This window comes from Stenotrophomonas acidaminiphila (assembly GCF_014109845.1).
GTDB classification, from domain to species: Bacteria; Pseudomonadota; Gammaproteobacteria; order Xanthomonadales; family Xanthomonadaceae; genus Stenotrophomonas; species Stenotrophomonas acidaminiphila.
This window is the reverse complement of record NZ_CP043567.1, coordinates 3,614,331-3,728,087: the sequence shown is the minus strand read 5'-3', so window position 1 is coordinate 3,728,087 and position 113,757 is coordinate 3,614,331. Positions and strand designations below refer to the sequence as shown.

The window sequence follows — 113,757 nt, the reverse complement described above, 5'->3', positions numbered from 1 at the left end:
GAAGCCTCCGATCCAGTGGCCAATTGTCACAGATGTAGCGAGCTACAGCCTGCTAACGCCTGAGTCAAGCCATGCCGAGAAGTGGCATCTGCTTGAGTGAAATGTTAGGCAACACCACCGATTTGCTATTTGCCATACCGAGCGACCAAGGATGACCTGGCTGCTGCAAGCTGCGTCAGGTAGTCGGATGCAAATGGTGCGATCAGCTGCTTCTCCAAGCTGGCAAGGATTACACCTAAGGCATGCGCCTCTGCTGTGTCCACAATTGCTGTGAGCTTGCCAGAAGTCAGCAACTCGAATAACACCAGTGCCTCATCGTCAGGCAGTTGAACTTGGGTCGCCATAACTCTCCCTGCCGCCTACGCCGGAACTATGCCGCATTGCGGTAGCAGCGTCGGCTTGAGTGAATTGTCAGGCCCGTGCGCTGCCAAACGGAACGAGCCGATCTACGGGCGGCAGGGCATCTGGAGTGCTCTGGCCGTCAACTGACCACAAGTCTAGCCCAGCAAGAAGGCCATCCTGCTCAAACACAAAGGCGCCGCACAGATGGCCGTGCTCATTGAGCCATTGGTAGTCGGACAGGGTGCGCATTGCGAAGTGCTCAGGGCGTCGGCCACCGATGGAAAGGTCAATGCTGGCGCAGCCACAGCTGCAAAGGCGAGCCACCCGAGCATTCTCCAACTGCTCAATGAACTCGGTGCAATCACCCTCTCCGTGCTCCAGGAGCCAGCGAATCAGTGCACGCTCACCGGAGGTCAGTGCTCTGTCAATTTCAATGTTCGCTGCAGTGTGATTCACGGGTCTAACGCCTGAGTTAAGCCGCGCCACGAAGTGGCGTCGACTTGAATGAGTTGTTAGCCTTCATCCGGGTCTGGCTCACGAGGAAACCGCTCCCAGGGGGCGTCGACGGAATCCCGCCATGCTTGCCAGCCAATGGGGAGGTCAGCTAGCTCTGCCACGCTACTGTCCCGCTGATATGCACAGCCGAGACAAACGACGGCGCCATGAGTGCTGTCATTAGTAGTACCGCAAAGGAACTGCCAATCACCATCATGGTCGTGACTGACCAACAAGACGGGATAACCCTCGTGTAGTACGCGGGTCGTGGTGAATGCAGCCAGGTTCGTCGGCTCCGAGAACGGCCACTCGGATGCTGGGAAGGAATGCGGGTGTTCCGCAACTGTGTCCATGAGGGCTAACACCTGAGTTAAGCCGCGCCGCGAAGCGGCGTCGGCTTGAAGGACTTGTTAGGCCCCGAACCGCTGCACGACCGAGCGGCAGGCTGGAAGTGCTTGTGGCGAGGCCCACGTAATGGCCGACTCTATCTCAGGTTCCAACCTTGCTAAAGCCTCTGGAGCCCAATGTGCGCGGACGTCCCCGATGGGCAGAGCGTCGGTCTCCGATGAAATCGCTGCGAAAGTAAGAAAGTCAGGATCGCGCTCATCAACGTCAACGTCCCAACGCAGCGATGCGAGAGCATGGCAGCCCTCCAGTAGATGGATCCGCCCAGCCAAGATGCCTGAGCAGATCTCAACGGCCTTGGCTCGGGTGGCCTGGATGTGTTGCTCGCGGCTCACGTGATCCATCAGAGGGGCCTAACGCCTGAATTAAGCCGCGCCGCGAAGCGGCGTCGGCTTGAATGAGTTGTTAGACGCCAAGCTTGCGTTTTGCTTTAGATGGCAAGCTCTGTAGCAAATATGGGAATCGCCTAAGAATGTCGATCAACTTAGACGAAGCGTCATTTCTGTGCTCTAACGCAGAGCCAAAGCTCTCAGAGTGACTACTCATATGGCGGTTGAATCGCTCTTGCGCTTCTTCGCGAGTAAGCCCCATCTCTTGCAAGCTCTGCATGAACGACATGTATGACATCTGGAGGTAGCTCCAGTTTTGATGTTCGAGACCTACCCGTTCTTCGGCCTGCTCGAAATCAACCAGCGCGGCGCTGAGTTCTGCTTCTTCCGGTGTCATTAGCTTCTCCTTGGCATCTAACGCCTATTCGGCCGCCTAATCGCGGCGCTGTCCAAGTGTCCCGCTTTCTGGTGCTGATGTGAAGATGCGGTGATGCCAAGAATATCGATGACTTGGAAGGAGCGAGGGGCGGCCCCGAGGCCGACGGTAGACACCGCGCGTTTGCGGCCATATCGGTTACACCCCGAATTTTTCGGCATAACGCAAGCGCTCAGGCCCTTGAAGGGATGAGCTGCTTGAACTGGATATCGACGGTGTCCCTCCTTCCGATCAGAAGAATGGACCAGCAATCCTCAATACAACCCCTGCGCCAACACCGCATCGGCCACCTTCACGAACCCGGCGATATTCGCGCCATCGACATAGTTGACGCTGCCGTCGGCGCGTTTGCCATGCTGTACGCAGTTGGCGTGGATCTCCTTCATGATCACGTGCAGGCGTTCGTCCACGTCGGCGTGGCGCCAGGACAGGCGCAATGCGTTCTGGCTCATTTCCAGGCCGGAGGTGGCGACGCCGCCGGCGTTGCTGGCCTTGCCGGGGGCGTACAGGGTGCCGGCCTGCAGGAACACGTCCACCGCTTCCAGGGTGGAGGGCATGTTGGCGCCTTCGGCCACGCACAGGGCGCCGTTGTGCACGAGGGTGCGGGCGTCGTTCTCGTCCAGTTCGTTCTGGGTGGCGCAGGGCAGGGCGATGTCGGCCGGGATGTGCCAGGGGCGGCGGCCTTCGAGGAACTCGAAGCGCTTGTCGCCGGCCAGTTCGGCCAGGCGGCCGCGGCGTTCGTTCTTCAGCGCCATCACGTCCTGCATGGCCTGTTCGTCGAAGCCGTCGCGGGCGTAGAGGGTGCCGCCGGAGTCGGAGAAGGTGAGCACCTTGCCGCCGAGTTCGGCGGCCTTGAGCGCGGCGAACTGGGCGACGTTGCCGGAGCCGGAGATCAGCACCCTGGCGCCGTGGGTTTCGCGGCGGGCGTGGTGCAGCATCTGTTCGACGAAGTACACGGTGCCGTAGCCGGTGGCTTCCGGGCGCATCAGGCTGCCGCCGTAGGCCAGGCCCTTGCCGGTGAACACGCAGGCGGCGTCGTTGCTGAGTTTCTTCATCATGCCGGCCATGAAACCGACCTCGCGCGCGCCCACGCCGATGTCGCCGGCCGGCACGTCGGTGTCCGCGCCGAGGTGGCGGTACAGCTCCAGCATCAGCGCCTGGCAGAAGCGCATCACCTCGCCCTCGCTCTTGCCCTTGGGGTCGAAGTCCGCGCCGCCCTTGCCGCCGCCCATGGGCAGGGTGGTGAGGGCGTTCTTGAAGGTCTGCTCGAAGGCCAGGAATTTCAGGATCGACAGGTTCACCGAGGGGTGGAAGCGCATGCCGCCCTTGAACGGGCCGATGGCCGCGCTGTGCTGCACGCGGAAGGCGCGGTTGACGTGGGTGCGGCCGCTGTCGTCGGCCCAGGCCACGCGGAACTGGATGACCCGTTCCGGTTCCACCAGGCGTTCGAGCAGGCCATGCCGCGCGTACTGCGGGTGCTGCTGCAGGAACGGCCAGAGGCTTAGGGTGACTTCCTTGACCGCCTGCAGGAACTCGGGCTGGTCAGGGTCGCGGCGGGCGACGTACGCAAGGAACGCGTCGGGACTGCGGTGGTTCAAGGGCATTGCTCCTGAAGGTGGGGAAAGGACAACAACAGGACAGCCATAACGAAAAACGCGGCCCGGGGGCCGCGTCGTGGAGTCATTGCAGGCGGGCGAGCACCGCCTGCGCCGCCTGGGATGTGGAAAGCGCTCGTCCCTGCGCGGCCAGGTCGGCGGTGAACAGGCCGTCGTCCAGCGCGGCGGCCACCGCCTGCTCGATGGCGGCGGCTTCGTCCTCCAGCCCCAGCGAGTGGCGCAGCAGCATGGCCGCGCTGAGGATGGTGGCGTAGGGGTTGGCGATGCCCTTGCCGGCGATGTCCGGGGCCGAGCCGTGGATGGGTTCATAGATACCCACCTTGCCCTGTTCGCCCAGCGAGGCGGACGGCAGCAGGCCCAGCGAGCCGGCCAGCATCGAGGCCTCGTCGGTGAGGATGTCGCCGAACATGTTTTCGGTGACGATCACGTCGTAGGCGCGCGGCTTGGCGATCAGGTGCATGGCCATGGAATCGACCAGCTGGTGCTCCAGTTCCACGTCCGGGAATTCCTCGCGGCCGATGCGCGCGGCCACATCCCGCCACAGCCGTGAGGTCTCCAGCACGTTGGCCTTGTCCACCGAGGTCAGTTTGCCGCGGCGCTGCCGGGCCAGGTTGAAGGCGCTGCGCAGCACGCGCTCGATCTCGGCCACGGTGTAGCGGCACAGGTCGCTGGCGCTGTCGGCGTCGCGGGTCTTGTCGCCGAAGTAGATGCCGCCGGTCAGCTCGCGCACCACCACGAAGTCCACGTCCGCGAGCAGCTCGGGCTTGATCGGCGAGGCGTGCAGCGCGGCCGGGTGGGTGCGCACCGGGCGCAGGTTGGCGAACAGGCCCAGCGCCTTGCGGATCGCCAGCAGGCCCTGTTCCGGGCGCACCCTGGCGTTGGGGTCGGACCACTTGGGCCCGCCGACGGCGCCAAGCAGCACCGCGTCGGCCCTGCTGCACGCGTCCAGGGTGGCGGCCGGCAGCGGCTCGCCGTGGTTGTCGATGGCGATGCCGCCGATGTCGTGCTCGGCGAAGCTGAAGTCATGGCCGAAGCGCGCGGCGATGGCCTTGAGCACGTCCACCGCGGCGACGGTGATCTCGGGGCCGATGCCGTCACCCGGCAGTACGACGATGTTGGCTTGCATGGGGGTTCCGGTTGTCCTGTTGCTGTCGTTCGGTCCGGCACCCGTGGCGGCGGGTGCGGGCGGGAAGGGGCATCACGCCGCGCGCGCGGCCTCGTAGCGTTCGATCTCGTCCACGCGACCGAGCAGCCAGCCCAGCTGGTCCACGCCTTCCAGCAGGCAGGTCTGCGAGAAGCCGTCCAGCGGGAAGGCGTACACCTTGCCGGCGGGGGTGCGCAGTTCGCGCGCGGCCACGTCGATGGTCAGCTCGTCGTCCGGGCGCTGCATCAGTTCCTGCACGTCGGCTTCGTCCAGCACGATCGGCAGCAGGCCGTTCTTCAGCGCATTGCCGCGGAAGATGTCGGCGATCTCGCTGCTCACGATGGCGCGCAGGCCCAGGTCGGTCAGCGCCCACGGCGCGTGCTCGCGCGAGGAGCCGCAGCCGAAGTTGCGTCCGGCCAGCAGGATCGAGCGGCCGGCGTTCTGCGGCTGGTTGAAGGCGAATGCCGGGTTCGGCGTGCCGTCGGCCTGCCAGCGCCAGTCGTTGAACGCGTTCTTGCCCAGCCCGGCACGCTCGGTGGTGGACAGGAACCGCGCCGGGATGATCTGGTCGGTGTCGATGTTGGTCTGGCGCAGCACCACGCTGCGCGAGCTCAGGGTACGGAAACCGGCCATCACGCCACCTCCTGGTCGAACAGTTCACGCACGTCGGCGACCTTGCCGTTCACCGCCGCCCAGGCGGCGCTCATCGGCGAGGCCAGCAGGGTACGCGAGCCCGGGCCCTGGCGGCCTTCGAAATTGCGGTTGCTGGTGCTCACCGCCAGTTGCCCCGGCGCGACCAGGTCACCGTTCATGGCGATGCACATCGAGCAGCCGGGTTCGCGCCATTCGGCGCCAGCGGCGCGCACGACCTCGTGGATGCCTTCGGCCTCGGCGTCGCGCTTGACGATCTCCGAGCCCGGCACCACCAGCATGCGCACGCCGGCGGCGACGCGGCGGCCGCGCAGCACCTGCGCCACCTCGCGCATGTCGCTCAGGCGGCCGTTGGTGCAGGAGCCGACGAACACCACGTCCACCGGCGTGCCGGCCAGGGCGTGGCCGGCTTCGAACTTCATGTAGTCCAGGCCCTTCTGCGCGGCGGCGTCGTTGGCGGCCGGGATCGGCGCGTCCACCGCGATGGCGGTGCCCGGGTGCGTGCCCCAGGTCAGGGTGGGGCGGATGTCGGCAGCGTCGATGCGCACTTCCACGTCGAAGCGCGCGCCGTCGTCGCTGCGCAGCGTCTTCCAGTAGGCGACCGCCGTGTCGAAGTCGGCACCCTTCGGGCCGCGCGGGGTGCGGGCGACCCAGTCGAAGGTGGTCTGGTCCGGCGCCACCATGCCGGCACGGGCGCCGGCCTCGATGGACATGTTGCACAGGGTCATGCGCTGTTCCATGTCCATCGCGGCAATGGTGGAACCGCGGAACTCCAGCACGTGGCCGGTGCCGCCGTTGACCCCGATCACGCCGATGATGTGCAGCACCACGTCCTTGGCGCCGACGCCCGGTGCCAGTTCGCCGTCGACGGTGATCGACATGGTCCTGGCCTTGCGCTGCAGCAGGCACTGCGTGGCCAGCACGTGGCCCACTTCGCTGGTGCCGATGCCGAAGGCCAGCGCGCCGAACGCGCCGTGGGTGGAGGTGTGGCTGTCGCCACAGACAATCGTCATGCCCGGCTGGGTGAAGCCCTGCTCGGGGGCGATGACGTGGACGATGCCGCGGCTGCTGGAGGCCATGTCGAACAGCTCGATGCCGTACTCGGCGCAGTTCTTCGCGAGCATCTGCACCTGCGCCTCGGAGGCCTTGCTCGCATACGGCAGCTTGCCGTCGGCAGCGGCCGGCAGGGTCGGGGTGGAGTGGTCCATCGTCGCCTTGGTGCGGTCCGGGCGGCGCGGGCTGAGGCCGCGTTCGCGCAGTTCGGTGAACGCCTGCGGCGAGGTGACCTCGTGGATCAGGTGCAGGTCGATGTACAGCACGGCCGGGGCGCTGTCGCTTTCGGGGACGACGACGTGGGCGTCCCACAGCTTGTCGTACAGGGTCTTGGGTGCGGAGCTCATTGCGTGTTGGTTCCGTTGCCTGTGAGGGGCCGTCGCGCTCAGGCGCTGACGGCTTCCTGGGTCTTGCTGCCTTCGCGCTGGCGCAGCAGGCGGTTGGTGACGTCCAGCCAGGCCAGCGCGCTGGCCTCGATGATGTCACGGCTGGTGCCGGTGCCCTCGTAGATGTTGCCTTCGTGGCGCACGCCCAGGTTGGCCTCGCCGCGTGCGTCGGCGCCGATGCCGACGCTGTGCACGTGGTAGCTGTCCAGGGTGAGCTGTACGCCGGTGGCGGCCGACAGCGCCGAGAACAGCGCATCCACCGGGCCGTCGCCCTGCGCGGTCTCGGCCACGCGGTTGCCTTCCGGGTCGGACAGTTCGACCAGCGCGTTGGCGCGGCTGCCGACGTCGCTGATGGTCATCGACGCCAGGCGGTAGCCGTCGCCACCGGAATTGCCCTGCATCAGGGTCTGCAGGTCGGCGTCGGTAACCACGCGCTGCTGCTCGCACAGCGCCTTGAACTGGTCGAACACCAGCTTCAGCTCTTCCTCTTCCAGCCAGTAGCCCAGCGCACGCAGGCGCGCCTCGACCGCGGCGCGGCCGCTGTGGCGGCCCAGCACCATCTGCGAGGACTCCCAGCCCACGTCTTCCGGGCGCATGATTTCGTAGGTGTTGCGGTTGCGCAGCATGCCGTGCTGGTGGATGCCCGACTCGTGTGCGAACGCGTTGGCGCCGACGATGGCCTTGTTGCGCTGGACCGGCATGCCCACCAGCCGCTGCAGCAGCTGCGAGGTCGGCACGATGCGGCGGGTGTCGAAGCCGGTATCGAAGTTGTAGAACGCGTTGCGCACCTTCAGCACCATGGCGATCTCTTCCAGCGCGCAGTTGCCGGCGCGCTCGCCGATGCCGTTGACCGAGCCTTCCACTTGGCGCGCGCCGCCTTCGATGGCGGCCAGCGAGTTGGCCACGGCCAGGCCCAGGTCGTTGTGGCAGTGGGCGCTGAAAATGACCGTGTCGGCGCCGGCGGCGTTGCCGATGACGTGCTTGAACATCGCGCGGATCTCGTCCGGCGTGGTGAAGCCCACGGTGTCGGGCAGGTTGATGGTGCGCGCGCCGGCGGCGATGGCCACCTGCGCCACTTCGGTCAGGAAATCCAGCTCGGTGCGGGTGGCGTCCTCGGCCGAGAACTCGACGTCGTCGATGTAGCCGCGCGCCATGCTCACGTGCTTGTGCACCGATTCCAGCACCTGCTCCCGGCTCATGCGCAGCTTGTGCTCGCGGTGCAGCGGGCTGGTGGACAGGAACACGTGCAGGCGCGGCCGTGCCGCGGCTTCCAGTGCCTTGGCCGAGGTCTCGATGTCGCCGGGCAGGCAGCGCGACAGCACCGCCAGCACCGGGTCGCGTATCTCGCGGCCGATCAGCGCCATGGCCTCGCGGTCGGATTGGGAACTTGCCGGGAAGCCGGTTTCGATCACGTCCATGCCCAGCTCGGCCAGGGCGCGCGCCATCACCAGCTTCTGCGGTGGGGTCATGCTGCAGCCCGGTGACTGTTCGCCATCGCGCAGGGTCGTGTCGAAGATGGTAATTCGCGGGGTGTTGATGGTTGGAGTAGTCACCAGAGGGTCTCCTCGACAGCGGGTGCGATGATGTTGGGATGTTCGTTTCGGGAGGGCCGCGGCGCGTTGGGGGCGACGCGGCTTCTAAGTCGTTCGGCGTTGCGCCGCCGGGGTTTGCGCGGCGGGCTGGGGCGCACTTCGGACAGCAGCGTGGACAGCACGGTGGCGTCGATGTTGCCGCCGGACACCACCGCGCACTTGCGCTTGCCGGCGACGCGGCGGCCGGCGGCCAGCGCCAGCGCGCCGGCGCCCTCGGCGATGACGTGTTCTTCCAGCGCCAGCCGCACCAGGGTTTCGCGCAGCTCGGCTTCGCGCACGATGACCACGTCGTCCAGCAGGCTGGTGCACAGGCGGCGGGTGAGGAAACCGGGGATCTTGACCTTGACGCCGTCGGCCAGGGTGGCGACCGGGGCGATTTCGCGCACGTCGCCCTTGATCGCGCGGGCCATCGAGTCCACGCCCTCGACCTGGGCGCCGATGATGCGCACGCCCTGCGACTTCAGCGCCAGCGCCACGCCCGAGGCCAGGCCGCCGCCGCCGATGGGCACGATCACCACGTCCGGCGCGTGCGGTGCGAGTTCGATGCCCAGCGTGCCCTGGCCGGCGATCACGTCCGGATCGTCGAACGCGGACAGGAAGCGGTAGCCGTTCTGTTCGGCCAGCTCGCGGGCGAAGGCGTAGGCCTCGTCGTAGCTGTTGCCGTGCTGGCGCACGGTGGCGCCCCAGTGCTGCACGCCGGCGATCTTGGTGGCTGGTGCGCCGTGCGGCATCACCGTGATGGCCTGCACGCCCAGCCGGAACGAGGCCCAGGCCACGCCCTGGGCGTGGTTGCCGGCCGAGGCGCAGATCACCGGCCGCTCGTCGCCGCGTTCCAGTGCGGCCAGCATCGCGTTCAGCGCGCCGCGCACCTTGTAGGAGCCGGTGCGCTGCAGGTTCTCCAGCTTCAGCCAGGTGCCGAAGCGCTCGGCGTAGTGCAGCGGGGTGGGCGGCAGGAAGCGCCGCAGCCGCGCCTGCGCGGCCAGCACGTCGGCGACGCTGACGTTGATCGCGCCGGTGTCCGCGGCGGCGACGACGGGGCGGCCAAGGTCAGGCATGTACGTGGCCAAGGCCCGGGGCGTGCGGCGGGCGTCGAAGAAGACGCCTCCGCGCGCGGGCCCTGCCCCGGGCGGGACAGGGAGTGCGCCGTACGTCGCCTACGTCGGGATTCATGCCGCCACTCCGGCAGGTTCCAGCGGCACGATCCGCACCGATTCGCAGTCGTAGACCTTTTCCAGCTGCCGGCACAGGGTCTCCGGCGGGCGCTCGCCGCTGACTTCCAGCTGCACGTGCCAGCGGCCGGCGTCGGCGGGCTGGCGGCTGCCGGCGATGTTGCAGGGCGCGAAGCCCCGGCGCTCGACCATGCCCAGCACGCGCAGCAGCGCGCCTTCGGCGGGGGTCAGCACCAGGTCAAGCCGGTATTGCATTGGAACTCTCCTGCGTTGCCTTGGCATGGGCGGGGTTGCCCTCCAGCATGGTGCTGTTGGCGTTGTTGGGCGGCACCAGCGGCCACACGTTGGCGCGCGCGTCGATGGCCACGTGCAGCAGCGCCGGGCCGGGGGTGTCGAGCAGCGCGGCCAGCGCGTCCTCGACGTCGGCGCGCTGGGTGATGCGCGTGGCCGGGATGCCGAACACCTGCGCCAGCGCGGCGAAGTCCGGGTTGTCGGACAGGTCGATCTCGCTGTAGCGCTCGGCGAAGAACAGCTCCTGCCACTGCCGCACCATGCCCAGCGAGGCGTTGTCCAGCAGCACGATTTTCACCGGCAGGCGGCAGCGGGCGATGGTCGCCAGCTCCTGCACGTTCATCATGAAACTGCCGTCGCCGGAGACCAGCACCACGGTGCGGTCCGGGCAGGCGAACTGCGCGCCCATCGCCGCCGGCAGGCCGAAGCCCATGGTGCCTAGTGCGCCGGAGGTCAGGTGGTTGCGCGGGTGGTTGAAGCGGCAGTGCTGGGCCACCCACATCTGGTGCTGGCCGACGTCGCAGGCGATGACGGTGTCCGGCGGCGCGATCTCGCTCAGCCGCTTGAGCAGCGCCGGGGCGTAGATGTCCTGGCCGGGGGCGTCGTAGCGCGCGGCGAACTTCTCGCGGTTGGCGGCGCAGCGTGCGCGCCAGCCGTTGCAGTTGCCGCGGTTGCCGGACAACGCGCGCAGGCCGGCCTTGAGGTCGCCGGGCAGGGCGATGTCGGCGCCGCGCAGCTTGTCGATCTCGTAGGCGTCGGCATCCAGGTGGATGACGCGCGCGAATGGCGCGAACTCGGCCAGCTTGCCGGTGGCGCGGTCGTCGAAGCGGGCGCCGACCACGATCAGCAAGTCCGACTCCTGCACCGCCATGTTGGCGGCGCGGGTGCCGTGCATGCCCAGCATGCCCAGGTACTGCGGGTGGTTGGCCGGCAGCGCGCCCAGCCCGCGCAGGGTCAGCACGGTGGGGATGCCGGAGGCCTCGACGAACCGGCGGAAATCCTCCACCGCGCCGCCCAGGGCGATGCCGCCGCCGCCGTAGACCACCGGCTTCTCGGCGGCGGCGATCATCTCCAGCGCCGCGGCCAGGCGCTGCGCGTCCGGCGCCGGCACCGGGTCGACCGTGGCCGGCACGTGCTCGGGCAGGTGCGAGGCGTCGGCCAGCTGCACGTCCTTGGGCAGGTCGATCAGCACCGGCCCCGGGCGGCCCTCGCGGGCCACGCGGAACGCCTCGGCCACCACCTGCGGCAGGTCGTCGACGCGGCGCACCAGCCAGCTGTGCTTGACGATGGGCAGGGTCATGCCGAACACGTCCAGCTCCTGGAACGCATCGGTGCCCAGCAGCGGCGTGCCGACCTGTCCGGTCAGGCACACCATCGGTACCGAGTCGAGCATCGCGTCGGCGATGCCGGTGACCAGGTTGGACGCGCCGGGGCCGGAGGTGGCCACGCACACGCCGACCTTGCCGCTGGCGCGGGCATAACCGTTGGCGGCCAGCGCCGCGCCCTGCTCATGGCGCACCAGGATGTGCTTGAGGGTGGAATCCACCAATGCGTCGTAGAACGGCATGATGGTGCCGCCCGGGTAGCCGAACAGCGTCTGCACGCCTTCGGCCTCCAGGGCCTGCGTCAACCAGCGTGCGCCATTGCGTGGCGCGCCGTGGGCGGGAGTGTTCATGCAGCGACCTTGACCTTTGCTCTGTGCGGGTGGGGGACCGCGCGGTTACGCGTTCTGCGCCTGCAGCCAGACCATCTTGGCGCGCAGTTCCTTGCCGACCTTCTCGATCGGGTGCTCCAGGTCGGCCTGCTTGAACCGGTTGTAGTTCGGCAGCCCGGCTTCGTACTCGGCCACCCAGTTCTTGGTGAAGGTGCCGTTCTGGATGTCGGTGAGCACGTCCTTCATGCGTGCCTTGGTGCTGGCGTCGATCACCCGCGGGCCGCTGACGTAGTCGCCGTACTGCGCGGTCTCGGAGACGAATTCGAGCATCCGGGTGATGCCGCCTTCGTAGAACAGGTCGACGATCAGCTTCAGTTCGTGCAGCACTTCGTAGTAGGCGATCTCCGGCTGGTAACCGGCTTCGACCAGGGTCTCGAAGCCGGCCTGCACCAGCGCCGAGGCGCCGCCGCACAGCACCGCCTGCTCGCCGAACAGGTCGGTCTCGGTCTCTTCCTTGAAGGTGGTCTTGATGATGTTGGCGCGGGCGCCGCCCAGGCCGGCCGCATAGGCCAGCGCGAACTGCTCGGCCTTGCCGCTCCTGTCCTGGTAGACGGCGTAGATGCACGGCACGCCGCGGCCGATCTCGTACTCGCGGCGCACCAGCGCGCCCGGGCCCTTGGGGGCCACCAGCACCACGTCCAGGTCCTCGCGCGGGGCGATCATGCCGTAGTGCACGTTCAGGCCGTGGGCGAACAGCAGGCAGGCGCCCTGCTTCATGTTCGGCGCCAGCACGTCCTCGTAGAGCTTCTTCTGCACCATGTCCGGGGTCAGCACGGCGACCAGGTCGGCGTCCTTGACCGCCTCGGCCGGGGTCCTGACCGCAAAGCCGTCGGCCTGGGCCTTGGCTTCGGTCGGGCCGCCCGGGCGCAGGCCCACGGTTACGTCGAAGCCCGATTCACGCAGGTTCAGGGCATGGGCGCGGCCTTGGCTGCCGTAACCGATGACGGCGATCTTGATCTGGGGCAGTTCGTTGGAGCTCATGGGACTCGGTTCCTTGCAGTGATAGAGGGAGCGCAAAAGAAAACGGCCGTCGCGTCAGGACGCGGCGGCCGCCGGGGGAGGGATCAGGGCCATGCACGCCGCAGCGGCGCGCATGGCGTCGCGGGTGCTGTGTTTGTGCGTGGCGGTATCGGTGGTGAACATGGTTTCAGTTGAAATGGATGCTGGAAACGAAAAACCCCGCACCGGGGTCGGCGCGGGGTCTTTGATCGAATCTGGCTTTTTTCTGCTACGCGCCAGCTCGTCCCGCACCTGTGGGCTCGGTAATAAGCACGAGTACGAGCAGCGACGCCGCGGCGGTGGCCGGGGTGCGGGTCGGGTTGGCGGTGGTGTGGCGTTGCAGCATGGCTCGAGATAACCACGCCACTTTCCGTGTTGTCAAGCAGGGCGGCCGCGCTTGATCGCGTGCCCGGCCTCGATCGCCGCAAACGGTTGTCGCGGCGGCATGGTTGCCGATGAAAGTTGTTTGCCGGTGATGCGCGGCGACGCCGCCAGCGGGCTGCTTGCGCGGATCGGGCACCGCTGCGCGGGTGCGTGTCGTCGGGTCGTGCGCTCGCGTGGGGGCCGTCGCCTGTCCGGCCTGCACGGCGATGGATCCGCACGCGGGCGCCATCGCGCCCGCCCATCGGCGCCGACAGCGAGCGAAAGCGAGTGATAGGAAGTGGACGCTTTTCACGGTTTTGTTAGTGAGGCCCGGAAAAACAGCGGGTCGCCAATCCGAAAGCTGGGGAACCACATGAACCGCCTTCTCGCCTGCCGTACGGGGAGTGGAAACCTGTGTCCATCGAACCGCACCCGGGGAACACTGCCATGAGCGCATGGCCGGGTGACGCACAGCCGCTGATCCGCCTGCTCGGGCAATGCCGCATCGGCGATGCCGGGCGCCTTGCCTACCGCAAGGGTTGGGCACTGCTGGCCTATCTGGCGATCGAGCGCCCGCGCATCCATCGCCGCAGCCGGATCGCGGCGATGCTGTGGCCCGACCTGGCGCAAGGGGCGGCGCTGACCAACCTGCGCCAGGTGCTGGCCGACCTGAACCGCGCGATCGTCGCGGCCGCGGGCGAAGGCGTGCTGCTGATCGACCGCGAGAACGTGCACCTGTGCCCGGACGCGTCGCAGGGGCTGTTCGACATCGACCTGCTGGAACCGGTGCAGGGCGTCGGCAACCGCGCGCGCGAGTGGCTGGAAGATGCCGGCGAACTGCTCGAAGGCGTTGCCCTGGAGCACTGCGACGAATTCTGCGAATGGCTGCCGGGTGCCAGGGCCTGGGCGCTGCAGCGCCTGCTCAAGGCGCTGGAACGGGCACGCGAGGACGCGGCCGCCTGCCAGGACCTGGACGTGGCGGTGAACCTGTGCCGCCGCCACGTGATGCTCGATCCCTGGAACGAATCGCAGCAGCGCAGCCTGATGCGCCTGTACGCGCAGCGCGGCGAGCCGGACATGGCGCTGCACTGCTACCAGACCCTGGCCCGCGGCCTGGAACAGGAGCTGGCGGTGAAACCGCAGACGGCGACCCACACCCTGGCCCTGGAGATCGCGCAGCGGCACGCGCACGCGGCCTCCCCGCGCGGCTATGGCCGCAACCCGGCTGGCGCACGCGGCATGGCTGGACAAGGCGATGCGCGCGTGACCCAGGCGCCGGCGTACCGCTAGTCAGGACAGCGCCATTTGCCTTGCACCATGAAGCCGCCATCGCCGACCGATGGCGGCTTCTTCGTTCCGGGCCGTTGCCGCGCGCGGCGATGCGCCAGCGGCTGAGGCAGCAAGGCGGCGGGGGCTGCAGCGGGCCACTGCCAGTGTCGTCGCGGTGGCCGCCGCGCTGCGCTCAGGGGCCGGTGTACTGGAGGTTCTTCGCGGCGGTGCGCACGGTGTCGTCGGGGAATCCGCCGAGCATGTCGGCGCGCCGCGCATTGCTGACGATCTCCACTTCCAGACGCCTGGCCTCGTCGGGGAAACGGGCGGCGAACTGGTCGCGGTACTGCCGCGACGTGGCGGCGTAGGTGCCTGCCGCGGCCAGCGCCGCGCCGGCGGCGATGGTGCTGCCCACGGCGGTGCCGATGCTGCCGCCGGCGATGGCCACGCGCCAGTTCCAGCCGCCATAGGTCTCGAACATCTCGGCGATGGTGTCCAGGGTCTCGGAGGTGGTGTTGATCAGGTCGGCGGTCGCGTCGATGAGCGCCACCGAGGCGTTCATGGCTTCGGCCACGCCCAGCTCGACCATGATGTCCAGCTGGACCTCGTGGTTGACCATGGCCGGCGTGGTCAGGCGTGCGGCCATCGCCACGTTGGCGTGTGCGTACAGCGCCGGGGCGTAGTGCTCGCCGCAGCGCAGGCGACCCCACAACTGGTCGATGCCCACCGCCAGCACCTTGTCCTGGTAGTTGTCGGTGCCGCCGCCGGGGCGGCGCGGCGACTGGAACACAGGTGAGGTGGCGTCGTGCGCCGGGGCAAGCGGATTGACCACGGCCAGGGCATAGGCGACGTTGCCGGCGATCTGCGCCGGCGCCTGCTCGCGCCGGGTATGCACGTGTTCCATGCTGGCCGGCAGCATCGCCGCGTTGCGCAGGGCATCGCAGAAATCCATGCTGTTCAGGCTGTTGAGGCCGCTGTGCGGCAGGTTGGCGCAATCGACGACGCTGCAGTTGTCCCACGGCTGGATCTTGCTGAAGGGCACGAACCGCGGCGCGTTGATGGTCACCTGCAGCGGAACGGCCTGGTCCGCCACCTGGGCCAGGTCGGCGGGCAGGGCGGTATCGACGTCGGCCACGCGCTGTGCGGCAGTGCTCCAGCCGGCCAGCGACGCGCTGTCGCCGCTGCGGCGCAGTACGCCGTAGCGGATGTTGCCGGCGCGGGTGTCGGGCAGGCTCAGCGTGCGCCAGGGCAGGGTGCCGACTTCGCCCTGGGCGCAATCCTCGCGGCCGTCGCTGAGCGGGCTGGCCGGGCAGGGCAGGCGCGCGTGGATGGTGGCGTAGCCCATCACCGCGTCGTCGGCGCGCTGCAGCAGGTCGCGCTGCGCCACCTGGCTGCGCTCATGCGCGGTGTCGCTCAGCCAGCGCGTGAGCAGGATGCCGATGATGCCGAGGATCACCAGGGCCACGGTCAGTTCGATCAGCGAGAAGCCGCGCTGGCGCGCGCGGGCGAAGGGGGCGGAAGTGGGGGTCATGGGTTCAGTCCTGCGCGATCCAGGGTGAGGGCGGTGTCGCGGGCGTCCTGGTAGAGCGTGTCGACCCGGTTCATGAAGTTCCTGACCTGGTCGCGCCGGGTCCTGGCGTCTTCGACCGCGTCCTGGGCGTCCTTCAGGGCGATGGCCGCGCTGGCCAGGCTCTTGGCCGCCATGGCCATGGACACCACCGATTTGGCCAGCTGCTTGGCGCCGGCGGCGATGGTCAGGCCGTCCGGCGGCCAGCCCGAGGCCAGCAGGGTGAGGGCGATGGCCTCGTTGGTGATCGACTCGGCCATGGCATAGACCGCCAGCGCCAGGCTGACGGCGGCCTGGTCGCGGGTGGTTTCGGCGATGTGGATGTCGAACTCGCGGAACTCGAAGTTGAAGCGGGTCAGTTCCAGCGAACTCCAGGCCGATTGCGCGGCCTGCGCGCTGCCCTGGGTACGGGCCAGGCGATCGGTGCAGGACAGGCGGCTGGCCAGTTCGCCCGGGCCGGCGGCGAGCGTGGCCAGGTCGGTGTCGGTGGGGGCGCCGGGCATGGCCTGCGCCGCCGGCTTCCATTGCGCGTCGGCGTCGGCGCGCCCATGCCCGGCCATACCGGAGTGGCCCAGGTAATAGGCCACCGGCATGCCCAGCCCGGCCATCGGCGTGTTGCTGCGCTGTTCCAGCAGCAACTGCATGCACAGGTCCAGGCCATTGTTGTTGCCGGTGACCGCCAGCGGGTCGCCCGGCGGCAGCAGCGGGTCGAACGCATTGCCGGGAGGCAGCGCCAGCCGCGGCTGCACCTGGTAATGGATGCGCATGCGCGCCGGCAGCCCGAGTTCGGCCACCGGCAGCCAGCCTTCGGCGGCGCCGGTGGCGCGGCCGTTGCCGTCGCCGTCGGCCGAGGGCAGGTGGCCGGTGCTGCGCATGTAGCCCAGCAGCGCCTGTTCGGCCTGTGCCAGTTCCTGCTGCTGGCGTTCGGCATCGAGCACCTTGTTGCCGAGCGGCAACAGGGTGAACAGCAGGACGGTCAGCAGTGCGGCGATGGCCAGGGCCACGGCCAGCTCCACCAGGGTGAAGCCGGCGGCGGCCGCGCGGCGCGGAACGCGCCTCATGGCCGCACCAGCGGCTGCGGGCCGGCCGAGCCACGCGAATCGGCCCATTCCAGCGCCGGTTCGGCGCCGAACGCCATGGGGATCTCGTCGCCGCCACTGACGCTGCCGCTGCGCATGTCCTCGTACTCCTGCTTCAGCTTCTCGTACTGGGCCTTGAGGTCCTCGTAGTGCTTCTTGGCATTGCTGGCGCCGAGCTTGGCGCGCTTCCAGTCCTCGAAGGCGCGGCTGTAGGGGTAGCGCTGGCAGTACAGGCCCATCTTGTAGGTGTCGCCCCAGGCGGTACTGCCGGGCCACCACCACTGGCTGCCGTTCCACTGCCGGCTGGTGAAGTACGCGCAGGCTTTTTCCGGGAGCAGTTCGTACAGCTGCAGTGTCCCGAACAGCGGGACATTGGCCGGGCTGGTGATCAGCAGCGGCGGGCGGCTGCCGGCGTAGGGCTCGGGCGCGTAGAACGGCAGCCGGCGGTTGGCGGTGCAGGTGCTGTCCACTTCCACCCAGTTGTCCTGCCAGTAGCCGGCGGTCGGCGGAGTGGCGTTGGCGTCGCCGGGCACCCAGATCGGGTGGTTCTCGGACTTCTTGCAGGAATAGGTGTAGGTCTCGACGATCGGCGACTGCTTCCAGGCATAGCTGACCGGGTTGTCGTCCTTGTCGCGGGTGATCTCGATGGCCCACTGGAACCAGTTGTAGCTGGCGCTGGTGGGGTACGTCAGCCACGGCGCTTCCTTGCGGTTGATCCGCCCGTTGTAGGCGTCGCGCGCATTGTCCATGCCCTGCTGCAACCCGGACTGTTCGGCCTTGAGCTCGTTGATGCGGTCCTGCATGTTGGGCTTGCAGACCGCATCCGGCGTGGGGTCGCGCGGATAGGGCGGCGGCGACAGGGTTTCGACCCAGCCGTAGTTCTTTTCGGCATCGCTGCCGTTGCGGTCGGTGCACGCCGCGTCCCGGTAGCGGCCGGTGCCGGGGCTGACCGCCTTGCACTCGCGTACCGGCTCGGGCTTCTGGCAGGTCTCGATGTACAGCACCGTGAGCTGGGCGTTCTCGCACTTCTGCCGGGTCATGGCGGTCGCCGGGCTGGCGCCGCAATGCTGGCCGTCGTCACGCTGCGCCTTCATCTTCGACAGGATGGAGTTGCCGCCGTTGAACCAGCTGTTGAAGTTGTCCTCGCGCAGCTTGATCTCCTTGTCCAGCTCCTCCTTGCGCATGCGCAGGCTGGACCAGTCCTGGGCCAGGTTGCGCAGGGCGATGGCGTCGGTCACCGCCTGGTCCTGGTTGTAGACGTAGTCGGTGACTTCCACCCGGTCGCGGTCGCCCTTGGGGCGGGTGACGGTGATGGTCTTGGTGGCGTCGTTCGGGTCCGGCTCGGTGACGGTCTCGGTGCCGACATGGGTGCACGTGCCGCCATTGAGCACGTACTGGCCGGCATTGGCGCCGACGTAGCGGCACTCCACGCGGACCTGGGCCTTGCCGTAGCGGCAGTTCTTCCAGTCGCCGCCGCAGATCTGCAGGCGCGTGGCCTCCACGTCGATACGCTCGACGATGCGGCCGTTCTCGCTCAGGTCGCCATTGGTGGCCACGCCCACGCCCCACGGCGCCAGCCGCCACGCTTCCAGCGCATCCACCTGCACCTGCAGGGTTTCCCAGTTCTTCCTGGCTTCGTCGGTTTCCTGTTCCAGGCCCTTGCGCGGGGCGCCGGCTTCGTACTCGGGCTCGTAGAGCGGGTTGCCGCTGCTGTCGTGCATGGGCTTGCCATCGGCATCGAGCCTGGGGATCAGGTTGCCGTTGGCGTCGCGCCGGTAGACGATGCGGTACTTGTCCTTGGGGTCGTCGCCGTCCTTCCAGTCCGGGTTGAGCTCGGTCTTGACCACGCCCTCGTCGTCGGCGCAGTTGCGCGCCCAGAGCGTGCATTCCAGTTGCCGGCGGGCTTCCTCAGGGTTGCTGACCGGCGGGATGACCGATTTCCTGGCCAGGTCGCGCGCCTTGATCGTGGCCGCCAGTGCCGCGGTGACCAGCGGCAGCGAGGCGGCCTTGGCCGCCAGGGTCACGCCCTTGGTGCCGAGACCGACGATGGAGGTCACCACGGCGGCGGTCTTGACCGGCACTTCGGCGCAGGTGGTCCCCAGCGATGCGATGCAGGTGACGATGGAACGGACCAGCGACACCGAGGAGGTGATCAGCGTGGTGATGTTGTCGGACAGGCTGACGGCGGTGGCCACCAGCTTGAAGATCACCGAGATCTGCGCCGCGACCGCCCCCTGCACCGCCGACTCGGTGGCGTCGATGTTGCTGGCCTGCAGCTCGCCCAGCGCATCGTGCAGGGTGACCGCGGCGGCCAGCACGTCCATGCCGGCCAGCGAGACGTTGTAGGGCGTGGCGGTGGCGGCCGCCGCGCCGGGCAGGCCCAGCGGCGTGGCATAGGCGCGGGCCAGCGGTGCCGGCGCGGTGCCGCCGAGCAGCCGGCAGCCCAGCATCTGCCCGGCGCCATCGAAGGTGCGCACGCGCACACGGTCGTCGTAGCCGCCGTCCCATTCCTGCCAGGGTGCGGCCATCTGCGCGCCACCGGCCGCGTTGGCGTCATCCAGGCGCGACGCGCCCGACTGCGGGCCGGCGGCGGCGATGCCATAGGCGACGTTCCAGGGCACGCCGGTGCTGCCGGCGCGCAGCGGATCGTGCGGCTGCACCTGCGCCAGCTCCAGCGTGCGGCACAGGTCCAGCCCGTTGATGGCGACAAAGCCGCGACGGCCGGTTTCCTTGCCGTCCTCGTCGCGCGAGATGATTTCGCGGACGCTGCCATCGGTCAGGGGCGGCTGGTAGGTGTTGCCGGGCGCGGTGAGGTCCAGGTGCGCGGCGGCGTCGCCGCGATAGACCATGTAGGCCACCGGGCCGAAGCGCATGCCGTTGCCGGACGCGCCGAGCAGGGTACGCGCGGGCAGCCAGCCCTTGGCATTGCCCGAGGCGCAGTTTTCCTCGCCATCGGCGGTGTCGGCCGGGCACGGCAGGCGCGCGTTGGCCGCGGCGAAGGCGGCGATGGCCTCGTCCGCCCAGCGCAGTGCCTGCTCCTGGGCGACGGCCTGTGCCGGCGCGCGCTTGGACTGCCACAGCACCGCGCCGGCGGCCAGCGCGCTGCCTACCAGCAGCAGGATCAGCATGACCTGGAGCAGGCCGAAGCCGGATTGCGTGGCGGTCGGGGCCGCGGGCGGCAGACGCATGGGCTGGTTCATGACGGATGTCCTGAATGGCCGTGGGGAAAGAGCGGAAGCGGGACTCACTGGTTCATCCGCAGGTAGCCGGTCATCACCTTGACCAGGCCGTCCTCGCGGCCGTTGCGGGTCTGGGTGTCGTCCTCGGTCCATGGCCGCGGTTGCGATGCGGTGCTGCTGCCGACGGCGACATTGCACAGGCTGCTGCCGCCGCTGTACTTCGGGATCGGCGCCTGCTCGCGCAGGCGGCCGAAGCAGGCGTCGATGCGGCCGTCGATGCGCGCGTCGAGCTGGTTGGCCAGTTCCGGGGTCAGGCCCTTGAGCACCATGATGTTGCGCACGCGCGGCTGGTAGCCGCCGGTGGGCGTGGGCTCGGACCAGTCGACGACGGTGTCGAAGCACACCTGCAACTGCTGCGGGTTGCCCTGGCTGTCGCGATAGACGTAGAACGACTCCATGCCCTCGGCGCGCCCCTGCGGCAGCGCGACGCCGCGTTCGAGCATGGCCTTGCGCAGGGCGAAGTTGCCCGGGTCGTCGCACAGCTCGCGGCCGTTGCGGTCGAGCTGGCCGTTGATGCGCCCGCTGGGATTGGCCGGGGTGTCGCCGGGAACCACGCCGCTCTGCTGCACGTAGCGGTCGTAGGCGACGATCCAGCCCTGCACGAACTCGCTGCCGATGCGTTCGGCCTCGGCACTGCGGTAGACGTCGCGGCCGACGCTGACCGCGCCGATGATCAGCGCGATGATCACCAGCACCACCGACATCTCCATCAGGGTGAAGCCGGCTGCCGACGGAAGGGGACGGGTAGGACGGTGCATGACGGGGATCCTCAGAACTGCGGGGAAGCGATGGCCTGCTTGACCAGGTCGTAGACGGGCAGCAGCAGGGCGACGATCAGGAACACGAACATGCCGCCGGCCAGCAGCACGACCACCGGCTTGATGACTTCGGAAAGGTTGGTGATCAGGCGCTGCAGGCGCAGGCTGTACTCGGCCGACAGGCGTGCGAACTGCGAATCGAGCGTGCCGGTCTCCTCGCCGACGCCGATCATGCGCACCATCATCGAAGGGAAGCCGCCGACCTGGCGCATCGCCGCGGACACGCGGTCGCCGCGCTCGAGTACCTGGCGGATGGCGATGATGCGGTCGCGGTAGTACTCGTCGCGCATCGCCCGTTCCATCACCTGCAGGCTGCTGACCATGTCCACGCCGGCGCGGATCAGCAGCGCCATGTACTCGGTGAAGAACGCCAGCCCCGAGGAGTACATGATGGTCCTGGCGATGGGCAGCTTGTGCAGGGTGTAGTGCGCGGCGCGGCGGAAGCCGCGGCTGTAGCGCCAGGCCACCCACAGCACGAAGGCCGCCACCACCATGGCCACGGCGATGAAGCCGATATGGCCGATCAGCCATTCCGATCCCTTCATCACCGCGATGGTCAGCGGCGGCAGCTTGGCGTTCATCTGCTTGAACAGGTCGGCCAGGTTGGGGATGACGTAATAGATCCAGAAGCCGCCGGCGGCGAAGATCGCCGAGAACACGAATGCCGGGTAGATCAGCGCCTGGCGGGTGTCGGCGGTCATCTTGGAGATGCGTTCGATGTGGTCGGCCGACTCCATCAGCATCTTGTCCATGGTGCCGGTCTCGTCGCCGATCATCAGCAGGTTGCGCACGGTTTCCGGGAACGCGTCCGGGTAGCGCGACACCGCGTCGCTGAGCGAGGCGCCGGCATCGAGCTCGTCCAGCAGCCGGCGCGCCAGCCTGGCGGCGTTGGAGGTGCGGCCACCGCCGACTTCGTTGGCGACCGCGCGCAGCGATTCCATGATCGGGATGCCGCTGGAGGTCATCACCGCCAGGTCGCGCAGCATGCCGGCCAGTTCCACCGAGCGGATGCTCGGCTTGACCAGCTGGGTGACGGTGCGCTGCGCCTCGGCCAGCCAGCCGGGGAAGCGGTACAGGGTGAGCACCACCGCGTCGAAGTTCTTTTCCAGCCACATCCGCGCCGACGAATCGTGTTCGACCGACAGCTGGGTGACGCCGGCACGCACGCGGCCGCTGGAGAGCAGCAGGCGGTAGTAGTAGACGTTCATGGCGCCGGCCCCACGCCGGCCACGCGCATCACTTCCTCGCTGGTGGTCTGGCCGGCGAGGACGCGCGCCCGGGCGACGTCCTCGATGCTGCGGAAGCCGGCGTTCATGGCCAGGTTGCGCAGCGTCTCGCGGCTGACGTCGTCGGCGATGCCGTTGGCCAGCGCCTCGTCCACCACCATGATGTCGTACACCGGCAGGCGGCCATGGAAGCCGCTGCCGCGACAGCGCTCGCAACCGGCGCCGCGCTTGCCGCAGCTGCCCGGGGGCAGGTCCAGCCATTCCAGTTCGCGCTCGCTGAAGGGCACGTCGTGGGTGCAGAACGGGCAGTTCTGGCGGACCAGGCGCTGGTTGACCACGGCCAGCAGGTTGTCGGCGATGACCTGCGCCTCCAAGCCCAGCGGGCGCAGGCGCGGGACCACGCCGAACACGGTGGTCACGTGCAGGGTCGAGAGCACCAGGTGGCCGGTGGCCGCCGCTTCCAGCGCGGCCTGCGCGGTTTCGGCGTCGCGCATTTCGCCCAGCAGGATCACGTCCGGGTCGTGGCGCAGGAAATGCCGCAGCGCCGAGCTGAACTCGTAACCGGCGCGACGGTTCACCTCGGTCTGGCCGGCGCCGGGCACGCGGTACTCGATCGGGTCCTCGACGGTGAGCACGTTGCGCTCGATCAGCGACTGCATCCTGAGCGCGGCATGCAGCGAGGAGCTCTTGCCCGAGCCGGTGGGGCCGGTGATCAGCACCAGCCCGGCCGGGCGTGCGAACAGGCGCTCGAGCACCGCCACGTCCTCGGCGAAGAAGCCCAGCTCCTCCAGCCCGGCCAGGTCGCTGTGCTCGGGCAGCAGGCGCATGACGGTGCGCTCGCCGGCATCGGTGATCAGGGTGGACACGCGCACGGTCACCGCCGAATCCAGCACCGTGGCGCGGAAGCTGCCGTCCTGCGGGCGGCGCTGTTCGGAGATGTCCATTTCCGCGGTCAGCTTGATGTAGCCGAGCAGGCGGTTGAGGGTGAGCGGCATGGCGAACATCGGCCGCAGCACGCCGTCGACGCGGAACAGCACGTGCAGGCTGTCGTCGGACGGCGCCAGGTGGATGTCGGTGGTGCGCTCGCGCACCGCGTAGTGCAGCAGGTAGTCCAGCAGCTTTTCCGGGCTGTAGGCATGGTCGTTGTCGGTGGACAGCCGCTTGATCTCGCGTTCGAGCAGGCTCTCGACCGGGTTCTGCGCGAAGTAGTAGGTGTGGCGGATCAGCCGCGCGACCTTGCCGTATTCGCCCTGCAGGAAGCGGCAGCGCAGGCCGCAGCGCTGCAGTACCAGCTGCCCCACGGCCTGGGTGTCGGCGTCGCCGAGCAGCACTTCCAGCGCATCGCCGGCACGCCGCAGCGGCAGGAACTGGCGCAGCTGGCACAGCTCGCGGTTGAACATCGCCAGCACCTGCGGGTCGGCGTGCGCCAGGGTGTCCACCTGCACGTACTCGATGCCGTTCATCTCGGCCAGCACGCGCACGATGTCCGATTCGTTGGCCAGGCCGTGGCGGATCAGGATCCGCCCCAGGCGCTGCTTCTCGACCTCGTTCTTCTGCAGCGCGTACTGCAGCTGGGTGGCGTCGATCAGGCCGCGTTCGAGCAGGCGTTCGCCCAGGCGCGTGCCGTCGCGCTGCACGGCGGGCGGGGGCGCGGGGCGGGCGGGGGTGGGATCAACCGTTGCCATGGTGTTGCGTTTCCGGGGAAGTGGACGAGGCGGCGGCGGGGGCCGCCAGCAGGGTGTCGAACAGGAACAGGGTCGCCGGGTCGGGCGCGCCGCTGGGCGGCAGCCCGCTGCGTTGCTGGAAGCGCGCGATGGCCGCGCGCATCCGCGGCCCGTACAGGCCGTCGAGGGTGCCGGCGTACAGGCCTTCGGCCTGCAGCAGCGCCTGCACCGCGCGCACGCGCGCATGCTGGTCCTGCGCGGCGAGGAAATCCTCCGCGCGCAGCCGCGTGCGCCATCCCGCCTGCCAGCCCTCGGCCAGCTGGCGCAGGCACAGGCCGTCGCGCGTGGGCAGCCGCGCCAGCCAGGTAGCGGTGACCGCCTGCACCTGCACGCCGGCCTGGCCGAGGCGGCGCAGGCAGGCGTTCCAGTCGGCGTCATCGGCGCGGGTGGACGGGGCGCTGGCCTGCGCCGGCACGGGCGCGGGCACCGGCGGCGTGTCCTCGGCGCGCGAGTCGGCGCCGCGCAGGGCCAGGAAAAGCACGGTGGCGGCGAGCACCCCGGTGAGCGAGGCGGCGGTCGCAAGCGAGGGCCTTGCACGCTTCAGGCGGCGGGCCAGGGGGCGGGCGCCGGCCTCGGCGGCGGCGGTGCGCACCAGTGCCGGATCGATCACCCGCGCATGCGCCGGCAAGCCATACAGGCCGTACAGGCAGCGGTCCATGATCTGGTGGATGCGCCGCGGGTTGCCGCCGCTGGCGCGGTGCAGCGCCTGCGCGGCATCGGCGCGCAGGCGGATGCCGGGGCTGGGGTTGCCGGCCGCATCCAGGCGGTAGTGCACGTAGCGCTGCACTTCGTCGGCGGCCAGGACGTCGAGCTGCACGTGTTTGCAGATGCGGCTGGTCAGCTGGCGGATGCCGGGCTGCTCCAGGTTCGCGCGCAGTTCCGGCTGCCCGGCCAGGACGATCTGCAGCAGCTTTTCCTGGCCGGTTTCCAGGTTGGTGAGCAGGCGCAGCAGCTCCAGGCTTTCCAGGGTCAGGTTCTGCGCGTCGTCGATCATCAGCACGCAGGTGACCTGCGCGCGCCATTGCTGGACCAGGAAGCGGTTGAGGGTGTCGATGTCCGCCGCCGGCGTGCCGCGCGCCTCCAGGCCGAAATCGCGCAGCACCGCGGCCAGCAGGTCCGGGCCCTGCAGGAAGGTGTTGAACACCAGCGAGGTGACCATGCCCTCGCCGCCGAGCGCGTACAGCAGCCGGCGCAGGAAGGTGCTCTTGCCGGTGCCGATCTCGCCGGTCAGCAGCACGAATCCGGCGCGGGTGCGCAGGCAGTGCGCCGCTTCGACCCGCTCGGCCTCCAGCCGCGCGGTCTGGAACCACGCCGCCGCATCGGGCGTGGGCGGGAACGGCGCGCGTTCCAGGCCCAGCGTCTGCAGGTGGCGGGCGAGGGCCGGGTTCATGGCGCGGTGCTGCCCAGTTCGGCCAGCGCACGGGCGACCTGCGGCGAGCGCGGATGGCGCCCGGACAGCCGCACCAGCCGCGTGCGCGCGGCGTCGGCATCGCCGCGGCGGGCGTCGAGCAGGGCGATGTTGACGCCGGCATTGACGTCTTCGGGAACCCGCTCGGCGATCCTGCGGTACAGCGTTTCGGCCCGTGCGGTGTCGTTGCCGGCGTGCGCGACCCAGGCCTGCATGCGCAGCAGGGTCAGGCTCTCGGGCGCCAGCAGGCCATCCAGGCGCGCCAGCGCCTGGCGGGCGTTGGCCAGGTCGCCGCCGGTCATCGCGCGCTCGACGTCGGCCACGGCCTGCTCCACCGCGCGGCCTTCGCGGCCGGCATCGGCGGAGGCCGCGCCGCTGCGGCGTTCGACCTCGATGCGGATGGCGGGCGCGGCGCCGTCGCTGGCGGCGGCCATCGGCGGCGGCGCGGTGCGGGCGGGGGCCGGGGTGGCGGCGACCGGCGCAGCAGCAACCGCTGCGCCGGCGTGGGGGTCGGACGCCGGCGGCTCCTGCACGGCGCTGGCGGGCAGCGTGGGATCCGGCGATTGCGCCGGCAGCGGCGCAACTGCGCTCGCCATTACGGGTGGCGCGACGGGCGCGTGGACCACGTCCGGCGCGGCGGGGGGCGGCGTGGCGCTGGCGGCCGTGGGCTGCGTGACGACGGGCGCGGTGGCGGGCAGGGCCGCGGCGGTGGCCTCGGCGACGTGCGCCGGCGGCGCGCTGCTGCCGCGCCCGCCGACCCCCAGCAGCACCGCGCCGGCCAGCACGAAGCCGCCCAGGCCGGCCGCGGCGAACAGCGCGGTACCGCGCGTGCGCGGCGACTGCCGTGCCCACCAGGACGCGCGGGGCGCCGGGCGCACCGGCAGCGCCGGCCCGTCCTGTTCCCGCAGCGCGTCGTGGATCAGGCTCATATCACTTTCACCCGCAGCACCAGCACCAGTTCGCGGGTGCTCTGCTGCTTGGCGCGCGAGCCGAACAGCTTGCCGAAGGCCGGCACGTCGGACAGGCCGGGGATACCGCTGTCGTTGAGGTTGGCCTTCTGGTCGATCAGGCCGCCGAGCAGCACGGTGTCGCCATCGCGCAGGTTGAGCGTGGTGGTGATGCCCTTGACGTTGACCACCGGCAGGGTGACGGCGTTGCCGTTGGGGAACTTCTGCAGTTCCAGGCTGCCGGGCACCACTTCGGTCTGCATCGGGTGCACCAGCAGTTCGACGCCGCCGTTGTCGTGCACGACCGGGGCCACACCGATCACCACGCCGGAGAACAGCGAATCGGTCTGGATGTCGGTGGACTGGTTGTAGGCGCTGCCGCCGCCGGTGTTGGAGAAGTTGCTGGTGGACTTGGTGACGTAGCGGATGTTGGAGCCCACGCTCAGGTAGGCCGGGCTGCCGTTGCGCACGCGCACGCTGGGGTTGGACAGCACCTTGACGTTGCCGAAGGTGCGCAGCGCGTTGAGCGCGGCCGAGAAGGTGTCCGTCAGGTAGCTGATGCCCAGCCCGCGCCCGGCCACCGAGCCCAGCGTCTGGTTGGGGAAGATGATGTTGCGGGCCTGGTCGCCATAGCGGCCATAGCGCTGGTAGGGCAGCAGGTTGGGGTTTTCCGGGATGCCGAGGTCGGGATTGGCGGGCGTGCCGGGCAGCGGCGCGATGGTGGCCGGGCTGTCGCCGTAGATGCCGGCCACGCGGTTGCGCAGCAGGTTCCAGTCCACGCCGTACTGGAAGTTGTCGTTGAGCGACACGTCCAGGATCTGCGCTTCGACCAGGACCTGGCGGCGCATCTTGCTGGTGGTGTGGCCGACCAGTTCCTCCACCGCGCGGATCTGCGACGGGCGGGCGCGGACGAACAGCGTGCCGGAGCTGGGATCCAGGCTGTAGCGGCCCTTTTCCGGCGCCGGTGGCGCATCCGGGCCACGCGCGGTGGCGGCCTGTTCGTCGCCGCCCAGGATCACCTTGATCGCGGCGTCCAGCTGCTTGTAGGGGTCGTTGTCCTTGCCGACGCTGCCGCTCATGGTGAGGGTGCCGCGCAGCGACTGGCCACCGCCGCCGGCGCTCTGGATGCCGGCACCGAACACGTCGCCGCCGGTGGACAGGTCGAAGGAGGTGCTGGAGTTGAGCAGGTCGACGTTGAAGATGCGTTCGCGCATCTGCCCCACCACCAGCGCGCCGCCGCGGATCTCGCCGTGCAGGTCGAAGGCGTCGAGGATGTGGTTGTAGACCTCGCGCGCGCTGACGTTGCGCAGGTGCAGGCTGGTGCGCTGGCGCTGCTCCAGCACCTGCGGGTCGACGATCAGGTTCATCTTCAGCTCGTCGGCCAGCGCCCACAGCAGCTGGCCGACGTCGGCGTTGAACATGCTGATGCTGACCACGGTGTTCTCCAGCGGGTCGTAGGCCGGCGCCACCGGCGCGACGGCGTCGGCCTGCTGCTGCAGGCGCTGCTCGACCTGTTCGCGCATGCGGTCCTGCTGGCTGGCGAGCTTCCTGGATTCCTCGACGATGGCGTTGCCGCTGCGTTCGAGCGCCTTGTACTCGGTCGGCGGAAGTTCCTGGACGCTGCGTGGCGGCATGTTGCTGCAGGCGGTCAGCGCCAACGCGCCGATCGCGCTGACGAGCGTTCTGACCGTGGGGCGGCGTGGGACGCGGGCGGTGCGGGCGTTGGGATTCATCGGTTCTGTACCTTGGAAGGATGCGGTGGAAGGCAGAGGGAAGGGCATCGGCGGTCAGCGCGTGGTGGCCATCAGCCAGCCGAGCAGGGCGGTGGCGCTTTCGGCGACGACGAGATCGTCGTAGCGCTCATCGCCGGGGTAGTCGGGCGGGGTGACGCAGGTGCCGTTGCCCTGGGCGAAAGCGCGGTTGTTGGCGCCATCGAAAGCGGCATCGCCACTGCCGCCGTCGCGCGCGCCGACCGGGGCCACCAGCACGAAGGCGGGGTTGACCATGCGCGTGCCGGTGCCACCGCCGGCGCACTGCGTGGGCGTGCCGCCACTGATGTAGTGCGGCTGGCTGGCCAGCGGGGCGATGGTGTTGGCGGCGACGACGCGCGACAGCGCCGAGCCGAAGCCGCCGGCGTACTCCAGGTCCGGCTGGTCGGCCGATTCGCGTGCCGGTACCACCAGGTCGGTGCTGGCGGTGCCGCGATGCACGCCATAGCGCAGGCGTTCGCCGCGTACCGGCACCTCCAGCCCGAGGCTGGCGTACGGCAACCAGCCGACATTGCCGGTGGAGCTGCAGGTGCCGTTGCTGCCCTCGAAGCCGGTGTCGCCGTTGCCCGACAGGTCGGGGCAGGGCAGCCGCTTGTTGCGCAGCGCGAAGGCGTGCAGCGCCTGCCGCGCGGTCTCCGCATGGGCGCGGGCGGCATTGTGGCGGCGTGCCTGGCCGAGGTTGTCGAAGGCCGACAGTGCGGTCATGGTCAGCAGCCCGAGTACGCCGACGACCACGGCCAGCTCCACCAGCGAAAAGCCGCTTCGGGTGCCGGGGCCGAGCCGTGCGGGGCGGTGGCGTGCCCGCATGTCACTGCGCCCGGCCCGGTGCCGCGGGCAGGTTGGCAGGGGCCACGTCGTAGCGCAGCTGGCCCTGCAGCTGCTGCAGTTCGGCCAGGATGGCGGCATTGCGCTGGCGCTGCGCCGGGCCGTCCGGCTTCTGCGTGGACTCGGCCAGCTCCACGGCCAGGGCCTGCGCGCGCTTGGCGATCAGCAGGTTGTTGCGCAGTGCGTCCAGGCGCACGTCCGCGGGCGCCTTGCCGGATTTTTCCAGCTGGTCGAGCTGCGCCAGCAGGTCGTCGGCCATGCGCATGTTGTTGCCGGATTTCAGGCGGATGTCGGCCAGCGAGCGGCCGATGTCCGTGGCCGCCGCGGCAGGCGGCGCGGCGGCCGCGGCGCGCTGCATGGCGGTGCCGGCGGCCGCGGGTTCGGCCTGCATCCACGGCGGCGTGTCCGCCCCCGCCTGCGCGGCCTGCGGCTCGGCGGCGGCGGAGTCGGCCTGCACCGCGGCCGCCACCGGGGCGGCGGGCGTGGCATCGTCGCCAGAATGCAGTACCGCCAGGATCGCCAGGGCGCCGCCGGCGATCAGGCCGGCGCCCCACAGCAGTGGCTTCCTGTAGCGGGCGTTCATCGACGTTCCCCCGTGCCGTTGCCATAGGGCGAGGGCACCGGCAGCGTGGCCAGTTCGCCGGCCGCGTTGCGGATGCGCACCCAGTCCGGGCCGATGGCGTCCACGCGCGCACCGCTGGCCAGCCGCGAGCCGCGCTGTACGCGCTGGCCGTCGATGACCGCGCTGGGGCGGCCATTGGTGATCAGCACCAGCGAGACGGCGTGCGCGGCGGCCGCTTCCGCACCGCCAGCGAGGGCGGACGACGGGCCGCCTTCGCTGGCGGGCGGCGTGGCCAGCGGCAGGGCCAGCAGGGGCTGGCCGTCACCGATCGGGGCGCTGCGGCGCAGCCGTTCGACCTGCGCCTGCATCTGCTGGTTGTGGGCGATGGCGCTGCGCAGTTCCACCATGGCGGCGGTTTCGTCGGCATCGTTGCCCAGCTGCAGCACGGCAGGCTTGACCACGACCATCGTCGCCAGCCAGCCGGTGACCGCCAGCCAGACCACGAGCGCGAAGGCGGCGATGAACTTGATCTTCATGGACGGACCTCTGCCGCCGGGACCGACGGGCGCTTGAGCAGGTAGGAGAAGAAGCCGCCGGCCGAACGGGTGTTCATGCCGCCGCCCTGCGGATCGACGGGCTGCGGGTCGAACCCGGCCCGGCGCAGGCCTTCGACGAAGGCCGGGACCTGCATTCCCGGCGTGCCGCGCCAGGGATCGGCCACGCCGTCCACGCGCAGCGTGTAGTCGCCCGCTGGCGGGGCCGGGGCGGCCGGCATGCCGGGATTGCGCGGTGCCGCTGCCGGTTCTTCCAGCTTCACCCGCAGGATGCGTACCTGGCCGGCCGCGGCGTCGCGCACCTGGGCCAGGCTGGCGCTGGGATCGGCGCCCTCATGCAGGCGCGTGGCGCGTTCGATGAACGCCTGCACGCCGGCGAAGCCTTCGGGCATGGCCTGTTGCGCCTGCATCGCGGCGATGCGTTGCTCGATCGCCTCGATCTCGGTCCCCAACTGGTCGGCGCGGGCGCTGGCCTCGCTGCCGGTCAGCGCCCAGCGGGCGCCCAGCGCGGCGAGGATCAGGGTGAACACCAGCGACGCGGCGCTGGCCACGGGCAACAGCGACTCGGCGCTCCAGGCCAGGCGGCTGGCGGCGGGGTTGATGGCGATGCCGGGCCGGGCCTGGGACTGGATCCAGCCGATGCCGCTGCGATATTCGTTGCCATGCTCGTCGCGCACCACGCGCAGCGGCACGCTGTCGACCCGCAGGCCGCTGCGCACGGCAAAGACCTCGCGCAGCGCATCGTCGCTCCACGGCTGGCCCTCGTCCGGGCGCGGCACCAGCACCGGGCACCATTGCAGGGCCAGCGGCTCCAGGCTGTCCTCGCCGTTGCCCAGGTCCTCGGCGAACTGCTCGGCGAGCGCGCCGACGGTCATCGCCATGTCCGACGGGTCTTCGCTGTAGGCCAGCGCGGTGCGGTAGATCATGTCGTGCTTGAGCACGGCCAGCACGCTGACCTGGCGGCCGGACTGCAGCACCAGCCCCACGCCCGGCTTGAGCGACTTGAACAGCAGCGAGGTGAAGGGGATCAGCAGGCAATGGTCCGGCTGCGCCTCGGCCCAGGCGTAGGTCTGCTGCCACAGGTCCAGCGGGACCGCGGTGAACAGGGTCTGGTAGCCGGCGCCGATGCTGCGCGTGCGGTGGATCAGGATCTTGCTTTCGCCGTCGATCATGCCGTCCGAGCGCAGCCGTCGTTCGATCAGGGCCACCGCATGCGCGGGGCTGCCTTCGAGCGAAATGACGTTGCTGACCGCATTCTCGAAATCGCTGACCACCACCGCCGCGCCGGCCAGCCGCGGGCGGCCCTCGCTGCGGGTGACGGTGGCGCCGTCGAACAGCAGCCAGTGGCCCTGTTGCTGGATGACGTGGAGCAGGCTCATGGCAGGGGATTCCCGTGGGTGCCGGCGTCGGCGGCGGTCTGGAACAGCAGGCTGCCGCGCAGGGTCAGCGACAGCGGCGCGGGCCGGCGGTCGAGGCTGCCGGGCGGGTCGAACAGCCCCTCGTCGGGATGGGTGACGGCGATCTCGAAGGACTCGGCGCCGAACAGGTGGTCGGGCGAGCGCTGCACGGTGGCCAGCAGCGGCAGCGCTTCCTCGCGGTGCATCTGGCTCTGGCGCAGGTTGATCAGGCGCTCGCCCCAGGCGCCGGGCACCAGGCCGTTGGCCTGGGCGCTGGCCAGCAGCTGGCGCGCGGAGTTGGCGTGCTCCACGCGCAGCCGCGTCTCCTGCTCGCGCACCTTGGCCTCGGACAGCAACTGGTTGCGGTCGCCCAGGCGCTGGTAGGCGTCGGCCAGGGCCGAGCGTTCCTTGATGAACCACACCGCCGCCACCACCAGCGAAGCCAGGGTGGCGGCGAACAGCAGCAGCGAGGTGCGGCGCGAGTGGCGCAGGCGTGCGAGCAGGGAGGGCCGGCGCATCGGCTTACTGGTTCATCTTGTAGCTGGCGACGACGGTCATGACCTGGTCGTCGTCGGTGCCGGTGCCGAACGTCTTGCCGTCGGTGACGGCCGAGGACATCGAACCGGTGTTGTTGCCGCCCCATTCGGCGCCGATGGCGTTGGCCGTGGTCGCGCCGCCGGACGCGGTGGCGGTGCGCGACTGGATGCCGACCTGGCGGAAGGCGCCGTTGCTGGCGTCGGGCTTGCCGTCGATCATCTGGTCCAGTGCACGGGCCAGGTCCGGGGTCAGCCCGGTGATGATCATCGCGTTGCCCGAGCCCCACAGCGTGCCGGGCCGGTTCCAGCCGAAGCACACGCGGATTTCCTGCGGGTTGCCGTTGGTGTCCAGGTAGGCGTAGCGGTCTTCCTTGCCCTCGCCGCGGCCCGGCGGCAGGGTGATGCCGGCCTTGCGCACCAGGTCGCGCAGGTCGAAGCCGGTGTCGCCCTCGCGGGTGCGGGTCAGGCCGTTGCTGGTCGGCAGCGCGTCGGTGCCGGAGCAGATCAGCGCCGGCTCGGTCGCGTTCTGGCTCATGTCGCCGCCGGAGAAGCCGGTGAAGTGGGTGCCATTGACCATCAGCTGCGGCGCGGACTGGTTGTCACCGATCGGCGCGCCGTAGCGCTGGTGGTAGCTGTTGTAGGTGACCACCCACTGGTCGACGAACTTCTGCTTGATGCGGGTGTACTCGGCGTTGCGCTGCACGTCGCGGCCGATCATGACCGCGCCGATGATCACGCCGATGATGACCAGCACCACGGCCATCTCGACGAGGGTGAAGCCGCCCTGGCGGCGCTGGGAAGACATTTGCATTGGATTGCCCCTTTGATGGAAACCTGCGCTGCCCGCCGGTACAGCGGGCACCGGCAGGCGTGTGTTGTTTCGGGGCAACGTGATAGGGCACGGACGTAAGAGGAACGTAAGAGCGTCGCGCCGGCCGTCATGCGCGCACCGGCGGGACGCCGCGCCCGCGCCGCGCATGGCCGGATGCGGGGCGTTGGACATGGCGGCGTATGGGGCGGCACGTGCGCAGGCAGCCGCGGCCCGGTTATCGTCGGCATCCGTCCTGGTTGCCGGTTCCGCCGATGAAACGCCTGCCGCTGTTGCTGCTGTCCTGTCTTGCCATTCCCGCCCTGCATGCCGCCGACCGCATCACCGGGCCGGGCTTTGCCACCCGTTCGGAAGTGATCGCGCCGCATGCGATGGCCGCGACTTCGCAGCCGCTGGCCACGCAGATCGCGCTGGACGTGATGAAGTCAGGGGGCTCGGCGGTGGACGCGGCGATCGCCGCCAATGCCGCGCTCGGCCTGATGGAGCCGACCGGCAACGGCATCGGTGGCGACCTGTTCGCCATTGTGTGGGATCCGAAGACGCAGAAGCTGTATGGCTACAACGGCTCGGGCCGTTCGCCGAAGTCGCTCACCCTGGCCGAGTTCCAGCGCCGCGGGCTGAAGGACATTCCCGCTACCGGACCGCTGCCGGTGTCGGTGCCGGGGGCGGTCGATGGCTGGTTCGCGCTGCACGCGCGCTTCGGGCGCAAGCCGATGGCCGACAACCTGGCCCCGGCGATCCGCTATGCGCGCGACGGCCACCCGGTGGCCGAGGTGATCGCGTACTACTGGGACCGCTCGGTACCGCGCCTGTCGCCGTACCCCGGCTTCAAGGAACAGTTCACCGTCGACGGCCGCGCGCCGCGCAAGGGCGAGCTGTGGCGCAACCCGAACCTGGCCGACACCCTGCAGAAGATCGCCGACGGTGGCCGCGACGCGTTCTACAAGGGCGACATCGCGCGCACCATCGATGCCTATTTCAAGGCCAACGGCGGTTTCCTCTCCTATGAGGACATGGCCGGCCACCATGGCGAATGGGTCGAGCCGGTGAGCAGCAATTACCGCGGCTACGACGTGTGGGAACTGCCGCCCAACAGCCAGGGCATCGCCGCGCTGCAGATCCTCAACATCCTGGAAGGCTACGACTTCACGAAGATCCCGTTCGGCTCGCCCGAGCACGTGCACCTGTTCGTCGAGGCCAAGAAGCTGGCCTTCGCCGACCGTGCGCGCTTCTACGCCGACCCGGCATTCTCGCCGGCGCCGGTACAGCGGCTGGTGTCGAAGGACTATGCCGCCCGGCGGCGCGCGCTGATCTCGATGGACTCCGCGCTGAAGGAAGCGCAGCCGGGCACGCCGAAGCAGCTGGAGGAGGGCGACACCATCTACATGACCGTGGCCGATGCCGACGGCATGATGGTCTCGTTGATCCAGTCCAACTACCGCGGCATGGGCAGCGGCATGGCGCCGCCGGGGCTGGGCTTCATCCTGCAGGACCGCGGCGAGATGTTCGTGCTGCAGGACAACCATCCCAACGGCTACGCGCCGGGCAAGCGTCCGTTCCAGACCATCATCCCGGCCTTCATCACCCGCGACGGCAAGCCGTTCGCCAGCTTCGGCGTGATGGGCGGGGCGATGCAGCCGCAGGGCCATGCGCAGATCGTGATGAACCTGGTGGACTTCGGCATGAACCTGCAGGAGGCCGGCGACGCGCCGCGCATCCAGCACGACGGTTCCACCGAGCCGACCGGGCAGGGCACGGCGATGCGCGATGGCGGCGAGGTCAACCTGGAGACCGGGTTCCCCTACGAGACCATCCGCGCGCTGATGCGCAAGGGCCACCGGGTGGTGTTCGCCGACGGCCCGTACGGCGGCTACCAGGCGATCATGCGCGACCCGGCGACCGGCGTGTACTACGGTGCGTCGGAAAGCCGCAAGGACGGGCAGGCGGCCGGCTACTGAGGCGCCCGCCGCGCGCGTCGCCGGGGCAGGCCGTCAGTCGTGCCCCGGTGCCCGAGCCGCGGTGCGGGTGTCGTCCTGCGCGGCCATCTCGCGTTCGATCCAGGCCTGCACGGCATGTCGCGCGCGCTGCGCGCGACGCCGCTCGAGCTGGTACTCCAGGTCCAGCACGCGGTACAGGCTGACCATGACCAGCACCATCAGGAGCGCGAACGGCAGCGCGGCGATCGTGATCATGCCCTGCAGCGCGTCCAGCCCGCCGGCCAGCAGCAGGACAGCGGCGATCAGCGCCACGGCCACGCCCCATACCGCCTTGCGCGACGGTGGCGGGTCGCCGGCCTCGTCGGTGGACATGCTGGCCAGCACCAGCACCGCCGAATCGGCCGAAGTGACGAAGAAGATCACCAGCAGCACCAGCGCGACGCCCGCCAGCAGCAACCCGCCGGGCAGGCTGTCGAACAGCGCGAACAGCACCGTCTCGTAACCGTCGCCCAGCGCCTGCAGCAGGTCGGCATGCCCGGTGATCTGCGCCCACAGCGCGCTGCCGCCGAACACCGAGAACCACAGGAAGCCGAGCAGCGTCGGCGCCAGCACCACGCCGACCACGAACTCGCGCACGCTGCGCCCGCGCGACACGCGGGCGATGAACGCGCCCACGAACGGCGCCCAGGCGATCCACCAGGCCCAGTAGAAAATCGTCCAGTCGGCCACCCAGGTGCTGCCGGAGAACGGCGACATGCGCAGGCTCATCGTCACCAGCTGGTTGAGGTAGGCGCCGAGCGTGGTGGTGAAGGTGTCGAAGATGAAGCCGGTCGGGCCCAGCACCAGCACCGCGGCCAGCAGCAGCGCCGCCAGCAGCAGGTTGCAGTTGGACAGCCATTTGATGCCGCGGTCCACGCCGCTCAGGGTCGAGGCCATGTACAGCACGAAGGCGATGGCGATGATGACCAGTTGCACGGTAACGCTGGCGGTGATGCCGAACACGCGCTGCAGGCCGGCGGCGATCTGGATGGTGCCGAAACCCAGCGTGGTGGCCACGCCGATCGCGGTGGCCACGACCGCGGCGATGTTGACCGCGTGGCCGATGGCGCCGCGGTGATGGCGGCCGATCAGCGGCTGCAGCATGTCGCTGACCAGGCCGCGTCCGTTGCGGTTGTACTGGAACCAGGCCATCGCCAGCCCGATCAGCGCGTAGATCGCCCATGGGTGCAGGCCCCAATGGAAGAACGCGTAGCGCATCGCCGCACGCGCCGCGTCCACGCTCCGGGGCGCCAGCCCTTCGGGCGGCGTGGCGAAATGCGAGATCGGCTCGGCCGCGCCCCAGAACACCAGGCCGATGCCCATGCCGGTGGCGAACAGCATCGCCAGCCAGCTGGCGCGCGAGAAATCCGGCTCGGCGTCCTCGCCGCCGATGCGCAGGTTGCCGAAGCGGCCGAACGCCAGGTACAGCAGGAAGCTCAGCGTCAGGAACACGATCAGCAGGTACAGCCAGCCGACGCTGCGCACGACCTCGGCCAGCGCGGCCTGCACCACGTCGTTGAACGGGCCGGGGGCGAGGCCGGCCAGCAGCACCAGTGCGGCGACCAGCGCGATGGAAACACGAAACACCATGGAGGAGCTTCTCCGATCTGGGGATGGGGGAGCGAGCCAGGGCTTGCAGTGGAGCCGGCCACGAACAGGCGCGGAAGAGGCGGTGCCGGCACGGCGGCACGGGGCCGCATGAATGCGGCAGCGGCGCATCCTACTGAACGCGATGTCACGATTCCGTTAGTGGCCACCGGCCCGCCGCGCCGGAACGGGCGTGGCCACGCATCGGCCGCGTTTTCCACCCGGCTGGCCGGTTCATGCTCTAATGCCGCCCGAAGCGGGGGTACCGCGGCCATGGCGCCACGGTTGAGACAGTCCCTTGGAACCTGATCCGGTTGATACCGGCGTAGGGAAGCTTCGCAATGCCCCGTCGCGTGGACGCCCGCCCAAGGTGCGTCCATGGGCCGGCGGCAGTGCGCCTTCGCTTCGTCCGGCCCGTGCATCCGCGTGGGCCTCCAACAGGACGACGCCCGATGAATGCACCGCTTTCCGCCCTGCAGCAGCAGGCACAGCAACTGTCCGGATCGGTCACGCAGCCGATCCCCGGCTCACGCAGGATCCACGTGCCTGGCTCCCGCCCGGACCTGCGGGTACCGATGCGCGAGATCGTGCTGACCCGCACGCCCACCCTGTTCGGCGGCGAGCACAATCCGCCGGTCACCGTGTACGACACGTCCGGCCCGTACACCGATCCGGACGTGCGGATCGACCTGTGCGCCGGCCTGCCGGCGCTGCGCCGCGGATGGATCGAGGAGCGCGGCGACAGCGAATGCCTGGAGCAGCTCGGTTCGGCGTTCGGCCGTGGCCGCGAGCGCGACCCGGCGCTCGATGCGGTGCGCTTTCCCGCGCGCAGCCTGCCGCGCCGCGCGCGCGCCGGCGCCAACGTCACCCAGATGCACTACGCGCGTCGCGGCATCGTCACCCCGGAGATGGAGTTCGTCGCGATCCGCGAGAACCAGCGGCTGGAGGCGGTGCACGAGGCGCATCTGCTGAAGCAGCACCCGGGCGAGCACTTCGGCGCGGCCATCCCGCCCCGCATCACCCCCGAATTCGTGCGCGACGAAATCGCCCGCGGCCGCGCGATCCTGCCCTGCAACATCAACCACCCGGAAAGCGAGCCGATGATCATCGGCCGCAACTTCCTCACCAAGATCAACGCCAACATCGGCAACAGCGCGGTGTCCTCGGGCATCGCCGGGGAAGTCGAGAAGCTGGTGTGGGCGATCCGCTGGGGCGGCGACACGGTGATGGACCTGTCCACCGGCAGGCACATCCACGAAACCCGCGAGTGGATCATCCGCAACGCGCCGGTGCCGATCGGCACGGTGCCGATCTACCAGGCGCTGGAGAAGGTCGATGGCCGCGCCGAGGCGCTGACCTGGGAGATCTTCCGCGACACGCTGATCGAGCAGGCGGAGCAGGGCGTGGACTACTTCACGATCCACGCCGGCGTACTGCTGCGCTACGTGCCGCTGACCGCCAGGCGCACCACCGGCATCGTCTCGCGCGGTGGTTCGATCATGGCCAAGTGGTGCCTGGCGCACCACAAGGAGAACTTCCTCTACACCCACTTCGAGGACATCTGCGAGATCATGAAGGCCTATGACGTGGCCTTCTCGCTGGGCGATGGCCTGCGCCCCGGGTGCATCGCCGATGCCAACGACGCGGCGCAGTTCGGCGAACTGGAAACGCTGGGCGAACTCACCAGGATCGCCTGGAAGCACGACGTGCAGACCATGATCGAAGGCCCCGGCCACGTGCCGATGCAGTTGATCAGGGAGAACATGGACAAGCAGCTGCGCGAGTGCGGCGAGGCGCCGTTCTACACGCTCGGGCCGTTGACCACCGACATCGCCCCGGGCTACGACCACATCACCAGCGCGATCGGTGCGGCGATGATCGGCTGGTACGGCACCGCGATGCTCTGCTACGTCACGCCGAAGGAACACCTCGGGCTGCCGAACCGCCAGGACGTGCGCGACGGCATCATGGCCTACAAGATCGCCGCGCATGCCGCCGACCTGGCCAAGGGCCACCCCGGTGCCCAGGTCCGCGACAACGCGCTGTCCAAGGCGCGCTTCGAGTTCCGCTGGCAGGACCAGTTCCACCTCGGCCTGGATCCGGAAAAGGCGCAGGAGTTCCATGACGAGACCCTGCCGAAGGACGCGCACAAGCTCGCCCATTTCTGCTCGATGTGCGGCCCGCACTTCTGCTCGATGAAAATCACCCAGGACGTGCGCGACTATGCGGCCGAGCATGGGCTGGACGACACCCGGGCGATCGAGGCCGGGATGCAGGAAATGTCGAAGGCGTTCCGCGACCAGGGCGCGCAGGTGTACCGCGCCGAATGAGGGCCGGTGGGCGCGCGGCGCATGCATCGGTCCCGCGCGCTCCATCGCGTCGAACGCCGCAGGTGCAGCGCGCACGTGCGGCGTTCGACGCCGGGTACGGTGGAGTGAATCGCTTCTTTAGGTTTTCTTCAGCTTGTTGAAGCGGGGGCATCTACGTTCATGCCGATGAGTGCGCCCCGCCCCGTCCGATCCCGCGCACGCTTTATCCACCGGGCCTTGCGCCATATCCGCTGCTTTGCCTGGCATCGTGCAGGATGAACGGAAGATAAAAAAAACGCGCCCTGGGGGCGCGAATTCTGAAGCGGATTATGTGCATTGCGTCGGCGAGAGAGAGCCTGATGTCGTCCCGCGTGGGTACACGGGTAACCGCCATAGGCTAATATCCGCGCGCCTTGAAACATTTGCTCATTGCGTTGACGCCATTTGCGGAATTTGGCGGTTCACTGGCGGCAATACCACCAGGGGGCGGGCACAGGACGATGCCCTCCAGCGATTCAATCCCTGACCGGCATGGAACCCATCGACAGCGCTCTTTCCAACACTGAACGCCTGCATATCGGCGATTGCCTGATCGTCCTGCCGTCGCGCGAGGTACATGCGCCCGGTGTACGGCGCAGCGTGCGGCTCACGCCCAAGGCGATCGGTGTGCTGCTGGCGCTGGCGCGCGGCGCCGGCAATGTGGTCACCCGTGACGAACTGTTCGCGCAGGTGTGGCCCGATACCCTGCCGACCAATGACGTATTGACCCAGGCGGTCACCCAGCTGCGCAAGGCGTTGTCTGCCGGCGGCGCGTTCCCGCAGGGGCAGGAGTACATCGAGACGATCGCCAAGACCGGCTATCGCCTGCGTGCCCCGGTGGTATGGGAGCCGCGGGAGGAGCCGGCAGCACCGGCGGTCGACGCGCAGGCGCAGGAACCTGACCGAAGCGCGGCTGCCGCGGCCGGGCCGGCACCGCTTGTGGAGGGCGCCAGCGCTGCGGCACCCCCGCGCAGCGGAATCTGGCGCCGGGTGCGCCGCAGGCTGCTGCTGGCGGTGGGGCTGCTGTTGGTGTGCAGTTCGCTGACGATGGCGTGGCTGCTGTGGCAACGCCCGGCTACCGAGAGCGCGCTGGATGCGGCCACGGCCGACGGTACCGGCGTGATCGGCAGTCCGCAGCGTCCTTACCGCCTGATCACCGCCAGGCAGGGGTTCGGAACGTTTCCGGCGCTGTCGCCCGATGGCGCGCTGGTCGCATTTGCCGACGAAAGCGACGGCGGTTCGACGCTCAAGGTGCAGAGCACCGGCAGCACCACCTCGGCGACCCTGGTGAAGCTGCCCGCCGGTGCCATGGACCGGTTCCCGGCGTGGTCGCCGGACGGGCGTGAGGTCGCATTCGCACGGTTCCATGCCGACGGCAGCTGCGAGGTGCTGGTGGTTGGGGTTACCGGTGGCAGTGCACGTCGTGCCACTGCCTGCGATGGCGCCGAGATGCTGAGCTTCAGCTGGACGCCGGACGGGCGCGGGTTGGTGTTCGGCACGATGACCGGCCGCCATGGCGCGCCCGGCATCCGTACCCTGGACCTGGCAACCGGGCGCTGGACGGCGCTGGATTACGAACGCGGCGAAGGCGATTTCGATTACGCACCGCGCTACTCGCCCAGCGGCCGCCAGCTTGGATTCACCCGCAACCCGCAGGTGGGTGGGGTGTGGGTGATGGCTGCCGACGGCGGCAACGCCCGTCGCGTCACCAGCGGCAGTGCGGAAATGCGCGGCTGGGCGTGGCTCGGCGAGCACGCCATCGTGTTCGGGCGGCGGATCGACAGCGAATCCCGGCTGTACCAGGTGGATCTGCGTTCGGGCCTGTTGAAGGACCTGGGCGTGGACGATGCGCAGAGTCCGAGCGTGGCCGGCATGGGCAAGCTGCTTGCCTTCGTGCATCGCGCACCGCAGTTCGGCCTGTTCCGGGTACCGCTGGACCATCCCGAGCGCAAGGAACGGCTGTTCGCATCAATGGGGCGCGATGCGCAGCCGATGATCGCGCCCGACGGGCAGCAACTGGTGTTCACTTCCAACCGCTCCGGCGCGTTCGCGCTGTGGTGGGCGCGCCTGGGGCAGCCCGATTCGCTGCGCCTGGTGGAGGGCTTCCGCCCGGAGGCGCGGCAGTCGCCGGACTGGCTGGCCGACAGCCAGCAGGTGCTGGTCAGTGGGCGCGATGATGATGGGCGACCGGGCATTTACGAGGTGTCACCGGAGCAGGGGCAGTGGAAGCGCTTGCCGATCCCCGTGGCCGAACCGCTGCAGGCCGTCTACGGCCCCAGCTCCAACCTGGTTTTCGTGATCGGCAGCGAGGGCGATGGCCCGGTCACGCTGTCGCTGTTCGACCGCGGCGGTGGCCGCTGGCGGCGCCTTGCCCAGGTACCTGGCGCCTCGCAGGTACGCTACGACCGCAGCACGCAGCGGGTGTTGTTCACCCGGCTCGCGGAAGGCGGCCTGTGGTCGGCCGATGCCGGTCTTGCACCCGGCAGCTTCCGCGAGCTCAGCGGCGAAGTGCCGACCCGCTGGCGTTTCCGTACCTGGGCCCTCGGCGGCGATGGCGCGGTGGCCTATCTGCGCCAGGATGACGGCTGCTCGGTACAGCTGAGCCGGCTCGACCAGTCGCAGGCGCCACGCTGCCTGGAGGTGCGGGCAGCCAGCGCCACCAATGGCTTCAGCGTGGCTCCCGATGGTGATGCCGTGTACGTGGCGCTGGCGGTTTCCGATGGCACCGACATCGGCATCATGCCGGTGCCCGAAAGCGCTTCGCGGCCATCGCTCGGCGTGCTCAAGTGGTTGCCGGCATTGGGAAAACCGGATTCGTGATTTCTTCGTCCGCGGTTCCGGAAGAATTCGGAAGGTTATCGTCGTAACTTCCTGACGGTTGCCGCCAGAGTTGGCAAAACCATCGGCCATTGAAGGCAAATGATGGTGAGTCATGCGACAGGTGGCCTGGGTCGATCGCGGCCAATCGGTTTCGTTCGAGAAGCAGCCCGAGGACGGTCCGCGTCCGAACTGCGTGGGGGTCGCCCGCCTGGGCAGCCTGCAGACCTCGGGAACCGTGTTCACCGTGTGGATGCAGCTGCGCGGCAGCGCCTGGGTGGAATCCAGGGAAGGCCGCTTCCGCCTGCGCCAGCGCGAGTGGATCGCGTTCGAGAAGGACTCGCGGCCGCTGATCCAGGCCAGCCGTGACGGGCTGTGCATCGGCGTGGCGCTGGATGCCGATGCGCTGCGTACCCTGGGCGACCTAGCCGACAGCGGGCTCTACGCCGGCCATGGCCTCATGGGCCGGGCCGAGGCGCGCACGGCGCTGCACCTGTGGCGCGAGGCGCAGGCCAGGGCGTCGGGCTCGCACGTCCTGCGCCCGCTGCTGCTGCACGTGGCGTCGCTGCAGCGGGACTATTCCGAGGGCGTGCAGCGCTGCCCGGGACGCTCGCGCCTGCGCAAGCGGCAGGTGTTCGGCCGCATGCAGCGCGCACGCATGTACCTGGAGGGCAACAGCCACCGCGTGGTGCGCATCGGCGAGCTGGCCGAGCTGACCAACTTCTCCAGCTGGTACCTGTCCAAGACCTTCCAGAGCCTGTACGAGGAAAGCCCGCAGTCGCTGTCCGCGCGCCTGCGCCTGGAGCGCGCGGCCATGCTGCTGCGCGATACCGACATGATGATCAGCGAAGTCGCCGCGGCCAGTGGCTTCGACAACTGCTGCAGTTTCGCCCGCGCCTTCCGCGCGCGCTTCGGGGTCCCGGCCAGCCGCTACCGCGAAGCGGCGGCCACGCGCCTTCCGCCACATTCGGCAAAGTCTGCAACTGCTTCGTGCAAACCCATGGCTTCGGTACGAACGTAACGTTCAGGGGTGTTTTAACGCACCACTAACGTAATCGGAGAGATTGATGAATTTTCGTACTCCCGCCGTGCGGTTGGGCCTGCTCCCGGCTGGCATTGCCATTGCGCTGACGCCTGCGTTCGCCTCGGCGCAGGACGCCGCTGCCGGCGCCACCACCCTGGACCGCCTGGAAGTCACCGGCTCGCGCATCCGCGGCGCCAACATGGAGACGCAGCAGCCGATCCTGACCCTGAGCCGTGAAAACCTGGAAAAGCAGGGCTTCACCTCGGTCGCCGACGTGCTGCAGAACATGACCTCGGCGGGTTCGCCGGCCATTTCCCGTTCCGAGTCGCTGGCTTCGGGCGAGAACGTGGGCGGTTACTACATCGACATCCGCAACCTGGGCGCCACCCGTACCCTGGTGCTGATGAACGGCAAGCGCCTGGGCGCCACCTCGGGCGGCTACCAGGATCTGAGCCAGATCCCGATGTCGGCCATCGAGCGCATCGAAGTGCTGAAGGACGGCGCGTCGGCCATCTACGGTTCGGACGCCATCGCCGGCGTGGTCAACGTGATCACCCGCAAGAACTTCGACGGCGCCGAAGCCAACGTCTACGTCGGCCAGTACGGCGAAGGCGACGGTGACCTGGAGCAGTACTCCTTCACCATGGGCGCCACCGGCGAGCGCGGCAGCCTGACCCTGTCGGCCGAATACTCCAAGCAGGATCCGGTCATGGCGCGTGACCGCTGGTTCTCGCGCGGCGGCAACAAGGGCCCGAACTCGACCCCGGCCGACTGGAGCGCGCTGACCAACAAGGGCAGCTGGTTCGGTCCGTGCGGCCCGGACGGCGCCGACGCGTGGTGCACCCTGAACCAGGGCGGCAACCCGAACAACGTCGCTGACTACCACCCGATCACCCAGGGTGAGTACACCAACGCCAACTCCGAGATGAGCCTGCAGACCGGCATCGAGCGCAAGTCGGTGTACGTCAACGGCACCTATGACTTCACGGACAACGTGTCGTTCAACGCGGACGTGCTGTACAACGAGCGCAACACCAACCAGCAGATCGCCGGTTATCCGTACCAGTCGGGCTCGGCCGCCATCAACACCCCGATGTCCGCCGACTCGGCGTTCAACCCGATCGGCGAAGAGATCCAGTTCCGTCGTCGTCTTTCCGAAGTGCCGCGTACCACCGACAGCCAGCTCAAGACCCTGCGCTTCGCGCCGTCGGTCAGCGGCTTCTTCGATTTCGCCGGCAAGTCGTTCGACTGGAACGTCGGTGCGCTGTTCAACCGCAACGAGTCGGTCAAGAGCAACCACGGCGACATGAGCCTGATCGCCGCGCGCCAGGCGCTGGGCCCGTCGTTCATCGATGCCAATGGCGTTGCCCGCTGCGGCACCGTGGAAAAGCCGATCGCCGGTTGCCTGGCGTGGAACCCGCTGCTGCCGATCGGCGTGGCCGGCCCCGGCTCGCTGGACAACAAGGACCTGCAGGAATTCCTGTTCCCGACCTACACCACCACCGGTGTCTCCAAGACCACCGCGTTCACCGCTGACCTGGCCGGCTCCATCATGACCCTGCCGGCCGGCGACCTCGGCTTCGCCATCGGCGTCGAGCATCGCGAAGAGAACGCCCGCTACGTGCCGGACGCGTTCATGCAGTCCGGGCAGTACACCGGCCTGGCGCAGAGCACCACCAACGGCAAGTACGACCTGAACGAGGTCTACCTCGAGCTGAACATCCCGGTGCTGGCCGACGTGGCCTTCGCCAAGGAACTGACCGTCAACGTTGCCGGCCGTTACTCGGACTACAGCAACTTCGGCGGCACCATGAACGGCAAGTTCGGCGTGACCTGGCGCCCGATGGACGAGCTGCTGGTCCGCGGCACCTACGCCGAGGGCTTCCGCGCGCCGTCGATCGACAACATGTACGGTGGCGTCAGCGCGAGCTTCGAGAAGTACATCGACCCGTGCTCGGTCGGCGTCGCCGGCAGCGTCGCCGGCAATGCCGCCTGCACCGCCGCGGGCGTCGCCCCGGACTACGTGCAGCTGGGCCAGGGCCTGGAGCCCTGCACCACCTCGCCGTGCGCGACCCCGGACCAGTTCATCTCCGGTTCCAACCCGAACCTCAAGCCGGAAACCTCCAAGAGCAAGACCGTGGGTCTGGTGTGGAGCCCGCGCTGGGTGCAGGGCCTGGACATCTCGCTTGACTGGTACAACTACCAGATCACCGACATGATCATCTCCGACAGCGTCGACCGCATCCTGCGCGACTGCTACGTGCTGGGCAACAGCAGCCGTTGCGCCGGTATCGTGCGTGCCGCCGATGGTCACATCAGCGAGATGTTCTACGGCCTGGCCAACCTGGGCCAGATGGAAACCGAGGGCTACGACCTGGGTGTCAAGTACCGCCTGCCGGAACTGCCCATCGGTCAGATCTCGCTGGATTGGCAGACCACCTACACCGCCAAGTACGATGAAGTCGGCCAGAACAAGGCCGGCGACAAGATCATCATCGGCAACGTCGGCAGCCCGGGCATCTTCCGCGTGCGTTCGAACCTGGGCGTGAACTGGGAGTACGGCAGCTTCGGTGCCACCTACACCGCGCGTTACTACTCGGGCATGAAGGAAGGCTGCGTCAGCCTGGCCGACGGCTGGTGCGACCTGTCCGACCGTTACGCCAATGGCGAGTGGGACCCGCTGCGCAGCACCGGTTCCAACACCTTCCACGACCTGCAGGTCAACTACAAGGCACCGTGGAATGCCACCATCGCCCTCGGTGCGAACAACGTGTTCAACCACCGTGGCTCGCTGCAGTACTCGGCACCGAACAGCGATTTCGCCTACTACGGCGGCTTCGACATCGGTCGCTTCATCTACATGAAGTACACCCAGCGCTTCTGATCCATCGAAGTTCTGTGCAGCATGACGAAGGGCGGGCCGCAAGGCCCGCCCTTCTTCTTTTGCGTGGGTGTCCACCTGCGGGCGGCAGCGGCACGCGGGCAGGGCGGGTCAGCCGGCGGCGGCTGCGTGCGCGCAGCTCCTGCCGGCCGCCACGGGAGGTGTGGCCGCGCAGGTTCGATTGGTGGTTGCGGATACGCAAACGGAAACGGCCGCATCGGGTGCGGCCGTTCCGGGCAATGCGGGGGGATGCCGCCTCAGGCGATGGCGGACAGTCCGGCGAGGTCGCTGGCCATCTCGCGCCAGCCATCGAGCCGCGGCAGCACCGCGGTGCGTTCCAGATACTCTTCGTCCACCGGGTTGCCGCTGGCCAGGGACGTGGCCACGTGCACGGCGCCGGTGACCCAGAAGCTGCGCACGTTCGAGCGCTGCGGCTGCAGGTGGAACGCGACCGCTTCGATGATCGGCATCGGCAGCCCCCACAGCCCCAGCAGGTAGGCGCCGGCCTCGTCGTGGCCCGGGCGGTCGTCGCCCTCGGCCGCCGGCGCGCGCGCGTCGCGCACGCCCGGCAACAGCAGGCCGATATCGGCCAGCAGGGCGGCGGTCGATCCCAGTTCGGCACTGGAGGAGGGCAGCATCTTCGCGGCCAGGCGCGAGGCGGCCAGGGCGCGCGCCTGCAGCGCGTTGCGCTCGGCCGGGGATACCGACGGCACCGAGAACACCTCGCTGGCCAGTACCAGGTCGCGCAGCGTGGACAGGCCCAGCCGGGTCACCGCGCCGCGCAGGTCGGAAATCGCCCGGCCGCTGTTGAAGAAGGCGGAGTTGGACAGCTGCAGCACCTTGGCGGCGATGGCCGGGTCGGCCGACACCAGCTTGGCGATGTCGCTGGCGTCGCTGTTCTCGTCCTCTTCCAGCGCATGCATCAGGCTCAGGTACAGGTGCGGCGGCGACGGCAGCTTCTCGATGCGGCCGATGGCCGCGCGCAGGCGCGGGCTGTCCAGCAGGTCGCGCAGCTCTTCAAGGCTGGTCAGCGCTTCCAGCAGCACTTCCGGCGACAGCGGCAACGGCAGGAAGCGGTGCGCCACGCCGATGATGCGGGCCGACGGCGCGCGCTGGCTCTGCGCGGCCTCGATCAGCGCGATGCGGATCGTTTCCGGGCGCAGGGTGCGGATCTGGCCGAGCAGGGTGGCGGGCGTGAGGTCGGGCAGCGCCGGGGCGACGATGACGGCGTCGATGCTGCTGGAGGCCACCGTGGCGATGGCGGCATTGCCGTCCGGGGCGGTCTGGACCTGCCAGTCCTCGCCCAGGTCGGTGATGTACTCGAGGAGATCGGCCGACAGGCTGGCTTCGTCGCCGACTAGCAGGATACGCAAGACATTTCCCCCAATGGAACCGTCCGGCCGCAACTGGAACAGGCCGGAAAACCGGCCTGCCAATGTAACGGAACGCCCCGCCGAGGTCATGCACCCCGCGGATGAAACGTGATGGTCGTCGCTGGCGGCGGCGCGGCGTGGCCCCGCCGCCGGCGTGGCTCAGCCCTGCTTGGCCACGAAGGTTTCGTGCGCCTGGACCAGGATGCGCTTGGCCTCGGCGGCGTCGCCCCAGCCTTCGATCTTGACCCACTTGCCCTTTTCCAGGTCCTTGTAGTGCTCGAAGAAGTGGCCGATGCGCTCCAGCCAGTGGCTGGACACCTGGGCGATGTCTTCGACGTGGCCGTAGCCGCTGAAGATCTTCGCCACCGGCACGGCCAGGATCTTCTCGTCGCTGCCGGCCTCGTCGCTCATCTTCAGCACGCCCACCGGGCGGCAACGCACCACCGAACCGGGCACCAGCGGCAGCGGCAGCACCACCAGCACGTCGGCCGGGTCGCCATCGCCGCACAGGGTGCTGGGGACATAGCCGTAGTTGCAGGGGTAGCGCATCGGCGTGGAGAGGATGCGGTCGACGAAGATCGCGCCCGATTCCTTGTCCACTTCGTACTTCACCGGCTCCGAGTCCTTCGGGATCTCGATGATGACGTTGATTTCTTCCGGGGGGTTCTTGCCCGCGGAAACGAGTTCCAGACCCATGCGCTGCTCCGAATCGTGCGTTTGACAGAAGGGCGCCATTCTACGCCGGCCGCTGGTGCGGCGCACCAAACGGCCCTGGGTCGGGGTGCTGGAGGGCGTGGTTTCCGGCCGGGGCCGCGCACGCGGTTGCGGGCAGGGGGCGGACTGGCGGCGGGACGGCCGCCGTGCTGGCGCGCAGTTCGGGGGGAGGGGCGGCGCCGTGGCGCGGCCCCGTTCCGGCCCCTGCCCGCGCGTGCGGGAGGGGCCGGCGGCCTGCCTGGCGGGTTTACAGCAGCGGCACCAGCAGCAGCGCCACGATGTTGATGATCTTGATCAGCGGGTTGATCGCCGGGCCGGCGGTGTCCTTGTAGGGATCGCCGACGGTGTCGCCGGTCACCGCGGCCTTGTGCGCCTCGCTGCCCTTGCCGCCGAAGTGGCCGTCCTCGATGTACTTCTTGGCGTTGTCCCAGGCGCCGCCGCCGGTGGTCATCGAGATCGCCACGAAGATTCCGGTGACGATGGTGCCGATCAGCAGCCCGCCCAGCGCTTCGGGCCCGAGCAGCAGGCCGACCACGATCGGCACCGCCACCGGCAGCAGCGACGGCACGATCATTTCCCGGATCGCCGAGCGGGTCAGCATGTCCACCGCCTTGTCGTAGTGCGGCTTGCCGCTGCCGTCCATGATCCCGGCGATCTCGCGGAACTGGCGGCGCACTTCCTCCACCACCGCGCCGGCGGCGCGGCCCACCGCCTCCATCGCCATCGCACCGAACAGATAGGGGATCAGGCCGCCGACCAGCAGGCCGATGATCACCCGGTGGTCGGACAGGTCGAACACGAACGACCTGCCGGGGTGTGCCGCCTGCAGGTTGTGGGTGTAGTCGGCGAACAGCACCAGCGCGGCGAGCGCGGCCGAGCCGATCGCATAGCCCTTGGTGACCGCCTTGGTGGTGTTGCCCACGGCATCGAGCGGGTCGGTGATGTCGCGGATCTCCGGCGGCAGCTCGGCCATCTCGGCGATGCCGCCGGCGTTGTCGGTGATCGGCCCGTAGGCATCGAGCGCGACGATCATGCCGGCCATCGACAGCATCGCGGTGGCGGCGATGGCGATGCCGTACAGGCCGCCATGCAGGAACGCGAACCAGATCGCCGCGCACACCGCCACCACCGGCAGCGCGGTGGACTTCATCGACACGCCCAGCCCGGCGATGATGTTGGTGCCGTGGCCGGTGGTGGAGGCCTTGGCCACGTGCTGCACCGGCTTGTACTGGGTGCCGGTGTAGTACTCGGTGATCCACACGATCAGGCCGGTCAGCAGCAGGCCGATCAGCGCGCAGATGTACAGGTTCATCGCGCCGTGGGCGTTGTCGCCCATCAGCGCGGTGGTGATCGGGTAGAACGCGATCGCGGCCAGCACGCCGGAGACGATCACGCCCTTGTACAGCGCGCCCATGATGTTGGGCTTGCTGCCGGAGACCTTGACGAACATCGCGCCGATGATCGAGGCGAGGATCGATACGCCGCCCAGCACCAGCGGATACAGCACCGCGTTCTTGCCAGCGAAGTCGGCCGAGCCCGGCACCATCATCATGCCGCCCAGCAGCATGGTGGCGATCACCGTCACCGCGTAGGTTTCGAACAGGTCGGCGGCCATGCCGGCGCAGTCGCCGACGTTGTCGCCGACGTTGTCGGCGATCACCGCCGGGTTGCGCGGGTCGTCCTCGGGAATGCCGGCTTCGACCTTGCCCACCAGGTCGGCGCCCACGTCCGCGCCCTTGGTGAAAATGCCGCCCCCCAGGCGCGCGAAGATCGAGATCAGCGACGAGCCGAAGGCCAGGCCGACCAGCGCATGCAGGTTGTCGGCCTGCGGCAGGCCCAGCTTCTGCAGCACGAAGTAGTAACCGGCCACGCCCAGCAGGCCCAGCCCCACCACCAGCATGCCGGTGATCGCGCCGCCCTTGAAGGCCACGTCCATCGCCGCGCCCATGCCGTTGCGGGCGGCTTCGGCGGTGCGCACGTTGGCGCGCACCGAGACGTTCATGCCGATGTAGCCGGCCACGCCGGACAACACCGCGCCAACCGCGAAGCCGACCGCGGTGTACCAGCTCAGGAACACGCCCACCAGCACGAACAGCACCACGCCGGCGATGGCGATGGTCAGGTACTGGCGGTTGAGGTAGGCGCGCGCGCCCTCCTGGATCGCCGAGGCGATCTCCTGCATGCGTGCGTTGCCGGCCGGCTGGCGCAATATCCAGCGGGCGGCGAACAGACCATAGGCGATGGCGATGACCGCGCAGGCCAGCGCGAAGACGAGACCGTAGTGTTCCAGCATGAACCCCTCCAGCACAGGTGGATGTCGTCCAGCAGCGCTGAACGCGGGACACGCCGGGATGAAGCACTGGAACAGACCCGGAGCCATGCAGCGGCCGTGGTACGTGTCGCGGTGTTCAACGTTTCCTGGAGCTGCAGCGAGTATGGGTCAGCTGCCGTTCACTGTCACGGCCCGCGCGCGCTTGCCATGCCGTTCAGCGCGGCGCTGGCACCGTGCGCTCTGGACGAGAAGCGAGGCCGGACGATGAAGATGCGGAGTGGAATGCGGTCGATACCGTTGCTGGCGCTGTTGCCGCTGGCCGCAGGCGCGCAGGCGCCAGTGGCCGCGCAAGCGGAGATCCAGCGCCCGCCGGGTACGGCGCAGGCGGTGGGGGCGGTGCATACCGTGCGGCAGATTCCCGAGGCCTGCGTGCGCGTCGAAGGCCGCTTCACCGGCCAGGCCGACGCACCCTACGCGATGCAGTTCGTACGCACCGATGCGCGCTGCCAGCCGCGCGCGGCATTGCTGGACGCAGCCCGGGTCACGCCGGGCGAGGACGGGTGGCGGCTCAACGACCGCATCCGCATACCGTCCGCGGCCTGCCCGGGCCAGCAGGTGGTGGTCGAGGTCTGGCGGCGCCCGGTCGAGCAACCGCTGGCGCGCGACGGGCAGGGACAGGTGCGCGTGTACCTGGGCGAAGCGCGGCAGCAGGCCGATGCCGGCAAGCTGGCATCGCTGCCGGCGTTCGCGGTGGACATGCGGGTGCAGGGCACGCCGTGCCGCTGAGGCGGGCGGTGGCGCGCCACCGCGGCCGCCGGCGCCCGGCTCAGGCCGGCGCCGGCGCGGCGGCAGTGTGGTGCCCGGCCAGATGCTGGCCCAGGCGATAGCCCGCGCCGCCGATCAGGCAGGCGAGAAGGAAGCCGAGCATGCCGATCAATATCCTGCGGGTCATGGCGCCGTACCTGTGCGGGAAACACGGCACCACGGTGATGCCGCGTGTGCCGCCGCGCACCTGCCTGAAGTCACCGCCACGCACGGCAGGGTGGTGTCGGCTCAGCCCTCCCAGGCCGGGAGCTTCCTGGCCACCGCCACGTTCTTCAGGGTCACGTACTTCGGCAGTCCGTCGCGGCCCCACGGCAGCGGCGCTTCGCCACGGATCAACGGCTGCAGGTAGCGGCGCGCCTTGTCGGTGATGCCGAAGCCGTCGCGGCGGATGAAGCCGGCCGGCATCTTCTTCTCGTGGTTGGCCACCCTGGACAGCGGCGCGGCCTCGATCTTCCAGCGGTAGGGGGCATCGGAGGTGCGCGCGATCACCGGCATCACCGAGTTGCGCCCGGCCAGCGCGAACCGCACCGCCGCCCTGCCCACGGCCTGCGCCTGCTCCCAGTCGGTCTTCGAGGCGACGTGGCGGGCCGAGCGCTGCAGGTAGTCCGGCAGGGTCCAGTGCACCTTGTAGCCCAGCTCGGCCTTGACCCGGCCGGCGAGGTACGACGCCACGCCGCCGAGCTGGGTGTGGCCGAACGAGTCGGTGGCGCCCCCGGCGTCGGCGACGAAGCGGCCATCGGCGCTCTGGATGCCCTCGCTGGCGACCACCACGCACCAGCCCACCCTGGCCACCACCTGCTTCACCTTCGCCAGGAAGGCGGCCTCGTCGTAGGCGCGTTCGGGCAGCAGGATGATCTGCGGCGCATCGTCGGGGTTTTCCCCGGCCAGTCCGGCCGCGGCGGCCAGCCAGCCGGCGTGGCGGCCCATCGCCTCGTAGATGAACACGCGGGTGGACGTCTCGGCCATCGCCGCCACGTCCAGCGCGGCCTCGCGCACCGACACCGCGGTGTACTTGGCCGCCGAGCCGAAGCCGGGGCAGGTGTCCGTGACCGCCAGGTCGTTGTCGATGGTCTTGGGCACGCCCACGCAGGTCAGCGGGTAGTCGAACTCGCGGGCCAGCTGCGAGACCTTCAGCGCGGTGTCGGCCGAATCGTTGCCGCCGTTGTAGAGGAACCAGCGCACGTCGTGCGCCTTGAACACTTCCAGCAGGCGCGCGTAGCGGGCCCGGTCCGCCTCCAGCGACTTGAGCTTGTAACGACACGAGCCGAACGCGCCGCCCGGGGTGTGGGCCAGCGCGGCGATGCTGGCGGCCGACTCCCGGGAGGTGTCGATCAGGTCCTCGCGCAGCGCGCCCAGGATGCCGTTGCGTGCGGCCAACACCTTGATTCTGCTGGCCCTGGCCTCGGCGATGACGGCCGATGCGGTGGCATTGATGACGGCGGTCACGCCACCTGACTGGGCGTAGAGCAGGGTACCTTTTGACATGGGCGGGATTCTCCGGGCGGGGGACATTTCCGGGACATTGGCCGGATGCGGTAAGCTGCGTTATTGCGGTGCAGCGTGAATCGGCCCATGAGTCTAACGCCGCTGTCCGTCCCTGAAAGAAACGTCCTCTACATACAAGGGAGTCAGGAATGCGATTGGTTCTGTTGGGACCGCCCGGTTCGGGCAAGGGCACGCAGGCGACCCGCCTGAAGGAAGAGCTGCGGATCCCGCACATCTCCACCGGCGACCTGCTGCGCGCCGAAGTGGCTGCCGGCACCGAGCTGGGCAAGCAGGCCAAGGCGGTGATGGACGCCGGCAACCTGGTGTCCGACGACATCCTGCTGGGCATGCTCGAAGCGCGCCTGGCCCAGGCCGACGTCGCCAACGGCTTCATTCTCGACGGTTACCCGCGCAACGTGGCCCAGGCCAACGCGCTGGGCGAACTGCTGGCCCGCCTGCAGCAGCCGCTGGACGCCATCGTGCAGCTGGACGTGCCGACCGAACTGCTGGTCGAGCGCATCGCCGGCCGCGCCCAGGAGCAGGGCCGCGCCGATGACAACCCCGAATCGGTGCGCCAGCGCCTGCAGGTCTACAACGACTCCACCGCGCCGGTGATCGATTTCTACGCCGCCAAGGGCACGCTGGCGCGTGTCGACGGCGTCGGCGCGCTGGACGAAGTGCTGGCCCGCATCCTGGCGGCGATCAAGCGCTGATGCCTTGCTGCCCGCTCCGGGCCTGCGCCGGAGCGGGCGCATAAGCGAACGCCCCGGACCATCGGCTGGTCCGGGGCGTTCGTCGTAGAGGGGCCAGCAGGTGGGCGTGCTCAGAGCCCCGCAGCATGAGCTCCCTGGGGATGGCCTCTTGGGGAGTAGGACCTGAGGGATACTACGGCTGGCCCATGTATTCTCGGTATGAATGCCCCCCAGCGGTATAGGAGTTTCCCCTACAGGCCGGTAGGGGTAATGCCGGGATGGCATACCCGCACGCCGCCGCATCGGCGACAATCGGCGCATGAGCAAGCTCCATATCCTCGGCATCGCCGGTACTTTCATGGGCGGCGTGGCCGCCCTGGCCCGCGAACTCGGCCACGCGGTCGAAGGCAGCGACCAGGCGGTGTATCCGCCCATGTCCACCCAGCTGGAGATGCTGGGCATCCGCCTGGCGCAGGGCTACCTGCCCGGCAACATCGGCGCCGATTGCGACGAGATCGTGATCGGCAACGCGCTGTCGCGCGGCAACGCGGCGGTGGAGGCGGTGCTCGATGGCGGCCGCCGCTACACCAGCGGCGCGCAGTGGCTGGCCGAAAACGTGCTGCCGGGCCGCGACACGCTGGCGGTGGCCGGTACCCATGGCAAGACCACCACGACCACCATCCTGGCCTTCCTGCTGCAGGCCGCCGGCCGCGAGCCGGGTTTCCTGATCGGCGGCGTGGCCGAGGATTTCGGGGTTTCGGCACGCCTCGGCGGCGGCCGCGCGTTCGTGGTCGAGGCCGACGAGTACGACACCGCGTTCTTCGACAAGCGCAGCAAGTTCGTCCACTACCGGCCGCTGGTGGCGATCCTCAACAACCTGGAATACGACCACGCCGACATCTTCCCGGACGTGGCCGCGATCCAGCGCCAGTTCCACCACCTGGTGCGCACCGTGCCCGGGCGCGGCCGGCTGATCGTCAACGGCGAGGACGAGCGCCTGGCCGAGGTGTTGGCGATGGGCTGCTGGACGCCGGTTGATCGCTTCGGTTTCGACCCCGCGCTGGAATGGAGCGCGCGCCTGGTCGAGCAGGACGGCAGCGCGTTCGCGGTGCTGCACCGGGGCGTGGAGGTGGCGCAGGTGCGCTGGCCTCTGCTGGGCCGCCACAACGTGCTCAACGGCCTGGCGGCGCTGGCCGCCGCGCATGCGGTGGGCGTGGACGTGGCCGCGGTGGCGCCGGCGCTGGCCGGTTTCCAGAGCGTCAAGCGCCGGCTGGAAGTGATCGGCCAGGCGCGCGGCGTGACCATCTACGACGACTTCGCCCACCATCCCACCGCCATCCACACCACGCTGGAAGGCCTGCGCGCGAAGGTCGGGCCGGCACGGATCGTGGTGGCGATGGAGCCCCGCAGCAATTCGATGCGGCTGGGCGCGCATGCCGCGGCGCTGGCGCCGTCGCTGGACATCGCCGACGCGGTGGTGTTCCTTGCCCGCCCGGAGCTGCCATGGGATGCGGCCGCGGTGATCGCGGCGGTGCGCGGGCAGGCGCAGGCGGTGGCCGATACCGACGCGCTGCTGGCGCGGCTGGGCGCAGCGGTGCGTGATGGCGACCACGTGGTGTTCATGTCCAACGGCGGCTTCGACGGCGCGCCACGCCGTTTCCTGGCGCAACTGCAGGGCTGACGCCGCTGCCGGGCGCAGCGCGGGGGTGGCGCGGGCCATGCGCTACCCTCGTTGTCGATTTCCCCGCCCGTGGAGCCCGGCCCGGCCGATGACCGATACCCAGACCCTGCCCCTGTTCCCGCTGCACGGCGTGCTGTTGCCCGGCGCCGCGCTCGGCCTGCGCGTGTTCGAGCCGCGCTACCTGGACCTGGTGCGCGAATGCGGCCGCCACGGCGGCACCTTCGGCATCTGCCTGATCCTGGACGGCGAAGAAGTCGGTGCGCCGGCCACGCCCGCGGCGTGGGGCGTGGAGGCGTTGATCGAGGATTTCGATGTCGGTGCCGACGGCGTGCTGCTGCTGCGCCTGCGTGGCGGCCGCCGCTTCCACGTCGAGCGCACGCGGGTGCGCGACAACGGCCTGGTGGTGGGCGAGATCCAATGGCGCGCGCCGGACCACGACGACGAGCTGCGCCCGGAGCATGCGCTGCTGGGCCTGCTGCTGGAGCGCATCCTGGAACAGGCCGGCGGCGAGTTCGCCGGCGCCGGCCCGGCGCAGCTGGACCAGGCCGCATGGGTGGGCTGGCGGCTGGGCGAACTGCTGCCGCTGGACGAAGAGCAGCGGCTGGTGCTGCTGCAGGAAGACGATCCGCACCTGCGGCTGGAGCGGCTGATCAGCTGGATCCCCGATTTCGAACCGCCCGCCGGGGCGGAGCCGTAGCCGCGCCACGAGACGCGCCGCGGGCAGGCCCGCACCGCGCCGCCGTGGTCACGGGGCGCGGTCGCTGCGGATCATCAGCAGCTGCATTCCGTTCTCGGGCATGGGCTGGGTGCGGGTTTCCATTCCCTCCAGCGACTGCGTCACCGCCTCCAGCGCCGGGTCCACGCCGCGCAGCGGCAGCCACAGCCCGAACAGCTTGAGGTGCCGCTCGTAGCGCAGGGTCTGCGCGCTGCCCAGCCACAGTGGCGCCTGGCCCGGTTGCAGGCGCACCGGTGCCGGCCACAGGCGCAGCGCATACAGTTCGTCCGGACGCGCCCCCCGGTGCAGCATCAGCAGCGATTCGACATGGGTGTCCAGCGTCGCCGGCAACACCGGCACCTGGTCCGGCGTGGCCTTGCTGTCGAGCATGCTCAATGCCTGCTGCCAGCCGGCCTGCGGCTGCGCCGTCCAGCCATTGCGTTCCAGCTGTTGCTGCAGCGGCGCCAGCGGCCCGGCCACCTGCACGTCCAGCGGCCAGCGCTGGTCGTCGTCGAACTCGTTGCGGCGCGCCGGCAGCTCGCGCCAGCCGTCCTGCCACCACCACGCCGCATCCATCATCCGCGGCGCCTCGGCCGCCGGTTCGAACTTGGCCAGCTTGGCCGCCACGTTGCGCGGCGCATACCAGAACCCGGCCAGCAGGAAGACGCCGTAGAACAGCCAGGTCACCGGCTTGACCCAGAACGAGCGGTTGAAGCGGCGGCGGTAGGCGATGCCCAGCACCAGCAGCCAGAAGATGCCGAACAACATGCCGCCGATGACGTCGCTGAGCCAGTGCGCGCCCAGGTACAGGCGGGCGAAGCCGATGACCGTGACCACGATGCCCGATACCAGGTACGGCCACACCCGCGTGCGCCCGGGCAGCTCGCGGCTGATCAGCACGGCGAAGAAGCCGAAGGTGATGGTGGCCATGGTCACCGACACCGACGGGAAGCCGAAGCCGCTGCTGGCGGCCGGTGGCCGCACCACATCCACGGTGGCGCCCAGCAGCTTGGTCAGTGCCAGGCCGAACGCCAGTGCCGCCAGCCAGTGCGCGGCGGCCATCCAGCGCCGCCGCCAGGCCAGGTAGCCCATGCCCGCGACGATCGCCGGCAGCAGCACCTGCCAGTCGCCCAGCGAGGCCAGCGCCGCCATCGGGTAGTCCGCCAGCGGGTTGCGCAGGGCCAGCATCAGGTGGTGCACGGCCAGGTCCAGCGACAGCGGCTCGCCGTGGCCGACCACCACCATCAGCAGCACGAACCAGCCCCAGCCCAGCAGCAGCAGCATCAATGCCAGCATCGCCAGCGGCACCGATTCGCGCCGGCGCGGGTCGAACAGGTCGTTCCAGTAGCGGCCGAGCAGGTGCGGGTGGCGCTGCGACCAGCGCAGCAGGCGCGCCAGCCAGCCGTCCATGCGCGCGGCCGACCAGCGGTAGCCATACAGCACGATGGCCCATACCAGGCCCAGCATCACCCCGAGCAGCGCCACCACCACGAACAGCCGGCCGGCGACCGCGGCCACCGCGTCGTAGGCCTGTCCCAGCGCCCAGCCCGGCAGCAGGAACAGCACCGCCCACGACAGGCTGGCGACGGCGCTGGGTTGTGCGTAGCGCGCCAGCGGCATCCTGGCCATGCCGGCGATGGCCGGCACGAACGGACGGATCGCGCCGACATAGCGCGCCACCACGATGCTCTTGAAGGCGTTGCGCCTGAACAGCAGTTCGCCGCGTTCCAGCAGCTGCGGGTAGCGGCTGAACGGCCAGACCCCGCGCAGGCGGTCGCCCCAGCGCCGGCCGACCCAGTAGCTCAGGCCGTCGCCGCAGAACGCACCGAGCGCGGCGCATGCCACCGCATAGGGGCCGGAGATTTCGCCCATGCCGATCAGCACGCCGACGGCGATCATCAACGGCAATGCCGGCACGATCGCGCCGAGGATGATCACGGCGTCGCAGAAGGCGATGGCGAAGACGGCGCCGCCGGCCAGTACCGGGTGCGCGGCGATCCAGGCCAGGAGGGAGTCGATCCAGGAAGGTTGCATCGCGGGATTATAGAAGGGTGCGGGTGTCTGACCGCTGGTGTGTGCCGCGGTTCCCGACAGCGGCCATGCAGGTAGCGCGGTGCCCGCGCAGCGCTGCGGCCGGTCCGGCCGGCGAGGGCCAGCGGCTAGAATGGCGGCGATGGCCACTCCCCATGACGACGGCGTCCAGATCCTCAAGTCCGACAGCTTCGGCCGCATCCTGGTGGTGTGCGAGGGCGGACGCCGCTTCGTGCGCCGCGATCTTGGCGCCACCGCGTGGTGGCTGCGGCTGCCGGCCTGGTGGCTGGCGCGGCGCGAAGCGCGCGCGCTGGCGAAGCTGGGCGGAATGGAGGCCACCCCGCGGCTGCTGGCCTGGGACGGGCGCTGGCTGGACCGCAGCTACATGGAGGGGGCGGCCATGCACCTGCGCCCGCCGCGTGGCGACGTGGCCTGGTTCCATGCCGCGCGCCGCCTGCTGCAGCAGGTGCACCGCCAGGGCATCGCCCACAACGACCTGGCCAAGGAAGCCAACTGGCTGGTGCGCGCCGATGGCTCGCCGGCGCTGATCGACTTCCAGCTCGCGGTCTGCGGCGCCCCGCGCTCGCGCTGGATGCGCCTGCTCGCGCGCGAGGACCTGCGCCATCTGCTCAAGCACAAGCGCATGTACTGCCGGCAGGCGTTGACCCCGGTGGAGCTGCGCCTGCTCAAGCGCCATTCGTGGGTGCGCGAGCTGTGGTTCGCCACCGGCAAGCCGGTCTACCGCTTCGTGACCCGGCGCATCCTGCACTGGGAAGACAACGAGGGGCAGGGCCCGAAGATGTGATGCGGCCCGTGTCGCGGACTGCGTCCCCGGAGCCCTGCCGTGCGGAGCTTCCGGCCCCGAGGCCCTGCCTTGCCTGTCCCCCGCGGCTTTGGCGCGCCCTCTCGACAGAAAGGGGGGCGCTGCTCCATCACGTTGGCAATGCGCGTGGAGCGGCGCTTGCTCCGCTCCACGGTGGGTTCGTTGCAGCGTTGCGATCCTGCGCGGCTGCCTTGCGCCGGCCTTGCGGACAACGCGCTGGCGCGGCTCAGCGCAGCTCCACCACCTGCCGGCCGATGTAGCGGCGCTGGGCGTCGAAGTCGTAGCCCAGCGTGAGCGTGCCGTCGTCGGCGCACGCATGGCAGCCGCGCAGCGGCGTGGCGTACAGCAGGCGCACGCCACCGTCGGGCAGCGGCGCGGTGCCGGCGGGCTGCGCCGGTGCGAATGGCACGGCCTCGGGGTGCCTGTCGAAAAATGCCCTGGCCTGCGCCTGGGTGCGGGCACTGTCCGGCAGCACGTCCGCGTCCACGTCGATGGTCCGGCCGTTGGCGTCCACCAGCCAGGTGCCCTGGTTGGTGTTGGCGCGCAACGGGAACTCCAGGGTCGCCACGCCCACCCCGGACTGGTCGTCCCAGGCGCTGACATAGCCGGACTCGCCCTGTGCCGCCAGGCGCTGCGCGGCGGCGATCGCGGCCGGCGTCGCGCCGGCGCTGCGCAGCGCATCGACCACGCAGTGGCTGCCCGCCGGCGTGGCCGCCTGGCGGCAGGCGTCGGTCGAGCCGCTCCATACCGCGCTGGCGTCGATCCGCGCCGGCGTGGCATCGCCGTTGCCCAGGCCGGTGGTCTGCCCGGCGACGTCGCGCGGGTACGCCGCCTCGCCGGGCGACGCGGCGCGCTTCTGGCAGGCGGGCAGGGACAGGGCGAGCAGCAGGCAAACGGCAACAGGCAGGGATTTCATGGCAACGCACGACGGCTGTGGAAGGGCGCCAGTATCGGCATCGCGGATTAACGGCAGGTGTTCGCGCGCTGCCGGCAGGGGCGGCGGTGCGGGTGGCGCATAATGCGCTCCGCTTCCATCGGCATCGCGGAGTCGCGCATGAGCACCCTGCAAGGCAAAACCCTCTTCATCACCGGCGCCTCGCGCGGCATCGGCCTGGCGATCGCGCTGCGCGCCGCGCGCGACGGCGCCAACGTGGCCATCGCCGCCAAGTCGGCGGTGCCCAACCCCAGGTTGCCGGGCACCATCCATACCGCGGTCGACGCGGTGAACGCGGCCGGTGGCCGCGGCCTCGCGCTGAAATGCGACATCCGCGAGGAAGACCAGGTGCGCGCGGCGGTGGCGGCCACGGTCGACACCTTCGGCGGCATCGATATCCTGGTCAACAATGCCTCGGCGATCTGGCTGCGTGGCACGCTGGACACGCCGATGAAGCGCTTCGACCTGATGCAGCAGGTCAACGCGCGCGGCAGCTTCCTGTGCGCGCAGGCCTGCCTGCCGCACCTGCTGCAGGCGCCGAACCCGCACATCCTGACCCTGGCGCCGCCGCCGAGCCTGGACCCGAAATGGTGGGGGCCGCATACCGGCTACACCCTGGCCAAGATGGGCATGAGCTTCGTGACCCTGGGCCTGGCCGCCGAGTTCGGCCCGCAGGGGGTGGCGGTCAATGCGCTGTGGCCGCGCACGGTCATCGCCACCGATGCGATCAACATGATTCCCGGGGTCGATGCCGCCGGCTGCCGGCGCCCGGAGATCATGGCCGATGCCGCGCATGCGGTGCTGGTGCGCGAGGCGGCCGGTTTCAGCGGCCACTTCCTGATCGACGACGAGGTGCTGGCGCAGGCCGGGGTCGGCGACCTGTCCGGCTATGCGGTCGATCCGTCGCGGTCGCTGCTGCCCGACCTGTTCCTGGACTGAAACAGCGCCGCCGGCCGCGGCGTTGCGCCCGGCAGCGCCATCGCGCGCGTCGCTCAGGGCTCCAGCGGCTCCGGCAGTTCATGCCCGCAGTGGTTGCAGTAGCGTGCTTCCTGCTCGTGGCCCTCGTGGCCGCAGACGATGCAGCCGCGGTCGTCGCGGCGGCGGCGCCAGGCTTCGGCCTGGCGCATGCCGTTGGCCAGTTCGGCGGTGTAGATGCCGGTGGGCACGGCGATGATGCTGTAGCCGATCAGGATCAGCACCGAGGTGACGAAGCGCCCCAGCGTGGTCTGCGGCACGATGTCGCCGAAGCCGACCGTGGCCATGGTCACCACCGCCCAGTACATGCTGGCCGGGATGCTGCTGAAGCCGTGGCTCGGGCCCTCGATGACGTACATCAGCGAGCCGGCGATGATGGCGATGGTGATCACCATCGACAGGAACAGCAGGATCTTGCGGCGGCTGCGCCACAGCGCCTGCATCAGGATGCCGCTCTCCTCGATGTAACGGGTCAGCTTGAGGATGCGGAACACGCGCAGGATGCGCAGCGCGCGCACCACCAGCAGCGACTGCGCGCCCGGCAGCAGCAGCGAGATGTAGGTGGGCAGGATCGCCAGCAGGTCGATGACGCCCCAGATGCTGAGCGCATAGCGCAGCGGCCGCCGCACCACCAGCAGCCGCAGCACGTACTCGGCGGTGAACAGCAGGGTGAAGCCCCACTCGACCACGTAGAACCACGACGCCCAGGCGGCATGGATGTGCTGCACGCTGTCGAACATCACCACCAGCACGCTGGCGACGATGGCGTAGACCAGCAACAGGTCGAAATTGCGCGAGGGGCGGGTGTCGCGCCGGTGGATGATGTCGAACCAGCGGCGGCGCCAGCCGGTCTCGGAGGCGGGGTTCAGCTGCGGGGTGGAGAACAGTCGCATGGGGCTATTGTGCCGCAGCCCGGTTAATGGGGGAGAATGCGTCTTTCGCCCACCACTACCGGAACGCCATGACCGCTGTCGCCGAGCCGCTGTTGTCCCTGTCGCAGTACTACCTGCCGGTGTACCGGCCCCGCCAGCTGGTGCTCGAGCGTGGCCAGGGAGCCCGGCTCTGGGATACGCAGGGGCGCGAGTTCATCGACCTGGCGGCCGGCATCGCGGTGTGCAGCCTCGGCCACAACAACCCCGACCTGAAGGCCGCGCTGCTGGCCCAGGCCGACAAGCTCTGGCACACCAGCAACATGTTCTACAGCGAGCCGCCGCTGCACCTGGCGCAGGAGCTGGTGGAGGCCTCGCGCTTCGCCAGCCGCGTGTTCCTGTGCAACTCCGGCGCCGAGGCCAATGAAGTGGCGATCAAGCTGGTGCGCAAGTGGGCCGCGGCGCAGGGCCGGCCGCCGGAGAAGCGCGTCATCGTCACCTTCCGCGGCAGCTTCCATGGCCGCACCCTGGCCACGGTGACGGCCACCGCCCAGCCCAAGTACCAGGAGGGCTACGAGCCGCTGCCCGGCGGTTTTCGCTATGCCGATTTCAACGACGTGGCGCAGCTGGAAGCGGCCATGGCCGGCGGCGACGTGGCCGCGGTGATGTTCGAGCCGGTGCAGGGCGAGGGCGGGGTGATGCCGGCTTCGGCCGAGTTCATGCGCCGTGCCCGCGAGCTGTGCGACCAGCACGACGCGCTGCTGGTGCTGGACGAGATCCAGGTGGGCATGGGCCGTACCGGCCAGCTGTTCGCGCACTGGAACTGGGGCGTGACCCCGGACATCGTCAGCCTGGCCAAGGCGCTGGGCGGCGGCTTCCCGGTCGGCGCCATGCTGGCCGGCCCGAAGGTGGCCGAGGTCATGGGCGTCGGCGCCCACGGCACCACCTTCGGTGGCAACCCGCTGGCCGCGGCGGTGGCGCGGGTGGCGCTGCGCACGCTGGCCTCGGATGCGATCAAGGCCAACGTGGCCCGGCAGTCGGCCGCGCTCAAGGCCGGGCTGGAGGCGATCGGCGCCGAGTTCGGCGTGTTCGAGCAGGTGCGCGGCATGGGCCTGATGATCGGCGCGGTGCTCAAGCCCGAGTACGTGGCCGATATCGGCGCGCTGCTCGACCTGGCCGCCGAGAAGCAGGTGCTGATCCTGCAGGCCGGCACCAGCGTGCTGCGCTTCGTGCCGCCGCTGAACATCACCGACGAGGAGCTGGCCGAGGGCCTCAAGCGCGTGCGCGAGGCGATCGCGGCGTACGTGGCTTCGCGCTGATGCAGGGATGTGTGTTCTGCGCCATCCTGGCCGGCGAGTTGCCGGCCAGGATGGTGTGGGAAGACGCGCAGGTGGTGGCCTTCATGGACCTGCGCCAAGCCGTGCCCGGGCATGTGCTGGTGGTTCCCCGGCAGCATGCCCAAACCCTCTACGCGCTGGACGAAGCCCTTGCGGGGCAGGTGATGCGCGTGGCGCATCGGGTGGCGCGGGCGTTGCGCGACACGCTCGCACCGGACGGGCTCAACCTGTGGCAGTCCAACGGCGAAGCCGGCGGACAGGAAGTGCCGCATTTCCATCTGCATGTGCAGCCGCGCAGGCATGGAGACGGCCTGCTGGAGGTCTACCCGATGGGCGTGCCGGCCCCGTCGACGATGGCGCAACTGGAGCCGTTGGCGGCGCGGCTGCGCACTGCGCTGGGTGGCGGTTCACAGCAGGTGCCAGCGCCGCAGCACGCGGCGCAGTGATTGGGTGTGATGCGCGGTGTCGGCGTGCAGGCCGGCGCTGCGTGCGCCCTGCACGTTGCGGAACAGATGATCGATGAACAGCGTGCGCGCCGGTGCGCTGCCCAGCCTTTCGGCGGCGGCCAGGTAGATGCGCGGGTCGGGTTTGCGCACGCCCAGCGCGGCGCTGCACAGCACTTCGATGCCGGGCAGCAGCGCGGCGATGGCCGCCGCGCTCAAGGCGCCGTTGTTGGTCAGTACGGCGACCCGGACATCGGCGCGCAGCCGTTGCAGCAGGGCGAGCGTGTCGCGGCGCAGGGCGCTGGCGCCGGTGCGTGCGGTGAGCCAGTCGGTGGCGGACAACCTGCTGCCCAGCTGCGCGTTCAGGACCTGCAGCAGCGCATCGCCATCGAGCTCGCCACGCGCGTGCGCCAGCTCCAGCCCTTCGCCACGCAGCAGTTCGTCGACCTGCGCCGGCGTGCAGCCGGCTGCATCGGCCAGGTGCCGGAGATGGCGCGGATGGTCGTAGTCGGCCAGCAGGCCGTCGAAGTCGAGCAGCAGGGCGTGGATCATCGGAATCATGGATGCCGCCTCCGTGGGAGCGGCATCCGTCGCGACCGGAACATGCCTGCGAAAGCCCCGGTCGTGGCCTGCATCGCCCCCCCTGCACGGAAGCGGTGAAGGGCGATCAACCGGCCGCGACCACCTTGAACGCCTCGCGTGCGGCGGCCAGGGTGGCATCGATCACCGCATCGTCGTGCGCGCTGGACAGGAAGCCGGCCTCGTAGGCCGACGGCGCCAGGAACACGCCGCGCTCCAGCATCGCGTGGAAGAAGCGGTTGAACGCGGGGATGTCGCAGGCGGTGGCCTGCGCGTAGGTCTCCACCTTCTCATGGGTGAAGAACAGCCCGAACATCGCCCCGACGCAGGTGGTGGTGACGGCGACGCCGCCGTCGCGCGCGGCCGCTTCCAGGCCCTCGCACAGGCGTGCGGTGCGTGCGGCCAGGTCGGCGTGGAAGCCCGGCTGCTGGATCAGTTCCAGCATCGCCAGGCCCGCGGCCATCGCCACCGGATTGCCGCTGAGCGTGCCGGCCTGGTAGATCGGGCCGGCCGGGGCGATCTGCTGCATCAGCGCGCGGCGGCCGCCATAGGCACCCACCGGCATGCCGCCGCCGATGATCTTGCCGAAGGTGGTCAGGTCCGGGGTGATGCCGTAGTGCGCCTGCGCACCGCCCAGCGCCACGCGGAAGCCGGTCATCACTTCGTCGAAGATCAGCAGCGCGCCATGCCGCGTGCACAGTGCGCGCAGGTGCTGCAGGTAGCCGTCGCGCGGCGGGATGCAGTTGGCGTTGCCGACCACCGGCTCGATGATCAGGCCGGCGATCTCGCCGCCCTGCTGCTCGAACAGTGCGGTGGCCGCCTCGAAGTCGTTGTAGGGCAGGGTGAGGGTGAGTTCGCTGAGCCCGGCCGGCACGCCCGGCGAGGTCGGCACGCCCAGGGTCAGCATGCCGCTGCCGGCCTTGACCAGGAACGAATCGCCATGGCCGTGGTAGCAGCCTTCGAACTTGACGATCTTGCTGCGGCCGGTGGCGCCGCGCGCCAGGCGGATCGCCGACAGCGTCGCCTCGGTGCCGGAGTTGACCATGCGCACCATCTCGCACGACGGCACCAGCCGGGTGATGGTCTCGGCCATGGTCACCTCGGCCGGGCACGGCGCGCCGAACGACAGGCCGTTGCCGATGGCCTGCTGCACCGCCTCGCGCACCGCCGGGTGGTTGTGGCCGACGATCATCGGGCCCCACGAGCCGACGTAGTCGATGTAGCGGTTGCCATCCACGTCGTGCAGGTAGGCGCCGTCGGCGCGCTGCACGAAGAACGGTTCGCCGCCGACCGACTTGAACGCGCGCACCGGCGAGTTGACGCCGCCGGGCAGCAGTTGCTGCGCGCGGGTGAACAGGGCATGGGAGTGTTCGTGGTTCAGGGTCGGGGACATGGCATCGCTGCGTGGCAGGGGAATACGCCTATTGTCCGCTTTCGCGCCGGGCGCTGCCACGCGCCGCCGGTTCCATGACCAATGGCCTGCTGGCGCGCGCCGGGCGCATGCAAGAATGCGCCACGATCCGTCCCCAAGGGAGAGCCATGAAGTTCGACATGACGTTCAAGGCCGGTGCGCTGTCCGCCGCGCTGCTGCTGGCTGTCGCCGCCACCGCCCAGGCCGGCACCGGCCCGGCGAAGATCTCCGAGCGCGCGCGCGCCGTCCAGGCCGGGGCGATCAACCTCGACACCCATCTCGACACGCCGGCGCTGTTTTCCAGGCCGGGCTGGAAGATCACCGACCGCCATTCCTTCCAGGAAGACGGTTCGCAGGTCGATTATCCGCGCATGCTCGAAGGCGGGCTCGATGGCGGCTTCTGGGTGGTGTTCACCAGCCAGGGCGGACGCGATGCGGGCGGCAACCTGAAGGCGCGCGACGCCGGGCTCAGGCGCCTGTCCGAGATCCGCGAGATGGTGGCCGCCAACCCGGACAAGTTCGAGCTGGCCACCACCGCCGACGACGCGGCGCGGATCAAGGCCGCGGGCAGGAAGTCGGTCTACATCAGCATGGAGAACGCCTACCCGCTGGAGGCCGACCCCAGCCTGCTCAGCTTCTACTACAAGCAGGGCCTGCGGATGATCTCGCTGGCGCACATCAGCCACAACGATTTCGCCGATTCGGCCGGCATGGGCGTGGCCCCGGAAGGCGAGCACGGCGGCCTCAGCGAGAAGGGCAGGGCGTTGATCGCGCAGGCCAACCGGCTGGGCATCATCATCGACCAGTCGCATGCGTCCAACACGGTGTTCGACCAGATGCTGGCGCTGAGCAAGGCGCCGATCATCCTCTCGCACAGCGGCGCCTCCGACGTGTTCGCGCATTCGCGCAACATCGACGACGCGCGCATCCGCGCACTGGCGAAGAAGGGCGGCGTGATCCAGGTGAACTCGCTGGGCGGTTACCTGATCGACACCGGCGCCACCCCGGAGTACCGCGCCGAGCGGCGCAAGCTCTACGACGCCTTCGACGACCGCACCGCCCCGACCGATGCCGAGCGCGCGCAGCTCAAGGCGCAGCTGGCCGCGCTGGACGCGAAGTACAACATCCGCAAGGCCGATTTCGACGACTACATGCGCCACCTGCTGCACATCATCAAGGTGGCCGGCTGGGAGCACGTCGGCCTGGGCGCGGACTGGGACGGCGGCGGTGGCGTGGAGGGTTACGAGGACATCGCCGCGCTGCCCAAGGTGGTGCAGGCGCTGCTCGATGCCGGCTATGACGAACGCCAGGTCAGCGCCATCCTCGGCGGCAACACCGTGCGCCTGATCCGCCAGGTGCAGGCGCTGGCCGATCCGGCGGCAGTCAAGGCGGCGCTGGAGTAAGCGCCGTCCAGGCCCTTCTCCCGCCGGGAGAAGGGCGCCGTTGGACGACGAAGTGGAGGCTGCGCTGCGCGCGGTATGCCGCGCCTTCCCGGTTCGTGCGTGGCACCCGCCGGCGGCGCCGCCGCCGCTCAGGGCGCCGGGAAACAGGCCTGGTAGCCGCGCAGCGCGGCCACCGGGTCATCGGCGGCGAACACGCTGCTGATGACCGCCAGCAGGTCGGCGCCGGCCGCGACCAGCGGCGCCGCGTTGTCCGCGGCCAGGCCGCCGATGGCCACCCGCGGCACGCCGAGCGCCGCGGCCTCGTGCAGCAGCCGCGGATGCGCGCGCCGGGTGGTGGCCTTGCTGCGGCTGGGGAAGAACGCACCGAACGCGACGTAGCTGGCGCCGGCAGCCACCGCACGCCGCGCCAGTTCCAACTGGTCGTAGCAGGAGGCGCCGATGAGGGCGCCGGGGCCGAGCAGCGCGCGCGCGGCGGCGATGTCGCCGTCGTCCTCGCCCAGGTGCACGCCGGCCGCGCCGACGGCGGCGGCCAGGGCGGCATCATCGTTGATGATCAGCGGGACCCCGGCGGCCGCGCACAGGTCCTGCAGGGCCCGGGCCTGTACCCGCCGGGTGCCGGCATCGGCGGCCTTGTTGCGGTACTGCAGCCAGGTGGCGCCGGCGCCGAGCAGCGGCCGCACGCGTTCGAGCAGACGCGCGGTGTCGGCCTCGTCGGGGGTGATCAGATAGACGCCGCGGGCGGCGCGAGCGGGCTGGGGCATGGATGGCTACCTGTACGGCGGCGGGAATGGGACAATCTGCGACCGCCCTCGTGTTGCCGTGATTATCCGATGTCCGACGCTTCCGCCTCCACCCTGCGCACCTGGATGTGCGTCGTCTGCGGCTTCATCTACAACGAAGCCGAAGGCCTGCCCGAAGAAGGCATCGCCGCGGGCACGCGCTGGGAAGACGTGCCCGAGACCTGGACCTGCCCGGACTGCGGCACCACCAAGGACGATTTCGAAATGGTGGAGCTGGACTGAGTCCGGCCCGGTCGTGGCGGCCACGGCGCCGCCGCGGCCGCCTCAATGCAGCTGCGGCCGCCCGGCACCGGTGTCGATCAGGCGTTCGCGCACCTGCGCCGCGTCGGCGGCATCGGGTTCGCGCCGCAGGTACAGCGACAGGTCCGCGCGCGCGCCTGCCAGGTGGTCCAGGCGCAGGTAGGCCAGGCCGCGGTCGCGCAGCGCCTCGCTCTGCTCCGGGGCCAGTTTCAGGATGCGGTCGGCGCTGCGCGCGGCGCGGTCCCACTCTTCGCGTTCGGCATACACGCCATACAGGTTGCGCAGCATGCGCATCAGGATCGCGCGCGCCGGCGCCGGGTCGAGGATCTGCGCCAGCACCTGGTCGTCGGGGGTCTCGCCGCCCAGGTTGTTGCGGGCGCGCTCGCGCAGTTCGTCCACGCCCAGCGGACGGCCGCCGTTGAACGGGTCCATGACCAGCACCCCTTCCTCCACCGGCAGCCGCACCAGGAAATGGCCGGGGAAGGAGATGCCCTCCAGCGGCAGGCCGAGCCGCCGGCAGACATCCATCTGTACCAGCGCCAGCGAGATCGGGTTGCCCAGCCGGCGCGTGACCACCTCGTTGAGATAGCTGTTGCGCGGGTCGTAATAGGCGTCGTGGTTGCCGCTGTAGCCCAGCTCGTTGAACAGGTGGTGGTTGATGGCGGCGACTTTCAGCGGCCACTCGGCGATGGCCTCCACTTCCACCCGCAGGTGGTCGGCATGGGCCTGCAGCAGGCGGTCATAGCGGCCCGGGTCCAGGTGCGGGTATTCGTCGCGCGCGATCAGCAGCGCGGTCGGCAGCAACGGCAACGCGTCGTCGGCCAGCTCGGCCAGCGCGTCCCACTGCGGCAGGGTAAGGCGTGTGTCGGACATGCCCCAAGACTGGCGGCAAAGCGTGGCCGGTTCAAGGCATGCGGCGGCCCGGCGTGGGCGCGCGGTTACCTGCCCTTGGCAATGCCGGGGCCGAACACCAGCTCGGTGCCGTCCTGCAGTTTCAGCTTCGCCGCCTGGCCGGCGTTGAGTTCCAGCACGTAGCGTGCCGGCTTGAAGCTGGGGTACGGCGGGCAGGCGTCGCCGGCCGAGCAGGGCGGCACGTCGCGCTGCTGGCTGACCAGCCGGCGGGCGTCGTCGAAGTAGAGGATGTCCAGCGGGATGCGGGTGTTCTTCATCCAGTACGCCTGCGGCTCCACGCGGTCGTGGATGAACAGCATGCCGCGGTCCTGGTCCATGCGGTCGCGGAACATCAGGCCGCGGGCGCGGCTGGCGTCGTCCTGCGCCAGTTCCACGTGGTAGCGCGCGCCGCCCAGTTCCACCCAGTGTTCGCCGGCGCTGGCGCAACCGCCCAGCAGCAGCAATACGGACAGGCAGGCGGCATGGCGCGGCAGGGACATGGCGTGATCCACGAAGCGGAAGGAGGCGCTGCGCACCTTCACGGATGCGCCGCGCGGCGTCAAGCATCGCCCGCTACCGGGGCGCGCGTGCGCGGCCCAGCGGCGAATGCGGTGTGCAGCGCGCGGAACAGCGCGTGCACCTCGCCGCGCAGCCAGGTGCGGGTGGCGGCGCAGGGCTGCACGAACAGCTGGCACGACAACGCCAGCGCCACCGCGTCCAGGCCGAGCGGGTCGTCGTGGTTGCGGCCCAACTGGAAGAAGCGGTCGTACAGGTCGAAGCGGCTTCCCAGCAGGTGCCCGTACCAGGCATCCAGGGCATGGCCGATGTCCACCCCGGCGGCCTGCCGCGGTGGCGTCCAGTGCGGCGGCAGGTTCAGCGGCGGTACCGGCGCCGGCGTCGCGCCCGAATGCGCGTAGGCGCGGCAGGCCAGCCAGAAGCGGAACAGGCACAGCTCGGCGATCGCTTCGGATGGCGCCGGGTGCAGCCTGAGCACGGCGGCGTAGTGGCTGCGGTAGTCCACGTCCATGTAGCGGCGGAGGAATGGCTGCGGTGGCGCAGCGGCGGTGGAGGCGCTTTGCATGGGGCTTCTCCCGGGCTGGGGCGCGGTGCGGATGGGCGCCGCGCGTGGGTCCAGGGACAATGAAAGCAATTAGTTAATTAAAATGAAAGTAACAGGTGATCCCGTCGTGAGCGTGGTCCGTAACGTTTCCGGCCATGAGCGACGAACGCTTCGAATTTTCCCGCCGCTTGGGGCAGGCGATGAGCGCGGCCGGCTATGAGCCGCGGCCGGCGATCCTCTTCCGCCTGTTCAACGCGCGCTACACGGGGCGTTCGGTGAGCTTCCAGAGTGCGTCGCGCTGGCTGTCCGGCCGCTCCATCCCGGAGCAGGACAAGCTGCAGGTGCTGGCCGAATTGTTCGGGGTGGCGCCGCAGACCCTGCGTTTCGGCGAACCGGCGCGGGTTGCCGAGGCCCGTGGCGAATGGAATGCGGTGGGCGCGCGCGAACGCGCGGTGATCGATACCTTCCTGGCCTTGCCGCCGCGCCAGCGCGAACTGGTGGGCGAGCTGGTGAAGGCGCTGGCGCAGAACGGCAAGCGGCCCGCGCGCTGAGGCCGTCGCCGGGCCCGCGCCCGGGTGGACACATTTGCCGCGCGCATGCGTCAGGGAAGCATCCCAACCGGAGATGCGTGCATGGCTCTTTCCCGTTCCCCCGCTCCCGTCCTGTTGCCGGTGCTGCTGCTGTTGGCCGGCGCCGCACGGGCCGATACCGGCTGCCCGCCGCTGCCGGGCCTGGACCACTGCGTCGCCGGCGCGCATGGCTGGGTCTACGGCGCCGATGCCGCGCAGGTGCGCATGCTCGGCGGCGACCTGGCCGCCAGCGCCGAGGCGTTCGAACGCCATTTCGCGCGCGCGCCGCTGCGCCTGGCCGTGCTGCTGGATGCGCCGGCGGGCCGCATCGGCGCCGATGCGCGCGGGCGGCTGCTCGCCGCCGGTGCCGCGCAGGTGGTCGACTGGCCCGGCATGCAGGCCTTCCAGGCCGCCCGCGAGTCGACCCAGCCGGCCGACGATCCCGGCCGCCGCCTGCTCGCGGCCAACCCGGCCATCGGCCAGGCGATCTGGCGCAACCTGACCCGCCACGAACTGGGCCACGTGCTGTTCAACCTGGCCTACTGGCCGGACCTGGGCCGGACCTCGGGGCATGGCCATGCGCGCAGCCCGGACTGGCTCAACGAGGCGGCGGCGATGGTGCTGGAGGCCGATGAACTGGTGGCCCAGCGGCGGCGCCTGCTGCGTGGCATGGGCGCCGATCCGGCGCAGCCGCTGCCGGCGCTGGCCGAGTTCCTGGCCATGGCCAATCCGGCGCGCCCGGTGGGACAGGCCGCGCCCGCGGCCCGCGGCGTGAGCCTGGTCTATCGCAGCCCGGCCGAATCCGGCGACGCGGCGGCCGGGGCGCGCTACTACGCGCAGGTCCAGGGCTGGGCCGATTTCCTGGTGCAGGCCACCGCGGCCACCCGCGCCGGCGTACTCGGCAGCATCAGCGAGCGGATCGCCGCCGGCGGCAGTTTCGAGGACTGGCTGGGCGACACCGGCCCGGCGTTCGGGCTGCCGGGCACGCTGCCCGCGCTCGACCGCCAGTGGCAGGCCTGGCTGCAGGCCGCGGCGCGCTGACGCGCAGTCGCGGCCGTGGTCGCATGCCCGCGCTTACAGCACCTGCGGCGGCTGCCCGCCGACGATGACCACGTCGGCCGGGCGGCGCGCGAACAGGCCGACGGTGACCACGCCCGGGATCTGGTTGAGCTGCTGCTCCAGTTTCACCGGGTCGGTGATGGACAGGTTGTGCACGTCCAGGATCAGGTTGCCGTTGTCGGTGACCACGCCGTCGCGCCACACCGGCTGGCCGCCGGTCAGGGCCACGATCTCGCGCGCCACCAGGCTGCGCGCCATCGGGATCACTTCCACCGGCAGCGGGAACCTGCCCAGCACCTGGACCTGCTTGCTCGGGTCGACGATGCACACGAACTGCCTGCTGGCCTCGGCGATGATCTTCTCGCGGGTCAGCGCGGCGCCGCCGCCCTTGATCAGGTGCTTGTGCGGATCGCACTCGTCGGCGCCGTCCACGTACAGCGACAGGCCGCCGGTGTGGTTCAGGTCCAGCACCTCGATGCCGTGGCTGCGGAGCTGGGCGGTGCTCTGTTCGGAGCTGGAGACGGCGCCTTCGATCTGGTCCTTGATGCGCGCCAGCGCCTCGATGAAATAGGCGACCGTGGAACCGGTGCCGACCCCGACGATCATTCCCTTCTGGACGTACTCGATGGCTTTTTCGGCGGCCAGGCGCTTGGCTTCGGACATGGTGGACTCGATGGCGTTGGAGGAGGGGGAGCAGGCGTGGCGGCAACCGGTCCGGCGCTGCCCGGCAGCGCCCGTCGACGGCGGCAGCGGCCGCGCTGGCGGGATCAGGCCGGCAGTTTCTTTTCCAGCGACAGCAGCAGCTTCCACTGCGCGCCGGTGACCGGGAACACCGACAGGCGGTTGCCCCTGGCGGTCAGCGGGAAGCCCTCGCCCAGTGCATCGGCGTGGCGCTTGATCTCGTCCAGCGCGATCACCTGCGCCAGCCTGCGCTCGAAGGCCACGTCCACCAGGTACCAGCGCGGCTGTTCGCGGCTGGCCTTGGGGTCGTAGTAGTCGGAACCGGGATCGAACTGGGTGTCGTCCGGGTAGGCGTCGCTGGCCACCGTGGCGACGCCGACGATGCCCGGTACCTTGGTATTGGAGTGGTAGAACAGGATGCCGTCGCCGACCTTCATGCCGTCGCGCATGAAATTGCGCGCCTGGTAGTTGCGCACGCCGTTCCACGGTTCGGTACCCACCCGCTGCAGGTCGTCGATGGAAAAGGCGTCCGGTTCGGACTTCATCAGCCAGTAGCGCTTGCGGGCGGTCATGCGTGCGACGGTTCCGGGTAGAGAATGGCTTGCTCGGTGCAGATGGCATCCACCGCCACGTCCCAGTCCTCGACCGGCAGCGCCGGTACCTGCTGGGCGGCGAAGCCGGCGCCGACCAGCCAGGGCGGCGCGCTGCGCCGCTGGCGGAAAGCGAAGCTGCGATCATACCAGCCGCCTCCCATGCCCAGCCGCCGGCCAAGCGGGTCGAAGCCGACCAGCGGCACCACCACCAGCGCCATGTCCTGCGCCGGCAGCGCGTGCGCGGGGTCGATGTCCGGCTCCGGGATGCCATAGCGGTTGGCGCGCAGCGGCTGTCCCGGCCGCCATGGCGCGAAGCGCAGCAGCGTGTCGTGCAGCACCGGCAGGCAGTAGGTCTGGTGGGCGGGCAGCTGCATCTGCCAGCGGTACAGGGCGATCTCGCCATCCATCGCCCAGTAGCCGGCCACCGGGCCGTCGACATCGGCGAAGGGCAGCGCGCGCAGGTGGGCGGCCAGCGCATCGGCGGCCGCGATGTGCTCGGCGGCAGGGATGTCGCGGCGGCGCTGGCGCAGTTGTCGGCGCAGGGCCTGGCGGGCGTCGGCAGTCATCGGCGGCGTTGGTCGGGGCCTGGCGGCATTATCGGCCGATGTGCCGGCCGGTGCACGGACCTGCAAAGAAGAACGGCGCCTTGCGGCGCCGTTCCGGAATAATTGCATTCTCCGCCATGACGATGCGTGCGAAACGACCTTGAACCCGGGGTTCAAGTGGGGACGCTGGGGAACCATCGGGCTTCCCGCTGCAAGGCGGACCTGCACACCCGGTACCGTCGCGCCCCCGTGGTCGTCATTAAGGGACAAGGCGAATGTTTGCACACGCCGTCGTTCACGGCAGAGAACGCGACGCCAGTATAGCCGTGTTGCACGCATATGGCAGCGCTTGCACGCGGCAAAAAACGAACCGTCCGTCGGATGAATGCGACGGCCTCAGCGGCCTTCGTCGATCGCGCTGTCCAGGCGCCGGTTGAGGTCGTTCATCGCGCTCTGGAAACGCTGCTGCTGCTGCGCCAGTTCATCGCGCATCAGGTGCAGCTCATGGGCCAGGTTGAGCGCGGCCAGTACCGCCACCCGGTCCACCGCGGCCATGCGGTTGTTGCCGCGGATCTCGCGCATGCGCGCATCGAGCATGCGCGCGGCGGCGGTGAGGCTGTCGCGCTCGGCCGGCTCCACGCCGACGGTGTACTCGCGATCGAGGATGCGGACGCTGACCGGCTCGTTCTGGCTCACGTGTGCTGCTCCAGCGACTTGAGGCGGGTGATCATCGCTTCCACCCGCGAGCGCGCCTGCTCGTTCTTGGTCAGCAGTTGCGCGCGTTCGGCCACCAGCTGTTCCTGCTGCTGGCGCAGGCTGCGGTTCTCGTCGGCCAGGCGCTGGTTGCGTTCGAACAGCAGTTCGAGGCGGGCGGCCAGGGCCTGCAGCTGGGTGGCGGGGTCGAAGGAATCCATGCCCGGCACGATAGGCATGCGCCTCGGGGGTGGTCAAGATGGCCGACACCCTGCCGTTGCTACACTGTGCGGCCGTTGCCGCGCGGCGCGCGGCGGCCTTTCCCGCTTTTTGCAGACCCAGGTGACATGACCGATCTTCCCGCCGTCAACGACATCCTCCGGGCCAGCCAGTCGCTGGACCTCGGGGCCACCCCGGCCGAACTCCACGGTGGACTGTGCGGCTGGCTGGCCGCCGGCGGCGCCGACCTGCAGGCCTGGCCGGGCAGGGTGCTGGCCGACGACAACCTGCCCGTGCCGGAACCGGGCAGCGTGCTCGACCGCCTGCGCGAGGCGGTGGTGGCGCAGCTCGAGGACCGCGATTTCGCCTTCGAACTGGTGCTGGCCGCACCGGCGGCATCGCTGCAGGAGCGCACCGATGCGCTGTTCGACTGGTGCCGCGCGTTCCTGGGCGGTTTCGGCCTGGCCGCCGGCAAGCGCCCGGTGCTGAGCGAGGAGGGCGAGGAGGCGCTGCAGGACCTGGCGCGGCTGGCACAGGCCTCCAGCGACGAATTCGACAGCGCCGACGAGGACGAGGACGCGCTGGCCGAGATCGAAGAGTTCGTGCGCGTGGCGGTGCTGCTGCTGCACGGCGACTGCGTGATGGGCGCGCGCCACCGCCAGCGCCTGAACTGAGCCGGCCATGCACACGCTGACCGGCATTGCCGCCGCCGAATACGCCCAGCGCCGCCGCCAGCTGATGGAAGCGGCCGGGGACGACGCCATCCTGGTGCTGCCGGCCGCGCCCGAGCGCGTACGCAGCAACGACACCCATTACCCGTACCGGCAGGATTCGGACTTCTGGTACCTGTGCGGCTTCCCCGAGCCGGAAGCGGTGCTGGTGCTCATCCCCGGGCGCCGCCATGGCGAGACGATCCTGTTCTGCCGCGAGCGCGACCCCGAGCGCGAGGCCTGGGACGGCCCGCGCGAAGGCCAGGAAGGCGCGGTGGCGCGCTACGGCATGGACGACGCCTATCCGATCGAGGACCTGGACGACATCCTGCCGGGCCTGCTGGAAGGGCGTTCGCGGGTCTACTACCACTTCGGCCGCGACGCCGACTTCGACCTCAAGCTGATCGGCTGGGTCAACCGGGTGCGTTCGCAGGTGCGCCACGGCGCGCAGCCGCCGCACGAGTTCCTGGAACTGGGCCACCTGCTGCACGAGCAGCGCCTGTTCAAGTCACCGGCCGAGATCGCGCTGATGCAGCGCGCCGCCGACATCAGCGTGCAGGCGCACCGCGCGGCGATGCGGCTGGCGCGCGCCGGCATCCACGAGTACGAACTGCAGGCCGAACTGGAACGCGAGTTCCGCCGCCACGCCGCGTGCCCGGCCTACAACAGCATCATCGGTGCCGGTGCCAACGCCTGCGTGCTGCATTACCGCGCCAACAGCGGCGGCAGCGGCGATGGCGACCTGGTGCTGATCGACGCCGGTGCCGAGTACCACGGCTACGCCAGCGACATCACCCGCACCTTCCCGGTCAACGGCCGTTTCAGCGCCGAACAGCGCGCGCTGCACGACCTGGTGCTGGCGGCGCAGGTGGCGGCGCTGGAGCAGGCGCAGCCGGGCATCGCCTACGAGGAAGGCCACCTGGCCGCGGTCGAGGTGCTCACCGAAGGCCTGCTGCGGCTGGGGCTGCTCAGGGGCGACCTGGAGGAGAACCTGATCGAGGGCCATTACAAGCGCTTCTACCGGCACAAGACCGGCCACTGGCTGGGTCTGGACGTGCACGATGTGGGCGACTACAAACTCGCCGGCGAATCGCGGCTGCTCGAGGCGGGCATGGTGGTGACCATCGAGCCGGGGCTGTACGTATCGCCGGACGACCACAGCGTGGAGCCGCGCTGGCGGGGCATCGGCATCCGCATCGAGGACGATGTGCTGATCACCGCGGACGGACACCGGGTATTGACCGCTGCGCTGGAACGCAGCGCCGACGAGATCGAAGCGTTCATGGCCAGGGGCTGACCCGCCCGGCTGCGCTGCAGCACCTGCCCATGCGTGGCACGGGCAGGGCGGCGCGGCGCGGCCGCAGCGCCTGCCCTCGCGCCGGGTGTTGCCGTGGCTTTTGTTGGTGCGCGTGCTTTTGCTGCTGCGCCTGTGCGGTTGGCTTCCCCGCCGTGGAACGGGCCGGGCCGTACGGCGGCGGCGCCCAGGCGCACGTGTCCGCACGGAGCGGGGTACGCGCCGGCCCCGTGTTCCGCGAGCGCGCAGGCAATCGGCGGGCGCAGCCCGACGGATCGCGTGCGGCCATGCGTGCCGCGCCATCCGGTGGTTGGAAAAAGCGCTTCCCCGGGCTGCTTTTTGTTGCACCACCACAGATAAAGTGACGCGCGCCTGCGGAGCAGGCATGAACGCGGCTGGTTGCGTCGCTGCGGAACGGGGCCCGGCAGGCCAAAGGCCGGCGATCAGCCGCAGCTTTCAGGCGCAGTGCGGCCTGCGTGCTGGCGGGGCGCCGGCAAATGAAAAGCCCGGCCGCATGGCACGGCCGGGCCTGGATCCCGATGAGGGCTGGCGCGGACGCCGTCAGCCCTGCGCCGCGAACACCGGGCGGGTCAGGTTGTCGGCCTCGCCGTCGGTGCACAGCACCTCGTCCTCGATGCGGATGCCGCCATAGGGGCGGAAAAAGTCCACCCGCTCCCAGTTCACGCTGGCGGCGTTGCCGGCTTTCTTCACCTCGTCCAGCAGCATGTCGATGAAGTACACGCCCGGCTCGATGGTCACCACCATGCCCGGCTCCAGCACCCGGGTCATGCGCAGGTAGGGATGGCCGGCCGGGCGCTCGATGCGGCCGCCGCGGTCGCTGGCGGCGAAGCCGGCCACGTCGTGCACCTGCGCGCCGATCAGGTGGCCGATGCCGTGCGGGAAGAACGCCGCGCTGACGCCGCTGGCCAGCGCCGCTTCCGGCGACACGGTGATGACCCCGAACTCGCGCAGGATGCCCATCAGCGCCAGGTGCGCATCGACATGCAGCTGCTTGTAGTCGAAGCCGCTGCGCACCGCCGCGCACATCTGCCGCTGCGCGGCGTCCACCGCGTCGATCATGGCCTGGAACTCGTCGTGGCCGGCTGCGGCATAGGTGCGGGTGATGTCGCTGGCGTAGCCGTGCGCGGAGGCGCCGGCATCGATCAGGAAGCTGCGCGCCGGCGTCGGCGCGGTATGGCCGAGGTCGGTGTAGTGCAGCACCGCGGCGTGCTCGTTGAGGGCGATGATGTTGCCGTACGGCAGTGCGTTGCTGTCCTGGCCGGCGGCGCTGCAATAGGCCATGTGGATGGCGAATTCGCTGGCGCCGGCGCGGAACGCGGCCTCGGCGGCGCGGTGGCCGCGCGCCGCGGGCACCTGGGCCTGGCGCATCAGCGCGATCTCGTAGGGCGTCTTGAACGCGCGCCGGTAGTCCAGGTAGTCGATCACCGGCTGCGGGTTGTTGGGCACGAAGCCGCCCAGCGCGCTCTGCGGTTCGCCGAGGATCGCGCAGCGCGCCGGGTCCTTCGGCAGCAGCGCCAGGGCCTGTTCCGGGGTGCGGATGACGTGGATGTCGAAATGCTCGACCCACCAGCCGTTGGGCGCGGCCGGGACCGCGTGCCAGTAATCGTGCGGCTGGTGGTAGACCAGCTGCGGGCGGCGGCCGGGGGTATGGATCAGCCAACTGTCGGGCACGCGGGTCAGTGGCAGCCAGGCCTTGAACTGCGGGTTGACCGCGTACGGATAGTCGCGGTCGTCGAACACCTGGTAGTGCAGGCGGCCACTGGGCACGACCAGGTGGTCGAAACCGCCGCGGGCCAGCGCTTCGTCGGCGCGGCGGACGAGGGCATCCAGGTGGTCGGCGTACAGGGGGCCGGGATCGGGCAGGTTCATGGCGGGGCTCGCGGCAAGGCTGGAATCGGGCCACGATTCTGCCGCAATCGCTGCCGCGCCGCTGTGCCGTTTTCGTCGCTCAGGATGCCGGAAGGCTGGATTCGATCCACTGCCGCAGGCGTTCGCGATGGCCCTTTTCCAGGGTCAGGAAGCGGAAGCCGGCCCAGAAGTGGCCCGGCGCCTGCGCCGCCTCGCGCCACAGCAGGTGCACGCCGACATCGATCGGCACGTCGCCGCCACGGCCATCGGGGACCGGGAAGCGCAGCTGGTAGAGCGCGTCCTCGTTGAGCGGTTCGGAGGCGATCAGCAGCATGCCGGTTTCGGACACGTTGCCGAGCCGCCCGATCACGCCGGCGGTCATCGTATCGGTGACCGGCACCAGCGCGGGCACCTGCAGGCGCGGGGCGCGCCGGGTATCGGGGATCATGCGGACTCCGGAGCGGCGCTGCCGCCGGCGAGCGCGCGCAGGGCGCGCAGGGTGGCCTGCCAGGCGCGGTCGATCAGGCGGCCGCGGTCCTCGGTGACCACGCGCAGCTGGTCGCGCGCCATCAGCCGCGCCAGCGCGTCGAGCGAATGCTCGGCCATCTTCTGCCCGCGCTGGTTGACGAACAGCGCGTTGTCGGTGACCAGGCTGTACCAGGACAGGCGCAGGCGGCGGGCGTCGCCCTGCTGGTTGATGGTGAACTCGAACCAGGTGCCGAACGGCAGCGTGCGCAACTGCCGGTAAAAGCCTTCCTCGGCCGGCGTGCGCTCGGCCGCGGGCGGCGCCTGCGGATCCGCTCCGTCCCTGCTGTCGCCGCCGAGCCGGGCGCGGGCCTTGAGCCGGGCGGCCAGTTCGGTGCGCGAGGTGATCTCGTCCTCGCCGCCGGGCGTGGACAGGCGGCGGGCGATGGCCCCGGCCTCGTCCTCGTGGTAGCCGACCTGCAGCAGCGATTCCTCGATCTGGCCGCACAGCGCCGGGTCGGCGGCACCGTCGCCGCGGGCGGTGATCTCGCCGATGCGGCGGGTGGCCTCCTGGCGCTGGCGCCATTCCTCCGAGTCCTCGCCCTGGCGCAGCAGGGTCAGGGTCAGCACATCGCTCCAGGCTTCGTGCAGCAGGGTCTGCACGAACTTGGGCGGGCTGGCCGCGCGGCACAGCTGGCCGATGGTGCGCCCGGCCAGCTGCTTGGCCGCTTCCAGCCGTTCCTTGCCGCGTGCGGCTTCGATCTGCCGGCGTTCGGTGACCTCGGCCTTGCGCACCGCCGCCTGCAGGTGCGACTGCACCTGGCGGTTGGCGGCGGCGAACACCGCCTCGTCACCCTGGTACTCGGCGACGACGCGGTCCACCGCTTCGCCGAGCTTCTGCAGCAGCGCGGGGTCGCCGTCGTCGTCGCCCAGCCATACCGCGCCGGACTCGGCCACGGTGTTGAGCAGTTCGCGCGCCGGGTGCTGGTCGCGGATGAAGAACGCCTCGTCGCCGACGGCGGCGCGCGCCAGCGGCACCTGCAGGCGGTTGAGCAGGTCGCTGGCCGGGCCATTGCTGCGCACTTCGCGCTGGATCTGCCCGTAGAGCATGCCCAGCAGGTCCAGGGTGTTGCTGTCGCGGGACGAGAGCGTGGCGCTTTCGCCATGCTCGGCGCGCACCTGCGACAGCAGCGCCTTCTGGATGTCGCCGAAACTGCGGCGCGCGCCGGGTGCCGCGCCCTGCGGCTGCAGCCGTGCGAGCACGTCCATCACCGCCTCGCTGGGCACCGCGCGCGGCGCCGGCGCGGCGCTGGCCTGCGCCGCTGCGCCCGCCAGGTCCGCGGGCGCAGCGCCCGGGGGGGGGCCGGCAGGGCGCAGCGGGCTGCCAAGCGCGGCCAGCTGCGGAAGGATGTCGCTGGCGGCGACCATGCCGCCAGCAGTGCCGGCAGTGCCCGTAGCGGCAGCTCCGCCGCTGCCGGCCTGCAGTTGCTGCGCCAGCAGCTGCCGCGCGGCGTCGAGCAGCTCGTGCAGCGAGGCCATGCTGGCCGCTGTCGTAGTCGTAGGCGTGGCGGGGGTCGGGCCAGGTCCGCCAGGACCACCAGGACCGGCCGGCGCGGGCACCGGCAGGGCGCCCATCGCGGCCTCCGCCCATGACGCCGCCGGCGCCTGTCCCTGCCACTGGGTCAGCGGCCGCGGCACCGCCGCGGACGCGCCCTCGCGCGCGGCCGTGGCGGGCCCGCCGGTGGTGCGGCGCTGGCCGGCCGGCCGTGGCAGGTAGGGAATGTAGACCAGCCCCGGCAGCACGCCTTCGCGCGCCAGCAGGATGTTCAGGCGGTCCAGCAGCTCGACATGCCGCTCCATCGCCTGTCGTTCGAACACGTGGTAAAGCTGCTGCTGCGCCTCCAGGTTCAGCCCCAGCCGTTCGCCACAGGCGCGCAGGATCCGGCACAGCGCGTGCGGCCCCACCGGCAGGCTCTCGGCATCGAACGCCGGTTGCGCGGCAAGCACGCCGAAGCGCTGCCCGAGCAGCTGCAGGTGTGACTGCGCGCGGTAGCCTTCGCGCCGCGCCATCTCGTGCAGCACGATGTCGCGGTCGATGTCGGTATCGGTGACCAGGGTCATCGCCGGAATCGCCGGCGTGGCGGCGGGCGCGCCACCGGGCGCGGATGGACTGCGCAGTCGCGCCAGGTCGTCGGCCAGCGCGTCCAGGAACCAGCCCGGGAACTCGGCGGCATGCACGCCCAGCTGGCGGATCTGCGCGTAGACATCGGCCTGGACCTGGCTGCTGCGCGCCTTCTCGGCAAGGCCGAACAGCTCGCGCTCCAGCTGCACCATGGTCAGCTGCAGCGGCGACGCCAGTACCTGCGCGGCGATGCCGTGGACGGCCTGGAGCAGGTGGCGGACCCGTTCGGGGACCGGCGCGCCGGCAAGGCGTGCCGACGCCTGGCTGGAAAAGGGTGCTGTGGTGCCTGACATCCGCTGTACATTCCGCCCCTGGTGGGCGATTTCTATCATTTCGCCGGTGTTACCGCCACTTGCCGCGCAGGGGCGCCCTGTTCAGGGCAGGAACAGCTCGACCACGTCGTTGGTGAAGCGCCGCCCCAGCTCGGTGGGAACGACGCGCCCGCCGTCGCGGCGCAGCCAGCCGCGCTCCACCGCGGTGGCCAATGCCGGCTGCAGCACGGCGCGGCCCAGCCCGGTGCGGGCTTCGAAGTCGCGCAGCTCGAAGCCTTCATGCAGGCGCAGCAGGTTGAGCATGTATTCGAACGGCAGCCGTGCGGCGTCGATCACGTCGTCGCCGCCGATCGCCGCGGGGCTGCCGGCGGTGTCCATGAAGGCCTGCGGGTGCTTGTGCTTCCAGCGGCGCAGCACCTGCTGCTGCGCGCCAGAGCTGATCTTGCCGTGCGCGCCGGCACCGATGCCCAGGTAGTCGCCGAAGCGCCAGTAGTTGAGGTTGTGCGCGCACTGCCAGCCATCGCGAGCATAGGCGCTGACCTCGTAGTGGCCATAGCCGGCCTGCGCCAGCAGCGCCTGGCAATGCTCCTGCATGTCCCAGGCGCCGTCCTCGTCGGGGATGCCGCGCGGCGGCCGCGCGAAGAACACCGTGTTCGGCTCCAGGGTGAGCTGGTAGTGCGAGATGTGCGTGGGCTCCAGCGCGAAGGCGCGCTCCAGGTCGTGTTCGGCCTGGGCCAGGGTCTGTTCCGGCAGCGCGTACATCAGGTCGATGTTGAAGTTGCGGTAGCCGGCGTCCTGCGCCAGTTTCACCGCACGCTCGGCCTCGCCGCTGTCGTGGATGCGGCCCAGGCGCCTGAGCGCGTCGTCGTTGAAGGTCTGGATGCCGAAGCTGATGCGGTTCACGCCGGCGGCGCGGTAGCGGTCGAAGCGGCCGTGCTCGGCGGTGCCGGGGTTGGTCTCCAGCGTCACCTCCAGGTTCGGCGCGAACCGCAGCCGCGCGCTGGCCTGCTGCAGGAAACGGTCGATCGCCTCGGGCGGGAACAGGCTGGGCGTGCCGCCGCCGAAGAACACGCTGTTGACCACCCGGCCCCAGACCAGCGGCAGGTCCTGGTCCAGGTCGCGGACCAGCGCGTCGATGTAGGCGTCGAACGGCAGCGCGCCCTTGCCGGCATGCGAGTTGAAGTCGCAGTACGGGCATTTGCGCACGCACCAGGGCAGGTGCACGTACAGCGACAGCGGCGGCGGCACCAGCTGCACGGCGGCATGCGCGTGGTCCCCGGCGCAGGCCGCGCCGGGCGGGTGGTGGCAATGGTCGTGGGAGTGCGGCATGGACGGCTGCAACTTCGCGGTGGAGGTCAGTGCCAGGCGGCGAGCTGCCGCTTGAGCTGCTGCAGGGCGATCGCGCGGTGGCTGATGGCGTTCTTCAGCGCCGGCTCCATTTCCGCGGCGGTCAGGCCATGGCGCTCGTCCAGGAACACCGGGTTGTAGCCGAAGCCATGGTGGCCGCGCGGCGCGTGGGTGATGCGTCCTTCCCAGCGGCCCTCGCAGATCAGCGGCTGCGGATCGGCGGCATGGCGCAGCAGCACGATCACCGCGTAGAAGCGGGCGCCGCGCTCGCCGTCGGGGATGCCGGCCATCGCCTCGAGCAGCTTGGCGTTGTTGGCCGCGGCATTGCCCGGGAGGCCGGCGTAGCGCGCGCTGTACAGGCCGGGCGCGCCGCCCAGGGCGTCGACGATCAGGCCCGAGTCATCGGCCAGCGCCGGCAGGCCGGTGGCCTGGCAGGCCGCACGGGCCTTGAGCAGCGCGTTCTCGACGAAGGTCAGGCCGGTCTCCTCGACGTCGCCCAGGCCCAGCTCGGCGGCCGAGGTGACCTGCAGCGGCAGGTCGGCGAGGATCTCGCGCATCTCCGCCAGCTTGCCGGCATTGTGGCTGGCCAGTACCAGGGTCTTCATCGGCGGGGCTCCAGCAGGTCCCAGGTGTTGCCGTACAGGTCGCGGAACACCGCGACCGTGGCATAGGGTTCTTCGCGCGGCGCTTCCAGGAACGGCACGCCGGCGGCGAGCATGGCCGCGTGGTCGCGGTGGAAATCGTCGGTGTGGAGGAAGAGGCCGACCCGGCCGCCGGTCTGGTTGCCGATGCGGCTGCGCTGCGCCTCGTCGCTGGCGCGTGCCAGCAGCAGCGCCGCGCCGCCCCCCTCGGCCGGCCCGACCACGACCCAGCGCTTGTGGCCCTGGTCGACATCCTGCAGCAGCTGGAAACCGAGCTTGCCGGTGTACCAGGCGATGGCCTCGTCGTAGTCGGCCACCACCACGGTGACCAGGGCGATGCGCCGGTTCATGCCTGCGCCAGGGCGGCCTGCTGTGCGGCGAACAGTTCGCCGATGCCCTTTTCGGCCAGTGCCAGCAGCGCATCCAGCTCATCGCGGCGGAAGGCATGGCCTTCGGCGGTGCCCTGCAGCTCGATGAAACCGCCGCCATCGTTCATGACGACGTTCATGTCGGTGTCGCAGTCGCTGTCCTCGGCGTAGTCCAGGTCCAGTACCGGCACGCCCTTGTAGACCCCGACCGACACCGCGGCAACCGCGCCGAACACCGGGTTGCGCTTGATCTCGCCGCGCTTGAGCAGCGTGTTCACCGCATCCACCAGGGCCACGTAGGCACCGGTGATGGCGGCGGTGCGGGTGCCGCCGTCGGCCTGCAGCACGTCGCAGTCCAGGGTGATGGTGCGTTCGCCCAGCGCGTTGCGGTCGATGCACGCGCGCAGGGTGCGGCCGATCAGGCGCTGGATCTCCAGCGTGCGTCCGCCCTGCTTGCCGCGTGCGGCCTCGCGGTCGGAACGGGTGTGGGTGGAGCGCGGCAGCATGCCGTACTCGGCGGTCACCCAGCCTTCGCCCTTGCCGCGCAGGAACGCCGGCACGCGGTTTTCGATGCTGGCGGTGCACAGCACGCGGGTGTGGCCGAAGCTCACCAGCACCGAGCCTTCGGCATGGCGGGTGAAGCCGCGCTCGAGGGTGACGCTGCGCAGCTGGTCGGCCTGGCGGCCGCTGGGACGGGAAAAGGTCATGGAAAATCCGGGTGTCGATGGAGCGTCGTGGGGGCGCCCGGGCGGCCTGCGGGGCCGGCATCCGGGGACGCCTAGGGTACCATTCGCCCTTTGCAACGCACCGGAAATCCACATGATCCGAAGCATGACCGCCTATGCCGGCGGCGAACGCGGCACGCGCTGGGGCACCCTCGGCTGCGAGCTGCGCTCGGTCAACCACCGTTTCCTCGAAGTGGGGGTGCGGTTGCCGGAGGAGCTGCGCGCGCTGGAGCCGCAACTGCGCGAGCGCGTGGCCGCGCGCATCAGCCGCGGCAAACTGGACCTGGTGATACGCCTGCGCGCGCCGGAAGCGGCGCCCACGCTGGCAGTGGACGAGGCGCTGGTGGAGCAGCTGGGCGACCTGGCGCGGCGCCTGCACTCGCGTTTCCCGGACATGCGCATCGGGTTCACCGAACTGCTGGCCTATCCGGGCGTGCTGCGTGGCGAAGCGGTCGATGCCGCGGCGCTGCATGCCGAGGCGCTGGCGCTGCTGGACGAGACCCTCGACGGCTTCGTCGCCGCGCGCGAGCGCGAGGGCGCCAAGCTGACCGCGGCGATCAGCGAGCGGGTGGATGCGATCGAACGCATCGCCGGCGAGGTGCGCGAACTGATCCCGGCCATCCGCGAGGGCCAGCGCGCCAAGCTGGCCGCGCGCCTGGCCGACCTGCCGCACCCGGTCGACCCGGGCCGCGCCGAGCAGGAACTGGTGATGTGGCTGCAGAAGCTCGATGTCGACGAGGAACTGGACCGCCTCGGCAGCCATATCGGCGAGATCCGCCGCGTGCTGCGCCAGCGCGAGCCGGTCGGCCGCCGCCTGGATTTCCTGCTGCAGGAGTTCAACCGCGAAGCCAACACCCTGGGCTCCAAGTCGGTGGACAGCCGCACCTCCAACGCCGCGGTCGAGCTGAAGGTGCTGATCGACCAGATCCGCGAGCAGGTGCAGAACCTGGAGTAACCGCTGCCGGAGCCGCCGCGCCGCGCGTTGCGTTTCCCGCGCGGGTCGCCGCATCCCCGCGGCCGGCAGCATGTCGCCATGCGCGGGAGGGCCCTGCAGGTGCCGGGCCATGCCTGCGCGACCGGGTGGCCCGTCCGCACGGCCATCGGCGTGCTCGCGGCGTCAGCCGATGCCGCCGGGCGGCATCGGCGCCTGCCACGCGGCGGTCGGCCGCGCTTGCCGCCACGGGCGGCGACTGCTATGCAGTTCGTCCCTTGGCGCAGAGGTGTGGGCATGCACGCAGCGGTTGTTGATCCGATCCATCGACGCCGATTCCTGGCGGCCGCCGCGGGTGGTGCGGCGTTGACCCTGTTGCCGATGGCCGGGCGCGCGGCGGCGCCTGTGCGCGACGACCCGCGCTGGATTCCGTCCGATGCGTTCCTGGCCACGCTGCCGGAATGGATGCGCGCCTTCGGCGTGCCCGGTGTCGCCATTGCCGTGGTGGAGCAGGGCGAACTGGCCTGGCACCGCGGGTTCGGCGTGGCCGACGTGGAAAGCGGCGCGCCGGTGGACGCGGACAGCGTGTTCGAGTGCGCCTCGCTGAGCAAGCCGGTGTTCGCCTACCTGGTGCTGCAGCTGGTGGATGCCGGCGCGCTGCAGCTCGACCGCCCGCTGGTGGACTACCACCGCCCCGATTTCCTGGCCGATGACGATCCGCAGCTGGCGCGGATCAGCGTGCGCGACGTGCTGCGCCACAGCAGCGGCCTGCCGGACTGGCGCGCGCACCCCGATCGCGACTCGTTGCGCACCCTGGTCGCGCCGGGACAGCGCGTGAATTACTCCGGCGAAGCCTTCTTCTGGCTGCAGCGGGTGGTGGAGACGGTCACCGGGCAGAGCCTGGACCAGCTGGCACGGGAGCGCCTGTTCGGGCCGGCCGGCATGCAGGGCAGCACCTATACCTGGAACGCGCACGCCGCGCGCCATTCGGTGGTCGGCGTGCCGGCACCCGGCGCGCGGCCGGGGGTGCAGACGTTCGGCGCGCAGTGGCCGCTGCTGCAGCCGCTGGCCGAGGCCCGGGGCAAGCCGCTGTCGGACTGGACCTGGGATGACGCGGTGCAGGCGCTGCCGCAGGCGCAGGCCGTCGCGCCGGCCGGCATGTTCGTGTGGCCCGGTGACCTGCTCGCCAATGCCGCCGCCAGCCTGCGTGGCCCGGTGCAGGACTATGCGCGTTTCATCGCCCACGTGATGCAGCACCCGGCGCGGCAGGACTGGGAGATCGCCGAGGCGACCCGGCAGGCGATGCTGGCGCCGCAGCTGGCGGTGCGGCCGGGCTGGCTGGACAAGGGCCTGGGCTGGAACCTGGAACGCGTCGATGGCGGCAACCGCTGGTTCTTCCATGGCGGCTCCAATGCCGGCCGCTACAAGACCTTCGCGGTCGGCGACCCGCAGCACGGGCGCGGGCTGGTGGTGATGACCAACGGCGGTGGCGGTACCGGCGTCTACCAGCGCATCGTGCGCGCGGCGACCGGCCGCGACATGCTCGCCTTCGACCTCTGATCCGGACCGGTCGACGCGGTCCGCCGGGCCCGGCATTTGCAGCCGCGGCCCGGGCTGGTTATCGTGCGCCGCCCGAACCATCGACCCGGAGATCCGCGCGATGCGTGGCACCCTCTACATCGTCGCGGCCCCCTCCGGCGCCGGCAAGAGCAGTCTCGTCAACGCCACCCTGGCGCGCGACGCGCAGATCGCGCTGTCCATTTCCTTCACCTCGCGGGCGATGCGCCCGGGCGAGATGGACGGCCGGCATTACCACTTCGTCAGTGCCGCCGAGTTCGAGCGCATGATCGCCGCCGGCGATTTCTTCGAGTACGCCCGCGTGCATGGCGACTGGAAGGGCACCGCGCGGCAGTCGGTGGAGCCGCAGCTGGCCGCGGGCAAGGACGTGCTGCTGGAGATCGACTGGCAGGGCGCGCGCCAGGTGCGCGCCAAGGTGCCCGACGCGGTCAGCGTGTTCATCCTGCCGCCGTCCAAGCAGGCGCTGGACGACCGCATGCGCAAGCGCGGCCAGGACAGCGAGGCGGTGATGGCGCAGCGGCTGGCGGCCGCGCGCGAGGAAATGCAGCATTACGACGAGTTCGACTACGTGATCGTCAACGAGGTGTTCGACACCGCGGTGGACGAGATGTGCGCCATCTTCACCGCCAGCCGCCTGCGCCGGGCCCAGCAGCAGGTCCGCCACGGCGGCCTGATCCGCTCGCTGCTGGACTGAGGCGCGGCCCGGCGGGCCGGGTACAGGCCCTGGCGGCGCCCGATCCCGCCGGGACGGGCAGGCAACTGATTGATTCCAAAGGACCGGGGGGTGCGGTGATTTGTATCCCCCGGCGTCCGCCTGTACAATCCCCGGCCTTTCCCTCATCCGATCGAGCGGCCGCTGCTGGTCGCCGGGAGCTCGCATGGCCCGCATTACCGTAGAAGATTGCCTGGAAGTCGTTAACAACCGTTTCGAGCTGGTCATGATGGCGTCCAAGCGCGCCCGTCAGCTGGCCAACGGCGTGCAGGCCACCCTCGACAACAGCGAGACCGAGGACAAGCCGACCGTGCTGGCGCTGCGCGAGATCGCCGCCCGCAAGATCGACAACGCCCTGATCGAGGAAGTCGAGAAGGCCGAGCGCGAGCGTGCCGAGCGCGAGGCGCTGGAATGGGCCGCCGCCGAAGTCGTCGCCGACGAAGACATGTCCAAGAACGACGACTGATCCGCCGGGTCATCGTTGTGCACCGACAGCCCGCCGCGTGCGGGCTGTCTGCTTTCCGGACCCCGTCACCCTGAAGAACCGCACCCGGATGCGTCCGCAGGAAAGCCCCCGGGTCAGGGGCGCCGCGAAGCGGCGGGGTGCCGATGAGCGAAAGACGGGCCCGGCGGTCTGCAATGCAAACCGTGGGGCGGCAGCGCGAGCGTGATGTCGCGCGTCTCCGGCGTTGCCGTGTTGGTGCCGCTGGCATATCTTCCCAGCCATGAACCCAGGCCCCTCTGCCCAGGTCGCTGCGCCCGCGGGTGGCGCGGTGCCGGACTACGTACTCCAACTCGAACGCGCAGCCAGTTACCTGCCCGCCGAGCAGCTGCCGATGCTGCGCCGTGCCTGGGAAGTGGGCGCGGCCGCGCACGCGGGCCAGACCCGCAAGTCCGGCGAACCCTACATCACCCATCCGGTCGCGGTGGCCGGCATCCTGGCCGAGCTCGGGCTGGACGTGGAGGCGCTGGTCGCGGCGATCCTGCACGACACCATCGAGGACACCCCGCTCACCCATGACGAGCTGGCCGGGCAGTTCGGCCAGACCGTGGCCGAGCTGGTCGAGGGCGTCACCAAGCTGGACAAGCTGCGCTTCCGCGACCGCCAGGAAGCGGCCGCCGAGAGCTTCCGCAAGATGCTGCTGGCCATGTCGCGCGACCTGCGCGTGATCATGATCAAGCTGGCCGACCGCCTGCACAACATGCGTACCCTGGGTGCGCAGAGCGCCGAGGCGCGGCGCCGCATCGCGGTGGAGACGCTGGACATCTACGCGCCCATCGCCCAGCGCCTGGGCATGAGCCTGATCAAGTCCGAGCTGCAGAACCTGGGCTTCAAGGCGCTGTACCCGTGGCGCCACGCGATCCTGGAAAAGCACATCCGCAGCCAGCCGGTGGTGCGCCGCGAGGCGATGGCGCAGGTCGAGGTGCAGTTGTCGCAGCGGCTGGCGCGCGAAGGGCTGGAACACCGCCTGGTCAGCCGCATCAAGACGCCCTGGAGCATCTACACCAAGATGCGCGAGGAGAACAAAACCTTCGACCAGGTGATGGACGTGTTCGGCTTCCGCCTGGTGATGCGCTCGGTGCCCAGCTGCTACCACGCGCTGGGCGCGGTGCACGCGGCGTTCAAGCCGCTGGACGGGCGCTTCCGCGATTTCATCGCCATCCCCAAGGCCAACGGCTACCAGTCGCTGCACACGGTGCTGTTCGGGCCCTACGGTTCGCCGATCGAGGTGCAGATCCGCACCGAGGAGATGGACCTGATCGCCGAGCGCGGCGTGGCCGCGCACTGGACCTACAAGTTCGGCGGCGATTCGCCCAACAGCGCACAGAGCCGCGCGCATGCGTGGATCGTCGAGCTGATCGATTCGCAGCGCTCGGCCGGCTCGTCGCTGGAGTTCCTGGACAACGTCAAGGTCGACCTGTTCCCGGACGAGGTCTACCTGTTCACGCCCAAGGGCAAGATCCTGGCGTTGCCGCGCAACTCCACCGCGCTCGACTTCGCCTATGCGGTGCACACCGACATCGGCAACCGCGCGGTGGCCTCGCGCGTGGACAAGAAGCTGGTGCCGCTGCGCACCAAGCTGGTCAGCGGGCAGACGGTGGAAGTGATCACCGCGCGCTCGGCCACGCCCAAGCCGCAGTGGCTGGAGTTCGTGGTCAGCTCCAAGGCGCGTACCGCCATCCGCCACCAGCTCAAGCAGCTCGAGCACGAGGATGCCGTGCAGCTGGGCCACCGCATGCTCGACCGCGCGCTGGAGGCGATGGACAGCTCGATCGAGCGCCTGCCCAAGGGCCGGCTGGATGCGTTCCTGGCCGAGCACCGCTACCCGCGCCTGGAGGCGTTCCTGGCCGACGTCGCGCTCGGCAACTGGATGCCGACCCAGGCCGCGCAGGCGTTGATGGCGCACGGCGAACCGCGCGCCGGCGGCAGCAGCCAGCGGGTGCAGGAGAAGATCCTGATCAACGGCAGCGAGCGCGGCGTGGTCAGCTTCGCCGGCTGCTGCCAGCCGATTCCGGGCGACGAGATCATGGGCTACCACACCGCCGGCAAGGGCATCGTGGTGCACCGCATGGATTGCCCGAACCTGGCCGAACTGCGCAAGTCGCCCGAGCGCTGGGTGCCGATCGGCTGGGACAGCAGCGTGGTCGGCGACTACGACACCGCGCTGGTGGTGGAAGTGGAGAACGGCACCGGCGTGCTGGCGCAGCTGGCCGCGGCCATCGCCCAGAGCCAGTCCAACATCGAGCGGGTGGACTACCTGGACCGCGACTTCAATGCCGCGGTGCTGTGTTTCAACATCCAGGTGCGCGACCGTACCCACCTGGCCGAGGTGATGCGCCGGCTGCGGCGCCTGAGCGTGGTGCAGTCGGTGCGCCGCCAGTAAGCGCGGTGCGCCGGCGCGGCATGCCCTGCCGCGACCGGGTGCGCCGCGCGGTGCGTGCGCGGTTCTCCACAGCCGGTGTGCAACGGCATGCCGACAACCTGTGGATAAGCCTCCGGGCACCTTGGCGGGCGTGCGTTTGCAGCTGCTGGTGAAAAATTGTCCAGCGCTGCGACGCCTGGCATCGCCGGGAAGCCGGTGCGGCGGGGGCGGACGCTACAATGCGGGGCCATTTCCCAACCGGAGTCCCCCCATGTCCCGCCAGATCATCAACACCGCCAACGCGCCGGCCGCCATCGGCCCGTATTCGCAGGCCGTGCGTGCCGGCAACACCGTGTATTTCTCCGGCCAGATCCCGCTGGACCCGGCCACCGGCGAGATCGTCGCCGGCGACGTCGCCGCGCAGGCGCGGCGCGCCTTCGACAACCTCAAGGCGGTGGCCGAGGCGGCCGGCGGTTCGCTCGACAGGATCGTGCGCCTGGGCCTGTACCTGACCGACCTGGGCGAGTTCGCCAAGGTCAACGCGGTCATGCAGGAGTACTTCCAGGCGCCGTTCCCGGCCCGCTCCACCATCGAAGTGTCGGGCCTGCCCAAGGGAGCCGCGTTCGAGGTCGACGCGGTGATGATCCTCGACTGATCCACCGGCATGGCGCGTACCCGTCCGGCCGCCCCGGCGCTGGCGGCCAGTGGCGAGACACCGGTGACGGTGCTGGCGGGCGTGGGCCCGGCGGTGGCCGCCAAGCTGCAGGCGCGCGGCATCGGCAGCCTGCAGGACCTGTGGCTGCACCTGCCGCTGCGCTATGAAGACCGGACCCGGCTCAGCGCCATCGCCACACTGCAGCCGGGCAGCGCCGCGCAGATCGAAGGGCGGGTGGTCGCGGTGGAGCGCGGCTTCCGCTACCGGCCGATGCTGCGGGTCGCGGTGGAAGACGACTCGCGCGGCACCCTAGTGCTGCGCTTCTTCCACTTCCGCGCCGCGCAGGTGGCGCAGTTCGCCGTCGGCGCACGCCTGCGCTGCTATGGCACCCCGCGCCCCGGCCAGCACGGGCTGGAGATCGTGCATCCCAGCTACCGCATGCTCGGCGACGGCGAGGAGGCCGGCCTTGGCGACGTGCTGGATCCGGTCTATCCGGTCGTCGACGGCATCGGCCCGGCGACGCTGCGCCGGTTGATCGGGCAGGCGCTGGAGCGGCTGCCCGGCGAAGCCGCGCTGGAGGTGCTGCCCGCGCACCTGCTGGACGGGCTGGCCCTGCCGTCGCTGCGGCAGGCGCTGTTGACCATGCATCGCCCGCCTGCCGATGCCGATGTCGCCGTGCTCGCTGCCGGCACCCATCCGGCGCAGCGGCGGCTGGCGCTGGAAGAACTGCTCGCCCACCACCTGAGCCTGCGCCGCCAGCGCATCGCCCTGCAGCAGCATCATGCCCCGGCCTTGAGCGGCGGCGACAGGCGCGTGCGGCAGTTGCGCCAGTCCCTGCCGTTCCGTCTCACCGGCGCGCAGCAGCGCGTGTTCGCGCAGATCCGCCAGGACCTGGCGCGGCCGCACCCGATGCTGCGCCTGGTGCAGGGCGACGTCGGTTCCGGCAAGACCGTGGTGGCCGCGCTGGCGGCGATGCTGGCGGTGGAGCAGGGCAAGCAGGTGGCGCTGGCGGCGCCGACCGAACTGCTCGCCGAGCAGCACCTGGCCAACCTGCGCGGCTGGCTCGAGCCACTGGGCGTGCAGGTGGCCTGGCTGGCCGGCAAGGTCACCGGCAAGGCGCGGGCCAGGGTGCTGGAGGACATCGCCTCCGGGCGTGCGCAGGTGGTGGTCGGCACCCATGCGCTGATGCAGGACAGCGTGGTGTTCCATGACCTGGCGCTGGCCATCGTCGACGAGCAGCACCGCTTCGGCGTGCACCAGCGGCTGGCGCTGCGCGACAAGGGCGCCGACGGCCGCAGCGTGCCGCACCAGCTGGTGATGACCGCGACCCCGATCCCGCGCACGCTGGCGATGGCGGCCTACTCCGACCTGGACGTGTCGGCGATCGACGAGCTGCCGCCGGGCCGTACCCCGGTGCAGACCATCGTCATCAGCGCCGAGCGCCGGCCGGAACTGGTCGAGCGGATCCGCCTGGCCTGCGCGCAGGGGCGCCAGGCCTACTGGGTGTGCACGCTGATCGACGAGAGCGAGGATGCCGATGGCCGCCCCGGGGCGAGCGCCGGGCGCATGGAGGCGGTCGCCGCCCAGGCCACCTTCGAGGCGCTGTCGGCGCAGTTGCCGGGCGTGCGCGTCGGGCTGGTGCACGGCCGCATGAAGGCCGCCGAGAAGCAGGCGGCGATGCGCGCCTTCAAGGCCGGCGAAACCGGCCTGCTGGTCGCCACCACGGTGATCGAAGTGGGCGTGGACGTACCCAATGCCTCGTTGATGATCATCGAGAACGCCGAGCGCCTGGGCCTGGCGCAGCTGCACCAGCTGCGCGGCCGGGTGGGGCGCGGCGCGGCCGCGTCCAGTTGCGTGTTGATGTACCAGGCGCCACTGTCGGCGATGGCGCGGCAGCGGCTGGAGACCATGCGCCAGACCAGCGATGGTTTCGTGATCGCCGAGAAGGACCTGGAGCTGCGTGGCCCCGGCGAGCTGCTGGGCACCCGCCAGACCGGCCTGGCCGCCTTCCGGGTCGCCGACCTGGCCCGCGACGCGGCCCTGTTGCCGGGCGTCCATGCCCTGGCCGAACGGCTGCTGGCCGAAGCGCCGGCCGTCGCCGACCGGATAGTGGCGCGCTGGGTGGGCGGGGCGGCGCGCTACGCCTCGGCCTGAACGCGCACTTCCCCTGCCATGGCCCAGGTGCCAGACTCCATGGCCGACCAGAAGACAAGCATGAGATGAGCAAGAAGATTCCGTTGCTGATTGATACCGACCCGGGCGTGGACGATGCGCTGGCGCTGTTGATGGCCTTTGCCGACGAACGCCACGAAGTGGTCGGGTTGACGGTGGCGGCGGGCAACGTCGGCCTCGGCCATACCGTGCGCAACGCGCTGAAGCTGTGCGAAGTCGCCGGCCGCGGCGACGTGCCGGTGTTCGCCGGCGCCCCCGATCCGCTGGTGCACCCGGCCGAGGATGCCGCGCACGTGCATGGCCGCGATGGCTTCGGCGACGTCGACCTGCCTGCCGCCGCGCGCGTGGCCGAGAGCGAGCACGCCGCGCTGGCGATCCTGCGCCTGTCGCACCAGTACGCCGGCGAGCTGCTGCTGGTCGCACTGGGTCCGCTGACCAACATCGCGCTGGCGCTCAAGCTCGACCCGACCCTGCCGCAGCGGGTGAAGCGCTTCCTGGTGATGGGCGGGGCGATCACCGGCCACGGCAACATCACCCCGGTGGCGGAGTTCAACATCGCCTTCGACCCGGAAGCGGCGCACATCGTGTTCACCGCGTTCGCGCACGTCGAAGTGGCCGACTGGGAAGCCACCGTCGCCCACGGCCTGCTGCACCGGAACGTGGAGCAGTGGCTGGCCGCCGATACCGACAAGGCGCGCTTCTACGAGCTGATCTCGCGCCAGACCCGGCTGTGGTCCGAGGACAGCCGCGGCGAGCACTGGTACGCCGCCGATGCGCTGGCGATGGCCTGGGCGCTGCAGCCCGAGGGCGCGACCCGGCTGGAGCGGCGCCCGCTGGCGATCGAGATGGCCGGCGGGCGTACCCGCGGCGCCACCGTGGTGGACTGGAACCGGCAGACCGGGGCGGCGGACAACACCACCCTGCTGATCGGCTACGACCAGGCGCGCTTCGAAAGCCAGGTGCAGCGGGCGTTGGGACTGGTTTCCTGATTTCCTGCAATCCCGGCTTGCCCCGATGGGCCAGCCGGGACTATAATGCCGCTCTTGACCACCAGCCCACACGGTGTGAGCCCATGAAGGCCGACATTCATCCCGATTACCACAACGTCGTGTTCCACGACGTCACCTCCGATTTCAAGTTCCTGACCCGTTCGACCATGTCCTCCAAGGAGACGGTCAAGTGGGAAGACGGTGAAGAGTACCCGCTGATCAAGGTCGAAATTTCCTCGGCCTCGCACCCGTTCTACACGGGCAAGCACAAGGTCATCGACACCAGCGGCCGCATCGACAAGTTCCAGAAGCGCTACGCGCGCTGATCGCAACTGTCGTTCCGACCGGACAACGGCCGCGCCCTGCGCGGCCGTTGTTTTGTCATGGCCGGTCCCTGCGGTAAAGCCATGCGTGCCATCCCGGGCGGCTGCCTTGTGCGCCGTTGCCGGACGGGTCGTTCCGGGCCGTGCCGCGGCCATGGGCGTGGTGCGTGGCGCGGCTGAATCCCGGCGCAATGCCGGCCGGCGCGTGCGCGACGCTGTGTCGCGTACATGCGGAGTCCATAGGACTTTAGTCTGCGCAACCGGCAAATGCTGCTGTGCGATAATGGCCTGAACCGCGGTGCAAAACCGTGGAACTTCCTTCACGTGCCTGCCCGTCATTCCTCGTCGGGGCCGGCGCCATCCACTTGAGGAGCGCACACTGTGTCCGATCTTGATCAGGTCACGCTCAACGCCGGCGACACGTCGGTCGTTCTGCCTGTAGTCAAACCCGTCCTGGGCAACGACTGTGTCGATATCTCGAAGCTGACCAAGGAAACCGGTCTCTTCACCTACGACTCCGGTTACACCGCCACCGCCAGCTGCAAGTCGGCCATCACCTACATCGATGGCGACAAGGGCGTGCTGCTGTACCGCGGTTACCCGATCGAGCAGCTGGCCGAGAAGTCCAGCTTCGTCGAAGTCGCCTACATGCTGGTCAACGGCGAGCGTCCGGATGCCGCGCAGCTGAAGGCCTTCGAGGCCGAGCTGGCCGAGGAAGCCGGTGTCGACGCGTCGATCAACACCCTGATCGGCAGCTTCGCCAGGGACGCGCACCCGATGGCGATCCTGGCCGCCTCGATCGCGCAGCTCTCGGCCAAGTACCACGATTCGCTGGACCTGGCCGATGCCGAGCAGCGCCGCAAGGCCGCCGTGCGCCTGATCGCCAAGGTGCCGACCCTGTCGTCGCTGATCTACCGCCACGGCAAGGGCCTGCCGGCCAACGCCCCGGACACCTCGCTGGATTACGTCAGCCGCTTCCTGAAGCAGACCTTCGAGTCGGCCGACGGCCAGTACGAACTCAATCCGCACGTGGTGAAGGCGCTGGACCTGCTGTTCATCCTGCACGCCGACCACGAGCAGAACGCCTCGACCTCGACCGTGCGCCTGGTCGGCTCGACCGGTGCCAACCCGTACGCGTCCGTCGCCGCCGGCGTCACCGCGCTGTGGGGCCCGGCGCATGGCGGCGCCAACGAAGCCGTGCTGAAGATGCTGGAAGAGATCGGCAGCGCCGACAACGTCGAGTCCGCCGTGCTCAAGGCCAAGGACAAGACCTCGGGCTTCCGCCTGATGGGCTTCGGCCACCGCGTCTACAAGAACTTCGACCCGCGCGCCAAGGTCATCGGCGAGATGACCCGGCAGGTGCTGGGCCAGCTGGGCGTGACCGACCCGCTGCTCGATGTCGCCATCAAGCTGGAGCAGGCCGCGCTGCAGGACGACTATTTCGTCGCCCGCAAGCTGTACCCGAACGTCGATTTCTACAGCGGCATCATCTACAAGGCGCTGCAGATCCCGACCGAGATGTTCACCGTCATGTTCGCCCTCGGCCGCACCGCCGGCTGGGTGTCGCACTGGCTGGAGCAGCAGGTCGATCCGGAAATGAAGATCGGCCGTCCGCGCCAGGTGTATACCGGCCACGCCGTGCGCGACTACACCTGAGCCTGAAGCGCGCCGGCGCAGCGATGCGCCGCCCGCGCGACCGAAAGCCCCGCTCCGGCGGGGCTTTTTCGTATCCGCACGCCACGCAGTCCGTGGCCGGTACCGGCGCTGCGTACCGCACTACGGGCCTGGCGCGCATGGCCGCCGGTGGGGCAGGGCAATGCATGGCGCCATGCCGGCCGAGGGTGCCGGTGGGCGGGCGTTGCACTTTTCCACAACGCCTGTGCGGTACCTCCGGCAAAAGCTGTGGATAACGCGGTCGCCGCCGGTGATGGCGGGCCTTGCCGGGATGTGGTGAAAATCTGTCCAGCGCGAAGTGGGCCGGGCCGTGGGCGAGCAGCGCCATGGCGCGTGGCGACGGGACGCGTCGCCGGGCGGCTGGATCAGCCCGCGTCGTCGGCCAGGAGCTGGCGCAGCTGGGCCAGCGTCGCCCGCGGCAGCGGCTTGCCGTCGTCGCTGGACACCGGCGGATGGCGCAGGCCGTGCTCCGGAAGCACGACCAGCTCGAAGGCGATGCCGTCGGCCGCGAATTCCCAGGCTGGATAACGTTGCCGCGCGGCATGTCCACCCAGCTGCAGCAGCGCCGTGCACACTTCGGCGGGAATGCGCTGGTCGTGCAGGAAGCGCTGCACCGCATCGGTGTCGTCGCAATGCAGGTGCAGCGTCACCGGGCTGCCGGCGCCGGCGGTGCCGGCCAGCACCGCGCCGGCCAGCCGCGGCTGGAACGCGTGCAGGAACTGCATCGCCTGCATCGCCGCTTCGCGATGCTGGCGCAGCGCCGCCGGCTGTGCGCGCGTGTCGAACAGCCGCTGCTGTTCGCGCAGCATGTCCTCCACCTCGGCCTGGCGCGGCCACAGCGCTTCGTCGTGGATGCCCAAGCGGCTGGCGGCCTTGCGCCGTGCCAGCTCCGGATCGTGGATGCCGCCCTCGCGGATCAGGCGGGCGGCCTCCTGGGCGATCAGTCGCCGCTCGCGGCTGCCGCGCTGGGCGTTGGGTGCCGGACGTGGCATCGCGGTTCTCCGGTTGTCGGCAGCCCGCCGGATCCGGGCCGAAGCGGGAAGGCGGCTGCCGCCTTCCCGGCGTGGGTCAGAAGATATCGAACGCGGCGTCGTCGGCCTTCGGGTCGTGCTGGTCGAAATCGAATTCCTGCATGCGGTCCAGGTCCTCGACCTTGATCCATTCGGTGGCGCCGTTGAGGGTCGCCTGCACCATGCCCGAGGGTGGGTCGTTGCGCGCGATCGGCGCGTCCTTCAGCGCCACCCGCATGTAGTCGACCCAGATCGGCAGCGCGGCACGGCCGCCGTACTCGCGGTAGCCCAGCGAACGGAAGTCGTCGCGGCCGACCCACACGGTGGTGGCCAGCGGGCCGCCGAAGCCGGAGAACCAGGCGTCGCGGTGGTCGTTGGTGGAGCCGGTCTTGCCGCCCACGTCCTCGCGCCCGAGCACCTTGGCCGGGGTGCCGGTGCCGCGCTGGACCACGTCGCGCATCATCGACACCAACTGGTATGCGGTACGCTCGTCGATCGCGCGGGGGGCGGCATGGGCGTTGGCATCGACCGCTGCCGGCGCGGCTTCGGCCCCGGTCTCGGCGTTGCCGGTACCGGCTGCGGGCTTGGCCGGCGGGGCTTCGGCGCCGAAGTTGAAGCCGTCCACGACCTGGCTGGCCGGCGCCATGCCGCCGGCGCCACCGCCGCAGCCGCGGCAGGCCAGCGCCGGATTGGCCTTGAACACCACGTTGCCGTCGCGGTCCTTGACCTCGTCGATGGTCCAGGTGTCCACCCGCGAGCCGCCATTGGCGAACACCGCATAGCCGCGCGCGACCGACAGCGGCGTCAGCGAGGCGGTGCCCAGCGACATCGACAGGTTCGGCGGCAGCTCGGCTTCCTGGAAGCCGAACTCGCTGATGTACTTGCGGGCGAAATCCACGCCGATGCTGTCCAGCAGGCGGACCGACACCAGGTTGCGCGACTGCACCAGGGCCTCGCGCAGGCGCATCGGGCCGCGGAACCCGCCGCCGTCGTTCTTCGGTTCCCAGGTCTTGCCGCGGCGGTCGCGGAACACCACCGGCGCATCGAGCACGATCGAGGCCGGGTTGAAGCCCTTGTCGAACGCGGCCGCGTACAGGAACGGCTTGAAGCTGGAGCCGGGCTGGCGCCGGGCCTGGGTGGCGCGGTTGAACTTGTTGCCGGCAAAGCTGAAGCCGCCGACCAGGGCGCGCAGGGCGCCGTTGCCGGCGTCGAGCGAGACCAGTGCGGCCTGGCCGAGCGGCAGCTGTTCGATCAGCCACTCGCCTTCCTTCTCGCCGGTACGCACGCGGATGACGTCGCCACGGGCGGCCAGCTTGGCCGGCGCCCGCGTGGTCCAGCGGCTGGCCGCCACCGGCAGGACCAGCTCGGTGCGGTCGGCCAGCACCACGCTGATGCCGCCGTCGGCATGCACCGCCGACACGATCGCCGGCAGCAGCCCGGACTGCGAGGGGATCGCGGCGATGTGGCGGGCAAGCGTGGCCGCATCGGCGTCGGCGGCCACCTCGATATGCTGCTCCGGCCCGCGCCAGCCGTGGCGGTGGTCGTACAGCAGCAGGCCATCGCGCACGGCGATGTTGGCCGCTTCCTGCGCCTGGCTGTCGATGGTGGTGGTGACCCGGTAGCCCTTGTTGAGCACGTCGCCGCCGTGCAGGGCGATCATTTCCTGGCGGACCATTTCCGCCACGTAGGGCGCGTTGACCTCGATCGGTGGCTCGTGCGGGGAGGCGTGCATCGGCACCGCCTTGGCCGCGTCGGCCTCGGCCTGGCTGATGAAGCCCAGGTCGGCCATGCGCTGCAGCACGTAGTTGTCGCGGCGCTGGCGCGCCCGTTCCGGGTTGCTGATCGGGTTGCCGCTGGACGGGAACTTGGGAATGCCGGCCAGCGAGGCCATCTCGTCCAGGTCCAGCTCGCCGAGCTTCTTGCCGTAGTAGTACTCGGCGGCGGCGCCGATGCCATAGGCGCGGTTGCCGAAGAAACTCTTGTTCAGGTACAGCTCGAAGATCTCGTCCTTGCTCAGCTCGCTCTCGATCTTGCGCGCGAGCAGGATCTCGGCCAGCTTGCGGGTGTAGCTGTACTCGGAGCTGAGGAAGAACTGGCGGGCCACCTGCTGGGTGATGGTCGAGCCGCCGGGCACGCGCTTGTCGCTGGTGGTGGCCAGCAGCCAGACCGCGCGGGCGATGCCCTTGTAGTCGACACCGCCATGTTCGTAGAAGCGGGCGTCCTCGGTGGCCAGGAAGGCCTGCTTCAGGCGCTCGGGCACGTCCTTCATCTCGATCGGATAGCGCCGGGTCTCGCCGAACACGGCCATCAGCTTGCCGTCGCTGGCATGGACGTACATCGGCTCCTGCAGCTCCACCTCGCGCAGGGCCTGCACGTCGGGCAGCTTCGAGGAAACCACGTAATAGAGGGCGCCCGCGGCGATGGCGCCAGCCAGGGCGAGGGCGACGAACAGTGCCAGCAGCCAGCGCAGCCAGCGACGGAAACGGGGCATCAAGCAGGATCCCGATTGCGGATTTCGTGGCCGCAGAGTATAGAGTACGCGGGGGAACGGCTGGGGCCGTCCCTTGGGGAAAGGGGGTCGGGGATGGCTCTGAGGGCGTGACGGATTTCTCGGCCTGCGCGCGGAGCGGTTGCCAACCACCAGAAATTCATTATTAATGCGCGGGCGCAACAAGTGCGTCCAAGTGCCCGTCGGCAGGGGAGAAACCGTGGGGCTTATCCCAAAGAGTCAGCCACCGATCATCGGTGTTGACATCAGCTCGACTGCGGTGAAGCTGCTTCAGCTCGCCCGCAGCGGCAATCGCTTTCGCGTGGAACATTACGCCGTGGAACCACTTCCGCCGAATGCGGTGGTGGAAAAGAACATCGTCGAGGTCGAGGCGGTCGGCGAGGCCATACGCCGTGCCGTGGCGCGCTCGGGAACCCGCGCCAAGGGCGCGGCCGCCGCGGTCGCCGGTTCGGCGGTGATCACCAAGGTGATCCCGATGCCGGCCGACCTGGACGAGGCCGACATGGAAGCCCAGGTCGAGCTGGAGGCGGTGAACTACATCCCGTATCCGATCGAGGAAGTGAGCCTGGATTTCGAGGTGCTCGGGCCGGTGCCCAACAACCCGGAAATGGTCCAGGTGCTGCTGGCGGCCTCGCGCTCGGAGAATGTCGAACTGCGCCAGTCGGCGCTGGAGCTGGGCGGCCTGGTGGCCAAGGTCATGGACGTGGAAGCGTTCGCGATCGAGAACGCCTTCGCGCTGGTGGCCAGCGAACTGCCGGTGGCCAGTGACGGCGTGGTCGCGCTGGTGGACATCGGCGCCACCATGACCACGCTCAACGTCCTGCGTGGCGGGCGCAGCCTGTACAGCCGCGAACAGGTGTTCGGCGGCAAGCAGCTCACCGACGAGGTGATGCGCCGCTACGGGCTGAGCTACGAGGAAGCCGGCCTGGCCAAGCGCCAGGGCGGGTTGCCGGAGAGCTACGAGGTGGAAGTGCTGGAGCCGTTCAAGGAAGCCACGGTCCAGCAGATCGGCCGCCTGCTGCAGTTCTTCTATGCCGGCAGCGAGTTCAATCGCGTCGATCACATCGTGCTGGCCGGCGGCTGCGCGTCGCTGCCGGGGCTGCCGGTGATGGTCGAGGAGCAGCTGGGGGTGAGCACGTCGGTGGCCAATCCGCTGGCGCAGATGACGCTGGGGCAGAAGGTGCAGGCGCATGCGCTGGCCCAGGATGCCCCGGCGCTGATGATCGCCACCGGCCTGGCCCTGCGGGGGTTCGACTGATGGCACGCATCAATCTATTGCCATGGCGCGCCGAACGGCGCAAGCAGCGCCAGCGCGAGTTCTACACCATGCTCGGCCTGGCCGCCGTCGCCGGCGTGCTGATGTCGCTGCTGCTGTATTTCTACTACGACGGGCAGGTCAGCGGCCAGAACGAGCGCAATGCCTACCTCGAGGCCGAGATCGCCAAGGTCAAGGAGCAGAACAAGGAGATCGACCGGCTCGACAGCCAGAAGAAGCGCCTGCTCGACCGCAAGAAGGTCATCGAGGAACTGCAGGGCAAGCGCTCGCAGATGGTGCACCTGTTCGACGCGCTGGTGCGCACCATCCCCGATGGCGTGGTGCTGACCGCGCTCAAGCAGGAAGGCGAGACGCTGACGCTGGAAGGCCGCACCCAGTCCAACGCGCGGGTCAGTACCTACATGCGCAACCTGGAAAGCTCGGGCTGGATGTCCAATCCGGAGCTGTCGGTGATCGAGGCCAAGGCGCAGGAGGCCTCGGACTCGGCAATGGACATCAAGTCGCTGCCGTACGTGTTCACCCTGAAGGTGAAGCTGCCGGCACCGGGTGAGAACGCGGCGCAGACGGCGGAAGCGGATGCCGCGCCGGCCGCCGCACCGGCACCGGCAGCGGCCGCCACGCCTGCAGCGGCCGCGCCCGCTGCCGACACGGCGCAGAAGGAGGCCCGCCCGTGAGCCAGAAGAAGAGCAGTTTCAACAATCTGGACCTCAACAACATCGGCAACTGGCCGCAGGGCCCCAAGCTGGTGTTCTGCGCGCTGCTGGCATTGCTGATCCTGGGCCTGTCCTACCTGCTGGTGACCCGCGGCACGGCCGAGGAACTGGACGGGCTGGAAGCCAGGGAAGTCGAACTGCGCGCCAGCTTCGAAAAGGAGCAGCAGCGCGCGGTCAACCTCGAGCCGCTCAAGCAGCAGCTCGCGCAGATGGAGCAGGTGCTGCAGCAGATGCTGCGCCAGCTGCCCAGCAAGACCGAGATGCCCGACCTGATCATCGACGTGTCGCAGACCGCGCTGTCCAGCGGACTGAACAACGAACTGTTCAAGCCCGGCGACGAGCAGGTCAAGGAGTTCTACGCCGAGAAGCCGATCGCGCTGCGGCTGGTGGGCAGCTACCACCAGTTCGGTGCCTTCGTCAGCGGCGTGGCCTCGCTGCCGCGCGTGGTGATCCTGACCATGCACGACATCAACCTGAAGCCGAAGGATCCCAAGGCCGGCATCTCCGCACGCAGCGGCGCGCTGGAGCTGTCGGGCACGGTCAAGACCTACCGCTACCTGGATGACACCGAGCTGGCGGACCAGGAAAAGAAGGCCGCCGATGAAGAAGCGGCGCGCAAGAAGGGGGGCAAGTGATGAAGGGTTCCCTCCGTATCCGGGCGCTCTGCGCGGTGGTGCTGCTGGTGGCCGCGACCGGTTGTTCGCGCGGCATCACCAGCACCCCGGGCGATGCGCCCAATCTTGAGAAGTGGGTGGCTGACGTACGTGCGCGCCCGGCCACGCCGCTGGATCCGCTGCCGGTGATGCAGCAGTTCGAGACCTTCGAGTACTCGGCCCAGGGGCTGCGCGATCCGTTCAGCGATGCCTGGGCCAGTGCGGACGGCAACAGCGCCCTGCGACCGGACCCGAACCGGCGCAAGGAGCCGCTGGAGGCCTTCCCGCTCGACAGCCTGGACATGGTCGGGACGATCGGCAAAGGCGCCGCCATGGTCGCGCTGGTGATGGGGCCGGACAAGGTGACCTACCGCGTCCGTCCGGGGGTGTACCTGGGGCAGAGCGATGGCCGCGTCACCGGTGTGCGCGAGGACGGCATTGAGCTGATTGAACTGGTGCCCGATGGTGCTGGCGGCTGGCTGGAACGCCCGGCCTCGCTGGCGCTTGACGATCGATGAATGATTATTGGGGATAGCACGATGACTTTTTCCAAAGCCCTGAGCCTGCGTCCCGCCCGGCGCCATGCGATGGTCCATGCCCGCGCACTGGGAGTTGCGCTGGCACTGGCCTGCGGCTCTCCGTTGGTGGCCTTCGCCGCTGACGTCGCTCCGCCGGTCGCCGCGCAGCCTGCGGCGACCGTCGCGGTCACCAAGGTCGACTTCAAGCGCGGGGACGACGGCGCCGGCCGCCTGATCCTGCAGTTCGACGGCCAGGGCGCCAGCCCGGACCTGAGGACCCAGGGCAACAGCGTCGTGGTCGACATGGGCAATGCGACCCTGCCGGCCGAACTGCAGCGTCCGCTGAACGTGGTGGATTTCGCCACGCCGGTGCAGCGCATCGACGCGCGGCCGTCGGGCCGTGGCTCGCAGCTGGTGCTCAGCACCCAGGGGGCGTTCGAGTCGCTGGCCTACCAGTCCGGCAACGAGTACGTGGTGGAAATCTCGCCCCGCCAGGAAGCCTCCGCCACCGGCGCGGTGACCGCCCAGACCGTGGCGCAGGCCGCGGCCACGGTGGCCGCGCGCGGCTACAGCGGGCGCCCGGTGACGTTCAATTTCCAGGACGTGCCGGTGCGCACCGTACTGCAGCTGATCGCCGAGGAATCCAACCTCAACGTGGTCGCGTCCGATACCGTGCAGGGCAACGTGACCCTGCGCCTGGTCAATGTGCCGTGGGACCAGGCGCTGGACATCGTCCTGCGCGCCAAGGGCCTGGACAAGCGCCGCGATGGCGGGGTGATCTGGGTCGCGCCGCAACCCGAGCTGGCCAAGTTCGAGCAGGACAAGGAAGACGCCCGCATCGCGATCGAAGAGCGCGAGAACCTGGCCACCGATTACATCCAGATCAACTACCACAGCGCCGAAGCGATCTTCAAAGCCCTGACCGAAGCCAAGGGCATCGGCAACGCCGGTGCCGGCGGTGGTGGCACCGGGGGCGGCTCGCAGCGCGAGAACGGCTTCCTGTCCAAGCGCGGCATGATCGTGGCCGACGAGCGCACCAACACGCTGATGATCAGCGACATCCCGAAGAAGATCGCGCAGATGCGCGAACTGATCGCGGTGATCGACCGGCCGGTCGACCAGGTGCTGATCGAAGGGCGCATCGTCATCGCTTCGGACACCTTCGCGCGTGACCTTGGCGCCAAGTTCGGTATCCAGGGCCGTCGCATCGGTGACCGCACCCAGGCCATCGGTGGCTCGCTGGATGGCAACAGCAGCATCATCAACAACGGCATCGTCACGAACCAGGGGCTGAACGTGAACCTGCCGGCGAAGACCTATACGGAGAGCCCGGCGGGCGCGATCGCCTACACCCTGCTGGGCGCCAATTTCTCCCTGGATGTCGAGCTGTCGGCGATGCAGGAGGAAGGGCGCGGCGAGGTGGTTTCCAATCCGCGCATCGTCACCGCCAACCAGCGCGAAGGCGTGATCAAGCAGGGCAAGGAAATCGGTTACGTCACGATCTCCGGCGGCGGTGGCGCCGGCGGCGCGCCGACGGCCAACGTGCAGTTCAAGGAAGTGCTGCTGGAGCTGAAGGTCACCCCGACCATCACCCAGGACAACCGCGTCTTCCTCAACATGAACGTGAAGAAGGACGAAGTCGACCGGATGCTGGAAGTGACCGATTTCGGCACCGTGCCGATCATCAACCGCCGCGAGATCAATACCGCGGTACTGGTGGACGATGGCCAGACCGTGGTGATCGGTGGCGTATACGAGTTCAACGACCGCAGCAGCGTGGCCAAGGTGCCGTTCCTGGGCGATGTGCCGTTCCTGGGCAATCTGTTCAAGAAGCGCGGCCGCGCCAAGGACAAGGCCGAACTGCTGGTGTTCGTGACGCCGAAGATCCTGCGCGTCGCCAAGCCGCACTGAGCCGGGTCCATCCGGAACAGTCACGAGGGGCCGCCGCAAGGCGGCCTCTTCGTTTCCGGTCCACGGCAACGCACGTGTGGTGAACCATTTGAGCGGGGATCGGTCAAACTGCGCCTATGAACCTGACCCCGCACACGCCCCCGCCGCCGACCGTCGACAACGGCCTGCACGCGGCTTTCATCGCCCTGCGAGATGCCCTGGCCGGCGAGATCGTCGGCCAGTCGGTACTGGTCGAGCGCCTGCTGGTCGCGCTGCTGGCCGATGGCCACCTCCTGGTGGAGGGCGCACCCGGGCTGGCCAAGACCACGGCGATCCGCGCGCTGGCCGCGCGCATCGACGCCAGCTTCGCGCGCATCCAGTTCACGCCCGATCTGCTGCCGGCCGACCTGACCGGCACCGACATCTGGCGTCCGCAGGAAGGACGCTTCGAGTTCCAGCCGGGTCCGGTGTTCCATCCGATCCTGCTGGCCGACGAGATCAACCGCGCGCCGGCCAAGGTGCAGTCGGCCCTGCTGGAGGCGATGGGCGAGCGCCAGGTGACGGTGGGCCGGACGACCTACCCGTTGCCGGCGGTGTTCCTGGTCATGGCCACCCAGAACCCGATCGAGCAGGAAGGCACGTTCCCGCTGCCCGAGGCGCAACTGGACCGCTTTCTGATGCACGTGCGCATCGGCTATCCCGATGCCGCCGCGGAGGTCGACATCCTGCGGCTGGCCCGCGAGCGTGCGTTGCGCGAGATGGATGCGGTGTCCGTGCCGGTACAGAAACTCTCGCTGGAGCAGGTGGAACAGGCACGACGGGCGGTCCTGGAGCTGCACATGGCGCCGCAGCTGGAGCGCTATCTGGTCGAGCTGGTGCTGGCCTCGCGCGATGCATCGGCCTACGACGCCCCGCTGGCGCGCCGCATCGCCTGGGGCGCCAGTCCGCGCGGATCCATTGCCCTGGAGCGCTGCGCGCGGGCCAGAGCGTGGCTGGCCGGGCGCGACTACGTGACCCCGGACGACGTGCGTGCGGTCGCGCCTGACGTGTTGCGGCACCGGGTGCTGCCCAGCTACGAAGCGGCGGCCGAGGGCTGGGACGGCGAACGCCTGGTCGCGGCACTGCTCGACCGCGTGCCGTTGCCGTGACGCGGCCGGGACGTGGCCACGCGCAGCGGACGATGGCAATGCCCGGCGACATCTCTTCCCATGGTGCGGCGCCACGTCCGGCTGCCGACGGCATCGTCCCCTCGCTGGCCGAGCTGATCGCGCTGCGGCGTGCGGCGACGCCGGTGCGCGGCCCGCGCCGCGGGCGACGCGGCGCATCCGCGCGGGCGACCTCCGCGCAGCGCGGCCGCGGCATGGAGTACGCCGAGTCGCGCGAGTACGTGGCCGGCGACGACGCCCGGCACATCGACTGGAAACTCAGCGCGCGCACCGGCTTCACCCACACCAAGACCTTCCAGGCCGAGCGTGAACGGCTGACCCTGCTGGTGGCCGATACCGCGCCAGCCCTGTATTTCGGCACCCGTGCACGGTTCAAGTCGGTGCAGGCCGCGCGTGCCGGCGCGATCGCGGCCTGGTCGGCATTGCACGACGGCGACCGCGTGGCGGCCCTGTGCGGTGGCCGGGCCGACGGGCTGGTGCCACCGGCGGGCGGCATGCGCGGCGTGCTGCGCGTACTCGATGCCCTGGTGCGCTGGTACGGCGCGCCCACGGCCGATGGCATGGGCCTGCAGGCGGCGCTGGAGCGCGCGGCGCGCCTGCTGCATCCGGGGGCACGGGCGCTGGTGCTGGCGGATCCGGGCAGTGCCCTGGCCGTGGCGCCGGCCACCTGGTCGGCGTTGTCGATGCATGTGGACGTGCGCCTGTTGCTGCTGGTCGATCCGCTGGAGATGCAGCCCCCCCGCTGCCTGTTGCCGGTGGTGTCGCCGGGCGGGCGCATGGAGCTGGACCTGGCCGCCACTGCGGTGCGCGATGCGTGGCATGCGGCGTTCGTCGGCCCGGTGGAAGCGGTATGCCGGTCATTGCCCGGTCGCAGGATCCAGGTACAGGTACTGGCATCGGACGACGCCAGCGACGCCTGGCTGGGGCCCGCCACGACGGGGGCTGGGCGATGAACGCCACCACGCTGCCGCTGCGCGACGTGCACCTGCCGGCGGCTCCCGGCGGGTGGCCGCCAGCGCCGGGCTGGTGGCTGCTGTCCGGCGCATTGCTGCTCGGGCTTGGCGTGCTCGTGGCGCTGCGGCTGCGCCGCCGGCGCCGGCGGCGGCGCTGGCAATCGCTGTTCGATGGGGCGCTGGCGGCGGCGCCCGGCGCGGCTGCACGCCTGGGCATGGCCTCGGAGCTGCTGCGACGCGCGGCCCGCCGCAGCGACCCGGACGCGGCGCTGCTGCAGGGCGAGGCCTGGCTGCAGTTCCTCGATGGTGGTCATGGGCACGATTTCAGTACCGGCGATGGACGCATGCTGCTCGATGGCGGTTTCCGCCGCGCGGTCGACGAGGCGCACGCGGCCCGCGCGTGTGCGCTGGCGCGCGGTCGCTTCATCGGTCTGATGGAGCGACGGCGGTGATCGAACGCCTGCACGTGCTGCTGGGCGGCCTGCCGGAATTCGCCTGGCCCTGGCTGTGGCTGGCCCTGCCGGTGCCGCTGCTGATGCGGTTGTGGCCGCTGCCCGTGGGCAACGGCCCGGCGCTGCGGGTGCCATGGGAGCCGGCCCGGTTGCAGGCGACGCCGCACCGCCGGCGCATGCCTTCGCCGCGCACGCTGTTGCTGTGGCTGGCCTGGTCGTGCCTGTGCGCCGCGGCTGCGCGGCCGCAGCAACTGGGCGACGCGGTCGAACCGCCGCGCGAGGCGCGGCAGATGATGCTGGCCGTGGATCTGTCCGGCAGCATGGGCGAGGGCGACATGCAGCTCGGCGGCCGCGTGGTGGACCGGCTCACCGCCGCCAAGGCGGTGCTGGCCGACTTCCTCGACCGCCGCGAGGGCGACAGCATCGGCCTGCTGGTGTTCGGCCAGCGGGCCTATGCGCTCACCCCGTTGACCCGCGACCGCGCCAGCGTGCGCGAACAACTGCGCGACAGCGTGGTCGGGCTGGCCGGGCGCGAGACCGCGCTGGGCGACGCCATCGCGCTGGCGGTCAAGCGCCTGCGTGCGCAGCCCGAAGGCCAGCGCGTGCTGATCCTGCTCACCGACGGCGTCAACACCGCCGGTGTGCTCGATCCGCTGAAGGCGGCCGAGCTGGCCAAGGCCGAGGGCGTGCGGGTGTATACCATCGCCTTCGGCGGCACCGGCGGTTTCTCGCTGTTCGGCATGCAGCTTCCCGGAGCCGAGGACCCGATCGACGAGGACACGCTGGCGCGCATCGCGCGGGAAACCGGCGGCCGCTTCTTCCGGGCGCGCGATACCGGCGAACTGGTCGACATCTATGCCGAGCTGGATCGCCTGGAGCCGGTACGCAGCGCCGGGCCGGCGCTGCGCCCACGCCTGGAACGGTATGCGTGGCCGCTGGCGGCAGCCCTGCTGCTGGGCGTGCTGGCGCTGGCGTGGCCGCGGGGACGGCCATGAGCGCGTTCTGGGACACCCTGCATTTCGTCCGCCCCGATTGGTTGTGGGCGCTGTTGCTGCTGCCGGTCGCGTTGCTCGGTGCAGGTTACCGGCGCCGGCGTGGTGGCGACTGGCGCGACGCGGTGGATCCGCACCTGTTGCCGCACCTGCTGGTGGGGCGTGGCCGGCGCGGCATCGGCGGCGGATTGGCCCTGCTTGCCGGCCTGCTGCTGGCGGTGTTGGCCCTGGCCGGGCCGAGCTGGCGCCAGGTCGAGCAGCCGTTGTGGGAATCGAAGACCCCGCTGGTCGTGGTGCTGGACCTGTCCAGCCGGACGGCCGCGGCGGACCTGCCGCCGAGCCGGCTGCTGCAGGTGCGCGCCAAGCTGGCGATGCTGCTGCGCGAGCGCCGCGGTGGCGAGGTGGCGCTGGTCGCCTATGCCGACGAAGCGTTCACCGTGGCGCCGTTGACCGACGACGCCGCCAATGTCGCGCTGTTCCTGGACGCGCTGGCGCCGGAGGTCATGCCGGTGGACGGGCAGCGCCCCGGCGGCGCATTGCGATGGGCCGGCGAGCTGCTGCGCCAGGCCGGCGCGCGTGCGGGCGTGATCCTGCTGGTCAGCGACCAGGCCGATGCCCAGGCCGATGCCGAAGCCGTGCGCCTGCGCGCGGCCGGCTACCGGGTCTCGGCGCTGGGGCTGGGAACGCCGCCGGGTGCCGCCTATCGCGACCGCGAAGGCCGCATCGGCCATGCCCGGCTGGACGAAGCCTCGCTGCGCGCGCTGGCCGTCGCCGGCGGCGGCCGCTACGCGCGGATGTCGGCGACCGACGCCGACCTGCAGTCGCTTGAGCTGTTGCAGCCGTCGGCCGCTGCGGGCGACCGCCCGGGTCGCACCGATACGAGCTGGCAGGACGAGGGCTACTGGCTGCTGCCGCCGCTGATGCTGGTCGCGCTGCTGGCGTTCCGGCGGCGCCGGCAGGTGCTTGCCGCACTGCTGCTGTGCGCGTGCCTGCCGCTGGCGCAGCCGTCGCATGCGTCGGAAAGCGGCGGCTGGTGGCAGCGCGCCGACCAGCGCGAGCACCAGCGCCTGGCCGAGGGCGTGGAGGCTTACCGCAAGGGCGACTTCGCGCAGGCGCAGCGCCGCTTCGAGGGCATCGACACCGAACAGGGCTGGTACAACCTGGGCAACGCACTGGCGCGGCAGGGCCGTTACGACCAGGCGATCGAGGCCTACGACCGCGCGTTGCGACAGCGGCCGGACATGGCCGATGCGAAGGCCAACCGCGCCGCGGTCGATGCCGCGCGCAGGCGCAGGCCGCCGCCGGGGCAGCAGGGTGGCGGCCAGGACCGGCCCGATGCGCGCCAGGGCAAGGACGCGTCCGGCGGGCAACCGCAGGGCCAGGGGCAGGCCGCCCCGGGCCAGGGCGCATCGCCGCAGGGGCAGTCCCGCTCGCAGGACCGGCCGCAGGCGCGATCGCAACCGCAGGATGGGCAGCCGTCATCGGCGGCGGCGCGGCAGCAGGCGCCCGAAACGGAAAATGCACGGGACCAGCGCCAGGCCGACCAGGCCCAGCGCGCCCGCATGGCCGAGGCGCTGCGGGCGCGCCAGCCTGCCGAACGCGCCGCCGGCGAGCGCGCCGCGCAGGTGTCGATGAGCCCGCAGGAGCGCGAGCGTCGGCAGGCGATCGAAGCGTGGATGCAACGGGTGCCCGACGAACCGGGGGATCTGTTGAAGGCGAAGTTCCAGCTCGAGTACGAGCGGCGCAGGCAGGAAGGTCGATGAAGCGGCGAAGCGTACTGATGGGTGTGTGGCTGCTGGCATGGCTGGCCTGCGTCGCCGGCGTGCAGGCGCAGACGCGGGCGTGGCTGGACCGCGACCGTATCGGCGAGGGCGACGTGGTCACCCTCAACATCGAGACCGACCAGGCCGGTGCGGCGCCGGACTACGCACCGTTGCAGGCCGATTTCAGCCTGGCCGGGCGCACCAGCGGGCGGCAGACGCGCATGGTCAACGGCAGCATCAGCAACACCGCCCTGTTCGGCGTCGTGCTCACGCCGCGCCGCAGCGGGGTGCTGCAGGTGCCGGCATTGCGCGTCGGCACGGTGCAGACCCGGCCGCTGCAACTGGTGGTCGATCCCGCGCCGGTGGCCAGCGGCGGCGATGCGCTGGCGTTCGTCGAAACCGAGGTCGACGACCCGCAGCCCTACGTGCAGCAGAGCGTGGGCGTGGTGGTGCGGCTCTATTTCGCGACCCAACTGGCGTCCGGCGAGCTCGACCTGGCGACACCGGCGTCGGCCTCGCTGCAGCGGGTGGGCGAGGACCGCACGTCCGCGCGCGAGGTTGGCGGCCGCCGCTACAACGTGGTCGAGCGCCGCTTCCTGCTGATCCCCGAGCGCAGCGGTCCGCTGCAGCTGGAAGGTGCGCGTTTCAGCGGCCGTGGGGCCGGGGGCCTGTTCGACGATCTCCTCGGGCGCGGGGGCGGCACGCTCAGTGCCCGTGCGCCGGACCAGACCCTGCAGGTGCGCGCGGTGCCCGATGCCGCACCGCAGCCGTGGCTGCCGCTGAAGGACCTGCGCCTGCGCTACACCGCCGCGCCGCAGTCGGCGCGGGTCGGCGAGGCGTTGACGCTGGAGGTGGAGGCCATCGCCGTCGGCGCGACGCGCGCGCAGTTCCCCGACCTGCCGCTGCCGGCAGCCGGCGATGCCGCGCAGGTATTCGCCGAGCCCGCACAGTACGACGAGCGCTTCGATGGCGCCGGCCCCCGGCTGAAGCTGACCCGCCGCTATTCCATCGTGCCGCAGCGGCCCGGCACCCTGGTGTTGCCGGGTATCGGCCTGCGCTGGTGGGACGTGGGCGCGGCCGACGCCAGGACCGCCACGCTGCCCGAGCTGAGCCTGGTGGTGGCGCCGGGGAGCGCGGTGCCGGCGCCCGTGCCGGCCGCATCCGCCGCTTCGGCGGCGGCCCCGGCGACGCAGGCCGATGGTGCGATCGCGCTGCCGGGTGCCGGGCACCTGCCGCAGCGGCTGTGGCCACTGCTGGCGGCGGGATTCGCCCTGCTGTGGCTGGCCACCCTGGTGTGGGCGTTGGCCCGGCGGCCGTCGGCATCCGCCCGGGGCGCCTCGGTGGCGGAGGCCGTCCCGGGCACGGCCACGCATTCGCTGGCCGACCTCAGGCGCGCGCTGGACAGCGGTGACCTTGACGACGTCGAGCAGGCGCTGCGCGGCATGGCCCGGCCGCCGGTTGCCGATCTGGATGCGCTGGCCGCACGCCTGGGCAGCACCGCACAGCGCGAGGCGCTGGAAGCGTTGCGCCGTGCCCGCTGGGCCGCTGGCAGCGGGCCGGCGGCGCGCGCCGCGCTGCGCGCTGCGTTCGCCAACGGACCCGAATGGCGGGGGCAGGCGCGGGAACCGGAGGCGCCGCTGCCGCCGCTCTATCCCGGGCGCGGACAGGGCTGATCGCTGCGGCCGCGCGGGCGCCGGCCGAGCGCCGCACGGGTCGGCGGGAACCGCCCCGGGGCGCTCCGCATCGGCGCCGCGGAAGCGGGTCCCGGGGCACCGCGAAACCGGGCCATATGGCACGGTTGGACGGCGTGCAGCTTTTGTTAAGCTACGCGATCTTTCGCCCGCGAGTACTGCCGCATGCCCCACGCCCACGCGTCAAGGAAGCCCTCCATGCCGTTGCACATCAAGGTGCTCCTGGGGTTCATGCTGGGCACGATCGTGGGCCTGGTGGCGCACGCCACCTCCGCCGACGCGGCATGGGTGAATACCACCATCGACTATGTCACCCAGCCGTTCGGCCAGATCTTCCTCAACCTGCTGTTCATGCTGGTGGTGCCGCTGATGTTCTCGGCGCTGGTGCTGGGCGTGGCCGAGCTGGGCGACATCGCCTCGCTGGGCCGGCTGGGCTGGAAGACACTGAACTACACCGCGGTGGTGACCGCGCTGGCGGTCGGCATCGGCCTGCTGTGCGTCAACCTGCTGCAGCCCGGCACGCACATGGAGCCGGCCCTGGTCGAGCAGGCCATGAGCAGCGCCAAGACCGGCGAGATCGTCAGCAAGGGCAACGAACTGCGGCTGATGGACCTGCTGGTCAACATCGTGCCGCACAACATCGTCAACGCGATGGGCGACGACAGCAAGAAGCTGGGCATCGTGTTCTTCGCGCTGATGATCGGCATCGGCCTGGTGATGAAGCCGACCGCGGGCACCACCGCGTTCAAGAACGCGGTACAGGGCCTGTTCGAGGTGTGCATGCACCTGATCGGCATGTTCATCAAGCTGGCGCCGTTCGCGGTGGCGGCCTTCATGTTCAACCTGACCGCCCGGCTGGGCTGGGACGTGATCCAGAGCCTGATGTGGTTCGTGGTGACCGTGCTGCTGGCGATCGCCATCCACGGCTTCATCGTGCTGCCGCTGTGGGTGCGGCTGCTGGGCGGCATGTCGGCCCGCACCTTCTTCCGCGGTACCCAGGAGGCCACGCTGACGGCCTTCGCCACCGCTTCCTCGTCGGCCACCCTGCCGGTGACCCTGCGCGTGGCCGAGGAGAACCTGAAGCTGCCGCGCAAGGTCTCGCGCTTCGTGCTGACCGTCGGTGCCTCGGCCAACCACCATGGCACCGCGCTGTTCGAGGGCATCACCGTGCTGTTCCTGGCGCAGGTCTACGGCCTGGACCTGGGCTTGCCGCAGCAGCTGATGGTGCTGCTGCTGTGCATCCTGGGCGGCATCGGCACCGCCGGCATCCCGTCCGGTTCGCTGCCGGTGATCGCGATGATCTGCGGCATCATCGGCATCAAGCCCGAGGGCATCGGCATCATCCTGGGCGTCAATACGTTCCTGGACATGTGCCGCACCTCGCTCAATGTCACCGGCGACCTCGCCACCGCGGTGGTGGTCTCGCACCGCAGCGGCGTGACCGACGAAGAAGTGCCGGAAGTGGCGGACAACGCCGGCCACCACTGAGCCACCGGCGAAACCGATACCACGAGGGCCGCCCAAGGGCGGCCTTCGCGTTTTTCCCGCCCGCTGGAAGCCGGCGCCCGCCGCCGGTGGCGGCATGCCGCCAGGCCTTGCGCATGCCCTGCGTCGTGCCGCCGCCGGCCTGACCTGCCCGGTGCTCTGTGGGACAATAGGCCGCCCGCAGCTCCGCGGGAGCCTCCCGACCCGACGAACCATGACGCAGCCCACCCGCCGCCAGTTGGCGAACGCCATCCGTTTCCTCGCCGCCGATGCGGTGCAAGCCGCCAACTCCGGCCACCCCGGCATGCCGATGGGCATGGCCGACATCGCCGAAGTGCTCTGGAACGACTACCTCCGGCACAATCCGAACAACCCGAAGTGGTTCAACCGCGACCGCTTCGTGCTGTCCAACGGCCACGGCTCGATGCTGCAGTACGCGCTGCTGCACCTGAGCGGCTACGACCTGCCGATCGAGCAGCTCAAGGCCTTCCGCCAGCTGGGCAGCAGGACTGCCGGCCACCCGGAGCGCCATGAAACCCCGGGCGTGGAAACCACCACCGGCCCGCTCGGCCAGGGCTTCGCCAATGCCGTGGGCTTCGCGCTGGCCGAAAAGCTGCTGGCGCAGCGCTACAACCGTCCCGAGTTCGAGGTCGTCGACCACCGCACCTGGGTGTTCATGGGCGACGGCTGCCTGATGGAAGGCATCTCGCACGAAGCCGCCTCGCTGGCCGGCACCTGGGGCCTGGGCAAGCTGGTCTGCTTCTGGGACGACAACAACATCTCCATCGACGGTGAAGTGGAGGGCTGGTTCACCGACGACACGCCGGCGCGCTTCGAGTCCTACGGCTGGAACGTGGTGCGTGGCGTCGACGGCCATGATCCGGAGAGCATCAAGGCCGGCATCGACGCGGCGCTGTCGCAGTTCGACAGGCCGACCCTGATCTGCTGCAAGACCACCATCGGGTTCGGTTCGCCGAACAAGGCTGGCCAGGAATCCAGCCACGGCGCGCCGCTGGGCAAGGACGAGCTGGAAGCCACGCGCAAGGCGCTGGGCTGGGCGTACGGCCCGTTCGAGATCCCCGAGGAGATCTACGCCGGTTGGCGCGCGGGCGGTACCGGGACCCTGCGCCAGGCCGAGTGGGAGCAGCTGTTCGACAAGTACGCCGCGCAGTTCCCGGCCGAGGCCGAGGAACTGACCCGCCGTTCGCATGGCGAGCTGCCGGCCGACTTCATCGCCCGCGCCGATGCCTACATCGCCCAGGTGCAGGCCGAGGCGCCGAACATCGCCTCGCGCAAGGCCTCGCAGAACGCGATCCAGGCCTTCGCGCCGCTGCTGCCGGAAATCGTCGGCGGCTCGGCCGACCTGGCCGGCTCCAACCTGACCCTGTGGAAGGGCGCGCAGAGCGTGGTCGGCGACGACCCGCAGGCCAACTACGTGCACTACGGCGTGCGCGAGTTCGGCATGAGCGCGATCGCCAACGGCCTGGCCCTGCACGGTGGCTTCCTGCCGTTCGACGCCACCTTCCTGGTGTTCAGCGACTACGCCCGCAACGCGCTGCGCATGAGCGCGCTGATCCCGGCGCACGTCATCCACGTGTTCACCCACGACTCCATCGGCCTGGGCGAGGACGGCCCG

At 70.1% G+C, this 113,757-nt stretch carries 100 protein-coding genes, 1 other RNA gene and 1 riboswitch (1 of these 102 cut by a window edge); of the genes, 43 read left to right on the top strand and 58 right to left on the bottom strand.

Annotated features, from left to right (window positions below):
• Positions 1-125: 125 nt before the first annotated feature.
• The 13 genes from F0P95_RS16955 to F0P95_RS16895 all read right to left on the bottom strand — a co-directional run bounded on the left by F0P95_RS16955 (position 126) and on the right by F0P95_RS16895 (position 12,874).
• A complete protein-coding gene (locus F0P95_RS16955) occupies positions 126-344 on the bottom strand; it encodes a hypothetical protein (protein WP_182335208.1) in 219 nt (72 codons plus the stop codon).
• 67 nt (positions 345-411) lie between these two features.
• The gene (locus tag F0P95_RS16950) at positions 412-798 is read right to left on the bottom strand and encodes a hypothetical protein (protein ID WP_182335207.1); all 387 of its coding nucleotides are present in this window, start codon (positions 796-798) and stop codon (positions 412-414) included.
• Positions 799-1,647: 849 nt separating this feature from the next.
• The gene (locus tag F0P95_RS16945) at positions 1,648-1,968 is read right to left on the bottom strand and encodes a hypothetical protein (protein WP_182335206.1); all 321 of its coding nucleotides are present in this window, start codon (positions 1,966-1,968) and stop codon (positions 1,648-1,650) included.
• A 293-nt stretch (positions 1,969-2,261) separates the two neighbouring features.
• Positions 2,262-3,611, bottom strand: a complete 1,350-nt coding sequence (gdhA, locus tag F0P95_RS16940; protein WP_182335205.1) for an NADP-specific glutamate dehydrogenase — start codon at positions 3,609-3,611, stop codon at positions 2,262-2,264.
• 76 nt (positions 3,612-3,687) lie between these two features.
• Complete coding sequence (gene leuB / locus F0P95_RS16935) at positions 3,688-4,749, bottom strand: 3-isopropylmalate dehydrogenase (RefSeq protein WP_182335204.1); 1,062 nt, start codon at positions 4,747-4,749, stop codon at positions 3,688-3,690.
• Between the two features lie 72 nt (positions 4,750-4,821).
• Positions 4,822-5,400 (bottom strand): 3-isopropylmalate dehydratase small subunit, encoded by a 579-nt coding sequence (gene leuD, locus F0P95_RS16930; RefSeq protein ID WP_182335203.1) that lies wholly within the window; start codon positions 5,398-5,400, stop codon positions 4,822-4,824.
• Positions 5,400-6,818 carry a 3-isopropylmalate dehydratase large subunit gene (gene leuC, locus F0P95_RS16925; protein WP_182335202.1) on the bottom strand — a complete coding sequence of 473 codons (1,419 nt, stop codon included), beginning with the start codon at positions 6,816-6,818 and terminating at the stop codon, positions 5,400-5,402. Before leuC ends, leuD begins: the two co-directional genes overlap by 1 nt.
• Positions 6,819-6,856: 38 nt before the next feature.
• Positions 6,857-8,410: a 2-isopropylmalate synthase gene (locus F0P95_RS16920; protein WP_380610781.1), complete on the bottom strand. Its 1,554-nt coding sequence runs from the start codon at positions 8,408-8,410 to the stop codon at positions 6,857-6,859.
• Entirely contained in the window at positions 8,407-9,456 is a 1,050-nt protein-coding gene (locus F0P95_RS16915; protein ID WP_232529125.1) for a threonine dehydratase, read from the bottom strand. Before F0P95_RS16915 ends, F0P95_RS16920 begins: the two co-directional genes overlap by 4 nt.
• A 159-nt stretch (positions 9,457-9,615) precedes the next feature.
• Positions 9,616-9,873: an ACT domain-containing protein gene (locus tag F0P95_RS16910; protein ID WP_054667479.1), complete on the bottom strand. Its 258-nt coding sequence runs from the start codon at positions 9,871-9,873 to the stop codon at positions 9,616-9,618.
• Positions 9,857-11,584, bottom strand: a complete 1,728-nt coding sequence (gene ilvG / locus F0P95_RS16905) for an acetolactate synthase 2 catalytic subunit (RefSeq protein ID WP_182335200.1) — start codon at positions 11,582-11,584, stop codon at positions 9,857-9,859. Before ilvG ends, F0P95_RS16910 begins: the two co-directional genes overlap by 17 nt.
• Positions 11,585-11,629: 45 nt before the next feature.
• Entirely contained in the window at positions 11,630-12,604 is a 975-nt protein-coding gene (gene ilvC / locus F0P95_RS16900) for a ketol-acid reductoisomerase (protein WP_054667475.1), read from the bottom strand.
• Between the two features lie 54 nt (positions 12,605-12,658).
• Positions 12,659-12,874: a hypothetical protein gene (locus F0P95_RS16895; protein ID WP_152985004.1), complete on the bottom strand. Its 216-nt coding sequence runs from the start codon at positions 12,872-12,874 to the stop codon at positions 12,659-12,661.
• A 558-nt stretch (positions 12,875-13,432) separates the two neighbouring features.
• On the opposite strand from F0P95_RS16895, the gene F0P95_RS16890 reads away from it, so the two are divergent.
• Positions 13,433-14,275 carry an AfsR/SARP family transcriptional regulator gene (locus tag F0P95_RS16890; RefSeq protein ID WP_182335199.1) on the top strand — a complete coding sequence of 281 codons (843 nt, stop codon included), beginning with the start codon at positions 13,433-13,435 and terminating at the stop codon, positions 14,273-14,275.
• Positions 14,276-14,447: 172 nt separating this feature from the next.
• Here the strand turns inward: F0P95_RS16890 and F0P95_RS16885 are convergent, their stop codons facing one another.
• The 15 genes from F0P95_RS16885 to F0P95_RS16815 are packed head-to-tail and all read right to left on the bottom strand — an operon-like array spanning position 14,448 to position 32,716.
• Positions 14,448-15,785 carry a type II secretion system protein gene (locus F0P95_RS16885; protein ID WP_182335198.1) on the bottom strand — a complete coding sequence of 446 codons (1,338 nt, stop codon included), beginning with the start codon at positions 15,783-15,785 and terminating at the stop codon, positions 14,448-14,450.
• Positions 15,782-16,882 carry a prepilin-type N-terminal cleavage/methylation domain-containing protein gene (locus F0P95_RS16880; RefSeq protein ID WP_182335197.1) on the bottom strand — a complete coding sequence of 367 codons (1,101 nt, stop codon included), beginning with the start codon at positions 16,880-16,882 and terminating at the stop codon, positions 15,782-15,784. Before F0P95_RS16880 ends, F0P95_RS16885 begins: the two co-directional genes overlap by 4 nt.
• On the bottom strand, positions 16,879-20,088 hold the full coding sequence (locus F0P95_RS16875) for a hypothetical protein (RefSeq protein WP_182335196.1): 3,210 nt from the start codon (positions 20,086-20,088) through the stop codon (positions 16,879-16,881). The genes F0P95_RS16880 and F0P95_RS16875 overlap by 4 nt, the downstream gene beginning before the upstream one ends.
• Positions 20,089-20,144: 56 nt before the next feature.
• Positions 20,145-20,897, bottom strand: a complete 753-nt coding sequence (locus F0P95_RS16870) for a type II secretion system protein (protein WP_182335195.1) — start codon at positions 20,895-20,897, stop codon at positions 20,145-20,147.
• Between the two features lie 11 nt (positions 20,898-20,908).
• Positions 20,909-22,165 (bottom strand): type II secretion system F family protein, encoded by a 1,257-nt coding sequence (locus F0P95_RS16865; protein ID WP_182335194.1) that lies wholly within the window; start codon positions 22,163-22,165, stop codon positions 20,909-20,911.
• Positions 22,162-23,868, bottom strand: a complete 1,707-nt coding sequence (locus F0P95_RS16860) for a GspE/PulE family protein (protein WP_198422010.1) — start codon at positions 23,866-23,868, stop codon at positions 22,162-22,164. Before F0P95_RS16860 ends, F0P95_RS16865 begins: the two co-directional genes overlap by 4 nt.
• A complete protein-coding gene (locus F0P95_RS16855) occupies positions 23,855-25,297 on the bottom strand; it encodes an AAA family ATPase (protein WP_182335193.1) in 1,443 nt (480 codons plus the stop codon). Before F0P95_RS16855 ends, F0P95_RS16860 begins: the two co-directional genes overlap by 14 nt.
• A complete protein-coding gene (locus F0P95_RS16850) occupies positions 25,294-26,244 on the bottom strand; it encodes a tetratricopeptide repeat protein (protein ID WP_182335192.1) in 951 nt (316 codons plus the stop codon). Before F0P95_RS16850 ends, F0P95_RS16855 begins: the two co-directional genes overlap by 4 nt.
• On the bottom strand, positions 26,241-27,995 hold the full coding sequence (mshL, locus tag F0P95_RS16845) for a pilus (MSHA type) biogenesis protein MshL (RefSeq protein ID WP_182335191.1): 1,755 nt from the start codon (positions 27,993-27,995) through the stop codon (positions 26,241-26,243). The genes F0P95_RS16850 and mshL overlap by 4 nt, the downstream gene beginning before the upstream one ends.
• 54 nt (positions 27,996-28,049) lie before the next feature.
• Entirely contained in the window at positions 28,050-28,838 is a 789-nt protein-coding gene (locus F0P95_RS16840; protein WP_182335190.1) for a type II secretion system protein, read from the bottom strand.
• A 1-nt stretch (position 28,839) separates the two neighbouring features.
• Complete coding sequence (locus F0P95_RS16835) at positions 28,840-29,439, bottom strand: hypothetical protein (protein WP_182335189.1); 600 nt, start codon at positions 29,437-29,439, stop codon at positions 28,840-28,842.
• Positions 29,436-29,954: a hypothetical protein gene (locus F0P95_RS16830; protein WP_182335188.1), complete on the bottom strand. Its 519-nt coding sequence runs from the start codon at positions 29,952-29,954 to the stop codon at positions 29,436-29,438. The genes F0P95_RS16835 and F0P95_RS16830 overlap by 4 nt, the downstream gene beginning before the upstream one ends.
• Positions 29,951-31,351, bottom strand: coding sequence for an ABC transporter C-terminal domain-containing protein (locus F0P95_RS16825; RefSeq protein WP_182335187.1), 1,401 nt, complete (start codon positions 31,349-31,351; stop codon positions 29,951-29,953). The genes F0P95_RS16830 and F0P95_RS16825 overlap by 4 nt, the downstream gene beginning before the upstream one ends.
• Complete coding sequence (locus F0P95_RS16820; RefSeq protein ID WP_182335186.1) at positions 31,348-31,887, bottom strand: hypothetical protein; 540 nt, start codon at positions 31,885-31,887, stop codon at positions 31,348-31,350. Before F0P95_RS16820 ends, F0P95_RS16825 begins: the two co-directional genes overlap by 4 nt.
• Positions 31,888-31,891: 4 nt before the next feature.
• Positions 31,892-32,716, bottom strand: coding sequence for a prepilin-type N-terminal cleavage/methylation domain-containing protein (locus F0P95_RS16815; RefSeq protein ID WP_182335185.1), 825 nt, complete (start codon positions 32,714-32,716; stop codon positions 31,892-31,894).
• Positions 32,717-32,988: 272 nt separating this feature from the next.
• On the opposite strand from F0P95_RS16815, the gene ggt reads away from it, so the two are divergent.
• Entirely contained in the window at positions 32,989-34,692 is a 1,704-nt protein-coding gene (ggt, locus tag F0P95_RS16810) for a gamma-glutamyltransferase (protein ID WP_182335184.1), read from the top strand.
• A 33-nt stretch (positions 34,693-34,725) separates the two neighbouring features.
• Here the strand turns inward: ggt and F0P95_RS16805 are convergent, their stop codons facing one another.
• Positions 34,726-36,300 carry a BCCT family transporter gene (locus F0P95_RS16805; protein WP_182335183.1) on the bottom strand — a complete coding sequence of 525 codons (1,575 nt, stop codon included), beginning with the start codon at positions 36,298-36,300 and terminating at the stop codon, positions 34,726-34,728.
• 245 nt (positions 36,301-36,545) lie between these two features.
• A riboswitch (TPP riboswitch) is annotated at positions 36,546-36,647 on the top strand.
• Between the two features lie 102 nt (positions 36,648-36,749).
• Between F0P95_RS16805 and thiC the strand changes: the two genes are divergently transcribed.
• The 4 genes from thiC to F0P95_RS16785 all read left to right on the top strand — a co-directional run bounded on the left by thiC (position 36,750) and on the right by F0P95_RS16785 (position 45,370).
• Positions 36,750-38,627, top strand: coding sequence for a phosphomethylpyrimidine synthase ThiC (thiC, locus tag F0P95_RS16800; protein WP_182335182.1), 1,878 nt, complete (start codon positions 36,750-36,752; stop codon positions 38,625-38,627).
• A gap of 510 nt (positions 38,628-39,137) precedes the next feature.
• Positions 39,138-41,465 carry a winged helix-turn-helix domain-containing protein gene (locus F0P95_RS16795; RefSeq protein ID WP_182335181.1) on the top strand — a complete coding sequence of 776 codons (2,328 nt, stop codon included), beginning with the start codon at positions 39,138-39,140 and terminating at the stop codon, positions 41,463-41,465.
• A 112-nt stretch (positions 41,466-41,577) separates the two neighbouring features.
• Positions 41,578-42,483: a helix-turn-helix transcriptional regulator gene (locus F0P95_RS16790; RefSeq protein WP_182335180.1), complete on the top strand. Its 906-nt coding sequence runs from the start codon at positions 41,578-41,580 to the stop codon at positions 42,481-42,483.
• A 46-nt stretch (positions 42,484-42,529) separates the two neighbouring features.
• Positions 42,530-45,370: a TonB-dependent receptor gene (locus F0P95_RS16785; RefSeq protein ID WP_182335179.1), complete on the top strand. Its 2,841-nt coding sequence runs from the start codon at positions 42,530-42,532 to the stop codon at positions 45,368-45,370.
• 254 nt (positions 45,371-45,624) lie between these two features.
• On the opposite strand, the gene F0P95_RS16780 is transcribed toward F0P95_RS16785, so the two are convergent.
• The 3 genes from F0P95_RS16780 to F0P95_RS16770 form a co-directional block, all read right to left on the bottom strand.
• Positions 45,625-46,740 carry an HDOD domain-containing protein gene (locus tag F0P95_RS16780; protein WP_232528708.1) on the bottom strand — a complete coding sequence of 372 codons (1,116 nt, stop codon included), beginning with the start codon at positions 46,738-46,740 and terminating at the stop codon, positions 45,625-45,627.
• A 159-nt stretch (positions 46,741-46,899) separates the two neighbouring features.
• On the bottom strand, positions 46,900-47,436 hold the full coding sequence (gene ppa / locus F0P95_RS16775; RefSeq protein WP_161615496.1) for an inorganic diphosphatase: 537 nt from the start codon (positions 47,434-47,436) through the stop codon (positions 46,900-46,902).
• 265 nt (positions 47,437-47,701) lie between these two features.
• Complete coding sequence (locus tag F0P95_RS16770; RefSeq protein ID WP_182335177.1) at positions 47,702-49,747, bottom strand: sodium-translocating pyrophosphatase; 2,046 nt, start codon at positions 49,745-49,747, stop codon at positions 47,702-47,704.
• 243 nt (positions 49,748-49,990) lie between these two features.
• Here F0P95_RS16770 and F0P95_RS16765 point away from each other — a divergent pair, with 243 nt between their 5' ends.
• On the top strand, positions 49,991-50,512 hold the full coding sequence (locus tag F0P95_RS16765; RefSeq protein WP_182335176.1) for a hypothetical protein: 522 nt from the start codon (positions 49,991-49,993) through the stop codon (positions 50,510-50,512).
• Positions 50,513-50,552: 40 nt separating this feature from the next.
• On the opposite strand, the gene F0P95_RS17700 is transcribed toward F0P95_RS16765, so the two are convergent.
• Both F0P95_RS17700 and F0P95_RS16760 read right to left on the bottom strand, forming a co-directional pair.
• Positions 50,553-50,678, bottom strand: a complete 126-nt coding sequence (locus F0P95_RS17700; protein ID WP_269150857.1) for a hypothetical protein — start codon at positions 50,676-50,678, stop codon at positions 50,553-50,555.
• Positions 50,679-50,779: 101 nt separating this feature from the next.
• Entirely contained in the window at positions 50,780-52,036 is a 1,257-nt protein-coding gene (locus tag F0P95_RS16760) for a 6-phosphofructokinase (RefSeq protein WP_182335175.1), read from the bottom strand.
• A gap of 149 nt (positions 52,037-52,185) precedes the next feature.
• On the opposite strand from F0P95_RS16760, the gene F0P95_RS16755 reads away from it, so the two are divergent.
• The 3 genes from F0P95_RS16755 (at position 52,186) to F0P95_RS16745 (ending at position 55,106) form a co-directional block, all read left to right on the top strand.
• Positions 52,186-52,749, top strand: a complete 564-nt coding sequence (locus F0P95_RS16755; protein ID WP_182335174.1) for an adenylate kinase — start codon at positions 52,186-52,188, stop codon at positions 52,747-52,749.
• Between the two features lie 298 nt (positions 52,750-53,047).
• Positions 53,048-54,409: a UDP-N-acetylmuramate:L-alanyl-gamma-D-glutamyl-meso-diaminopimelate ligase gene (gene mpl / locus F0P95_RS16750; protein ID WP_182335173.1), complete on the top strand. Its 1,362-nt coding sequence runs from the start codon at positions 53,048-53,050 to the stop codon at positions 54,407-54,409.
• An 88-nt stretch (positions 54,410-54,497) separates the two neighbouring features.
• On the top strand, positions 54,498-55,106 hold the full coding sequence (locus F0P95_RS16745; RefSeq protein WP_182335172.1) for an LON peptidase substrate-binding domain-containing protein: 609 nt from the start codon (positions 54,498-54,500) through the stop codon (positions 55,104-55,106).
• Between the two features lie 48 nt (positions 55,107-55,154).
• Here F0P95_RS16745 and F0P95_RS16740 read toward each other — a convergent pair whose 3' ends face one another.
• Positions 55,155-57,158, bottom strand: coding sequence for a bifunctional DedA family/phosphatase PAP2 family protein (locus tag F0P95_RS16740; RefSeq protein ID WP_182335171.1), 2,004 nt, complete (start codon positions 57,156-57,158; stop codon positions 55,155-55,157).
• Positions 57,159-57,297: 139 nt separating this feature from the next.
• On the opposite strand from F0P95_RS16740, the gene F0P95_RS16735 reads away from it, so the two are divergent.
• The gene (locus F0P95_RS16735; protein WP_182335170.1) at positions 57,298-57,960 is read left to right on the top strand and encodes a protein kinase family protein; all 663 of its coding nucleotides are present in this window, start codon (positions 57,298-57,300) and stop codon (positions 57,958-57,960) included.
• A gap of 244 nt (positions 57,961-58,204) precedes the next feature.
• Here F0P95_RS16735 and F0P95_RS16730 read toward each other — a convergent pair whose 3' ends face one another.
• Positions 58,205-58,894 (bottom strand): hypothetical protein, encoded by a 690-nt coding sequence (locus F0P95_RS16730; RefSeq protein ID WP_182335169.1) that lies wholly within the window; start codon positions 58,892-58,894, stop codon positions 58,205-58,207.
• A 138-nt stretch (positions 58,895-59,032) separates the two neighbouring features.
• Here F0P95_RS16730 and F0P95_RS16725 point away from each other — a divergent pair, with 138 nt between their 5' ends.
• Positions 59,033-59,851, top strand: a complete 819-nt coding sequence (locus tag F0P95_RS16725) for an SDR family oxidoreductase (protein WP_182335168.1) — start codon at positions 59,033-59,035, stop codon at positions 59,849-59,851.
• A 53-nt stretch (positions 59,852-59,904) separates the two neighbouring features.
• Here F0P95_RS16725 and F0P95_RS16720 read toward each other — a convergent pair whose 3' ends face one another.
• Positions 59,905-60,780 (bottom strand): ion transporter, encoded by an 876-nt coding sequence (locus F0P95_RS16720; RefSeq protein WP_182335167.1) that lies wholly within the window; start codon positions 60,778-60,780, stop codon positions 59,905-59,907.
• A gap of 68 nt (positions 60,781-60,848) precedes the next feature.
• Here F0P95_RS16720 and F0P95_RS16715 point away from each other — a divergent pair, with 68 nt between their 5' ends.
• Positions 60,849-62,075 carry an acetylornithine transaminase gene (locus tag F0P95_RS16715; RefSeq protein ID WP_054668763.1) on the top strand — a complete coding sequence of 409 codons (1,227 nt, stop codon included), beginning with the start codon at positions 60,849-60,851 and terminating at the stop codon, positions 62,073-62,075.
• An 11-nt stretch (positions 62,076-62,086) separates the two neighbouring features.
• A complete protein-coding gene (locus F0P95_RS16710) occupies positions 62,087-62,539 on the top strand; it encodes an HIT family protein (protein WP_232528706.1) in 453 nt (150 codons plus the stop codon).
• Here F0P95_RS16710 and F0P95_RS16705 read toward each other — a convergent pair.
• Both F0P95_RS16705 and hemL read right to left on the bottom strand, forming a co-directional pair.
• The gene (locus F0P95_RS16705; protein ID WP_182335165.1) at positions 62,501-63,097 is read right to left on the bottom strand and encodes an HAD-IA family hydrolase; all 597 of its coding nucleotides are present in this window, start codon (positions 63,095-63,097) and stop codon (positions 62,501-62,503) included. The two genes, F0P95_RS16710 and F0P95_RS16705, sit on opposite strands and share 39 nt — an antisense overlap.
• Positions 63,098-63,203: 106 nt before the next feature.
• Positions 63,204-64,496, bottom strand: coding sequence for a glutamate-1-semialdehyde 2,1-aminomutase (hemL, locus tag F0P95_RS16700; RefSeq protein ID WP_182337065.1), 1,293 nt, complete (start codon positions 64,494-64,496; stop codon positions 63,204-63,206).
• 170 nt (positions 64,497-64,666) lie between these two features.
• Here hemL and F0P95_RS16695 point away from each other — a divergent pair, with 170 nt between their 5' ends.
• Entirely contained in the window at positions 64,667-65,929 is a 1,263-nt protein-coding gene (locus tag F0P95_RS16695) for a dipeptidase (protein WP_182337062.1), read from the top strand.
• A gap of 128 nt (positions 65,930-66,057) precedes the next feature.
• Here F0P95_RS16695 and thiE read toward each other — a convergent pair whose 3' ends face one another.
• Positions 66,058-66,690: a thiamine phosphate synthase gene (thiE, locus tag F0P95_RS16690; protein WP_182335164.1), complete on the bottom strand. Its 633-nt coding sequence runs from the start codon at positions 66,688-66,690 to the stop codon at positions 66,058-66,060.
• Between the two features lie 69 nt (positions 66,691-66,759).
• Between thiE and F0P95_RS16685 the strand changes: the two genes are divergently transcribed.
• Positions 66,760-66,951 carry a rubredoxin gene (locus F0P95_RS16685; RefSeq protein WP_054667413.1) on the top strand — a complete coding sequence of 64 codons (192 nt, stop codon included), beginning with the start codon at positions 66,760-66,762 and terminating at the stop codon, positions 66,949-66,951.
• A gap of 42 nt (positions 66,952-66,993) precedes the next feature.
• On the opposite strand, the gene F0P95_RS16680 is transcribed toward F0P95_RS16685, so the two are convergent.
• The 3 genes from F0P95_RS16680 to F0P95_RS16670 all read right to left on the bottom strand — a co-directional run bounded on the left by F0P95_RS16680 (position 66,994) and on the right by F0P95_RS16670 (position 68,941).
• Complete coding sequence (locus F0P95_RS16680; RefSeq protein WP_054667412.1) at positions 66,994-67,842, bottom strand: SirB1 family protein; 849 nt, start codon at positions 67,840-67,842, stop codon at positions 66,994-66,996.
• 65 nt (positions 67,843-67,907) lie between these two features.
• Positions 67,908-68,360: a DUF192 domain-containing protein gene (locus tag F0P95_RS16675; protein ID WP_182335163.1), complete on the bottom strand. Its 453-nt coding sequence runs from the start codon at positions 68,358-68,360 to the stop codon at positions 67,908-67,910.
• A gap of 59 nt (positions 68,361-68,419) precedes the next feature.
• Complete coding sequence (locus F0P95_RS16670; protein ID WP_182335162.1) at positions 68,420-68,941, bottom strand: hypothetical protein; 522 nt, start codon at positions 68,939-68,941, stop codon at positions 68,420-68,422.
• 134 nt (positions 68,942-69,075) lie between these two features.
• Here F0P95_RS16670 and F0P95_RS16665 point away from each other — a divergent pair, with 134 nt between their 5' ends.
• Positions 69,076-69,471 (top strand): helix-turn-helix domain-containing protein, encoded by a 396-nt coding sequence (locus tag F0P95_RS16665; RefSeq protein WP_182335161.1) that lies wholly within the window; start codon positions 69,076-69,078, stop codon positions 69,469-69,471.
• Between the two features lie 81 nt (positions 69,472-69,552).
• Positions 69,553-70,530, top strand: a complete 978-nt coding sequence (locus F0P95_RS16660; RefSeq protein WP_182335160.1) for a hypothetical protein — start codon at positions 69,553-69,555, stop codon at positions 70,528-70,530.
• 33 nt (positions 70,531-70,563) lie between these two features.
• On the opposite strand, the gene rpiA is transcribed toward F0P95_RS16660, so the two are convergent.
• The 6 genes from rpiA to F0P95_RS16630 all read right to left on the bottom strand — a co-directional run bounded on the left by rpiA (position 70,564) and on the right by F0P95_RS16630 (position 73,281).
• Positions 70,564-71,211: a ribose-5-phosphate isomerase RpiA gene (gene rpiA / locus F0P95_RS16655; RefSeq protein ID WP_182335159.1), complete on the bottom strand. Its 648-nt coding sequence runs from the start codon at positions 71,209-71,211 to the stop codon at positions 70,564-70,566.
• A 104-nt stretch (positions 71,212-71,315) separates the two neighbouring features.
• Positions 71,316-71,801: an EVE domain-containing protein gene (locus tag F0P95_RS16650; protein WP_182335158.1), complete on the bottom strand. Its 486-nt coding sequence runs from the start codon at positions 71,799-71,801 to the stop codon at positions 71,316-71,318.
• On the bottom strand, positions 71,798-72,388 hold the full coding sequence (locus F0P95_RS16645) for a 5-formyltetrahydrofolate cyclo-ligase (RefSeq protein ID WP_054667403.1): 591 nt from the start codon (positions 72,386-72,388) through the stop codon (positions 71,798-71,800). Before F0P95_RS16645 ends, F0P95_RS16650 begins: the two co-directional genes overlap by 4 nt.
• Before the next feature lie 104 nt (positions 72,389-72,492).
• Positions 72,493-72,677, bottom strand: a non-coding RNA gene (gene ssrS, locus F0P95_RS16640) — 6S RNA.
• A gap of 86 nt (positions 72,678-72,763) precedes the next feature.
• A complete protein-coding gene (locus tag F0P95_RS16635) occupies positions 72,764-73,063 on the bottom strand; it encodes a cell division protein ZapA (RefSeq protein ID WP_054667402.1) in 300 nt (99 codons plus the stop codon).
• Positions 73,060-73,281 carry a TIGR02449 family protein gene (locus F0P95_RS16630; RefSeq protein ID WP_054667400.1) on the bottom strand — a complete coding sequence of 74 codons (222 nt, stop codon included), beginning with the start codon at positions 73,279-73,281 and terminating at the stop codon, positions 73,060-73,062. The genes F0P95_RS16635 and F0P95_RS16630 overlap by 4 nt, the downstream gene beginning before the upstream one ends.
• Before the next feature lie 126 nt (positions 73,282-73,407).
• On the opposite strand from F0P95_RS16630, the gene F0P95_RS16625 reads away from it, so the two are divergent.
• Positions 73,408-73,953 (top strand): YecA/YgfB family protein, encoded by a 546-nt coding sequence (locus tag F0P95_RS16625; protein WP_054667398.1) that lies wholly within the window; start codon positions 73,408-73,410, stop codon positions 73,951-73,953.
• A 7-nt stretch (positions 73,954-73,960) separates the two neighbouring features.
• The gene (gene pepP, locus F0P95_RS16620; protein WP_182335157.1) at positions 73,961-75,286 is read left to right on the top strand and encodes a Xaa-Pro aminopeptidase; all 1,326 of its coding nucleotides are present in this window, start codon (positions 73,961-73,963) and stop codon (positions 75,284-75,286) included.
• A gap of 558 nt (positions 75,287-75,844) precedes the next feature.
• Here the strand turns inward: pepP and pepQ are convergent.
• The 7 genes from pepQ to rph all read right to left on the bottom strand — a co-directional run bounded on the left by pepQ (position 75,845) and on the right by rph (position 83,134).
• Entirely contained in the window at positions 75,845-77,173 is a 1,329-nt protein-coding gene (pepQ, locus tag F0P95_RS16615) for a Xaa-Pro dipeptidase (RefSeq protein ID WP_182335156.1), read from the bottom strand.
• A 79-nt stretch (positions 77,174-77,252) separates the two neighbouring features.
• Positions 77,253-77,600, bottom strand: a complete 348-nt coding sequence (locus tag F0P95_RS16610; protein ID WP_182335155.1) for a PilZ domain-containing protein — start codon at positions 77,598-77,600, stop codon at positions 77,253-77,255.
• Positions 77,597-80,092, bottom strand: coding sequence for a DUF1631 domain-containing protein (locus F0P95_RS16605; RefSeq protein WP_182335154.1), 2,496 nt, complete (start codon positions 80,090-80,092; stop codon positions 77,597-77,599). The genes F0P95_RS16610 and F0P95_RS16605 overlap by 4 nt, the downstream gene beginning before the upstream one ends.
• Positions 80,093-80,173: 81 nt before the next feature.
• Positions 80,174-81,400, bottom strand: coding sequence for a radical SAM family heme chaperone HemW (hemW, locus tag F0P95_RS16600; RefSeq protein ID WP_182335153.1), 1,227 nt, complete (start codon positions 81,398-81,400; stop codon positions 80,174-80,176).
• Positions 81,401-81,426: 26 nt separating this feature from the next.
• On the bottom strand, positions 81,427-82,023 hold the full coding sequence (rdgB, locus tag F0P95_RS16595; protein ID WP_182335152.1) for an RdgB/HAM1 family non-canonical purine NTP pyrophosphatase: 597 nt from the start codon (positions 82,021-82,023) through the stop codon (positions 81,427-81,429).
• The gene (locus F0P95_RS16590; RefSeq protein WP_182335151.1) at positions 82,020-82,409 is read right to left on the bottom strand and encodes a VOC family protein; all 390 of its coding nucleotides are present in this window, start codon (positions 82,407-82,409) and stop codon (positions 82,020-82,022) included. The genes rdgB and F0P95_RS16590 overlap by 4 nt, the downstream gene beginning before the upstream one ends.
• Positions 82,406-83,134, bottom strand: a complete 729-nt coding sequence (rph, locus tag F0P95_RS16585; RefSeq protein ID WP_054667385.1) for a ribonuclease PH — start codon at positions 83,132-83,134, stop codon at positions 82,406-82,408. The genes F0P95_RS16590 and rph overlap by 4 nt, the downstream gene beginning before the upstream one ends.
• A gap of 112 nt (positions 83,135-83,246) precedes the next feature.
• Here rph and F0P95_RS16580 point away from each other — a divergent pair, with 112 nt between their 5' ends.
• From F0P95_RS16580 to F0P95_RS16535, 10 genes are all read left to right on the top strand, one after another.
• Positions 83,247-84,107, top strand: a complete 861-nt coding sequence (locus tag F0P95_RS16580) for a YicC/YloC family endoribonuclease (RefSeq protein WP_182335150.1) — start codon at positions 83,247-83,249, stop codon at positions 84,105-84,107.
• Between the two features lie 273 nt (positions 84,108-84,380).
• Complete coding sequence (locus F0P95_RS16575) at positions 84,381-85,643, top strand: serine hydrolase domain-containing protein (RefSeq protein ID WP_182335149.1); 1,263 nt, start codon at positions 84,381-84,383, stop codon at positions 85,641-85,643.
• Between the two features lie 100 nt (positions 85,644-85,743).
• On the top strand, positions 85,744-86,355 hold the full coding sequence (gene gmk / locus F0P95_RS16570) for a guanylate kinase (RefSeq protein WP_182335148.1): 612 nt from the start codon (positions 85,744-85,746) through the stop codon (positions 86,353-86,355).
• Between the two features lie 184 nt (positions 86,356-86,539).
• Entirely contained in the window at positions 86,540-86,839 is a 300-nt protein-coding gene (gene rpoZ, locus F0P95_RS16565; protein WP_054667378.1) for a DNA-directed RNA polymerase subunit omega, read from the top strand.
• A gap of 259 nt (positions 86,840-87,098) precedes the next feature.
• Entirely contained in the window at positions 87,099-89,258 is a 2,160-nt protein-coding gene (locus F0P95_RS16560) for a RelA/SpoT family protein (protein WP_054667376.1), read from the top strand.
• A 250-nt stretch (positions 89,259-89,508) separates the two neighbouring features.
• Positions 89,509-89,892, top strand: a complete 384-nt coding sequence (locus F0P95_RS16555; protein ID WP_054667374.1) for a RidA family protein — start codon at positions 89,509-89,511, stop codon at positions 89,890-89,892.
• A 9-nt stretch (positions 89,893-89,901) separates the two neighbouring features.
• Positions 89,902-92,046 carry an ATP-dependent DNA helicase RecG gene (gene recG / locus F0P95_RS16550; protein WP_182335147.1) on the top strand — a complete coding sequence of 715 codons (2,145 nt, stop codon included), beginning with the start codon at positions 89,902-89,904 and terminating at the stop codon, positions 92,044-92,046.
• A 65-nt stretch (positions 92,047-92,111) separates the two neighbouring features.
• Positions 92,112-93,053, top strand: a complete 942-nt coding sequence (locus F0P95_RS16545) for a nucleoside hydrolase (RefSeq protein ID WP_182335146.1) — start codon at positions 92,112-92,114, stop codon at positions 93,051-93,053.
• A gap of 83 nt (positions 93,054-93,136) precedes the next feature.
• Positions 93,137-93,379 (top strand): type B 50S ribosomal protein L31, encoded by a 243-nt coding sequence (locus F0P95_RS16540; RefSeq protein WP_056931181.1) that lies wholly within the window; start codon positions 93,137-93,139, stop codon positions 93,377-93,379.
• 378 nt (positions 93,380-93,757) lie between these two features.
• Positions 93,758-95,032, top strand: a complete 1,275-nt coding sequence (locus tag F0P95_RS16535; protein WP_182335145.1) for a citrate synthase — start codon at positions 93,758-93,760, stop codon at positions 95,030-95,032.
• A 383-nt stretch (positions 95,033-95,415) separates the two neighbouring features.
• On the opposite strand, the gene F0P95_RS16530 is transcribed toward F0P95_RS16535, so the two are convergent.
• Both F0P95_RS16530 and F0P95_RS16525 read right to left on the bottom strand, forming a co-directional pair.
• Positions 95,416-96,042, bottom strand: a complete 627-nt coding sequence (locus F0P95_RS16530; protein WP_182335144.1) for a hypothetical protein — start codon at positions 96,040-96,042, stop codon at positions 95,416-95,418.
• 76 nt (positions 96,043-96,118) lie between these two features.
• Positions 96,119-98,551, bottom strand: coding sequence for a penicillin-binding protein 1A (locus F0P95_RS16525; RefSeq protein WP_182335143.1), 2,433 nt, complete (start codon positions 98,549-98,551; stop codon positions 96,119-96,121).
• Between the two features lie 217 nt (positions 98,552-98,768).
• Here F0P95_RS16525 and F0P95_RS16520 point away from each other — a divergent pair, with 217 nt between their 5' ends.
• From F0P95_RS16520 to tkt, 13 genes are all read left to right on the top strand, one after another.
• Positions 98,769-99,827, top strand: a complete 1,059-nt coding sequence (locus tag F0P95_RS16520) for a pilus assembly protein PilM (protein ID WP_104940255.1) — start codon at positions 98,769-98,771, stop codon at positions 99,825-99,827.
• Complete coding sequence (locus tag F0P95_RS16515) at positions 99,827-100,519, top strand: PilN domain-containing protein (protein WP_182335141.1); 693 nt, start codon at positions 99,827-99,829, stop codon at positions 100,517-100,519. Before F0P95_RS16520 ends, F0P95_RS16515 begins: the two co-directional genes overlap by 1 nt.
• Positions 100,516-101,193, top strand: a complete 678-nt coding sequence (locus F0P95_RS16510) for a type IV pilus inner membrane component PilO (protein WP_182335140.1) — start codon at positions 100,516-100,518, stop codon at positions 101,191-101,193. The genes F0P95_RS16515 and F0P95_RS16510 overlap by 4 nt, the downstream gene beginning before the upstream one ends.
• Positions 101,193-101,729 carry a pilus assembly protein PilP gene (locus F0P95_RS16505; RefSeq protein WP_182335139.1) on the top strand — a complete coding sequence of 179 codons (537 nt, stop codon included), beginning with the start codon at positions 101,193-101,195 and terminating at the stop codon, positions 101,727-101,729. The genes F0P95_RS16510 and F0P95_RS16505 overlap by 1 nt, the downstream gene beginning before the upstream one ends.
• A gap of 21 nt (positions 101,730-101,750) precedes the next feature.
• The gene (locus F0P95_RS16500; protein ID WP_182335138.1) at positions 101,751-103,640 is read left to right on the top strand and encodes a type IV pilus secretin PilQ; all 1,890 of its coding nucleotides are present in this window, start codon (positions 101,751-101,753) and stop codon (positions 103,638-103,640) included.
• 116 nt (positions 103,641-103,756) lie between these two features.
• Positions 103,757-104,767, top strand: a complete 1,011-nt coding sequence (locus tag F0P95_RS16495) for an AAA family ATPase (RefSeq protein ID WP_182335137.1) — start codon at positions 103,757-103,759, stop codon at positions 104,765-104,767.
• A gap of 38 nt (positions 104,768-104,805) precedes the next feature.
• Positions 104,806-105,738, top strand: a complete 933-nt coding sequence (locus F0P95_RS16490) for a DUF58 domain-containing protein (RefSeq protein ID WP_182335136.1) — start codon at positions 104,806-104,808, stop codon at positions 105,736-105,738.
• A complete protein-coding gene (locus F0P95_RS16485) occupies positions 105,735-106,190 on the top strand; it encodes a DUF4381 domain-containing protein (protein WP_182335135.1) in 456 nt (151 codons plus the stop codon). The genes F0P95_RS16490 and F0P95_RS16485 overlap by 4 nt, the downstream gene beginning before the upstream one ends.
• A gap of 83 nt (positions 106,191-106,273) precedes the next feature.
• Positions 106,274-107,185 (top strand): vWA domain-containing protein, encoded by a 912-nt coding sequence (locus tag F0P95_RS16480; RefSeq protein WP_182337060.1) that lies wholly within the window; start codon positions 106,274-106,276, stop codon positions 107,183-107,185.
• Entirely contained in the window at positions 107,164-108,945 is a 1,782-nt protein-coding gene (locus F0P95_RS16475; protein WP_182335134.1) for a tetratricopeptide repeat protein, read from the top strand. The genes F0P95_RS16480 and F0P95_RS16475 overlap by 22 nt, the downstream gene beginning before the upstream one ends.
• A complete protein-coding gene (locus F0P95_RS16470) occupies positions 108,942-110,618 on the top strand; it encodes a BatD family protein (RefSeq protein WP_182335133.1) in 1,677 nt (558 codons plus the stop codon). Before F0P95_RS16475 ends, F0P95_RS16470 begins: the two co-directional genes overlap by 4 nt.
• A gap of 183 nt (positions 110,619-110,801) precedes the next feature.
• A complete protein-coding gene (locus tag F0P95_RS16465) occupies positions 110,802-112,124 on the top strand; it encodes a dicarboxylate/amino acid:cation symporter (RefSeq protein WP_182335132.1) in 1,323 nt (440 codons plus the stop codon).
• Between the two features lie 211 nt (positions 112,125-112,335).
• On the top strand, positions 112,336-113,757 hold the 5' portion of the coding sequence (gene tkt, locus F0P95_RS16460; protein WP_182335131.1) for a transketolase. Its footprint extends 585 nt past the window's final position; 1,422 of the gene's 2,007 nt are visible here — the first part of the coding sequence; its start codon is at positions 112,336-112,338; its stop codon lies off the right edge, out of view.

Bases quoted from the DNA above. Each gene is read 5' to 3' on its own strand.
- F0P95_RS16495 (WP_182335137.1), top strand. From the start codon at position 103,757: ATGAACCTGACCCCGCACACGCCCCCGCCGCCGACCGTCGACAACGGC.
- F0P95_RS16865 (WP_182335194.1), bottom strand. From the start codon at position 22,165: ATGAACGTCTACTACTACCGCCTGCTGCTCTCCAGCGGCCGCGTGCGT.
- F0P95_RS16735 (WP_182335170.1), top strand. From the start codon at position 57,298: ATGGCCACTCCCCATGACGACGGCGTCCAGATCCTCAAGTCCGACAGC.
- F0P95_RS16485 (WP_182335135.1), top strand. From the start codon at position 105,735: ATGAACGCCACCACGCTGCCGCTGCGCGACGTGCACCTGCCGGCGGCT.
- ilvG (WP_182335200.1), bottom strand. From the start codon at position 11,584: ATGAACACTCCCGCCCACGGCGCGCCACGCAATGGCGCACGCTGGTTG.
- ggt (WP_182335184.1), top strand. From the start codon at position 32,989: ATGAAACGCCTGCCGCTGTTGCTGCTGTCCTGTCTTGCCATTCCCGCC.
- F0P95_RS16660 (WP_182335160.1), top strand. From the start codon at position 69,553: ATGGCTCTTTCCCGTTCCCCCGCTCCCGTCCTGTTGCCGGTGCTGCTG.
- F0P95_RS16720 (WP_182335167.1), bottom strand. From the start codon at position 60,780: ATGCGACTGTTCTCCACCCCGCAGCTGAACCCCGCCTCCGAGACCGGC.
- thiE (WP_182335164.1), bottom strand. From the start codon at position 66,690: ATGCCCCAGCCCGCTCGCGCCGCCCGCGGCGTCTATCTGATCACCCCC.
- F0P95_RS16610 (WP_182335155.1), bottom strand. From the start codon at position 77,600: ATGATCCCCGATACCCGGCGCGCCCCGCGCCTGCAGGTGCCCGCGCTG.
- F0P95_RS16790 (WP_182335180.1), top strand. From the start codon at position 41,578: ATGCGACAGGTGGCCTGGGTCGATCGCGGCCAATCGGTTTCGTTCGAG.
- F0P95_RS16605 (WP_182335154.1), bottom strand. From the start codon at position 80,092: ATGTCAGGCACCACAGCACCCTTTTCCAGCCAGGCGTCGGCACGCCTT.
- F0P95_RS16795 (WP_182335181.1), top strand. From the start codon at position 39,138: ATGGAACCCATCGACAGCGCTCTTTCCAACACTGAACGCCTGCATATC.
- F0P95_RS16755 (WP_182335174.1), top strand. From the start codon at position 52,186: ATGCGATTGGTTCTGTTGGGACCGCCCGGTTCGGGCAAGGGCACGCAG.
- F0P95_RS16470 (WP_182335133.1), top strand. From the start codon at position 108,942: ATGAAGCGGCGAAGCGTACTGATGGGTGTGTGGCTGCTGGCATGGCTG.
- F0P95_RS16880 (WP_182335197.1), bottom strand. From the start codon at position 16,882: ATGAGGCGCGTTCCGCGCCGCGCGGCCGCCGCCGGCTTCACCCTGGTG.
- F0P95_RS16885 (WP_182335198.1), bottom strand. From the start codon at position 15,785: ATGACCCCCACTTCCGCCCCCTTCGCCCGCGCGCGCCAGCGCGGCTTC.
- F0P95_RS16625 (WP_054667398.1), top strand. From the start codon at position 73,408: ATGACCGATCTTCCCGCCGTCAACGACATCCTCCGGGCCAGCCAGTCG.
- F0P95_RS16505 (WP_182335139.1), top strand. From the start codon at position 101,193: ATGAAGGGTTCCCTCCGTATCCGGGCGCTCTGCGCGGTGGTGCTGCTG.
- F0P95_RS16785 (WP_182335179.1), top strand. From the start codon at position 42,530: ATGAATTTTCGTACTCCCGCCGTGCGGTTGGGCCTGCTCCCGGCTGGC.
- F0P95_RS16805 (WP_182335183.1), bottom strand. From the start codon at position 36,300: ATGGTGTTTCGTGTTTCCATCGCGCTGGTCGCCGCACTGGTGCTGCTG.
- mpl (WP_182335173.1), top strand. From the start codon at position 53,048: ATGAGCAAGCTCCATATCCTCGGCATCGCCGGTACTTTCATGGGCGGC.
- ppa (WP_161615496.1), bottom strand. From the start codon at position 47,436: ATGGGTCTGGAACTCGTTTCCGCGGGCAAGAACCCCCCGGAAGAAATC.
- F0P95_RS16645 (WP_054667403.1), bottom strand. From the start codon at position 72,388: ATGACTGCCGACGCCCGCCAGGCCCTGCGCCGACAACTGCGCCAGCGC.
- F0P95_RS16730 (WP_182335169.1), bottom strand. From the start codon at position 58,894: ATGAAATCCCTGCCTGTTGCCGTTTGCCTGCTGCTCGCCCTGTCCCTG.
- F0P95_RS16955 (WP_182335208.1), bottom strand. From the start codon at position 344: ATGGCGACCCAAGTTCAACTGCCTGACGATGAGGCACTGGTGTTATTC.
- recG (WP_182335147.1), top strand. From the start codon at position 89,902: ATGGCGCGTACCCGTCCGGCCGCCCCGGCGCTGGCGGCCAGTGGCGAG.
- F0P95_RS16560 (WP_054667376.1), top strand. From the start codon at position 87,099: ATGAACCCAGGCCCCTCTGCCCAGGTCGCTGCGCCCGCGGGTGGCGCG.
- F0P95_RS16770 (WP_182335177.1), bottom strand. From the start codon at position 49,747: ATGCTGGAACACTACGGTCTCGTCTTCGCGCTGGCCTGCGCGGTCATC.
- F0P95_RS16675 (WP_182335163.1), bottom strand. From the start codon at position 68,360: ATGTCCCTGCCGCGCCATGCCGCCTGCCTGTCCGTATTGCTGCTGCTG.
- F0P95_RS16740 (WP_182335171.1), bottom strand. From the start codon at position 57,158: ATGCAACCTTCCTGGATCGACTCCCTCCTGGCCTGGATCGCCGCGCAC.
- F0P95_RS16840 (WP_182335190.1), bottom strand. From the start codon at position 28,838: ATGCGGGCACGCCACCGCCCCGCACGGCTCGGCCCCGGCACCCGAAGC.
- F0P95_RS16945 (WP_182335206.1), bottom strand. From the start codon at position 1,968: ATGACACCGGAAGAAGCAGAACTCAGCGCCGCGCTGGTTGATTTCGAG.
- F0P95_RS16525 (WP_182335143.1), bottom strand. From the start codon at position 98,551: ATGCCCCGTTTCCGTCGCTGGCTGCGCTGGCTGCTGGCACTGTTCGTC.
- gdhA (WP_182335205.1), bottom strand. From the start codon at position 3,611: ATGCCCTTGAACCACCGCAGTCCCGACGCGTTCCTTGCGTACGTCGCC.
- F0P95_RS16580 (WP_182335150.1), top strand. From the start codon at position 83,247: ATGATCCGAAGCATGACCGCCTATGCCGGCGGCGAACGCGGCACGCGC.
- rpoZ (WP_054667378.1), top strand. From the start codon at position 86,540: ATGGCCCGCATTACCGTAGAAGATTGCCTGGAAGTCGTTAACAACCGT.
- F0P95_RS16680 (WP_054667412.1), bottom strand. From the start codon at position 67,842: ATGTCCGACACACGCCTTACCCTGCCGCAGTGGGACGCGCTGGCCGAG.
- F0P95_RS16555 (WP_054667374.1), top strand. From the start codon at position 89,509: ATGTCCCGCCAGATCATCAACACCGCCAACGCGCCGGCCGCCATCGGC.
- F0P95_RS16590 (WP_182335151.1), bottom strand. From the start codon at position 82,409: ATGAACCGGCGCATCGCCCTGGTCACCGTGGTGGTGGCCGACTACGAC.
- F0P95_RS16480 (WP_182337060.1), top strand. From the start codon at position 106,274: ATGCGGTTGTGGCCGCTGCCCGTGGGCAACGGCCCGGCGCTGCGGGTG.
- pepP (WP_182335157.1), top strand. From the start codon at position 73,961: ATGCACACGCTGACCGGCATTGCCGCCGCCGAATACGCCCAGCGCCGC.
- F0P95_RS16830 (WP_182335188.1), bottom strand. From the start codon at position 29,954: ATGAAGATCAAGTTCATCGCCGCCTTCGCGCTCGTGGTCTGGCTGGCG.
- F0P95_RS17700 (WP_269150857.1), bottom strand. From the start codon at position 50,678: ATGACCCGCAGGATATTGATCGGCATGCTCGGCTTCCTTCTCGCCTGC.
- F0P95_RS16515 (WP_182335141.1), top strand. From the start codon at position 99,827: ATGGCACGCATCAATCTATTGCCATGGCGCGCCGAACGGCGCAAGCAG.
- rph (WP_054667385.1), bottom strand. From the start codon at position 83,134: ATGACCTTTTCCCGTCCCAGCGGCCGCCAGGCCGACCAGCTGCGCAGC.
- rdgB (WP_182335152.1), bottom strand. From the start codon at position 82,023: ATGAAGACCCTGGTACTGGCCAGCCACAATGCCGGCAAGCTGGCGGAG.
- F0P95_RS16705 (WP_182335165.1), bottom strand. From the start codon at position 63,097: ATGATTCCGATGATCCACGCCCTGCTGCTCGACTTCGACGGCCTGCTG.
- thiC (WP_182335182.1), top strand. From the start codon at position 36,750: ATGAATGCACCGCTTTCCGCCCTGCAGCAGCAGGCACAGCAACTGTCC.
- F0P95_RS16855 (WP_182335193.1), bottom strand. From the start codon at position 25,297: ATGAACCCGGCCCTCGCCCGCCACCTGCAGACGCTGGGCCTGGAACGC.
- F0P95_RS16490 (WP_182335136.1), top strand. From the start codon at position 104,806: ATGCCCGGCGACATCTCTTCCCATGGTGCGGCGCCACGTCCGGCTGCC.
- F0P95_RS16465 (WP_182335132.1), top strand. From the start codon at position 110,802: ATGCCCCACGCCCACGCGTCAAGGAAGCCCTCCATGCCGTTGCACATC.
- F0P95_RS16860 (WP_198422010.1), bottom strand. From the start codon at position 23,868: ATGGCAACGGTTGATCCCACCCCCGCCCGCCCCGCGCCCCCGCCCGCC.
- F0P95_RS16870 (WP_182335195.1), bottom strand. From the start codon at position 20,897: ATGCACCGTCCTACCCGTCCCCTTCCGTCGGCAGCCGGCTTCACCCTG.
- leuB (WP_182335204.1), bottom strand. From the start codon at position 4,749: ATGCAAGCCAACATCGTCGTACTGCCGGGTGACGGCATCGGCCCCGAG.
- F0P95_RS16670 (WP_182335162.1), bottom strand. From the start codon at position 68,941: ATGCAAAGCGCCTCCACCGCCGCTGCGCCACCGCAGCCATTCCTCCGC.
- F0P95_RS16825 (WP_182335187.1), bottom strand. From the start codon at position 31,351: ATGAGCCTGCTCCACGTCATCCAGCAACAGGGCCACTGGCTGCTGTTC.
- F0P95_RS16820 (WP_182335186.1), bottom strand. From the start codon at position 31,887: ATGCGCCGGCCCTCCCTGCTCGCACGCCTGCGCCACTCGCGCCGCACC.
- pepQ (WP_182335156.1), bottom strand. From the start codon at position 77,173: ATGAACCTGCCCGATCCCGGCCCCCTGTACGCCGACCACCTGGATGCC.
- F0P95_RS16695 (WP_182337062.1), top strand. From the start codon at position 64,667: ATGACGTTCAAGGCCGGTGCGCTGTCCGCCGCGCTGCTGCTGGCTGTC.
- F0P95_RS16545 (WP_182335146.1), top strand. From the start codon at position 92,112: ATGAGCAAGAAGATTCCGTTGCTGATTGATACCGACCCGGGCGTGGAC.
- F0P95_RS16875 (WP_182335196.1), bottom strand. From the start codon at position 20,088: ATGCGTCTGCCGCCCGCGGCCCCGACCGCCACGCAATCCGGCTTCGGC.
- F0P95_RS16715 (WP_054668763.1), top strand. From the start codon at position 60,849: ATGACCGCTGTCGCCGAGCCGCTGTTGTCCCTGTCGCAGTACTACCTG.
- F0P95_RS16910 (WP_054667479.1), bottom strand. From the start codon at position 9,873: ATGCAATACCGGCTTGACCTGGTGCTGACCCCCGCCGAAGGCGCGCTG.
- F0P95_RS16540 (WP_056931181.1), top strand. From the start codon at position 93,137: ATGAAGGCCGACATTCATCCCGATTACCACAACGTCGTGTTCCACGAC.
- ilvC (WP_054667475.1), bottom strand. From the start codon at position 12,604: ATGAGCTCCAACGAACTGCCCCAGATCAAGATCGCCGTCATCGGTTAC.
- F0P95_RS16650 (WP_182335158.1), bottom strand. From the start codon at position 71,801: ATGACCGCCCGCAAGCGCTACTGGCTGATGAAGTCCGAACCGGACGCC.
- F0P95_RS16835 (WP_182335189.1), bottom strand. From the start codon at position 29,439: ATGAACGCCCGCTACAGGAAGCCACTGCTGTGGGGCGCCGGCCTGATC.
- F0P95_RS16630 (WP_054667400.1), bottom strand. From the start codon at position 73,281: ATGGATTCCTTCGACCCCGCCACCCAGCTGCAGGCCCTGGCCGCCCGC.
- F0P95_RS16760 (WP_182335175.1), bottom strand. From the start codon at position 52,036: ATGTCAAAAGGTACCCTGCTCTACGCCCAGTCAGGTGGCGTGACCGCC.
- hemW (WP_182335153.1), bottom strand. From the start codon at position 81,400: ATGCCGCACTCCCACGACCATTGCCACCACCCGCCCGGCGCGGCCTGC.
- F0P95_RS16500 (WP_182335138.1), top strand. From the start codon at position 101,751: ATGACTTTTTCCAAAGCCCTGAGCCTGCGTCCCGCCCGGCGCCATGCG.
- rpiA (WP_182335159.1), bottom strand. From the start codon at position 71,211: ATGTCCGAAGCCAAGCGCCTGGCCGCCGAAAAAGCCATCGAGTACGTC.
- F0P95_RS16685 (WP_054667413.1), top strand. From the start codon at position 66,760: ATGTCCGACGCTTCCGCCTCCACCCTGCGCACCTGGATGTGCGTCGTC.
- F0P95_RS16850 (WP_182335192.1), bottom strand. From the start codon at position 26,244: ATGAGCCTGATCCACGACGCGCTGCGGGAACAGGACGGGCCGGCGCTG.
- leuD (WP_182335203.1), bottom strand. From the start codon at position 5,400: ATGGCCGGTTTCCGTACCCTGAGCTCGCGCAGCGTGGTGCTGCGCCAG.
- gmk (WP_182335148.1), top strand. From the start codon at position 85,744: ATGCGTGGCACCCTCTACATCGTCGCGGCCCCCTCCGGCGCCGGCAAG.
- F0P95_RS16815 (WP_182335185.1), bottom strand. From the start codon at position 32,716: ATGCAAATGTCTTCCCAGCGCCGCCAGGGCGGCTTCACCCTCGTCGAG.
- F0P95_RS16530 (WP_182335144.1), bottom strand. From the start codon at position 96,042: ATGCCACGTCCGGCACCCAACGCCCAGCGCGGCAGCCGCGAGCGGCGA.
- F0P95_RS16890 (WP_182335199.1), top strand. From the start codon at position 13,433: ATGAGCGCATGGCCGGGTGACGCACAGCCGCTGATCCGCCTGCTCGGG.
- leuC (WP_182335202.1), bottom strand. From the start codon at position 6,818: ATGAGCTCCGCACCCAAGACCCTGTACGACAAGCTGTGGGACGCCCAC.
- mshL (WP_182335191.1), bottom strand. From the start codon at position 27,995: ATGAATCCCAACGCCCGCACCGCCCGCGTCCCACGCCGCCCCACGGTC.
- F0P95_RS16725 (WP_182335168.1), top strand. From the start codon at position 59,033: ATGAGCACCCTGCAAGGCAAAACCCTCTTCATCACCGGCGCCTCGCGC.
- F0P95_RS16665 (WP_182335161.1), top strand. From the start codon at position 69,076: ATGAGCGACGAACGCTTCGAATTTTCCCGCCGCTTGGGGCAGGCGATG.
- F0P95_RS16575 (WP_182335149.1), top strand. From the start codon at position 84,381: ATGCACGCAGCGGTTGTTGATCCGATCCATCGACGCCGATTCCTGGCG.
- F0P95_RS16745 (WP_182335172.1), top strand. From the start codon at position 54,498: ATGACCGATACCCAGACCCTGCCCCTGTTCCCGCTGCACGGCGTGCTG.
- F0P95_RS16765 (WP_182335176.1), top strand. From the start codon at position 49,991: ATGAAGATGCGGAGTGGAATGCGGTCGATACCGTTGCTGGCGCTGTTG.